The 115,343-nt window shown below is 49.2% G+C and carries 103 protein-coding genes and 1 pseudogene (2 of these 104 running past the window's edge); 68 read left to right on the top strand and 36 right to left on the bottom strand.

The features are described from left to right. From BP71_RS21230 to BP71_RS21210, 5 genes are all read right to left on the bottom strand, one after another. Positions 1-1,177, bottom strand: the 5' portion of a protein-coding gene (locus BP71_RS21230) for a sensor histidine kinase (protein ID WP_496382894.1). The gene continues 710 nt to the left of window position 1, outside the view; only the first 1,177 of its 1,887 coding nucleotides appear in the window; the start codon lies at positions 1,175-1,177; its stop codon lies beyond the left edge, outside the window. A gap of 324 nt (positions 1,178-1,501) precedes the next feature. Continuing rightward, a complete protein-coding gene (locus tag BP71_RS21225; RefSeq protein WP_496382892.1) occupies positions 1,502-2,704 on the bottom strand; it encodes an epoxide hydrolase family protein in 1,203 nt (400 codons plus the stop codon). A gap of 97 nt (positions 2,705-2,801) precedes the next feature. Continuing rightward, positions 2,802-3,692, bottom strand: a complete 891-nt coding sequence (locus BP71_RS21220) for an AraC family transcriptional regulator (protein ID WP_496382890.1) — start codon at positions 3,690-3,692, stop codon at positions 2,802-2,804. A gap of 86 nt (positions 3,693-3,778) precedes the next feature. Next, complete coding sequence (locus tag BP71_RS21215; protein ID WP_496382888.1) at positions 3,779-4,687, bottom strand: TolB family protein; 909 nt, start codon at positions 4,685-4,687, stop codon at positions 3,779-3,781. A gap of 6 nt (positions 4,688-4,693) precedes the next feature. Next, positions 4,694-5,305, bottom strand: a complete 612-nt coding sequence (locus BP71_RS21210; protein WP_496382886.1) for a CGNR zinc finger domain-containing protein — start codon at positions 5,303-5,305, stop codon at positions 4,694-4,696. Positions 5,306-5,595: 290 nt separating this feature from the next. Here BP71_RS21210 and BP71_RS21205 point away from each other — a divergent pair, with 290 nt between their 5' ends. Beyond that, positions 5,596-6,045, top strand: coding sequence for an Hsp20/alpha crystallin family protein (locus tag BP71_RS21205; protein WP_496382884.1), 450 nt, complete (start codon positions 5,596-5,598; stop codon positions 6,043-6,045). Between the two features lie 107 nt (positions 6,046-6,152). Here the strand turns inward: BP71_RS21205 and BP71_RS21200 are convergent, their stop codons facing one another. Together BP71_RS21200 and BP71_RS21195 are read right to left on the bottom strand one after the other, a co-directional pair. Continuing rightward, positions 6,153-6,599, bottom strand: a complete 447-nt coding sequence (locus tag BP71_RS21200) for a carboxymuconolactone decarboxylase family protein (RefSeq protein WP_496382882.1) — start codon at positions 6,597-6,599, stop codon at positions 6,153-6,155. A gap of 63 nt (positions 6,600-6,662) precedes the next feature. Further along, the gene (locus BP71_RS21195; protein WP_496382880.1) at positions 6,663-7,253 is read right to left on the bottom strand and encodes a Crp/Fnr family transcriptional regulator; all 591 of its coding nucleotides are present in this window, start codon (positions 7,251-7,253) and stop codon (positions 6,663-6,665) included. A 231-nt stretch (positions 7,254-7,484) separates the two neighbouring features. Here BP71_RS21195 and BP71_RS21190 point away from each other — a divergent pair, with 231 nt between their 5' ends. Continuing rightward, complete coding sequence (locus tag BP71_RS21190; protein ID WP_496382878.1) at positions 7,485-9,017, top strand: glycoside hydrolase family 30 protein; 1,533 nt, start codon at positions 7,485-7,487, stop codon at positions 9,015-9,017. Between the two features lie 82 nt (positions 9,018-9,099). Then, complete coding sequence (locus BP71_RS21185; RefSeq protein ID WP_496382876.1) at positions 9,100-9,720, top strand: hypothetical protein; 621 nt, start codon at positions 9,100-9,102, stop codon at positions 9,718-9,720. 28 nt (positions 9,721-9,748) lie between these two features. Here BP71_RS21185 and BP71_RS21180 read toward each other — a convergent pair whose 3' ends face one another. The 5 genes from BP71_RS21180 to BP71_RS21160 all read right to left on the bottom strand — a co-directional run bounded on the left by BP71_RS21180 (position 9,749) and on the right by BP71_RS21160 (position 19,353). Further along, a complete protein-coding gene (locus BP71_RS21180) occupies positions 9,749-12,046 on the bottom strand; it encodes a glycosyl hydrolase family 95 catalytic domain-containing protein (protein WP_496382874.1) in 2,298 nt (765 codons plus the stop codon). Positions 12,047-12,090: 44 nt separating this feature from the next. After that, the gene (locus BP71_RS21175; protein WP_496382872.1) at positions 12,091-13,800 is read right to left on the bottom strand and encodes a RagB/SusD family nutrient uptake outer membrane protein; all 1,710 of its coding nucleotides are present in this window, start codon (positions 13,798-13,800) and stop codon (positions 12,091-12,093) included. 33 nt (positions 13,801-13,833) lie between these two features. After that, entirely contained in the window at positions 13,834-17,364 is a 3,531-nt protein-coding gene (locus tag BP71_RS21170) for a TonB-dependent receptor (protein WP_496382870.1), read from the bottom strand. A 143-nt stretch (positions 17,365-17,507) separates the two neighbouring features. Continuing rightward, on the bottom strand, positions 17,508-18,677 hold the full coding sequence (locus BP71_RS21165; RefSeq protein ID WP_496382868.1) for a FecR domain-containing protein: 1,170 nt from the start codon (positions 18,675-18,677) through the stop codon (positions 17,508-17,510). A 109-nt stretch (positions 18,678-18,786) separates the two neighbouring features. Next, positions 18,787-19,353, bottom strand: a complete 567-nt coding sequence (locus tag BP71_RS21160) for an RNA polymerase sigma-70 factor (RefSeq protein ID WP_496382866.1) — start codon at positions 19,351-19,353, stop codon at positions 18,787-18,789. 322 nt (positions 19,354-19,675) lie between these two features. Here BP71_RS21160 and BP71_RS21155 point away from each other — a divergent pair, with 322 nt between their 5' ends. Continuing rightward, positions 19,676-20,083 carry a Dabb family protein gene (locus BP71_RS21155; protein ID WP_496382864.1) on the top strand — a complete coding sequence of 136 codons (408 nt, stop codon included), beginning with the start codon at positions 19,676-19,678 and terminating at the stop codon, positions 20,081-20,083. Positions 20,084-20,209: 126 nt separating this feature from the next. Here BP71_RS21155 and BP71_RS21150 read toward each other — a convergent pair whose 3' ends face one another. Beyond that, entirely contained in the window at positions 20,210-20,548 is a 339-nt protein-coding gene (locus BP71_RS21150) for a hypothetical protein (protein WP_496382862.1), read from the bottom strand. Between the two features lie 213 nt (positions 20,549-20,761). Between BP71_RS21150 and BP71_RS21145 the strand changes: the two genes are divergently transcribed. The 15 genes from BP71_RS21145 (at position 20,762) to BP71_RS21075 (ending at position 34,712) form a co-directional block, all read left to right on the top strand. Beyond that, the gene (locus tag BP71_RS21145; protein WP_496382860.1) at positions 20,762-21,235 is read left to right on the top strand and encodes a hypothetical protein; all 474 of its coding nucleotides are present in this window, start codon (positions 20,762-20,764) and stop codon (positions 21,233-21,235) included. Between the two features lie 11 nt (positions 21,236-21,246). Beyond that, entirely contained in the window at positions 21,247-21,435 is a 189-nt protein-coding gene (locus BP71_RS21140; RefSeq protein WP_496382858.1) for a DUF2188 domain-containing protein, read from the top strand. A gap of 15 nt (positions 21,436-21,450) precedes the next feature. Beyond that, positions 21,451-22,164: a hypothetical protein gene (locus tag BP71_RS21135; RefSeq protein ID WP_496382856.1), complete on the top strand. Its 714-nt coding sequence runs from the start codon at positions 21,451-21,453 to the stop codon at positions 22,162-22,164. A gap of 223 nt (positions 22,165-22,387) precedes the next feature. Then, the gene (locus BP71_RS21130) at positions 22,388-22,690 is read left to right on the top strand and encodes a hypothetical protein (protein ID WP_496382854.1); all 303 of its coding nucleotides are present in this window, start codon (positions 22,388-22,390) and stop codon (positions 22,688-22,690) included. A 68-nt stretch (positions 22,691-22,758) separates the two neighbouring features. Next, positions 22,759-23,502: an RraA family protein gene (locus tag BP71_RS21125; protein ID WP_496382852.1), complete on the top strand. Its 744-nt coding sequence runs from the start codon at positions 22,759-22,761 to the stop codon at positions 23,500-23,502. Positions 23,503-23,764: 262 nt separating this feature from the next. Continuing rightward, positions 23,765-24,331 (top strand): Crp/Fnr family transcriptional regulator, encoded by a 567-nt coding sequence (locus tag BP71_RS21120; protein ID WP_496382850.1) that lies wholly within the window; start codon positions 23,765-23,767, stop codon positions 24,329-24,331. 155 nt (positions 24,332-24,486) lie between these two features. Continuing rightward, positions 24,487-25,251, top strand: coding sequence for a type 1 glutamine amidotransferase domain-containing protein (locus BP71_RS21115; protein ID WP_496382848.1), 765 nt, complete (start codon positions 24,487-24,489; stop codon positions 25,249-25,251). A 1,121-nt stretch (positions 25,252-26,372) separates the two neighbouring features. Then, on the top strand, positions 26,373-28,277 hold the full coding sequence (gene asnB, locus BP71_RS21110) for an asparagine synthase (glutamine-hydrolyzing) (RefSeq protein ID WP_496382846.1): 1,905 nt from the start codon (positions 26,373-26,375) through the stop codon (positions 28,275-28,277). Positions 28,278-28,414: 137 nt separating this feature from the next. After that, positions 28,415-29,227, top strand: a complete 813-nt coding sequence (locus tag BP71_RS21105) for an SDR family oxidoreductase (protein WP_496382844.1) — start codon at positions 28,415-28,417, stop codon at positions 29,225-29,227. 22 nt (positions 29,228-29,249) lie between these two features. Next, positions 29,250-30,155 (top strand): helix-turn-helix domain-containing protein, encoded by a 906-nt coding sequence (locus BP71_RS21100; protein ID WP_496382842.1) that lies wholly within the window; start codon positions 29,250-29,252, stop codon positions 30,153-30,155. A 126-nt stretch (positions 30,156-30,281) separates the two neighbouring features. Further along, the gene (locus BP71_RS21095; protein WP_496382840.1) at positions 30,282-31,637 is read left to right on the top strand and encodes a hypothetical protein; all 1,356 of its coding nucleotides are present in this window, start codon (positions 30,282-30,284) and stop codon (positions 31,635-31,637) included. Positions 31,638-31,655: 18 nt separating this feature from the next. Beyond that, positions 31,656-32,009 carry a DUF488 domain-containing protein gene (locus BP71_RS21090; protein WP_496382838.1) on the top strand — a complete coding sequence of 118 codons (354 nt, stop codon included), beginning with the start codon at positions 31,656-31,658 and terminating at the stop codon, positions 32,007-32,009. A 109-nt stretch (positions 32,010-32,118) separates the two neighbouring features. Then, complete coding sequence (locus BP71_RS21085; protein WP_295934861.1) at positions 32,119-32,319, top strand: hypothetical protein; 201 nt, start codon at positions 32,119-32,121, stop codon at positions 32,317-32,319. Positions 32,320-32,651: 332 nt separating this feature from the next. Beyond that, positions 32,652-33,110: a hypothetical protein gene (locus BP71_RS21080; RefSeq protein ID WP_496382836.1), complete on the top strand. Its 459-nt coding sequence runs from the start codon at positions 32,652-32,654 to the stop codon at positions 33,108-33,110. A gap of 774 nt (positions 33,111-33,884) precedes the next feature. Beyond that, positions 33,885-34,712 carry an SGNH/GDSL hydrolase family protein gene (locus tag BP71_RS21075; protein ID WP_496383143.1) on the top strand — a complete coding sequence of 276 codons (828 nt, stop codon included), beginning with the start codon at positions 33,885-33,887 and terminating at the stop codon, positions 34,710-34,712. Positions 34,713-34,726: 14 nt separating this feature from the next. Here BP71_RS21075 and BP71_RS21070 read toward each other — a convergent pair whose 3' ends face one another. Continuing rightward, positions 34,727-35,284, bottom strand: coding sequence for a DUF4468 domain-containing protein (locus BP71_RS21070; protein WP_496382834.1), 558 nt, complete (start codon positions 35,282-35,284; stop codon positions 34,727-34,729). Positions 35,285-35,416: 132 nt separating this feature from the next. Between BP71_RS21070 and BP71_RS21065 the strand changes: the two genes are divergently transcribed. The 5 genes and pseudogenes from BP71_RS21065 (at position 35,417) to BP71_RS21045 (ending at position 41,767) form a co-directional block, all read left to right on the top strand. Further along, on the top strand, positions 35,417-35,770 hold the full coding sequence (locus BP71_RS21065) for a DUF6152 family protein (RefSeq protein WP_496382832.1): 354 nt from the start codon (positions 35,417-35,419) through the stop codon (positions 35,768-35,770). A 2-nt stretch (positions 35,771-35,772) separates the two neighbouring features. Beyond that, a complete protein-coding gene (locus tag BP71_RS21060) occupies positions 35,773-36,258 on the top strand; it encodes a DUF6644 family protein (protein WP_496382830.1) in 486 nt (161 codons plus the stop codon). A 78-nt stretch (positions 36,259-36,336) separates the two neighbouring features. Beyond that, positions 36,337-36,798 (top strand): IS200/IS605 family transposase, encoded by a 462-nt coding sequence (gene tnpA, locus BP71_RS21055; RefSeq protein WP_496382828.1) that lies wholly within the window; start codon positions 36,337-36,339, stop codon positions 36,796-36,798. A gap of 160 nt (positions 36,799-36,958) precedes the next feature. Beyond that, positions 36,959-40,621: a phosphoribosylformylglycinamidine synthase gene (purL, locus tag BP71_RS21050; RefSeq protein ID WP_496382826.1), complete on the top strand. Its 3,663-nt coding sequence runs from the start codon at positions 36,959-36,961 to the stop codon at positions 40,619-40,621. 143 nt (positions 40,622-40,764) lie between these two features. Continuing rightward, positions 40,765-41,767 (top strand): annotated as a pseudogene (locus tag BP71_RS21045) (virulence RhuM family protein). Positions 41,768-41,779: 12 nt separating this feature from the next. Here BP71_RS21045 and BP71_RS21040 read toward each other — a convergent pair. Continuing rightward, complete coding sequence (locus BP71_RS21040) at positions 41,780-42,400, bottom strand: TetR/AcrR family transcriptional regulator (RefSeq protein WP_496382824.1); 621 nt, start codon at positions 42,398-42,400, stop codon at positions 41,780-41,782. Positions 42,401-42,470: 70 nt separating this feature from the next. Between BP71_RS21040 and BP71_RS21035 the strand changes: the two genes are divergently transcribed. Then, entirely contained in the window at positions 42,471-42,950 is a 480-nt protein-coding gene (locus BP71_RS21035; protein WP_496382822.1) for a hypothetical protein, read from the top strand. Next, positions 42,950-43,522: a cupin domain-containing protein gene (locus BP71_RS21030; protein ID WP_496382820.1), complete on the top strand. Its 573-nt coding sequence runs from the start codon at positions 42,950-42,952 to the stop codon at positions 43,520-43,522. Before BP71_RS21035 ends, BP71_RS21030 begins: the two co-directional genes overlap by 1 nt. A 2-nt stretch (positions 43,523-43,524) precedes the next feature. On the opposite strand, the gene BP71_RS21025 is transcribed toward BP71_RS21030, so the two are convergent. Beyond that, complete coding sequence (locus BP71_RS21025; protein WP_496382818.1) at positions 43,525-44,304, bottom strand: nucleotidyltransferase domain-containing protein; 780 nt, start codon at positions 44,302-44,304, stop codon at positions 43,525-43,527. Positions 44,305-44,509: 205 nt separating this feature from the next. Between BP71_RS21025 and BP71_RS21020 the strand changes: the two genes are divergently transcribed. From BP71_RS21020 to BP71_RS21005, 4 genes are all read left to right on the top strand, one after another. Then, positions 44,510-45,058 (top strand): hypothetical protein, encoded by a 549-nt coding sequence (locus BP71_RS21020; RefSeq protein ID WP_496382816.1) that lies wholly within the window; start codon positions 44,510-44,512, stop codon positions 45,056-45,058. 224 nt (positions 45,059-45,282) lie between these two features. Beyond that, on the top strand, positions 45,283-45,909 hold the full coding sequence (locus tag BP71_RS21015; protein ID WP_496382815.1) for a P-loop NTPase fold protein: 627 nt from the start codon (positions 45,283-45,285) through the stop codon (positions 45,907-45,909). Beyond that, positions 45,843-46,703, top strand: coding sequence for a KAP family P-loop NTPase fold protein (locus BP71_RS21010; protein WP_496383141.1), 861 nt, complete (start codon positions 45,843-45,845; stop codon positions 46,701-46,703). The genes BP71_RS21015 and BP71_RS21010 overlap by 67 nt, the downstream gene beginning before the upstream one ends. A gap of 218 nt (positions 46,704-46,921) precedes the next feature. Further along, positions 46,922-47,167, top strand: coding sequence for a hypothetical protein (locus BP71_RS21005; protein WP_496382814.1), 246 nt, complete (start codon positions 46,922-46,924; stop codon positions 47,165-47,167). A 133-nt stretch (positions 47,168-47,300) separates the two neighbouring features. Here the strand turns inward: BP71_RS21005 and BP71_RS21000 are convergent, their stop codons facing one another. Together BP71_RS21000 and BP71_RS20995 are read right to left on the bottom strand one after the other, a co-directional pair. Next, entirely contained in the window at positions 47,301-48,653 is a 1,353-nt protein-coding gene (locus BP71_RS21000) for an alpha-L-fucosidase (RefSeq protein ID WP_496382812.1), read from the bottom strand. A 109-nt stretch (positions 48,654-48,762) separates the two neighbouring features. Next, positions 48,763-49,311 carry an RNA 2'-phosphotransferase gene (locus BP71_RS20995; protein ID WP_496382809.1) on the bottom strand — a complete coding sequence of 183 codons (549 nt, stop codon included), beginning with the start codon at positions 49,309-49,311 and terminating at the stop codon, positions 48,763-48,765. A gap of 237 nt (positions 49,312-49,548) precedes the next feature. Between BP71_RS20995 and BP71_RS20990 the strand changes: the two genes are divergently transcribed. From BP71_RS20990 to BP71_RS20960, 7 genes are all read left to right on the top strand, one after another. Continuing rightward, the gene (locus BP71_RS20990; RefSeq protein WP_496382807.1) at positions 49,549-50,115 is read left to right on the top strand and encodes a 2'-5' RNA ligase family protein; all 567 of its coding nucleotides are present in this window, start codon (positions 49,549-49,551) and stop codon (positions 50,113-50,115) included. Between the two features lie 18 nt (positions 50,116-50,133). Next, on the top strand, positions 50,134-50,736 hold the full coding sequence (locus BP71_RS20985) for a hypothetical protein (RefSeq protein WP_496382805.1): 603 nt from the start codon (positions 50,134-50,136) through the stop codon (positions 50,734-50,736). Positions 50,737-50,804: 68 nt separating this feature from the next. Then, complete coding sequence (locus tag BP71_RS20980) at positions 50,805-51,413, top strand: RNA polymerase sigma factor (RefSeq protein ID WP_496382803.1); 609 nt, start codon at positions 50,805-50,807, stop codon at positions 51,411-51,413. Positions 51,414-51,493: 80 nt separating this feature from the next. After that, positions 51,494-52,558, top strand: coding sequence for a FecR family protein (locus tag BP71_RS20975; protein ID WP_496382801.1), 1,065 nt, complete (start codon positions 51,494-51,496; stop codon positions 52,556-52,558). 132 nt (positions 52,559-52,690) lie between these two features. Next, positions 52,691-56,146: a TonB-dependent receptor gene (locus tag BP71_RS20970; RefSeq protein WP_496382800.1), complete on the top strand. Its 3,456-nt coding sequence runs from the start codon at positions 52,691-52,693 to the stop codon at positions 56,144-56,146. A gap of 35 nt (positions 56,147-56,181) precedes the next feature. Beyond that, positions 56,182-57,795 (top strand): RagB/SusD family nutrient uptake outer membrane protein, encoded by a 1,614-nt coding sequence (locus tag BP71_RS20965; protein WP_496382798.1) that lies wholly within the window; start codon positions 56,182-56,184, stop codon positions 57,793-57,795. Between the two features lie 180 nt (positions 57,796-57,975). Beyond that, complete coding sequence (locus tag BP71_RS20960) at positions 57,976-58,662, top strand: hypothetical protein (RefSeq protein WP_496382796.1); 687 nt, start codon at positions 57,976-57,978, stop codon at positions 58,660-58,662. A 164-nt stretch (positions 58,663-58,826) separates the two neighbouring features. Here BP71_RS20960 and BP71_RS20955 read toward each other — a convergent pair whose 3' ends face one another. Further along, on the bottom strand, positions 58,827-59,561 hold the full coding sequence (locus tag BP71_RS20955; protein WP_496382794.1) for a DNA-formamidopyrimidine glycosylase family protein: 735 nt from the start codon (positions 59,559-59,561) through the stop codon (positions 58,827-58,829). Positions 59,562-60,130: 569 nt separating this feature from the next. Here BP71_RS20955 and BP71_RS20950 point away from each other — a divergent pair. Both BP71_RS20950 and BP71_RS20945 read left to right on the top strand, forming a co-directional pair. Beyond that, on the top strand, positions 60,131-60,340 hold the full coding sequence (locus BP71_RS20950) for a hypothetical protein (RefSeq protein WP_496382792.1): 210 nt from the start codon (positions 60,131-60,133) through the stop codon (positions 60,338-60,340). A gap of 50 nt (positions 60,341-60,390) precedes the next feature. Continuing rightward, complete coding sequence (locus BP71_RS20945) at positions 60,391-61,554, top strand: AI-2E family transporter (protein WP_496382790.1); 1,164 nt, start codon at positions 60,391-60,393, stop codon at positions 61,552-61,554. A gap of 61 nt (positions 61,555-61,615) precedes the next feature. On the opposite strand, the gene BP71_RS20940 is transcribed toward BP71_RS20945, so the two are convergent. Next, positions 61,616-62,629, bottom strand: a complete 1,014-nt coding sequence (locus tag BP71_RS20940) for a ScyD/ScyE family protein (RefSeq protein WP_496382788.1) — start codon at positions 62,627-62,629, stop codon at positions 61,616-61,618. A 202-nt stretch (positions 62,630-62,831) separates the two neighbouring features. On the opposite strand from BP71_RS20940, the gene BP71_RS20935 reads away from it, so the two are divergent. From BP71_RS20935 to BP71_RS20925, 3 genes are all read left to right on the top strand, one after another. After that, a complete protein-coding gene (locus tag BP71_RS20935) occupies positions 62,832-63,410 on the top strand; it encodes an O-methyltransferase (protein WP_496382786.1) in 579 nt (192 codons plus the stop codon). A 187-nt stretch (positions 63,411-63,597) separates the two neighbouring features. Further along, positions 63,598-64,785, top strand: a complete 1,188-nt coding sequence (fdhA, locus tag BP71_RS20930; RefSeq protein WP_496382784.1) for a formaldehyde dehydrogenase, glutathione-independent — start codon at positions 63,598-63,600, stop codon at positions 64,783-64,785. Between the two features lie 133 nt (positions 64,786-64,918). Next, positions 64,919-65,506, top strand: coding sequence for a rhodanese-like domain-containing protein (locus BP71_RS20925; RefSeq protein WP_496382783.1), 588 nt, complete (start codon positions 64,919-64,921; stop codon positions 65,504-65,506). Positions 65,507-65,572: 66 nt separating this feature from the next. Here BP71_RS20925 and BP71_RS20920 read toward each other — a convergent pair whose 3' ends face one another. From BP71_RS20920 to BP71_RS20900, 5 genes are all read right to left on the bottom strand, one after another. After that, on the bottom strand, positions 65,573-66,472 hold the full coding sequence (locus tag BP71_RS20920; RefSeq protein WP_496382781.1) for a Nif3-like dinuclear metal center hexameric protein: 900 nt from the start codon (positions 66,470-66,472) through the stop codon (positions 65,573-65,575). Positions 66,473-66,628: 156 nt separating this feature from the next. Further along, entirely contained in the window at positions 66,629-69,319 is a 2,691-nt protein-coding gene (locus tag BP71_RS20915; RefSeq protein WP_496382779.1) for an ABC transporter permease, read from the bottom strand. Then, positions 69,312-71,945 carry an ABC transporter permease gene (locus BP71_RS20910; RefSeq protein WP_496382777.1) on the bottom strand — a complete coding sequence of 878 codons (2,634 nt, stop codon included), beginning with the start codon at positions 71,943-71,945 and terminating at the stop codon, positions 69,312-69,314. The genes BP71_RS20915 and BP71_RS20910 overlap by 8 nt, the downstream gene beginning before the upstream one ends. Further along, positions 71,938-74,580, bottom strand: coding sequence for an ABC transporter permease (locus tag BP71_RS20905; protein WP_496382775.1), 2,643 nt, complete (start codon positions 74,578-74,580; stop codon positions 71,938-71,940). The genes BP71_RS20910 and BP71_RS20905 overlap by 8 nt, the downstream gene beginning before the upstream one ends. Before the next feature lie 3 nt (positions 74,581-74,583). Beyond that, complete coding sequence (locus tag BP71_RS20900) at positions 74,584-74,904, bottom strand: PadR family transcriptional regulator (RefSeq protein WP_496382773.1); 321 nt, start codon at positions 74,902-74,904, stop codon at positions 74,584-74,586. A 278-nt stretch (positions 74,905-75,182) separates the two neighbouring features. On the opposite strand from BP71_RS20900, the gene BP71_RS20895 reads away from it, so the two are divergent. From BP71_RS20895 to BP71_RS20860, 8 genes are all read left to right on the top strand, one after another. After that, positions 75,183-76,076 carry a LysR family transcriptional regulator gene (locus tag BP71_RS20895; RefSeq protein WP_496382771.1) on the top strand — a complete coding sequence of 298 codons (894 nt, stop codon included), beginning with the start codon at positions 75,183-75,185 and terminating at the stop codon, positions 76,074-76,076. A 158-nt stretch (positions 76,077-76,234) separates the two neighbouring features. Then, entirely contained in the window at positions 76,235-78,889 is a 2,655-nt protein-coding gene (locus BP71_RS20890; RefSeq protein WP_496382769.1) for a DUF7133 domain-containing protein, read from the top strand. Positions 78,890-79,108: 219 nt separating this feature from the next. Next, on the top strand, positions 79,109-79,987 hold the full coding sequence (locus tag BP71_RS20885) for an SDR family oxidoreductase (protein WP_496382767.1): 879 nt from the start codon (positions 79,109-79,111) through the stop codon (positions 79,985-79,987). A gap of 196 nt (positions 79,988-80,183) precedes the next feature. Continuing rightward, positions 80,184-80,954, top strand: coding sequence for a HEAT repeat domain-containing protein (locus BP71_RS20880; RefSeq protein WP_496382765.1), 771 nt, complete (start codon positions 80,184-80,186; stop codon positions 80,952-80,954). Between the two features lie 80 nt (positions 80,955-81,034). Further along, positions 81,035-81,325: an RNA polymerase alpha subunit C-terminal domain-containing protein gene (locus BP71_RS20875; protein WP_496382763.1), complete on the top strand. Its 291-nt coding sequence runs from the start codon at positions 81,035-81,037 to the stop codon at positions 81,323-81,325. A 27-nt stretch (positions 81,326-81,352) separates the two neighbouring features. After that, entirely contained in the window at positions 81,353-81,811 is a 459-nt protein-coding gene (locus tag BP71_RS20870; RefSeq protein WP_496382761.1) for an SRPBCC domain-containing protein, read from the top strand. Positions 81,812-81,876: 65 nt separating this feature from the next. Next, positions 81,877-82,503 carry a hypothetical protein gene (locus BP71_RS20865; protein WP_496382759.1) on the top strand — a complete coding sequence of 209 codons (627 nt, stop codon included), beginning with the start codon at positions 81,877-81,879 and terminating at the stop codon, positions 82,501-82,503. Positions 82,504-82,616: 113 nt separating this feature from the next. Then, the gene (locus tag BP71_RS20860; protein ID WP_496382757.1) at positions 82,617-82,976 is read left to right on the top strand and encodes a nuclear transport factor 2 family protein; all 360 of its coding nucleotides are present in this window, start codon (positions 82,617-82,619) and stop codon (positions 82,974-82,976) included. Positions 82,977-83,029: 53 nt separating this feature from the next. Here the strand turns inward: BP71_RS20860 and BP71_RS20855 are convergent, their stop codons facing one another. The 5 genes from BP71_RS20855 to BP71_RS20835 all read right to left on the bottom strand — a co-directional run bounded on the left by BP71_RS20855 (position 83,030) and on the right by BP71_RS20835 (position 86,134). Continuing rightward, a complete protein-coding gene (locus BP71_RS20855; RefSeq protein WP_496382755.1) occupies positions 83,030-83,347 on the bottom strand; it encodes a DUF3817 domain-containing protein in 318 nt (105 codons plus the stop codon). A gap of 4 nt (positions 83,348-83,351) precedes the next feature. Further along, positions 83,352-83,816, bottom strand: a complete 465-nt coding sequence (locus BP71_RS20850; protein WP_496382753.1) for a hypothetical protein — start codon at positions 83,814-83,816, stop codon at positions 83,352-83,354. 95 nt (positions 83,817-83,911) lie between these two features. Further along, positions 83,912-84,826, bottom strand: a complete 915-nt coding sequence (locus BP71_RS20845; RefSeq protein WP_496382751.1) for a helix-turn-helix domain-containing protein — start codon at positions 84,824-84,826, stop codon at positions 83,912-83,914. 25 nt (positions 84,827-84,851) lie between these two features. Then, positions 84,852-85,208 carry a hypothetical protein gene (locus BP71_RS20840; RefSeq protein WP_496382750.1) on the bottom strand — a complete coding sequence of 119 codons (357 nt, stop codon included), beginning with the start codon at positions 85,206-85,208 and terminating at the stop codon, positions 84,852-84,854. 59 nt (positions 85,209-85,267) lie between these two features. Further along, positions 85,268-86,134: an AraC family transcriptional regulator gene (locus BP71_RS20835; RefSeq protein WP_496382748.1), complete on the bottom strand. Its 867-nt coding sequence runs from the start codon at positions 86,132-86,134 to the stop codon at positions 85,268-85,270. A 99-nt stretch (positions 86,135-86,233) separates the two neighbouring features. On the opposite strand from BP71_RS20835, the gene BP71_RS20830 reads away from it, so the two are divergent. Beyond that, positions 86,234-87,235, top strand: coding sequence for a zinc-binding dehydrogenase (locus BP71_RS20830; RefSeq protein WP_496382746.1), 1,002 nt, complete (start codon positions 86,234-86,236; stop codon positions 87,233-87,235). A gap of 193 nt (positions 87,236-87,428) precedes the next feature. On the opposite strand, the gene BP71_RS20825 is transcribed toward BP71_RS20830, so the two are convergent. Continuing rightward, positions 87,429-88,454, bottom strand: coding sequence for a right-handed parallel beta-helix repeat-containing protein (locus tag BP71_RS20825; RefSeq protein WP_496382744.1), 1,026 nt, complete (start codon positions 88,452-88,454; stop codon positions 87,429-87,431). Positions 88,455-88,594: 140 nt separating this feature from the next. Between BP71_RS20825 and BP71_RS20820 the strand changes: the two genes are divergently transcribed. Next, positions 88,595-89,878 (top strand): hypothetical protein, encoded by a 1,284-nt coding sequence (locus BP71_RS20820; RefSeq protein ID WP_496382742.1) that lies wholly within the window; start codon positions 88,595-88,597, stop codon positions 89,876-89,878. A gap of 257 nt (positions 89,879-90,135) precedes the next feature. Here the strand turns inward: BP71_RS20820 and BP71_RS20815 are convergent, their stop codons facing one another. Beyond that, entirely contained in the window at positions 90,136-90,402 is a 267-nt protein-coding gene (locus BP71_RS20815; RefSeq protein ID WP_496382740.1) for a hypothetical protein, read from the bottom strand. Positions 90,403-90,606: 204 nt separating this feature from the next. On the opposite strand from BP71_RS20815, the gene BP71_RS20810 reads away from it, so the two are divergent. Further along, on the top strand, positions 90,607-91,392 hold the full coding sequence (locus BP71_RS20810; protein ID WP_496382738.1) for a HipA family kinase: 786 nt from the start codon (positions 90,607-90,609) through the stop codon (positions 91,390-91,392). Continuing rightward, positions 91,382-91,765 (top strand): DUF3037 domain-containing protein, encoded by a 384-nt coding sequence (locus BP71_RS20805; RefSeq protein ID WP_496382736.1) that lies wholly within the window; start codon positions 91,382-91,384, stop codon positions 91,763-91,765. The genes BP71_RS20810 and BP71_RS20805 overlap by 11 nt, the downstream gene beginning before the upstream one ends. A 4-nt stretch (positions 91,766-91,769) precedes the next feature. On the opposite strand, the gene BP71_RS20800 is transcribed toward BP71_RS20805, so the two are convergent. Further along, positions 91,770-92,525 (bottom strand): LytR/AlgR family response regulator transcription factor, encoded by a 756-nt coding sequence (locus tag BP71_RS20800; protein WP_496382734.1) that lies wholly within the window; start codon positions 92,523-92,525, stop codon positions 91,770-91,772. A 27-nt stretch (positions 92,526-92,552) separates the two neighbouring features. After that, a complete protein-coding gene (locus BP71_RS20795; RefSeq protein ID WP_496382733.1) occupies positions 92,553-96,128 on the bottom strand; it encodes a histidine kinase in 3,576 nt (1,191 codons plus the stop codon). A 269-nt stretch (positions 96,129-96,397) separates the two neighbouring features. Here BP71_RS20795 and BP71_RS20790 point away from each other — a divergent pair, with 269 nt between their 5' ends. From BP71_RS20790 to BP71_RS20770, 5 genes are all read left to right on the top strand, one after another. Beyond that, positions 96,398-96,682, top strand: coding sequence for a hypothetical protein (locus BP71_RS20790; protein ID WP_496382731.1), 285 nt, complete (start codon positions 96,398-96,400; stop codon positions 96,680-96,682). Between the two features lie 934 nt (positions 96,683-97,616). Next, positions 97,617-98,006 (top strand): response regulator, encoded by a 390-nt coding sequence (locus BP71_RS20785; protein WP_496382729.1) that lies wholly within the window; start codon positions 97,617-97,619, stop codon positions 98,004-98,006. Positions 98,007-98,066: 60 nt separating this feature from the next. Then, the gene (treY, locus tag BP71_RS20780; RefSeq protein WP_496382727.1) at positions 98,067-102,269 is read left to right on the top strand and encodes a malto-oligosyltrehalose synthase; all 4,203 of its coding nucleotides are present in this window, start codon (positions 98,067-98,069) and stop codon (positions 102,267-102,269) included. 81 nt (positions 102,270-102,350) lie between these two features. Beyond that, positions 102,351-102,824: a hypothetical protein gene (locus BP71_RS20775; RefSeq protein WP_496382725.1), complete on the top strand. Its 474-nt coding sequence runs from the start codon at positions 102,351-102,353 to the stop codon at positions 102,822-102,824. 22 nt (positions 102,825-102,846) lie between these two features. After that, positions 102,847-103,431 (top strand): DUF4202 domain-containing protein, encoded by a 585-nt coding sequence (locus BP71_RS20770; protein WP_496382724.1) that lies wholly within the window; start codon positions 102,847-102,849, stop codon positions 103,429-103,431. A 78-nt stretch (positions 103,432-103,509) separates the two neighbouring features. Here the strand turns inward: BP71_RS20770 and BP71_RS20765 are convergent, their stop codons facing one another. Further along, the gene (locus BP71_RS20765) at positions 103,510-105,354 is read right to left on the bottom strand and encodes a vWA domain-containing protein (protein ID WP_496382722.1); all 1,845 of its coding nucleotides are present in this window, start codon (positions 105,352-105,354) and stop codon (positions 103,510-103,512) included. 141 nt (positions 105,355-105,495) lie between these two features. On the opposite strand from BP71_RS20765, the gene BP71_RS20760 reads away from it, so the two are divergent. The 4 genes from BP71_RS20760 (at position 105,496) to BP71_RS20745 (ending at position 109,342) form a co-directional block, all read left to right on the top strand. Continuing rightward, a complete protein-coding gene (locus BP71_RS20760) occupies positions 105,496-106,086 on the top strand; it encodes an RNA polymerase sigma factor (RefSeq protein ID WP_496382720.1) in 591 nt (196 codons plus the stop codon). Continuing rightward, positions 106,073-107,386 (top strand): carboxypeptidase-like regulatory domain-containing protein, encoded by a 1,314-nt coding sequence (locus BP71_RS20755; RefSeq protein WP_496382718.1) that lies wholly within the window; start codon positions 106,073-106,075, stop codon positions 107,384-107,386. Before BP71_RS20760 ends, BP71_RS20755 begins: the two co-directional genes overlap by 14 nt. A 342-nt stretch (positions 107,387-107,728) precedes the next feature. Then, positions 107,729-108,118 (top strand): response regulator transcription factor, encoded by a 390-nt coding sequence (locus BP71_RS20750; RefSeq protein ID WP_496382716.1) that lies wholly within the window; start codon positions 107,729-107,731, stop codon positions 108,116-108,118. A gap of 12 nt (positions 108,119-108,130) precedes the next feature. Next, the gene (locus tag BP71_RS20745) at positions 108,131-109,342 is read left to right on the top strand and encodes a sugar transferase (RefSeq protein ID WP_496382714.1); all 1,212 of its coding nucleotides are present in this window, start codon (positions 108,131-108,133) and stop codon (positions 109,340-109,342) included. A 45-nt stretch (positions 109,343-109,387) separates the two neighbouring features. Here the strand turns inward: BP71_RS20745 and BP71_RS20740 are convergent, their stop codons facing one another. Then, positions 109,388-110,005: an acyltransferase gene (locus tag BP71_RS20740; protein ID WP_496382712.1), complete on the bottom strand. Its 618-nt coding sequence runs from the start codon at positions 110,003-110,005 to the stop codon at positions 109,388-109,390. Positions 110,006-110,109: 104 nt separating this feature from the next. Between BP71_RS20740 and BP71_RS20735 the strand changes: the two genes are divergently transcribed. The 5 genes in view from BP71_RS20735 to BP71_RS20715 are tightly spaced (at most 53 nt apart) and all read left to right on the top strand, a layout consistent with a single transcriptional unit that may run on beyond the window. Continuing rightward, positions 110,110-110,778, top strand: a complete 669-nt coding sequence (locus BP71_RS20735; RefSeq protein ID WP_496382710.1) for a TolC family protein — start codon at positions 110,110-110,112, stop codon at positions 110,776-110,778. After that, a complete protein-coding gene (locus BP71_RS20730) occupies positions 110,775-112,955 on the top strand; it encodes an exopolysaccharide transport family protein (RefSeq protein WP_496382709.1) in 2,181 nt (726 codons plus the stop codon). The genes BP71_RS20735 and BP71_RS20730 overlap by 4 nt, the downstream gene beginning before the upstream one ends. Beyond that, positions 112,952-114,130: a glycosyltransferase gene (locus tag BP71_RS20725; protein ID WP_496382707.1), complete on the top strand. Its 1,179-nt coding sequence runs from the start codon at positions 112,952-112,954 to the stop codon at positions 114,128-114,130. Before BP71_RS20730 ends, BP71_RS20725 begins: the two co-directional genes overlap by 4 nt. Positions 114,131-114,141: 11 nt before the next feature. After that, complete coding sequence (locus BP71_RS20720) at positions 114,142-114,288, top strand: hypothetical protein (protein WP_496382705.1); 147 nt, start codon at positions 114,142-114,144, stop codon at positions 114,286-114,288. A 53-nt stretch (positions 114,289-114,341) separates the two neighbouring features. After that, positions 114,342-115,343, top strand: partial view of an O-antigen ligase family protein gene (locus BP71_RS20715; RefSeq protein WP_496382703.1) — the 5' portion only. 423 nt of this gene lie beyond the right edge of the window; only the first 1,002 of its 1,425 coding nucleotides appear in the window; the start codon lies at positions 114,342-114,344; the stop codon falls past the right edge of the window.

Here is a 115,343-nt window from a genome sequence, read left to right as displayed (position 1 = left end):
GAACGACCATTTCAATGATCGGGATAAAAAGGAGACTCATGTAGTAAAACCACGTCGCAGGGGTGTCAAAAACGGAGATCAGTACAAACCAGATACAGGATAAAAAGAAGGGCCCTGCTGCCAGGAAGTAAAAGAAGGCCTCCCGCTTTTTTTGAAGCATCCCTGCGACGATCATGGTAAGGATTAAAATCAGAGCGAGGCTTGCCAGTAAGAAGAAAGCGGGAACCCAGGCATTCAAGGAAAAGATAGCAATTGCAACTCCAAGTAGAAGAAGAAGATAAGAGAGGCAATCGTTTAGTAGCACCATGGGCCGTGGGAGTACATGGGTGGCGTCGAGAAAGTACTTGGAAAACTGGAGCAGGAAAAATAGCATGAAGCCGGTGGCAAAGAGCCGGAGCCCAATCTCAATTTCAAATGGATCCACGTGAAAGTACTGAAGTGCTATTCCATCGTTGACGAGACATAAAAAAAAGTAAAAAACACAGTAACCGGCATAGTGGAACAGGACCTTCGCTCTCGTGATAAGAAACAGGATGAAACTGAGCAGAAATGCGGAGAATATGACGCCCAGGCATAAGAACGCAAAGGAGTCATACATAACCAGAAAGGAGTGAAAAGAGTCCTGGGTGTATAACCTGAAAGGCGCTACGACACTATTCTCTGCTCGGTATATCCGCCAATAGACAGTTACTGCCTCGTGTGAAGACAGCTCGACAGGGAATGCAAAAAAACGGGAAGGGATCGGCTTTTTGTTAAAATAAGTACGCTGGTTGAAATGCTCCTGCTGATAAATGATTTGATTTTTGCGATTTACTACATAAAAACACACGTCTGTTAACTCGTTGAAATGCAGGTAAGAGACCAGTTGCCTTCTCGGCGATCCTACATTTTGGATGTCGGTCCTGATCCAGTGGTACCGATTGTCACTTCCAAAGTGCGGGATTTCATGTTCAATCGGCCTGAAACCGGGTTTACTGGCCAGCACGTCCCGGATCCCGAAACTGCTGTCCGCGGTACTGAACGCGTATACATATCCGAACAGATTGGATTCGCTGAAATGATCGTCGGCCATAAAAGTATTGGTCTTGCGGGAAATCCGGCCAGGCGGCTCTTTTTGCGCGAGGCAGACGGCATTCAGACTGAAACAGAGGGCTATTAAGAGGAGAGGTCTGAGCATGGAAATATATTTCACGAAATATACAAGAACCGGTAGCATGTAAAAATACCCCGATGGGGGTATTGCTGCGGGTGGGTATATCGGGTGAAATTTGTTTAGCGAATGAGCTTCGTAAACCCGACTCTGTCATTTACCGTCTGAATGTTATAGCGCAGTAAACTAACATCCACCGACCGTCAGGATGGTGTGGTCATAGGATGGCTTAAGTATCATGAGCAGTGATGGGAAATCCATCACTGCTTCTTCCAATACCATGTCGGACGGTAGCTCAGTAAATGGGGCAACGGTGCACCGGCAATGGGAAAGTGCCTGTTCGCAGCCGCATCATGGGATACTGTAAAAGAAACTCCGGAGTTCTCCTGCGAAAGTGTCCGGGACTTCGAGGGCGGCAAAATGCCCGCCTTCCTCCATTTTTTTGAAACTGACTACGTTTACAAAGCGGTCTGCCCATTCTTTCGGGAATTGCGCTTCTCTCGGAAACAATGCTACGCCTGCCGGCACATTGCTTTTCTGTAACGGCTGTAAGCCGCTCCATTGGGCAATCGCATCTGCTTTGTACATTCTGACAGAGGTCGCAATGGTTTGCGTTACCCAGTAAATCATGATGTTGGTAAGCATCTCATCTTTGCCGCCAAATGCCTGCTCGATTAAGTCGGGCGTAGCACCGGAATTGGCGAAACTGAGTATCCAGCCGGCAAGGCCAACGGGCGAATCGTTCAGTCCGTAAGCCAGCGATTGCGGCTTGGTAGCGTGTACCATGGCATAAGCTCCTTCGGCATACCACCATTGCTGCACAAACTGCGCAAACTGTTTTTCAGCCTCGGTCATGGTGGCTGGATCTTCCTGCCCCATGGGGTAACCTACGTCTGTAAAATGCACGCCCGCTACTACTCCTGGATATTTTGAGGCCAGTGCTTTGGTGACGCTCATGCCCACGTCGCCACCGGCCGCGTAGAATTTTTCATAGCCCAGGTTTTCTGTCATTAACACTTTCCACAGGTCAGCCACCGCTTCACTACTCAAGGCAACCTTATCGGAAAAGCCGAAACCAGGAATGGATGGTATCACCAGGTCAAAGCTTTGATCCCCCTCGGTCAGCAGCGAAATAATTTTGTGAAAGCGGTAGTAACTGTCGGGCCAGCCGTGCGTCAGTATAAGTGGTCTGGCGTTTTTACCTTTTCCCTTGATGTATTGAAAATGAACCTTTACGCCGTTTACATCGGCAATATATTGAGGGTATTTGTTAAGAAATGATTCATGCTTGCGCCAATCGTATCCGGTGAGCCAATAACGGACCAGTTCTTGCAGGTAAGTCTCACTGGTGCCAAAATTCCAGCCCGCCCCTTCGGACTCTCCCGGCCAGCGGGTATTTTGCAAGCGGCTTTTCAAATCATCCAATACTTGTTGAGGGACCGCGACCTTGAATTCTGTTAGATTTTTCATTGCTGGTTTTTTGTTGGTTTGTGAATAGGAACTGGTAATGTTCAACACTTGCAGTGCGAGAATGACAGCGTACAATTTGCGCATAAAGCCTGATGGTTTAGAAGCAAAGCTACTGCATCAGACAGGTACGCCGTTAGGGGAAATGTCGGGAGAAATGGTAAAAATTTCGGTATTCTCTCTTTTAGCCAACCGGTGAAGAATGCTTATCCTTTCGGTAATCGGTAGGCGTGCTTCCGGCCAGCTTTTTAAAGGATTTTGTGAAATGGGAGGTATCTTCAAATCCGAGCCAGTGCGCTATTTCCTGTACAGACATCGTAGTTTGCTTTAAAAGGCTTTTGGCTTCCATCATGACAAACTCATCGATGAAAGCTTTCGCCGACTTACCCAGTTCGATCTGCAGAACCTCACTGAGATACTTGGGGGTGATGTGCAAACTCGCGGCGTAGTAGGCTACTTCCTTGTGGCAAGTGAAATAAGCCCCGACCAATTTTCTGAACTTATGTGTAATCTCTTCCCTTCTGGAAACGCCTGCGGTCTTTGGTTTGTCATTTTGAATGGAATGGAACGAATTTGTCAGCATCAGCAGGGAATGAATGACCCCGGGAACCGCATCTTTTTCGTCTTTTAATACTTTGAGCAGTTCAAACAAGGATTTCACCTTTTCTACCTGATCGCTTGTCAACTGGATCACATGGTTGCCGCCATGGAAAAAGAAGGGCAACGAATGCAGGAACGACTTCGCCTGCATTCCTGCAAACAGTTCTTCCGTAAAATAGACCGTATCGTGTTCTGCCGTGTAATTACCTGTCCATTGACAAACCATCCCGGGACCGACCGTCGTGAGGCTGTGTGCTTTTAATGAATAATCGGTGCTGCCAATCTTAAACATATCGCCTTCGCCCGTGTGGGTAATGCCTAATCCGTAAGCAAATGTGCGGAATGGAAAGCTGACGTGTGCGGTCTGGTAGGTGTGCCGATCGGCCAGAAAGAAGGGTAGGTGAGTACTGTGAGCGTTTTGGTGTTTCAAAAACTCGTAGAGGTTGAAAGACTTCAGGTTGTTCTTTTTCTGCATGGCTAAATGGTCGGAATGATTTTTCAAAACCCATCAAATCATCTGCTCGGTTGAGCAGCAATGCATTCTTTGTTAACGCTTTCAGGTTAATGCCGCATCCAGGGGAGGTGTCTGGTGCTGATCCATTTTACATCGTAATTCGTGCTATAAAAAAGATAATGTTGGTCTGGTGTGAGGTAAGCGCAGTATTCGTAGCTATCGGTATTGAACCTGCTGCCCATATTCTTTGCAGGTGCCCAGGTTCCATCCCGATTTCGCAGAGAATAGTAAAGATCACCGCTGCCGCGGGAGTCGGCGCGGTCAACGGAAGTGAAAATGAGGTACTGTTCATCCGGGGTGATCATCGGATCGTGTTCCATCTGTTTGGAATTGATTGAAGGCCCAAGGTTTTCCGGTGTCGTATAAGCTCCATGAATGTACCGGCTTACATAAATATCGTGTGATCCGAGCGTTCCCGCGCGATTGGAAGCAAAGTATAAGTTGCCATTTTCTGACCGTGACACATAGTATTCGGTGCTATCGGAATTTACGCCCTCAATATTTTCGGGTTCCGTCCACGAACCGTCGCCCAACGGCCGAATGGACCATATATCGTAGTCGGCAGTCGTGTCGCCTTTATAGCGTGGCCTGTTTGAAATGTAATATAATGTTCCGTCGCTCGTGATAAAAGGATCCGCTTGCGAATATTCGGTTTCAGTAAATGGCGCCAGCACCGGGCGGCTCCATGTAGCTTCTCTTTGTTCCGTCACGTAAATCATCCATTTCCCTTTGCCAGAGCGCGAAAAATAGAACTGTTTTCCGTCCGGGGAAAAGGCTGCATTGAAGTCAAGCGAGTCGCTGTTTACAACTCCGGGAAGGAACGGTGTGGCAACAGAATCCGGATGAGGCAGGGGATAATTAACGGAGGTTGGGCGGCTCCGCTCAGGGGTGCAGTGCAACACCGGCATGACGACAGCGATCAGGAGGAGATTTTTGACGGATCTGCTTAAAACCATGCGTGATCAGGCGGTTTTTGTTTTTCTGTAATAGTATTCCAGCGCTTTTTCTCGACTACCACATACCCGCATATCGCACCATTTGCGCTTTCCGTTCCGAGATGTATCCAGAAAGAGCCAGCCACATCGCGGACATTCTTTCAGCCGGCCGAAATCCTCGCGGGTCAGGGTATCGAAAGCGGATTTGATGATGGGATGCAGCGGCTCGTCAAGCGTAATTTCATGTTCGTTAAAATGGATTTCGGCGCGGGTTACATCGAACCGCATATGGATTTTTTGAAACGTCAGTGAAAGCCTTTCATTAAAAGCATCCACCACCGTGGGATCCGGGGACTTACCGTTGGCCATGGCTGAAAAAAGCCGGTACAGGTTTTCGCGAACGTCAATGGCGTTGCGGAGCGTCGTTATGGCGGTAGCCTGCCTTGTGGCAGCATGTTCCCTCAGTAGTTGAAGTCTGTCTCCGGGAAGTGATTCCACCTTTGCGGACCATTCGAGAAAATCCTCAAATGTTTTCAGGTATTCGAATTCAGGAACGGGCTTGCGCGTATTTACGGTGTTGATGAAATCAAATACGAGACACCCTCCGTCGAGTTGCAGGTGATGTAATGTTCGTATCACAACAAAATGAATTTTATTTTACCATCTAATACAATTTTAAAGGTAAAAAATATTTGTCATTAAAGCACTTTGAACGGTAAAATCGTTGGGGAGCGGCCATAGGCGGAGCATATTCCCTGCCATTTTAAGAAATGAAAAATTGGCAGAAACATGGAAAAAATGACATATCCTCTGCGCGCAGGGGCTTGGTTTGGGGAGTTTGGCATTGGATTTGATAAACCGATAGTCCCACGGGTTATCTGTGGCAGTTCATTTATTCATTGTTTAACTTTTTAAAAAGGAGGTTAATTATGTCACTCATCAAAAGGAATGGGCTATTGCCCACAACTTTCCCAGCGCTGTTCGACGATTTCTTTGGCCGCGAACTTTTTAACTGGGGCAACAACAATTATTCGTCCACCAGCACCACTGTTCCCTCGGTCAATATCCGGGAAACGAACGAGAGTTTCGAGGTCGAACTGGCTGCGCCCGGCATGCAGAAAGGCGACTTTCAGGTGCAACTGGATGGAAACACGCTGACGATATCTTCGCAGCGGGAAAATCGGGAAGAAAAGAGCGAAGAGGGCTACAACCGAAGGGAATTTAGTTATCAATCATTCCAGCGCAGCTTCCTGCTGCCCAAGGATGTGGTCAACGATGAAGGCATCGTAGCGCGTTATGAAAATGGGCTGCTTATGCTGACGATTCCGAAAAAAGAGGAAGTGAAACAAAAACCGCCAAGACTAATAGAAATTGGCTAAGGATGTGAAAAGGCCCGCTTCGGCAGGCCTTTTCTTTTTGCTCAGGGAAAGTTGAAGAATGGCATCAGGTTATTTCTCGCATATCAAACTGAGCGCTTTTCCGGACATTAAGAACGCAATGGTGGCTGCATCAGCGTGCTGATCGAGATGCGGTTCCAGGTATTGATGGCTGCAATGGCCATGATGACCTGGGCGAGGTATTCTTCTCCTAATGCGGCGGCAGCCTGCAAGTACAATTCGCTGTTAACCCCTTCTTCATGGATCAGGGTGATCGCCTCGGTAAGTGCCAGGATGATGCGCTCTTCCTGGTTGAATAACGATGTTTCCCGCCAGGCATTCAACAAGACGATCCGTTGAATACTTTCTCCGGCCTGAAGGGCATCATGCGTATGCATATCGATGCAATAGGCGCATCCATTGATCTGTGAAGCCCGTATTTTGATTAATTCCCGATGCGTCTTGGTGAGCTTCGTGCTGCTTAAATAATTTTCCAGACCAAACATGGCCTTGTATGCCTGCGGCTGCGTGGCTGCAATATCTACCCTCTTTTCCATTGTTACTGTTTTGATGAATGCTTCAAAGGTAGAAGGGGGTAAAGCGTATTTGCTTAAACTGGTTTAAGATCGCTTTTTTCGGAGCTCGCTCAGGTATTCCGGCGTGATGTCCAGGTAGGAGGCAAGCAAATACTGCGGGACGCGCTGGACAAATTCGGGAAAAAGGCTGGCAAAGTGCCGGTAAAGCTCCTCCCGCGAAAAATCCTGTTGGTATTTCATCCGAAGCAGGGAGGCGCCGTAACCGCGTTGGTAGATCTTACGGAAGTACCGTTCCATCTGCGGATTGTCTTCCAGCAGCGATTCGTAAGCACGATGCCCGATCGACAGGACCTGAGTGGCTTCCACGGCCTGGATGTAGAATTCGGTGCGCTGCCTTCTTTCAAACGCCATGAAATCGGTCAGCCACCAGTTTTCAATCGCAAACTGGGTTGTCCGTTCGACCCCCTTGCTATCGACGAAAAACATCCGCAGGCAGCCCTTGATGACAAAAAACAGGGTGGTGCATTCACGTGTTGCCTGCTGGATGACCTCCTTTTTGGGGACAGAGTCGCTTTTAAAGGATTTCAATATTTCGTCCCCGCCGACGACCGGAGAGCCGGTAATAATCTTGACATGATCGATTAACTTAATATCAGGAAAGTCAACTGTATCCATAAAAGGCGGTTTAGATAAGGGGTTTTTTGTGGAATTACCCCCCCAAAGAAACGAAAATCTCCCCCTATATTGAAATTGGAAAAATTCTACTTTTGCTTCAATAAATTACAATATAAAGCATAGACAGGTTGATCAACCCCGCCTTGCCCAAGCATTTGACGATTTCAAAAATTCCTTTACTCACTTTTTACTACTTGTTCTATGTATTTAATGTATCCCAAACCTTTTTTATTGGCAATTGCATGTCTTCTTGTGATGTTGAGCGGCTGCCCGGCGGCACTAAAAGCCGGTGTTCTACTGCCGGGCGATACGGCGGTCACTATACAAATCAGGCCGGGAGTGATCCATCAGACGGTCCGGCATTTCGGCGCATCGGACGCATGGTCGTGCCAATTTGTTGGAAACTGGCCCGACAGCCAGAAAAATGCCATCGCCGACCTGCTTTTCAGTTACGACGCGGCACCGGGTGGTCGCATGAAAGGTATCGGTCTTTCACTATGGCGCTTCAATGTCGGTTCCGGAACCATGGAACAGGGTGATGCAAGCGGCATTCGCGATGAATGGCGGCGGACAGAAACGTTCCGGATGGCGAACGGCTCCTATGATTGGAGGAAACAAGCCGGGCAGTTGTGGTTTATGAAGGCTGCCCGGGATCGCGGAGTGAAGGAGTTTTTGATTTTTCCAAACACGCCACCGACACACCTGACCGTAAACCACCGAGGATATGCCCCTGACGCGCAACCGAATTTGAAACCGGAGCATTTTTTAGATTTCACAAATTTCCTGACCGACGTGATCGAAGGGGTTCATCAACAAACGGGTATCATGTTTCAGTACGTCAGCCCGGTAAATGAGCCCCAGTGGGATTGGGACCACGGCGGACAGGAGGGAACGCCGTTTTTGAACGAGCACGTCGCTTCCATGACCAGGTCTCTGAGTGCGTCCCTGTTGAAAAGGAAGTTGCCTACTCAAATTGCCATTGCGGAGGCTTCCCGCATCGAATACATCTATTCGGGGTACGAACGCCCGGCGCGCGGATTAAATTTGAATACCTATTTCGATAAGAAATCCCCGGCATATCTCGCTGATCTTCCTAATGTACTTCCTGTGATCACCGGGCACAGTTACCTAACCACCTCGCCGTTCGAGGTAGCGGTAACCAAAAGAAAGGAGTTAGCTGCTGAAGTCGGCAGAGTTCCTGGACTTGAATACTGGATGACTGAATATTGTATTCTCGGTGATAACGAAGGGGAAATAAAAGGAGAGGGGCTCGATTTGTCCATTACTTCGGCTTTGTACATGGCAAAAGTGATTCACAACGACCTGGTTCATGCCAATGCCTCTGCCTGGCACTGGTGGATTGCCATTTCTCCATATGATTACAAGGACGGACTCGTGTACATTGACAAGAATAAGACCGGCGGGAATTTCAGAACCTCAAAAATGCTTTGGGCTCTGGGTAATTTCAGCGCTTTTGTCCGACCAGGTGCAGTGAGAATCGAAGCAGGCGGTCCGACTGAAAATTCCGGACTTTTGGCTTCATCCTATAAGAATACAAATGGTGAAATTGCTACCATTCTGGTTAATAGCGGGGATGCCCCGATTGCAATATACCTCAGCACGCCTGCCGGCAAATTTGTGCTGTTGAAACAATACGAAACATCGGCCGGCCGGGATTTGGAGCAAGTCAATGCCCATGGAAGTACCGTGACAATTCAGCCTCGAAGCATTAATACCATCATCGGCAAAATTCACGAACAGTAGTACGGAATAGCTCATACGCCAGACCGGGCGTCCTCGCGACTGTCGGGACGCCGGTTTGACTTTCCTTTAAACCCCAAATTGAATGAAATATCTGCTACTAAAGATTCATCGGTTTTCTGCGTTTCTTTTTGTCATTTTTATCGTGTTTCATCTGTTAAATCATTTGGCTGCGCTCGCCGGACCGGCAACCCATATCCATGTCATGACGGTATTTCGAAACGTATACAGGAATCCGTATGTTGAGCCGGTATTGCTGACTTGCGTGTTCATTCAAATCGTAAGCGGGGTTTTACTGGTAGTCGGGCAGCAATGCTGGAAGTCGGCGGTGAAAAGTTTACAGGCTGTCAGCGGCCTCTATCTGGGGTTCTTTTTAGTATATCATGTTCGGGCGATATTGTTAGCACGCTTTTCATGGAAAGTTGAGACAGATTTCTTTTTTGCGGCTAACGTTGCGGTGGATCCGGGTACCAGGGCCTTCTTTTTGCCTTATTACTTCTTTGCGATCATAAGCATATTTGTGCATATCGCTTGCGCACATTATAGCCGGAAGAGGTTTCTTAATATCAACCAGTTTATCGAGGGCCATGATTTTGGGAGACGCGTCGCCCGGGAAGCTTTCCTGATCGGGTTGTCGGGCCTGATTATAGCGATTTTGGTGCTAGCAAGTTTTGGTGGCTTTTTGTATGAGTTTAACGGCGGGTAACCCTTCCTGGATTTTTCTTTGGTTTGCGTTAAGGTGCATCCAATTCAATGACTTCCGCAAAACCGGTATCGAACCATAGCCGGTCGCCGCTTAATAGCTCCGCTGGTTTGCCATCGCGTTTCAATTGGACGATTTTGCCGGGCCATGGATTGACCAGCTGGCATGGCCTACCGTTCTCGCTGAAAATTTTCACCCGGGTAATGGATCCGCCTTTTATTTCGCTGCTGACCAGAAAAGCGCCGTATGCGCGTAGTTTGTCAAAGGCCGCATTGCGACTGTGATTCCAATTCGGAAAAATGCGGATTACGCCTTCATAGCTCTGCATCAGCATTTCATGAATGGTCAGCGGGACGGCAGACAAGGTTTCTATGCCTCCCCCTGCTTGGGTGATCAGCAAATTCGGATAGGAAGAGGCCAGGATTCTTGCTTTCAGATATCGAAGAAGCGAATCCGAATCATAGCCTACCCGCACCGCTCCGGGGAAGACGGTTTCGATGCCATTACCCATTGTGTTGCCCCATTCTTCGGGTTGCTTTGCCTTCGTTTGCCAACGCCGGATATCATTCAAGAGGATCCGGTTAAAAGCAGGATCGGTGACTGGGCCGGTCACTGCTCCCGGCAAGAGCAACCCGTGTATCGAAACGCGTTGCAACCCATTGGGTTGCATTTGTTGCTCCACGGGGCTTCGTTCCGTGTTTTTCAGAGCGACAAGGCCGTCCGCATTCGGTCCGGAGGGGAAGTCGCTCAGATGGTTCACGATTTGCGCCCACTTATTACGCCGCGAACTATCGGTTTGCATATAACCGCTCATGTCGTACAAACCTTTGAAAAGCATTTTCACCAGACCGAGAGAAAGATTGGAGTTGAAATCCCCCAGCTTGTCCCGCCATTGCCCCTTGTTGCGCAGATTGGGCATCACTTCATTAAAATGGTCCATAGCGATCACATAGCGGCCGTTTTCAAGCCGTAGGTATTCTTCCCAAAAATCCGCGCACCCGATGAGGAACGGGTAGACTTTCCGTGCATATTGCTCATCGTAGGTACTGTAAAATCGCATGAACATATTGGCGGCGCTAAAAACGGCGTTGATCTTCTGCCCCAGAAATTTGTATCCTCCGTCGATCGTATTTTCACGTGAGCCGTAACGTTTCTCCATTTCCTCGGGTGTCAGTGGCCAGCGGGTCGTGCAAATGCCCCCGGGACCGATACCGACCGGGTAGTAGAGGCCACCGGTATTCAAAAGCTCTTTGGCGTGCTGTCTGCCCTTGTCCATGTAATCGAGCAACGGCTGGTCGTAGTTATCCGTCAGGTCGACATAATTGGAGGAAAACGCAGCCCAGTAGGGTGCCTGATAGTTGTAGTTCAGATGATAATCGCCTCCCCAGGCGGTTGAATCGCGCGTAATAAATGGTCCCCAAAGTCCGGGTGCCATCTTATCACCCCGGCTGGCGGATGCGAAAACGTATTGAGAGGCATAGTAGTACTTTTCCAGCAGCGAATCGCCGATCGCGATATGCGAACGGCCCCAACGTTCTTTCCACCAGTTGATATGGGCATTTTGCATTTGTCCGACCTTTGTGTCGTCCATGGCATGCGCTTCGGTAATCGCCCGGTTTTTCCAGTCCGGGTCGTCCAGATTGGTATAAAGCATGATCACAATGGTCTGCTTCCGGCCGGGTCGGAGGGTAATGGTCCCGCTTTTCCCCGGATTGCCTCCCAGGGATTTCATCGCGATCGCCACACGCGAAGGCCATTCGAGCAATGGTGTATTTTCAAAAGACCTGGTTACCCATTGAACACCGTCTGTAATGCCCTGATCTGTTGCCGCAGTATTTCCTTTCGCAGCCCACAGCCCGAGGTTTAGTTTGCAGTTTTGATTGGCTGTGAATGCAAGTACCACCGCGTTGTGGGTTGCCGCTACCCAGGCTTCCGAAGTAATTTCCAAATTGCCCTTCTTAAACTGACCGCGGATCACAGCTTGGTCAAAATGTGTTTCAGCGTAATAAGAAGCGCCTTTTAAAGATGTAAAGGAGACATCCAGGCCACCGGGTAATGCAATGCCGCCGCCAGGGTACACCGGATAGGCACGCCAGAAATCATTCTTTCCAAGGTAAAAGGTTAGATGGTCGGGCGAACCGCCCATGGTGAGCCCGATATCGCCGTTACCGGCGAGTGGCCCGTCGGGCATTTTGGGTGTTGGAACGTTGCGAGGGGGAGCGGTAAAAATGGCTCTGTATCGTCCTGCCCCGGTAGTGGCTTCCGGCAAAAATTGTCCGGAAGCTACTACGGGTAAAAGGATCGCCAATAAAACATGGATTGATCTCACGCGGGAAAAAAAATTTAATGACTTGGGGATAGCTCGATACATTATTACCAGCCCGGATTTTGTGGGTAGGGCTCACCCGTTACTACCGCGTCGATCTGGTTCTGGGGAATGGGCCGCAACAGGTGTTTAGGGGATTGAATGTTCGGCGCACTTTCCAGATTGTGTTTTTTTACCCGTTCAACCAGCTTTCCGGTCCGTACCAGGTCCCACCAGCGCATATTCTCCCCGCACAGTTCCCTGGCGCGCTCGTCCAGGATAAAATCCAGTGTCAGATCGGAGGCTTTGGCTTTTAATGCCTCTGCATTACCGGTTGGGTAGGCTGCCCGCTGACGGACGGCATTGAAGTAGGATACCGCCGCCGCCGCCTGACCGTCCATGAGCAATGCTTCTGCGGCGATCAGATAAGTTTCCGCCAGCCGGTAAACGATCACCGGTCTGATCGACGGATAGTTCAGGTCGGCGCGTTTGGTGTCAAAGTACTTGAACATCGCCGGTGCCAGACGAATGGTGTAATTTTTCGGGGGGATCAATAGGTAAGGAGCTGCCGCAATGGCTGCATTGGAAACGTCTCTGCCGGGCATATAGATGGCCGTGTCACCGACGCTGAACTTCAGTCCGCCCGGCTGCGCATTGGCAGGTGCTCCCGGCGGAAGCGTGGCGGGCCAGCGTGAGATGGAAGCCGCGTTATTCGAGTACCAGACGGTCTGAAAGGTTTTGCCGTAACGGGTGTCGTTCGTCCGGTCCGCAAACGCAGTGTCGGTAAGCCAGCGGGTAGGCACACAGCGTATATAGGGCCTGCCATACCGGACATCGCGCTTCATTCCAGGCTGGTTTTCATATTGCGGAACCCACATGTGGTTCAGCACATTGTCGGCCCCTCCGCTGTTGTTGGGACCATTGTATGCCAGATTGGATGTATGCTGGACCGTCCATAGCACCTCCTTGCTTCCTTCATTACCCTCTGCATGTACCTGGCCGAAGTCCTGCAACAAGCCTAGGCCCAAAGCGGCACTATTCGTGATCAGGTCCGTGGCAACGGTGTGGGCATTTTTGTAGTCGTCTGCTTTGGCTGCTGCGGATCCCGCGCGTGTCAGGTACACTTTTGCGAGCAGGTGTTTCGCGGCCGCAGCCGTCGCTTTTCCGGACAGCACACCACCGGCGACCGGGCTGGCAGGCAGCGTTTTAACTGCTTCGGTCAGATCCTCTATGATAAAATCATATACTTCCGACATCGGCGAACGTGAAGCCGACGTGCTGGGCAAAGCCTGAAAAGTTTTGTTGAGTGTGACGTCTCCCCAAAACTGGACGAGAATGAAGTAAAAATTGGCCCTCAGAAATTTGGCTTCGGCCACCATTCTTTTCTTTTCGGCGTCGTCGATCCCGGTTATTTTTTCGGCATTATCCACCAGGCCGTTACATGTATTGATAAACGTGTAGCAGTTCGTCCATGTATTGGTTACCTGGCCGTTGTTGGGAAGGTAATTACTGTTGTATTTATTAATGTTGTTGTTGCCGTCCTGGCCGGTAAAAAACTCGTCGGTACCAATCACGGTAATCGTGAACAGATCCTGATTCCCCCAGAACATACGCGTTCCGGCGTAGGCTGCATCCAGACCCGACCTGAACCCTTGCGCTGTGCTGAAAAAGGCGGGTGTGAGAATGGATTTGGGTTCTTCAATGAGTCTGTCCTCACAGGAAAACAGCAGACTAAATCCCAGAACGCAAACCGTTGCTATCGATAATATTTTTTTCATTGATCTGTATTTTTAAACATAAGATACTGTATTTCAAAAGGATACGTTAACGCCAAAGATCATCGAGTAAGTGGCTGGCGTATCGACATTGATCGATCCGCCTTCCGGGTCGATCCCATTGTATTTGTTGCGGTAGGGCGAAAAGAGGATAAATGCATCGTTGGCCGTGGCATATAGCCTCACCGATTTGCAGCCTATCCGCTTCAGAAGCCCCTGCGGCAAATTGTAGCCCAGGCTGAGGCTCCTGATTTTCAGGAAGCTCGCGTTGAAATAGCCCATCGTGGAATTGAATGGTGTGTTGGTCGAGGCAGAATTGGGCTTTGGGTAGAAGTTCTGGCCATTGGTGGGTGTCCAGTAGTCTACGACGAGGTTATTGTAATTGCCCTGGAAAGTATTGGCAAACCCACTGTTATGCATCCGACTGATGAGCAGTCCGCCGACCCTGGCAAAACCTACGATCGTGAAATCGAAACCTTTGTAGGCCACCCGGTTGGTAAACCCGCCCTGCCATTTGGCTTGTTGCGAGCCCAGAATGACCCGGTCGCTGGCATTGATCACCTCGTCGCCATTGGTGTTTTCGACCTTGATTGTACCGATGACTGAACCGGTACCGGTTACAGAAAGACCCAGTTTTCTGGCCGCGGCGCTGTCGGCCGCTGTGTTCTGCCAGATGCCGATCTTGTTGTAGTCAAATAGGGTCCCGACGGGCTCTCCGACAAACCAGTTGTTGGCAATATCGCGTGTCACATTATTGGCAAGCTGTACGATTTTTCCACGGTTCAGGAAAAAATTCAGGTCTGTTGTCCAGCTGAATTTGTCCCTGCCGTTGCCGGAGATGTTGATCAGGCTCAACTGGATCTCTAATCCCTGGTTCTGGGTCTTGCCGACGTTGGTTAAGATGGAATTAGGGATACCTGTGGTAGGCGGAAGGTTCTGTGGCAACAGCAGATTGTTGGTCTTTTGCTGATAGTATTCGACCGAACCGCTTATCCGGTTGTTGCGCAATCCGAAATCCACGCCGACGTTGAATGAACTGGTATATTCCCATTCAAGCGACGGGTTGGGTGTGTTGGTCGGATAAGCCCCTGTAACATTGGATGAGCCATAATTGTAAACCACCGGCGTCAGCTTGCCCAGTGTCGAGTATGGACTGATCCCCTGATTACCCACCGTACCGTAGCTCGCGCGTAATTTGAGAAACGTTACGTCGGCCATGGTTTTCATAAATGGCTCTTCACTCAGGTTCCAGGCCACCGCTGCCGACGGGAATACGTGAAATTTGTTACCCGGCGCAAGGCGGGACGATCCGTCCGAACGCATGGTCAGCGTGAGGAGATACTTGTCATTGAAACCATAGTTCAGACGGCCCATGTAGGATATGATCGCCCATTTCTCATACGTGCCCGTGCCCGTAAGGTTCGCGCCCAGCTGAGGATTGGTGTTTTCCAGGACATCAGCCAGAATGGTGTTGTTGTTGAACTCATTGGTCTGGTTTTGTGACTCCTGTAAACTATACAAGCCGGTGAAATTGAACTTATGGCGGCCGGCGAGGACCTTATCGTAAATGACCATATTTTCAAGCGTGTAATCGGTGCGGAAACCGGTGCTGTTCCGGGAAGTCGACAAGCCCCCCAGGTTGTTGGAAGTGGCACTTGCGTAAAAATTTCCGTATACATCCGAACGTACTTCGGCACCTGCATTAAAGCGGTATCTGAGCCCTTTGGCAAGATTTACATCCGCGTAGAGTGTTGTGAACGTTCCAAGCCGACGCCTGTTTTCTACCACGGCGCCGTCAATGAAATTGGCGAGCGGGTTCCATACCTGATTGGCACTGCCGGGTACGAAACCCCACAGGTTTCCGTTGGCATCGTACGGAGTTGTCAGTGGGCTCGCACGCAATACCTGCCCCATCGGATTGGCATTCTCACCCTCAATCCGGGTGAAAGTGTTGATCGAACTCAGACCTACCTTGATAAAACGCGCCAGCTGCTGATCGATGCTCAGCTTGGCGGCGTAGCGGTCAAAGCCCTGGCCCGGGTAAATGCCCGTCTCCTTGAAGTACCCACCTGAGAATGCGTACTGGGTCTTGCCGGTGCCTCCTGATACGCTCAGCTGGTGGTTGGTCATGATGCCGGTTTTGTAAATAAGGTCTTGCCAGTCGGTACTTCTGTTCATATTGATCGACTCTACCTCCTGCGGGTCGAAGGTGCCATCCGTCATGAACTTCGGATCGTCCAGACCCGTGTAAGTACCCGGCGCGGAGCCGTTGATCCTCGACCATTTTTTGAGGTCCCGGAATTGCGAGCCATTCATGATGTGGAACTTGCCCAGGTTTTTGGTAAAACCTACATAGCCGCTATACCCCACCTGCAAGCCTCCCTCTTTCCCTCTTTTAGTAGTTACCAATATCACGCCATTGGCGCCTCTCGAACCGTAAATCGCAGTAGAAGAAGCGTCCTTTAATACCTCGACAGATACCACATCGTCCGGGTTCAGGTCATTGATACTGCCATTGAAGGGCAAGCCGTCGACCACAAACAACGGGTCGTTACCTGCTCCAAGCGAGCGGTTACCCCTGATCCGGATCACTGGCGGCGAGCCTGGTTTGCTGTTTCCCCCGTTTTTCTGGATATCGATGCCTGCGGCCCTGCCTTGCAATGCTTCCGACAAGTTTGTAACGGGCACATCGCGGAGCGACTGCTCGTTCACCGATGCAATGGCCCCGGTGATATCGGATTTCCTTTGCGTACCATATCCTACAACGACCACCTCTTCAAGCGCTTTCGTATCTGCTTTCAAAGCAATATCGAGCTTTGACCGGTTGCCCACTTGCACTTCCTGCGGCAGATAGCCTACAAAAGAAAAGACGAGTACTGCTTTGCCGTCGTTTACATCGAATTGGAAATTCCCGTTTTCATCGGTGGTGGTACCCCGCTGGGTATCTTTTAATAACACACTTACACCGGGGAGACCATCGCCCCGTTCATCGGTAACCCTTCCCTGTACACGGATGTCGGGCAAATGGTAGGCGCCAATTTTGGTGCCGGGGCTCAACGCGGAAGTTTTACCCGGCAAGCCAGTCGGGGATGCAGGTGATTGCTCTTTGCGAAGCATCGGCATCAGCTCCTGCTCCGACCGGGGAGTTTCCTTTTTCCTGATCACGATCATTTTGTCGATAATCGAGTATTGCAGCGATTCATTTCGGAGCAAAACATCCAGTACCTGAGGGACCGAAACGTTGCGGACCCTTATGTCCATCTTTTTCGAAGCATCCAGGATATCGCTTTCGTACCAGAAAATATAGCCTGTCTGACTTTTGATTTCTTTAAAAATTTTTTCCAGCGAAACATTCTTCTTCGACAGGGTAATAGTTTGCGCGTTCCCCTCCGCGAAGACGTGTATGCACGCGCAGGCGATCAGGAAGGCTGTAATTTTAATCCGCATGACGATTTGTTTTTGGATGACCGGGGCCAGCCGGATCAGCGTCGGAAGCTTCACGGAAACGAGCCCGGAAAGCCGACCTGTTTTTTGGGCAGCAGAAATGCCATAAGTACAAAAATTCATACTTTTGCTTCGTTTGGGGTTAAGTGGAAAACAATCTGTGGAAAGATTTTTTTGCCGGTTTACGGCTACTCGTTTGGCTCCGAACTGCCATCTTCCAGGATGGTAACCGCCGGAAGTGTTGGTAGCACTTCCGGTTTATTTATTCAGGGCCTTACGACAATGACTTTGTTCCTGATTTCAAAATGGATGTTGTTCAGTTCAAGTACTTTTAACACACCCGAAAGATTCGACTTTCGGGAAATGCCACCGGTAAACAGGCGCCGCGGGATTTCGCCCTGATACTCGACACGCACGTCGTACCACCTTCCGACCTGCCGCATAATGGTTTCGATGTCTGCATTCTCAAAAGAAATAATGCCGTTTTTCCAGGAAATGGATTCCTCCGCATCAATGTCATGACGGATCACAAATCCCTTATCACCGTCGTAGGCACATTGCTCTCCCGGCCTCAGCAAGCTGCTTTTACGCGTTCCTGCCTTGGTTACGCGCACACTTCCTTCGAGCAGGGTCGTTTTGATCGCTTTTTCTTCGGTATAAGCCATGATATTGAAATGCGTCCCGAGCACTTCCACCGTTTCGCGGTCGTTGACGTTGATGCGGAATGGTACCGGGCTGCCTTTCACGCGGGATTTGGCAACTTCGAAATAGCCCTCACCGGAGAGCCTGACGAGCCTGGCGTTTTTATCGAAGGAAGTGGGATATGTCAGCGACGACGATGCATTGAGCCATACTTTGCTGCCGTCGGGCAACACCACCCTGAACTGTCCTCCCTTAGGCGTGGAAATGGTGTTATAGCTCAATTTGCTGCTCTGGGTATCTTTATTCACTTCGTAAATGAGCTCACCGTCCTTCTTGCGTATGCTAAAATGGTCATCCTGCCGGAGCGCGCCGTCCGCAAGTTCGTCGAGTTTGAGCACCGAACCGTCTCCCAGCGTCAGCGTAGCCTTGTCACCGCCCGGTGCGACGTCATGCGTTAGGGCTGCCACGGGTATAGGCGCTGTTTTTCTTTTTGCGATAAAAAAATAGGTTCCCGCTCCCAGCAAAAGGAGCGTAATGGCAGCGGCAACCGATGGTCTGAACAGCCAGGACCGCTTTCTGCTTTCCGTGCGGGAAATCCGGTCCCGTATTTCGGCCAGCAGGCGGTCCCGGTGCTCCTGCTCGCTCGACGCATAGGATTCGGAGACATACACTTCCTCGTCCTGGCCACGGTTGTACCAGTCGGCAAATTCCTTTCGTTCCTCGGGGGTGATCGTACCGGTCAGCCATTTTCCGGCCAGTTGCAGGTATCGTACGTCAGGTGGTTTTAATGACATCGGTTCAAAGGCTTTTTCTATAAGTTCCTTTGAGGAAGCCGATCCCTTAGTCCGGTGATAAAAAAAATGTATTATTTTTCTAAAAAATTATATTTCAGTGGTGAAGGCGCTACAAAAGGAAGGAGAAGAGCAATTGATTCAGGCCTGTACGAAGGGTTTTGAGCGCTTTGCCGAGATGGGCTTCCACCGTTTTTTCAGAAATGCCGAGTTCCCCAGCTATCTGTTTCTGCGAATATCCCGATTCCCTGCTAAGCCGGTATACTAATCTGCATTTTTCGGGCAGTCCGGCCACCAGGTCGCTTAGTCGCTGCTGCAACTCTTCGAATTCGAGCCATTCCTGTGTTGAATCGTCGATCAGGTCATAATGAAAGGAACGGTCGTCACCAAACCGGCGCTTCAAATTTTGTTTGGCCAATGATTTAATCACCCGGTATTTAACCGAAACGGCCAGGTAGTTGCCGAGGGATGAGGTCAGTTCCAGCTCTTTCTTCCGGTTCCACAGTGACACGAAAATATCCTGTACAATTTCCTCGGCCTCATCGAGGTCGCCGGTTTTGTTAGCGGCGATGACCAGCAACTTTTTCCAGTAACGGTTGTATATCTCTGTAAACCCGCTTTCCTGCCCTGATCTCATCAGACCGAGCAACTCATGATCTGTGTATTGAGTTAGAGACATACCATTAGCCAGGTAGGAATATCATTTTAATTATAACAAACATAACAATTATTGCACAAAACGACGCATTCCCGGCGCCCCGTCGGGTATTTTGCCAAACCCGGAGAGGAAGAATCCACCGTATAGGACTAATTCCGGGTATGCCGACCCTGATTCCGGACTGGGGAAAGCCCTCATTTGGGTATTCCTCACAGCCTGCCTGATTTGCCGACGTCCTATTTTTTGCACCCGTATCGATTTATATAGCCATAAACATGTACTACTCATGCCCGTATCTGCTATTTTTGGCCAAAAAAGATACATCGTACATTAAACAAATAGCATGAACAACACTCGTCGTAAATTTATAGCAAGTTCTGTTACCCTTGCAGCAGGGACTGCCGCCGCGATCGCTGCTCCGGCCAACGTGGAGAAAGGGAAGTATCCATTAGTCCATCATGTATTTTTCTGGCTTAAAAACCCGGGTTCCGTAGCGGACCGCGACAGGATCATTGAGGGACTCAAGACGCTGAGAAAGATAGATGCGATCAAAGAACTCCGCATTGGAGTCGTGGCGAGTACGGAAAAACGCGATGTCGTTGACAATAGCTGGGCGGTGTCGGAATTGATGTTTTTTGAAAATCTTGCCGGACAGGCAAGCTACCAAACGCACCCGATCCATCAGCAATTCATCAAGGATTGCAGTCACCTTTGGGATAAAGTTATCGTATATGATGCGATCGATGCCTGATCGTTGTCGCTGCAAAAGTCATAACCAAACTTTTTAAATGTTTGGAAAAAAAGAAAACCAGGTTTCAATGGAAACCTGGTTTCTGCAAACCCCGGCTGATTTTAGCCAGGAGTATTATTTTGAAACTTAGCGTTGGTTGTTATCCGCTTTCTCTTTAAGTTCCTTACCTTCTTTTTTGGTCGCATCGTAAGCCTTTTCAGCTCCTTTTTCTACCTTCTTTGCGCCTTTCTTGACACCTTTTTTGGTGGCGTCATAAGCTTTCTCAGAGCCGTCTGCTACTTTCTCAGCTCCTTCCTCGACTTTGTGGCCTACATGTTTGGCATCTTTTTTGATTTCCTTACCTGCTTTCCGTCCGGCTTCCTTGGTTTCGGTCGCTGCCTTGTCTGCTTTTGACTTTGCATCGTCCTGCGCATAGGCAACCGATGACATGATCACAAATGCGATCAGAACTGCTAATTTCTTCATGATTTTTAAGTTTATTGTTTTTGCGTCCTACTGGCCGGAACACACAACAAAAACCGTTCCCAACGCTTGGCCCTTTCAAGTTGGCCAACGATTGGGAAGCGGAATATGACTTCTGAACTGAATGATCAAGTCGGATGTGGGGCCCATTGTAATGCATTCATTTCCAAACAGTATGGCATAGTTATTGCTGATCCATGTAAAATATCAACGGACATGGAAAACGTAAAAGCGATTGTAAAACAAGTTGTAAAGATCTGGGGGCTGTATAAAACACAGCAACTCGTATTGACAGTTGCGATGCGCGAGGAAATCCCGTTTCAGCTGAGAAAATTGTTGAGCAGGGACTATATGATTTGTTCACTGCTGAAAAAAGAAATAGCAAATTTCTACGATGCACTTCGATGTTGTATGGGAGATGCGTGTATCATGCGTCCTGAACGTAATACGAGTATCGCTGTGGATGCAGCAGGGGGCGTGGGCGTGGCACTCGGGAAAATCGTAGGTGTTCACCAGCAAATCATCGCGGAGTATGGAACACTGCTGGGTATGGTGGAAGGGTCGAATATCAATACGGCGATTATTCATCAGCATCGGAAGCAAATGGACAAGATGAATGAGGAGCTTGCGACGCAATCGGAAGGCCTGCAGCCGGAAGAAAATGAGCAACAATACGCATTAAGCCACTAAACGATCGTCTCATGCCCTGGTATCACGGGGATTACCCGCCATCTTATAAGAACCAGCCGGTTCGCATCCGGGATAAGGCCGTCGAAATAGCCAACGCGCTGCTTGCCGACGGGGCGGAGGAAGGCGTTGCCATTGCAACGGGGTTAAAAAAGGCGCGGGAATACTTCACGAAGGGGCATGCCGTTAAAAAGGGTGTTTGAATGTAAACTGGTTATATGCGAAATTATTTACTGTTTTTTAATTTACTCTTATTGCTCAGCTCCTGCAGGGTACTGCAAGAAAGTCCCAAGTATAAATTTAATGATGGCGTTTATACAACGAAACTGGAAGGAAGTAAACGCCGGGTTTACATCGAGAATACCGATGACTCCATCCTGGTGTACCGGCTCGACCAGGGGCGGGGCAGGGTAGCGCCGACCGGTACCCTGCCGCCAAAACCACAAGCCTACCCATCGAAAGCCTCTCTTCAAACGGTACGGACAAACAAGTATTGGAAGAATACGTTTGACGTTGATATTCTGACAATGCCTTTCAAGTTCCGGCCTGCGATCCGGTCGTTTTCCCGGCAGCTCAGCAACCACCTCAATGGTGCACTTTATCTGGGCTACCGGAACGATACCTATGAACTTTCCTATAAGCAGAATCCCATCGGGAAAATCAACCAGCGAATTGCCCACCTCGGTTTTTCGGCCGGGATCATCACCGGGATAGGTGTTACGCCTTTGAATCCGTGGGTGACCCAAAACAACATCACGGTGGAGTACGATGGTTTTATCTGGTCCAAAGGGCTTTGCTGGATTATGGCGGTAGATAAGTTGAATTTCGGTCTTGCACTGGGAATCGATCATCTGCTGGACGAAAACCGGGAGTACTGGATTTATCACGGAAAGCCATATCTGGGACTGACCGTCGGCCTCAATCTGAACTAGGAGCGCAGTACCACAGGAAAATTCACCATTCCGGACACTTACAATAACCGTTTTCTGCTCGTGTTAGCCGAGTTGAAAGATACCTCCGGCAAGCTGATCTCGCGGTTCCTGCTATTTCCCCAGAGTGCTCTCTAAAATGCAGGATGATGCTTTTTTTAAGGAATATACTACTACACCCATCCCCTGGATTCCGTTAGAGAAAGGCCCCTGGTTAAAACCCGTCATGGCCAAATCGCCCCAAACAAGTCTGACAGTGGCCGCTAACACGCAGGAAAAAATTGGAAATGACCGCAGCCGGATCAGGGTAACCATCAGGAATACGGGGGCGGCACCTGCTTTTATGACCAAAATAGATATTACCGGAGCGAAAAGGGCCATCGTAGCCGAAGACAACTTTTTCTGGCTGGCAGCCGGAGAGTCCAGGCAGATTTGGCTGGATGTGCTCTGGCGTGAACCGAATGTGTCCCGGAGACCGGTTCTTGAAGTCAAGGCGTGGAATTCCCCGGCCGCAACTTCAAATCTCTGACATTGTAATGCAACCGGATTTTAAACACCAATAAAAACATACAATTGAACGCTTAAAATTGAAAAACCATGAGTGTAGATCAGTATAAAAAAGAGGTAGGGATGATGAACCTGGAAAAGCTCATCGAATTCAGGGAAGGCAGATCTACCGCATCTTTCCCCATCCCTGACAAAGAATTGTTGCAGCGTTTTGAAAAGCTTTACACGGGCGCCGTCAACGATGTCATGCGGGAGTTTTGCCTGCTTAACCAGCCGCTTCCCGGCCACATCGTGCCGCTGAGGGAATACCGTACCATTGCCGGGTTTGCCTTTACCGTTAAGAGTGCTCCCAATGCGATGATTAGAGGGGAAATGGAATTCCGCGTGGAAATGCTTGATGAAATGCACGAGGACTCATTTGTGGTCTGGGACACGACGGGCGATCAGAAAGCCACGCTCTGGGGTGGGGTGATGACTGCCACCGCCAAGAACAAAAAAGTGAAGGCTGCCTGCATAGACGGCGGAGTACGCGACACGCATCAGATCCTGGAAGCGGACTTCCCGGTCTTTTACAAATACCGGATTTCCAACGGAAGCCTGGGCCGCTGCCTGATCACTCATTACCAGATTACCCGTCAGATCGGGGATGCGACGATTAAGCCTGGTGATGTGATCCTGGGTGATATAGACGGAGTTTTGGTGGTGCCACGCGAGATTGCTTATGATGTTTTACTGAGAGTCGAGGAAATTATTGAAAATGAGAAGGTGATTTTTGGTTGGGTAAAGGAGGGGCAATCGATCCACGATATCTCCGAGAAGGGCGGGTATTTTTGAGTGAAGCGCTTGTTGGGTTACACATCGCTGTGGAAGGTCCCCGTTTCCGGAGAATCCTGGATTTTCGCCGGACGGAAGCTTTGAGCTGTGAAAATGAAAGGGAGGGGTTGATCCGATTTTATCAGCGATGTGTAACCGGCTTTTCGGTCGGGGGGACGGTAAATGGGGCTTGATTGGTCCCGGGCTAAGATCAGGTATTGTGATTTGATTTGGCCCGGCCTTGAAAAAAGTAGATATCTTTACTTTCAAAGATACTATACCCATGAGCCTAGCATTGCGGCAGCACATTGAGCAGGTTACCCCTCTGACCGACGCGGAGTTTGAATACTTCCTTTCTCATTTTAAGTCAAAAAAATTAAAAAAGCACCAATTTCTTGTCCAGGAAGACGACCTGGTCGTGAAAGATTATTGGGTGGTGAAAGGGTTGCTCAAAGCTTATTACACCGACGGAGAAGGGAAAATGCACATCCTTCAGTTTGCGATGGAGGACTGGTGGATATCCGATTATCAGGCGATGATGAACAGTTCGGCGGCGACTATTGCGATAGACTGTATTGAAGACAGTGAATTGCTGGTGCTATCATTTGAGGATAAAGAAAAGCTCTGCACCGAACTGCATAGCATTGCCAATTTTTTTCGGAAGAAATCCAATGCAGGTTATGTGGCATTGCAGCAGCGCATTTTGCTTTTGCTCAACAAGAACCCCCAGGAGAGGTACAACCGTCTTTTTGAATTGAACCCCCGATTATTGCAGCGAATTCCTAAAACATTACTGGCGTCTTATTTGGGTGTTTCCAGGGAGACATTAAGTCGCATAAGTCATCCATAATGTGATTGTAATCACTCCAATTTTGTGATCAGCCTCCTTTCGGTCCGCCCCGTTTTGCTTCACCTTTGTATTATCAAATGACTGACGTGCTTTTGGTTATCTCCAGACCGAAATGCATCGGAAGTAGTTACACAGTTAAGTAATACAATATGAACATGACCAAAACGGGAATGATGGCCTTTGCTTGTTGCGCCATTTTTTTCTCAACACTTGTTGCAACAGCTCAAACAAAAAAAGCAAATTCGATGAAAGGGAAAATTCTGTTTGTGGTGACCAGCCACGATAAAAAAGGAAGCACAGGTTTACCTACCGGCTATTATCTGAGCGAGGTGAGCCACGCCTGGAGGGTATTAAAAGATGCCGGCTACGAGATTGATTTTGTCAGCCCGCGGGGTGGAGAGCCTCCTGTTGACGGATTCGATTTGAAGGATCAGGACAATAAGGCCTTCTGGGAAGATGAACATTACCATTACAAAATAAGCCATAGCTACAAGCCTTCCGAGGTAAAACCGGAGGACTACGCGGCTATTTATTATGCCGGAGGACATGGTGCTGTTTGGGACCTTCCCGACAATGAAGAGATTGCTGCCATCGCCGCCAGGATATACGAAAACAATGGTATCGTTAGTGCCGTATGCCACGGACCGGCCGGGATTGTCAATATTAAATTGAGCAACGGGAAGTATCTGGTTGAAGGTAAGAAAGTAAATGGTTTTACTAATGAAGAAGAAGCAGCTGTTGAACTCGATAAGGTCGTTCCTTTTTTACTTGAGGATAAACTCAGGCAACGTGGCGGTGTGTATGAAAAATCAGGGCCATGGCAGCAGCATGTAGTCGTCGATGGTCGGTTGGTTACCGGGCAAAACCCGCAATCGGCACATGCGGTCGGTCAGGCGGTTTTGGATTTACTTTCAAAATAGGATTTTGATAAGCCTTTGACAGGGTACTGACTATGGGCGGCACCCTGTCAAATATCATGGTTAAATTGTAGTTTGGTGTCGGACCATCGAAAAAACCATCTTTCCGGTTCCGGGAAAACCCGCTCGCGTGTGGTAATCCGAAATAATTCAGTTTTATGCTCAGAAATCGCCGAATTTGATCTACAATGTTGATCATTAATTCGGTTTTTATGTATTTATTCTACAAATATAGGGGAAGCATTGCTGTGTTTTTTTAAGACTAGCTTTTGTTACTTATATGGCCCTTAACTCCAAATTATCTTATGGATAAATTTTATATTTAATGGAGTCTTTTTGCCACCACTTACGATAATTTTGATGGGTAAATAGCTGTGACATTACCTTATTGCAGTAGTGTTACGTCGCCGGAATTGTAATTAACAAAATGAACTTTTATACTTTATTGAGTTTGTTATTGCAATTCCGTAAGTTGCAGCCGTAAACCCATTGTATGATAATTCCTCCAAAATTAAATCTATCTGAGATATCTCAGATATCTGTGTGCAGCTATACGGCAGTCATGCTGTACTCACTCTTATTCTCTCGCCCCCGAGTCGTAAGTCGTGCTATACATAGCCATTTTGTTGTCTGGATTAATTTGAAACATCCGGGCTTGGGCTTGTTGATCAGCGTGCCTTTATTCCTTTCAGATTGACGATGCCCGCGTTGGTGGCAGTGTACCCCCTTGATAAGCCTCCAAGGGGGTCTAACCGTTACCAGGCTATGTTGAAGGCATTAACGCCCGTTCGTACAGGTGTAAGACATTGAATCTTTCCCTGACCGATCACCGGCGGGAAAGGTGTGGTGAAGCGCTTTATTCCAACAAACATTTAGTCTCTCGCATGTCAGCAGGGGATTTGTGGTTAGAGAAACGCAAAAAGTGCCTGGCAAAATCCCCGAGTGACGGGAAAAGTTGTCCAGGATTGCCTCCCGTAATTCAGGTTGTAAAAATTCCTCGCCCGATTTGTTATGTGTGCTTGCATCCCTTCAGACTTGTTTTGGGTCTTCTTCTTGATGTTGGTACAGAATCGCTGTTAAGTGAGGTGGAAATTTTTGTCATCGTATTTATTTAGACATTTTTTATGTGTGGGATAGTAGGATTTATAGACTATAGTGGGAGGTCTGAGCTCGGGGATCTAGAGGCAATGAATGAAAAATTGAATCACCGGGGGCCGGATTCTTCGGGAGTGGAAGTATTCTGTACCGAACATGCGAATATAGGGCTAGGGCACAAAAGGCTTTCTATTATTGAAATATCTCCGTTGGGACATCAACCCATGTTTTTTGATGACTTATGGATAACTTTTAATGGCGAAATTTTTAACTATTTGTCAATCAAGAACGAATTGGTTGCATCCGGCCATCAATTCAATAGCGATTCTGACACCGAAGTGATTCTTCATGCATTTAGAGAATGGGGTATTGCTTGTTTAGACAAATTTGTAGGAATGTTTTCCTTTGTCTTTTATGATAGCAGGACCCAGGAAATATTTTGTGTAAGGGATCGTGCCGGCATAAAGCCTTTTTTCTATTATAGGAAGAATGGTTTGTTTCTATTTTCTTCCGAGCTTAAGTCCTTATGCAGCCATCCCGGATTTGAAAAAGAGATTAACCTTGAGGCCATCGGGGCTTTTATGCAATATGGAAATGTCCCAACTCCTCATTGTATTTTCAATCACACCCATAAGTTGAAGCCTGGTCATTTTCTGAGAATTTCCATTGCGCGTGATCTGGTCGAAATTGTAAAATACTGGGATGTTTACGATGCTTACAATAAACCCAAACTGGACATTTCCTTTGCAGAGGCCAAGGAGGAAACCAAAAAGATCCTTAAGGCGGCGTTTGTTCACCGAATGGTCGCCGATGTTCCGGTAGGATTGTTCCTCAGCGGCGGATATGACAGTACCGCCCTCACCGCGATTCTGCAACAGGATAGCGGACGGAAATTGCGGACCTTCACAATGGGAGTGCCGGATATAGGTTTAGATGAATCAAAATTCGCCAAAAACATATCTGAATACCTGGGTACCGACCATATTCAGTTTGAATGTACCCAGACCGAGGCGTTGGAAATCATTTCACAGCTCCCTCATTATTATGATGAACCATTCGGCGACCCGAGTGCGATACCGACCATGCTCCTGTGTAAGTTGACCCGCCAACATGTAACGGTAGCATTAAGCGCAGATGGAGGAGATGAGGTTTTTGCAGGCTACAACCGCTATGAATATGTTATGAAGTATGGAGGGACCATCAAGCAAATACCAGCCATTTTCCGGGTTGGGTTGGCTACCCTCATGGATTACCTGCCTGCAAAAAACTTGGCTGCATTGAGCGCTCGCAGTAATTATTATCATAGGTATGAAAAGGTTAAGTCCTTTTTGAGAGACCCTTCGCCGGCGAGTGTGATGCAGAGTCTTAGCAGGCAGTATGATCAAAAGCAGGTAAATCAACTGTTAGTTGACAGGGTAGACGTTCTGGAAACCGCCCATTTATCCGGAGCGCTTCTGAAACCTTATTTTTCTCCTCTGGCATATATGATGGCCATTGATTACCAAAGCTACTTAATGGATGATGTCCTCCAAAAAGTGGACCGGGCCTCCATGGCGTTTGGATTGGAGGCCCGGGAGCCTTTTCTGGACCATCATATCATTGAATGGGTTGCGCAATTGCCGGATTCCTTTAAGTATAATGCAGGAGTTAAGAAACATATATTAAAGGAAATAGTGCATGAATATATTCCTAAATCGATCATGGACCGGCCTAAGATGGGTTTTGCGATACCCATAGAGTTATGGCTATCGACGTCGTTGAAAAGTTGTGTATTGTATTACTTGGGAGATGATCATATCTCTCAACAGGGGATTTTCAGGGTGGAGTTTGTTCGTGAGCTGAAAAGCGAATTTTATTCTGGAAAAAAGGAGTATGCTTTCAAAGTATGGTATATGTTGATGTTTCAGATGTGGTATGAGAAGTGGATGGAGTGACGATACTAATTGCTGTTGGCCTGGGAAAGCTTAGGGAGTACACATTCCGTTGAAAAGTATAAGCATCCCATAGAAATGTATAAGTCCGTGTCCCTGTTTCACGGGAGCTTTGTATCATCAATTTAAACAAAAAAATGATGACAAAGACAGTTTTGATAACGGGCGCTTCTTCGGGTTTTGGAAAGGATGCCGTGAAATTATTTCAACAGCATGGCTGGAATGTGATCGCTTCGATGCGGTCGCCCGAAAAGGAAACGGAATTGGCGGAGCTGGATAACGTGGTACTCGCACAATTGGATGTGACTGACAAGGCAAGCATTCAAAAGACGGTGAAAGAAGGGATCGCGCGATTCGGTAATATCGATGTGCTGGTCAATAATGCGGGCTTTGGGTCGTTGGGCGTTTTGGAAGCGGCCCCGGCCGATGTGATCCGCCAGCAGTTCGATGTCAACCTGTTTGGGCTGATCGAAGTTACGCAGGCAGTACTCCCATATATGCGTAAAAACCGCAACGGGGTCATTATCAATGTGTCGTCGATGGGCGGTAAGGTAGCATTTCCGTTCTCTACACTTTACCATGCTACCAAATTTGCGGTCGAAGGGCTTACCGAGTCGCTGCAATTCGAGCTGGAGCCATTCGGTGTCCGTGTGAAAATTGTGGAGCCGGGCGGCTATAAAACGGATTTTGCGGGCCGGTCGCTGGCAACTTTTGGTGCTGGTGATTTGTTGGATTATCAACCTGCCTACAATGATTTTGTCGGCAAGATCGATAGCTGGCCAATGTCCGAGCGTGTTTCAGAAGTAGCGGAAGCTATTTATGAAGCAGCATCCGATGAGTCCCAGCAGCTTCGTTACCCGGTTGGTGCCGACGCCGTGCAATTTCTTCAGGCAAGAAAGGAAATGGATGATCTCACGATCAAAAACCTGATTTCCGGCCACCTGGCAGGTTGATTTTATTCATTTTACCCGTGTTATGACCAGCCAGTATCTTGATATCGCCTCCATTAGCGAGCTACACGATTATGTCGGAGCCCAGAAGCCCAAGCATCCGTTGATCAGCCTGATCGACAATAGCCATTTCTATGCCCAGTGCCCGCGTGATCTCACGGCTTTCCGTTTCGGGTTTTATACCATTTCCTGTAAGCGAATCCATGGTGTTCTTAAGTATGGAAAGGGGCATTACGATTTCAGCGAGGGGTCTCTGATGTTCACGGCACCCTGGCAGGTCATAACAGGCAGCATTGATGAAAAAGGAGTGGAGGAGGGGTGGGCATTGTTCATTCACCCCGACTTGCTTCATGCATCGGATCTAGGAAAAAAGATACACCAATATTCGTTTTTCGGCTATGATGTCAACGAGGCATTGCATATTTCCGAGGATGAGAAGCAAACGATCCGGGATTGTGTCGATAAGATCGAAAAGGAGTATTCCCAGAACATCGACAAGCATACACAGCAGCTCATCATCGGAAATATCGAGTTACTGCTCAATTACTGCGACCGGTTTTACGACCGTCAGTTTTTTACCCGTTCCAAGGTTAGTTCTGATGTTGTACAGCAGTTTGACAGGTTGTTGAATGCCTATTTTGCAAAAGACACGCTGATCGAAACCGGTTTGCCCGGTGTCAAATATTTCGCCTCCGAGCTGAACCTTTCACCGAACTACCTTTCGGACCTCCTCAATCGATACACCGGCAAGACCACCCAGGAACACATTCACCTGCGGCTCATCGACAAGGCTAAGTCATTGCTCTGGGGGACAGAACATTCGATCAGTGAAATTGCCTACGAACTTGGTTTTGAGCACCCTTCTCATTTTACCAAGATATTCAAAACCAAAACCGGTCAGTCGCCTTCAGCTTTCAGAGGGCCCAGTTAACGGTAGGTCAACGCCCGGAACCGTTTACTCAATGGCGTGAAAAGAGATATTCCTGGCGTGAATTATCAGGCCGGTTGTGCAGGATTGCAGGTTATTTTGTGTCGAACAAAGTAATCCTGTCAAGCCATGAAAACAATTCAAAAATTCCTCTTCTTTCTTATTTTGATATCCGTCGGGCTTTCCGGTTGTAAAAGTGGGGACCCGGAACTAGTCCCCCTAAGTGGCGGCGGCACCGAGGTCGGCATGCCCGACGGCCAGGTTGCCTCCAAAACCATTGGCCCGGATGGCGGCACAATCAACTCTTCCGACAATCAGGTGCAATTGGTGATCCCTGCGGGTGCGCTCTCGAAGCCGACGGAAATCAGCATTCAGCCGATTACGAACCACGCGCCCAATGGACTGGGCCTGGCCTACCGATTTTTACCCGACGGCACTATTTTCGCGAAACCGGCTTCCCTTACTTTTCAATATGATCCGGAAAGGGTGTCGGCAAACGATGCGGAGGCATTCAGGGTGGCCACACAGGGTGCAGACCGTAAATGGTACCGCACGCCTGAGGTCGTAGTGGATACAATTTTACATACCATCAAGACGGCTATGCCTCATTTCAGCGACTGGACTGCCTATGAGCTGGCCATTATTGAAAACCTTGAATTGACCGGAGGGCCTAAGGGGGCAGAATATGTAGAACTGGGCGGATCGGTAGAACTGGAACTTCATTTTTGTAATGCGCTTTCAGTAATGCACGCTGAGAATGAGACTGCGGGAGACTTGCAGGTGCAGGAGCTGAGCTGGCAGGTCCTGGGCGGTGCTGTCAATGGGAGTATTAAATCCAATGGGGGGAAAGAAGTCTTGTTTTATGAAGAAGTGTATAAGGCCACATTCACGGCGCCCACCAAAAACCCACCGAGTAATCCGGTCACCGTTGTCGCGGAGATCACCCTCAAGGGAAGGAAAACGAAGTTGCAGGTCGTCAGGCAAATCCTGGTGGGTAAAGATTATTTCCGGGGTATATTCGGAGGTACACCATTTGATTGGCAGAACATGACCTTTATGCGGGAAGGGAACGGCATTCACATGGGCGGCTGGAACGATAATCCCTCGCAGTCGCTGAATATTTTCGTCAATCCGATCAATCCCGACCAGCCCAATCAGCTCTACGCGTATGGTGAGCTGTCGGACCGGGGCGCCTGGGCGCAGTTTGCCCGGTCGTACGGCGGCGAGCCGGGGTGGATCTCTGCTAACTTTGATTGTGGTAAAAATGGGATGCGCGTATCGGAGGGAGGTGTCACTATCACACAGATCAGCATTGTAAATGGCGCCGAATATATACAAGGTCACTTCAGCGGCACATTTTACATGTTGCCGGGCCCTTGCCCTGCCGGTCTTAAGGCGTTAGCTGCCGAAGGCGAATTCAGGATAAAAAATAAGTTTGGAATCGGACGTAAACCCGCACCCTTGGCTAACTTTAAGGGACATTGATTCCTTACTATCGAGCTTATGAAAATTCAGACCAAGCGGATTTACGAACCCGCGACTGCAACCGACGGCTACCGCATATTGGTTGACCGGCTCTGGCCACGCGGATTGACGAAAGAAGCCGCGGCTGTCGACAGGTGGATGAAGGACGTCGCGCCATCCCATGAGTTGCGCAAATGGTTTCACCACGATATGGAGAATTGGGATGGATTTGTAGAGCAGTACCACGAGGAATTGAAAGACTCAGCCGCGTTCCGGGAATTGCAGTCGCTGGTCTCGGAACAGCAAGTCGTTACTTTATTATATGCCGCGAAAACCGCAGATTACAACCAGGCTCAGGTACTCCGGGAGATGCTCGGAGCACCAGGTTCCTGAATGTGCTACTTGGCAAATGAAGTGACATTTTATAGGAATTTAGTAGTTAAAAATATGGATAATCGGAGTTGTTTATTTATATTTAGGTAAATCAAACTACTTATGACCCATGATGCGATTTATTAAAGTAACCGGCGAATTCGACGAAAGTTTGAATGTAAGTGTTGAAAAAATCCTGTACTACATGGGGTACAGCCACGGATGTACCATCTGGCTCGCCACGAGTATTTCACTGCGGGTAAAGGAATGTGAAGAAGATATCAAAAGACTGATCGAAGAAGCATATATGCAGGACGCCTATCACGGGTGATCTTGTGGAAAAATAGCCTACATAAAAGCCATCCGGAGATAAAGCCGGATGGCTTTTTAGGTTATGTAACAGCCGTTTTTCTCATTGATGCTTATAGGTGTTATAGTATAATTCTAATACATAGATAGAGTGATTAAAGAAGTTTCATCCATTGTTGAAACAAATCGTAAATTTGTAAACTATTGATATACAATAATAGTTTTTACTATTAGCGCCCTGATTGTTGCCATGTTCGAATAGGTTGAAAATGAAAATATTTTGCATTTTGCCGTGTTGCTGAATAAGCTGAATGTGAAGCGGATGATCCGGTGTAAATTTTAAAGTCAAAAGTGATGAAACAAGTACAAAACCATGAAAGCCAGAATGCCGCGTCAGGTTTCCGAGCATTCATTCAACAGATTTTTCCGGTACGTGCCAACAGGCGTTCGGCCGCTCATAAAGCCATTAATAGTGCGAGAGGATGGCGGGATAAAGAGTATTCCGAGAACCGCTACTCGGTATTGTACCTCCTGAACGATCAGTATCAGCATGTAGGATGCCCTACGCAGGAGGATGCACAATCGGTACAGGGCCTAATGCTCACTGACGGCAACCGCGTGCCTGTGGGTATTTATGATTCAAAAACCGACTCGTTCGAATGGGAAATAGTAGGTGAATATCTGGCGTCTCAGAGCTCCGAGGCTCATCAGAATGATCGTCACGAGCGCATTCTCACCATCGCCCGCGCATTGCGCCGCCGCGACGCCAGTTGGCATCCCGGTTACCTGCAAAGACCGGGCTTCTTCGCCTGAACCGGCCCGGTCGGTCAACCGGAAGTCTGTGTAATTTCAGCTGGTCCCGTAGAACGGCAACCGGGCTTTTTTAAGGTAATAAAGAAGAATAAGGGCAATTCGCGAGAATTGCCCTTATTTATTTGTGCGTTCCGAGCTGTTACCAGTTCAGGGTAATAGCCACGTCAGGAAGAATAGATTCAAGCCACAGAAGGAGCTGCGTAACGGAAAGTCCAATTGATACCATGAGATTGATGAGGTTATTTTTGTTGCCTACTCGTTTCAAGTGGTTTTCGGCTGTTCCACATCTTGCAAGATTGTGTAATATTAGTGCTACATATATTAAAAACAAATTCGCTAGTTTATTAAAATTGTTTGAGCCGAGCGTATGCTTGCAATGATTGGAGAAATAGTGAGAAGGGGAAGTGGAATAACTTTCTACGTCTTGTTTGTTTTTAAATTAGCTGTATATGAGATTATTAACTTTCTGATTGGTTTCTTCTATGGGTTGCTGTTTTCGGCTGTCTATATCAAATTGGTGTAGTTTGTTTGTAGTATTAATTAATTTGAAGTGAATTAATACTACTATGAATGAGGGATTGTTCGACCTGTCAGCCAGGCTGGCGGGGCGTTTAATGCGGTTGAATCGTTTTGCTTTTTAGCCGGGCTCTATCTTTTATCGTGGATTCCCCGGAAGAGGAAGATTGACAGGTGAATTTTTTAACGCTCCTGTATTTGCAGCGTCGGATGGTTCCTTTAAATTTCAGGGAAAATCCCAAAATCCCTGACCATATGTTGAAAAAACTTCTGCTGTTTCTTGTGCTGATAATAGTAGTGGTGGCTTCCAGGCCCCGAAAGATCACCTGGGTGGCCATAGGTGACTCGATCACCTACTTGAATGACCATCAAAATGAAACCGGCAATCGGGTTGCCAAAGGGTATCTGACATTGATTCAAGAAAAGTATCCAAGGGTAGAATATATTAATCAGGGGCACAATGGATGGACATCTGTTAACATCGCAGACAAAATCGAGTCGCTAGGTTTGGTGAAGGCGGATGTGTATACTGTGTTTCTGGGAACCAACGACTGGTGGCAGGGCAAAGCGCTGGGGACGATCGCAGATTATGAACAAGGCAATGGTACCGGGACGGTTTATGGGGCATTCCGGGTTATTACCAATAAATTGAAACAGCTCAATAAAAAAGCCAGAATCATTCTCATTACACCTATGCAGCGGGGTGACTTTGTTTATATCAACAGTTACAAGAACAATGCATTCGGCTCCTACAAGCCTAAAAAGGACCAAACGCTCGAGCAATTCGCAAATGCGGTAGTTGAGATCGGGGGTAAAGAAAAGATACCTGTGGTAGATCTATACCACGATAGTGGCATTGATTTACATAATATGGTCAATTTCAAACGATTGAAAGACCCCAAGGCCGGAACGTACAAAGAATACAAATATCCCGACTACGTTGATGTGCCTTTCAATCCCGAAACTGATGAATATCCTTATCCGGTGGAGGCGGGTAATATGACGTACGACGGCCTGCATCCGTCCGACAAGGGCTATGAGGTCATTGCCGGGATGCTGGCGAAAAAATGGAGGGGGTTGAAATAGTTAAACCCCGCCGATTATTCTGTTGCCGCAGCGTTAATATGAGCCTTCAAGTCGGCCAGCAGATTGTACAGGGAGGTGTTAATGCCATCATTGTCGGCCTTAACTATTTGCAATGCGAGTTCTGCTTCCTTCTTCTTTTTGCGGTTGGATTCCGTTTTAACGGCTTGTTCTTTCGCAATGATTGCATCGTTTTCGCCCGAATTCAGTCGGATCGGGCTGCGAACGGCCGAGATGCCATCCAGCGTTGCGATCCGGGCTTCATATTGATTGTCCTGGTATTTGATCCCCAGATCAAACCGCACATACTGGTAGCTGGAATGGATCACCGGAATGTAGCTGGTTATGAGTATAATACCGGCGTTCTGGTCGTCACTGGTGATGGCGTTTTCGACATTGCCGAATTTTTTTTCTGCCCAGCCTACTATTTTTTGATGAAGTGCAGCCTGACTCAATTTGGGCTGGCCGGAGTCGGTATAGCTGATATTGTTTTTGGAATCAAGCGGAAGACGGCCGTCTTGTGCGAATGTGGTGGTTGCTGCGGAGAGCAGCAGGAGCAAAAGGAGATGTTTCAAGGCGAATCAGGAATTGATGAACGGGCAAAGATAACGGAAACATCTTGCCGGACTGGCACGCACTTTGTATTTGGTTTAGTTTTTAAAAACCAATGATTTGGTTATTTTTAACTTTACTAAAATCAGCAGGTTATGACTAAGCTCAAAAACATTTCGTTAGCAATGGCGCTGCTCTTCTGCGCGTCCTTTACGATTCTTCACCACGGCTGGGCCGATTACGACCAGACCAAGCCGACGGATTTTAAAGCAAAAATTGAAGAAGTGACTTACGAAAACCCGCATGTACTTGCGAAGGTGAAGTACAAAAAGGAAATGACGGTCGTGTACCTTGCGCCGATAACACGCATGGAGTCCCGCGGTTTGAATCAGGATATGATCAAAAAAGGCACCACAATCCGTTTTGTTGCCTATCCTCACAAAACCGAGAAAAATGAAATGCGGGCTGAACGCATCTTCGTCGGTGATGATAAATTCGAACTCCGCTAGGCGTGCAGTCATATCACCAATGGCTGGAATGGCTGGAAAAATCGTCCTGGGCAGCCGGGATCAGGCAGTCGCTATGGCTGTACCCCGCTTTGGAGATTGTACATATATTAGGTATTATCATGCTTGTGGGCGCAGCGCTCCTGTTCGATCTGCGCCTGCTGGGTTTCTCCCGTGCGCTGCCTCTCAGGGGGCTTTCAAGGTACTTGCTGCCCTGGTCGCAGCGCGGGCTAGTCTTCATTATTCCTTCCGGCCTCCTGCTATTCATCACCAATGCGCAGGCGCTTGGCACCGATCCCGTTTTTTGGACTAAAATGGCGTTGATACTGCTCGCAGCGCTCAATGTTTTCTGGTTTCACCGGTTTATTTACGGGCCATTCACGCGATGGGGCGCCACCGGCGAGCTGCCGGGTGCCGCCCGTTTATGCGCGTTGATTTCCATCGTGGTATGGATAGCGGTGGTGGCTTGCGGGAGGTTGCTGGCTTATTGAGCGGAAGCCGTTCGCTCATTGGTTTGCGATGCAACGATTTATGTTTTTAGCTTTTCGCTGAACGTAAATCCGTGACTTATGGGCAATTCTTATTCTCAAATCTTCATTCAATGTGTTTTTGCGGTAAAATATCGTGCTGCCCGGCTGCATAAGCCTTGGCGGGTTGAATTATTTGCAGTAATCGGCAACCTAATTAATGAGACCGGGTCGAAGACGCTCATTGTGAATGGTGTTGAGGATCATGTGCATTGTCTTTTTGTGCTGAAACCGGCACAATCGGTTGCAGAGGTCATGAAGGTGGCGAAGGCGAAGTCTTCGAAATGGCTCAATGACTCAGGTTTTCTTCGAAGTCGATTTGAATGGCAGGTTGGTTATGGTGCATTCTCTTACAATAAGGCCGAAATCAAGCGGGTTTACAGATATATTGAAAATCAGGAAGAACATCATTACGGAATCACTTTCCCGCAAGAATATCTAGAAATGCTGGTAATGAACGGCGTTGAATTTCAGGAACAATATCTTTTCCATGCGCCCGTCTGATTCCTTTTTCAGGGATTTAAATCCCTGGCTGGAGTATCGTTCGTGCCTCCGGCACTGGGCCTCGGAAGTGCCCGAGGTACGAATGATTTTTTAAACCAGGCAATTCATTGCCTGGTTTAAAAAACAAAAAAGCCGTACCTTTGCGCCTTAATTGGACATCATGATTTACTTCTTCACTGGCGGGGACGAAACCGTCTTTGCACTACAAACCGAGCGAACGCTCGATGCCTCCGATTCCTCTAAATTAAGCTGGCTTTTCGGCGGCGCTGAACTCCGGAAGGAGACCGTTCTCACAGATTATTTCGTCGGGCCACGCGCTGCCATGATCACGCCGTGGAGTACCAATGCCGTCGAGATTACCCAGAATATGGGCCTGGAAGGCATCGTTCGCATTGAGGAATTCAAGAAGGTAATCGCTGATTTCACGGATTTCGATCCCATGCTTTCGCAGAAATACAGCGAGCTGAACCAGGAAATTTACACCATTGATATCAAACCTGAGGCTGTTCAGGAAGTCGACGATATTGCTGCCTATAACAAGCAGGAAGGCCTTGCATTAAATGACGAGGAAGTCGATTACCTGACAGGTCTTGCCGAAAAGCTCGGCCGCAAACTGACCGACTCCGAGGTGTTCGGTTTTTCACAAGTGAACTCCGAGCATTGCCGTCACAAGATATTCAACGGCGTATTTGTGATTGATGGCGAGGAGCAACCGGTTTCACTTTTCAAGCTGATCCGCAAAACATCCGAAACGAACCCGAACTCGATCGTTTCGGCATATAAAGACAACGTAGCATTCCTCAAAGGGCCGGTCGTGCAGCAATTCGCTCCCAAGCGCCCGGATGTGCCGGAGTACTACGAAATCAAAGATTTTGAATCCGTACTTTCATTGAAAGCGGAAACCCACAACTTCCCGACTACCGTGGAGCCGTTCAACGGCGCCGCAACGGGTTCAGGTGGCGAGATCCGCGACCGTCTTGCGGGCGGGCAGGGCTCGATTCCATTGGCAGGGACGGCCGTATATATGACCGCTCTCTCGCGTTTAGAGGAGAATCGTCCCTGGGAAAAAGGAGTAGACGAGCGCAAATGGCTCTATCAAACTCCAATGGATATTTTGATCAAAGCTTCCAATGGCGCTACTGATTTTGGAAACAAATTCGGCCAGCCGCTGATCGTCGGCTCGGTGCTTACATTCGAGCATGAGGAAGACGGTCGCAAGCTGGGTTACGACAAAGTGATTATGCAGGCTGGCGGTATTGGATACGGTAAAGCTGAGCAGGCCAAAAAGCATACGCCAGCTACCGGCGACAAAGTGGTGGTAATGGGGGGTGAAAACTACCGGATCGGGATGGGAGGCGCGGCCGTTTCTTCTGCCGATACCGGTGCATTCGGTTCAGGTATTGAATTGAATGCCATCCAGCGCTCCAACCCCGAAATGCAGAAGCGCGTAGCCAATGCAGTACGCGGAATGGTGGAAAGCGGCAACAATACCATTGTTTCGATCCACGACCACGGCGCAGGCGGGCATTTGAACTGCCTCTCCGAACTCGTAGAAGAAACAGGCGGTAAAATCGATCTCGATAAATTGCCGGTTGGTGACCCAACACTTTCCGCGAAAGAAATCATCGGGAACGAATCCCAGGAAAGAATGGGCCTCGTGATCAGCCAGGATGATATCGACTTCCTTCAACGCATCGCCGACCGCGAACGCGCGCCGATGTATACGGTAGGAGAGGTGACAGGTGACCACCGCTTCACATTCGAATCGTCGACCACCGGCGCCAAGCCGATGGATTTGGCAATGGACGAAATGTTTGGCAGTTCACCCAAAACTTACATGCGCGACAAAACCGTGGAGCGCAGCTATGAGTCGGTGCAATATGAAACTTCAAAACTGCACGAGTATCTCGAACAAATGCTGCAACTGGAGGCGGTAGCGTCCAAAGACTGGCTGACCAATAAGGTCGACCGTTGCGTAGGTGGCCATGTCGCGAAGCAGCAAACTGCGGGCCCGCTGCAATTGCCATTGAACAATGTGGGTGTAATGGCCCTCGACTTCCAGGGCAAGTACGGTATCGCAACGTCCATTGGTCACGCGCCGCTATCGGCATTGATCGATCCGGCGGCAGGTAGCCGCAATGCGGTAGCCGAAGCACTTTCCAACATCGTTTGGGCTCCATTGAAAGACGGACTGGCAACAGTTTCACTTTCAGCCAACTGGATGTGGGCTTGTAAAAATGAAGGCGAGGACGCGCGTTTGTACAAAGCCGTACAAGCCTGTTCCGATTTCGCGATCAGCCTCGGTATCAACATCCCGACAGGAAAAGACTCCCTGTCGATGAAGCAGAAATACAAAGACGGCGATGTCATCGCGCCGGGTACCGTCATTATTTCGGCGGGCGGTCATTGTGACGACATCACAGCTGTTGTAGAGCCGGTATTGAAAAAATCGGGCGGTTCTATTTATTATATCAACCTGTCGGGCGACCGTTTCAAACTCGGTGGCTCGTCATTCGCACAAATCCTGAATAAGATTGGTTCTGAAACGCCTGATATTCAGGATGCGGCACAGTTCAAGGCGACATTCAATGCGATCCAGCAGTTGATCAAAGCCGGTAAAATCCAGGCGGGTCACGACATCGGTAGCGGTGGTTTGATCACCACGTTGCTGGAAATGTGTTTCGCCGACCGCGATTTGGGTGCATCCATCGATCTGTCTGCACTCGGCGATCAGGATATTATAGAGAAATTGTTCGCTGAAAACATCGGTATCGTGTTCCAGGCCGACGAATCGGCCGAAGCCGTGCTTGCGGAAAGCGGAGTCGCATTCCACAAAATCGGTACCGTGAACCTTGCTTCTACACTGACTGTGAAAGACGCAACAGGCAAATGGGATTTCGATATCGACCATCTACGTGATGTTTGGTTTAAAACATCTTATTTGTTAGACCAAAAACAGACTGGCAACGGTCTCGCGAAAGAGCGTTTCGACAATTACAAGCACCATGTGCTGCGCTATAAATTTCCTGCGCAGTTTGACGGTAAAAAGCCTGTGATCGACGCCTCCAAGCCACGTCCGAAAGCCGCGGTACTCCGCGAAAAGGGCAGTAACTCCGAGCGCGAACTCGCCAATGCCATGTACCTCGCTGGTTTCGATGTGAAGGACGTACACATGACCGACCTCATTTCCGGCCGCGAGACCCTGGAAGATATTCAGTTCATCGGTGCAGTAGGTGGTTTCTCGAACTCCGACGTATTGGGCTCTGCCAAAGGATGGGCCGGGGCATTTTTATACAACGAAAAGGCCAAAATCGCGCTCGAAAACTTCTTCAAACGCGAAGACACGCTTTCTGTTGGTATTTGTAACGGTTGCCAGCTCTTCGTCGAGCTCGGCCTCATTAACCCGGATCACGAAGAGAAACCGAAAATGCTCCATAACGCGAGCCATAAGCACGAGAGCATTTTTACGTCGATGACCGTTCAGCCTAACAATTCCGTGATGCTTTCTTCGCTCGCAGGTAGTACGCTGGGCGTATGGGTATCGCACGGAGAAGGCCGCTTCCAGTTGCCATTGCCTGAAAATCAATACAACATCGTTTCCAAATATGGTTACGAAACTTATCCGGCCAACCCGAATGGCTCGGATTACAACACCGCCATCCTTTGCGATAGCACCGGCCGTCACTTGGTAACAATGCCGCACATCGAAAGATCACTTTTCCAATGGCACTGGGCAAATTATCCTGAGGGCCGGAAGGACGAAGTTTCACCTTGGATGGAAGCGTTTGTGAATGCGAGGAAGTGGATTGAAGGGAGGCGATAGTTTTAAGGAGGAAAGGGAGGATGGAGGAAGTGTTTGCCTTCTGATAAATGGGCCCGTTGCGATGGTAATCGTGACGGGCTTTTTTGATTGAAAGTTTTAGTTTTGAGAACGATTGAGATAATCACACCATAAACGTTAGAGGCATGAATCAACCGGAAATGATCATTTACGAAGCTGAAAACGGCAAGGTTTCGGTGGTCCTTTATGCCAAAGACGGAAATATCTGGTTGAGCCAGAATCAAATTGCAGAACTTTTTGGGACCTCAAAGCAAAATGTCAGTCTACACATTATTAATATACTGAAAGATAAAGAGTTGGATGAGAATTCAGTTGTCAAGGATTACTTGACAACTGCCGCAGACGGCAAGAATTACAACGTCACATTCTACTCGCTGGAAATGATTCTCGCGATTGGGTTTCGTGTGAGAGGTAATCGCGGTACCCAGTTCCGGCAATGGGCTAACCATAATTTGCGGGAGTACATTGTTAAGGGTTTTGTCATGGACGACGAGCGCCTCAAAAATCCTGATGGCCGTCCTGACTACTATGATGAACTTCTTAATCGGATACGGGATATTCGGGCTTCCGAAAAGCGTTTTTATCAGAAGATTCGGGACCTTTTTGCGCTCAGCATTGACTATGACAAGACTGACAAAGCAACGCAAATGTTTTTCGCCGAAACACAGAACAAATTGCTGTATGCGATAACGGGAAGTACTGCGGCGGAGATTGTTACAACCAGGGCTGACTACACGAAACTTAATATGGGACTGACGACTTGGGCCGGTGCAATTGTCCGTAAACAGGACATCGTGATTGCGAAATTATCTTACCGCTGACGAACTGGACAGTTTGAATCGCTTCGTATCCGTGTTTCTGGAAACTGCGGAACTTAGAGCAAAGAACAGACAGCAAATCAAAATGGATTTTTGGCGGGAAAATGTCGATCGGATTATTGAATTCAATGATAAAGAGGTACTTACGGATAAAGGCAGCATTAGTAATGCGGAGATGGAGGAAAAAGTAGCGATCGTCTATCGGCAGTTTGACGCCAATCGGAAAAAGAAGGATGCGGAGCGAGCGGACGCCGCCGACCTGGCAGAACTGATCGGTTGGGAAATGCTTGTAAAAAGGAGTAAGCCCTGAAATCAGAAGTCATCACAATTCCCCCACAAACCGATCAATATCCCCAATCCCCTTCTTCGTAGCATAAGGCCGCAACAAATGCGCCTTCATCCGTAAATAATGCGTCAATAGCGATGCCAGGTTCTGCCGGGATTCGGTGAGGACTGCTTCCGAGAGCCAGAAACGGCTTTGCAGACTGTTGCTGGAAACGATCAGTAATTTATCATCCTCACAACTGAATTTCAGGTATTTATTTTCTTCCAAAAGTCCGATGTCGTGTATCAGCCCGGACATTCTGTTCTGTATTACATTGCCCTGGTAGTTCGCGGCAATGCGGGTGTTTTGTTCCATCAGATGCACCATGCTCAACATCAGGCATTGGTATTTCACGCCATTTTCAAAGAGCAGTTTGTTTTTGAATAGGAAATCATACAAACTCGTTACAGGTAAGTCGCTGTGAATCTTTGAATTGGACTCGGTGTAGGCCTGGCTGATGCTGAAAACCAGATCGTCCTTCGTCGGGAAATAGTAGGTCAGGTTGCCGATGCGCATGCCAAGGTCGGCCGCCAATTCGCGCATGCCTACGTACTCGATGCCTTTGAGGTTGAAGAGCTCCAATGCCCGTTTAATAATTTTTTCCTGGGTCGCGTTCATGAAAATTTGGTCAATGTCCTAAATCGTATTAATTTTAGGTCGTTGTCCAAAAATAGAACTTTTAAATCTCATGACGAAATCATTTCCAAACATCTTGCACATTCTGGCGTCGATTGCCTTTATCACGATCATCGGCGCCGCCATTTACGAACAAGCCGCAGTAGTACCCATATGGGCCGCCGCGCCGCCGTATTCACTTTCCATGTTTCAGGGCGAGTATGGCCTGCAAGCTGGTAACTTTTGGAAGCCGGTACATCCCGTAGCCATTTTGTTGCTCGCAGCTGCATTGATTACCAACTGGCGCCAGCCACGACGCAAACAATTGCTGATCACACTCGGTGGATACGTGCTGATACTGGTCATTACCGGGATATATTTTGTCCCCGAACTTTTGTCGATTACTACTTCGACCTACTCAACTGCCGTGAGCGATGATCTGACCGGCCGCGCCAAAATCTGGGAAACGCTGAGCCTCGTGCGGCTGGGTACATTATTGGTTTTGGGCGTAGTACTTTTAAATGGTTTAGGCGTAAAAACGAGAGAGAACTAATGGAAACTGCGACGATGACAATGGCATATCCCGTTACGATCGACAATGGTCATGGTGAGTGGATCACCTTCCTCGGTCGCGAGCTACGCGACGGTACGGAGTACATCCAAGTTGAAAACCAGGTAAGCCCTGGCGCAGGCCCGCCCATGCATGTGCACCATCAGCAGCACGAAAGCCTGCACATTCTTGAAGGCAAAATGGGTGTCGAAATCCTTGGCGAGCAGCCTTACTACTTGCACAAAGGCGAATCGGCCACCTTCGAAGCCGGCATTGCCCACCGTTTCTGGAACGCAGGCGACGGCACGTTGTATTGCAAAGGCGAAATCTGGCCGCCGCATAATATTGAGTATTTCCTGGGGGAAATCTACCGCTCCTCGCGGGAGAACGGCAACGGTCGCCCAAGCGCATTCGATGCGGCTTATCTACTCCGGAAATACCACACAGAGTTTGATATGCTGGGCATTCCCGCATTTGTGAAGAAAGTGATTTTTCCTGTTGTATTGTTTTTGGGAAAATTACGGGGAAAAGACAGGCGGTTCAAAGATGCGCCGGAAGCACAGCCGGCGCGTTAATTTCAGATTTTCACATTCCAAACTTCCGCCAGTGTTTCCCTGAAAAGTGAGTTCAATGCAGCGGTATCGGGCATAGTCGTTGGCGGGAGTTGTTTTGCGTATTCTTTGTAAAATGCGAGTTTCTCCGTCAGGAAATCGTGCAGCAGTGGAATGCGCGGCTCCTCGCTGAGCTCTTCACCAGCAGATTTGCGGATGAGCAAGGCATTGATTTCTTTTCGCACGGCATCGTCTTTCACCTGGCTGTCGAGCAGTTTGATGAACTCCGTAGGTGCCATCGTGTCAGTCGTGCGTATCCAGTCGCAGGCCAGCACAGGCCGCAGCACATAGAAGTACTTTTTGACCCGCACCATATCTTTAAGTAGGTAATCCTTATAATTACCATCCGCCATGCTGAGGTAATGGTGCAGGCAAGAGCGTGGGTTGAAATATTGCCTTTTCAGTTCCCGCAGGCGCTCTGCCGTTGTGAACTGTTCCCGGTAAACGATCGGACTATCGAGCCATTCGAGCATCGGCGGGTTCGATTTCCTGAAAAGCCGCAGCGCCTTCCGCAGCTCCCAGCCGGCGAGGTCGATGTCGTTGGGCAATATCTCCTCCTGATTATCTTTTTTGTCGTCGATCTGCAAATACCACTCGGGCCGGTGCACATAAATATACCGCACATCCCAATCGCTATTCACCGAAGCAAACCCCCAAGCCCGGCTTCCGCTTTCGACGGCGTAGAGGATCTGGATGTTGTACTGGGTTTCGAGGCGGTCGAGTTCTTGCTGGATTTCGATGGTCATGGTTGAAATACTTAATTGTAATGTCAAGCAATATACCCGCTTTCCGTAATTCCACCTTACTCCGTCATTTACTCCATCGGTTAGTCCCTCATTTTGTCCATCACATGCTCGGCGAGAAAGATTTCATTATCGAAGTAAAAACTTATTAAACGGTTTTCAGATTAATACGAATTACTTCTAATTGAGTGCTTAATCCCCTCCACTCATGACGGCAGAATCCCTCAATGCGCAACTCGCGCAAATCTATCAAACCTACATCCAATCCATATATTCGAAAGAGTGGGAAGACAATGTTTCCGCGCCCTTGCTCATGCACGTGTATGATGAGTACGTGACGATGGACCGCAAAATCCTTTTCGTCGGGCAGGAAACGCATAGTTGGGACTGCAACAGCACCACGCCGTCAGGCGATCTGCAAAACCGCAATGCAGAAGGTTTTGAGTTGCTGAAAGCTGAAATCGGTATTTTGAAGCCCGATGTTGTCGTGTTTCTTACCGGGTCCAAATACGATGAACGCATTAATACGGTGTTCAAGCCAGAGCGGGAGACCATTTTGCCCGATGGATATTTGTACCGGCTTTCGACAAGCGATGGTTCGCTGGCGGCTCATACTTTTCAGACTAAACATCCTCGGACGTTGCTAGGTAATCATCGGGCTAAGATGGCGAATCGGTATCGTGAGGTTTTGGGGAAGGTAGTTGAATATTCCTTAGATATCAAACTTGCGTCCTTTGAGCTCAGCCTCTCGCAATAGCGAAATTACAATGGCTTTTACTTGCTCTTCGGACACTTGCTGGTTTTCCAGCGCCATATTGCCAATTACTGACTCGGTGATCATTGACGTGACGTAGGCTTTTTGGCGGAGTTTGGAGTGTTTATCGAATAGTTTCATGGATTCAATAATAGGTATTTCAGAGCTTTACCCTACTGCGTCAGGCGAGGCGGTAAAAATCATAATTTAAATATATAGCAAACCAAATGTATATCAGACATAACGATTTACAAATACCGGAGGATAATCCATTCTCCGCTTGCAAATTAGATAGGAAGAAATATGCAGATGTTCTGACGGATCTGGTTGGCGGATTCGGGACGGGATTCGTTTTGGCAATTAACAGCGAGTGGGGAACGGGAAAGACTACGTTCGTGAAGATGTGGCGACAAGATCTTCAAAATGCTGGTTTTGAGACTCTGTACTTCAATGCTTGGGAAAATGATTTTGAAGGTAACCCGCTTGTTGCGATCATGTCTGAGCTCAAATCCTTAACTAGGAGCAAAACAATAGTTGAATTTAAGTCGCTAGTGAAAAAGGGAGCGGTGCTGACGAAAAATCTTGCTCCGGCAGTATTTAAAGCCTTGGCGAATAGGTATATCGATCAGCAAACGCTGCTAGATGGTTTAGAAAATGCCTCGAAAGCTGCGGTGGAAATTCTTGAAAAGGAAATCGAAGCTTATGCAAATCGCAAGAAGGAGTTAAGCGATTTTCGAAGAGACCTGGAAAGTTTTGTGAGCAAAGGGGGGGGGGGGACAAGCCGCTTATTTTCTTTATCGATGAGCTTGACCGTTGCCGACCGAGTTATGCGGTTGAAGTTTTGGAACATATGAAGCATTTCTTTACGGTTCCCGGGATTGTTTTCGTTCTCGCTATTGACAAAGAGCAGCTTGGTCATGCGGTGCGAGGCATTTATGGAAGCGAACAGCTCAACGCTGACGAGTATTTGCGGCGATTCATTGACTTGGAATATTCAATCCCTGTGCCAAGTACCAAACACTTTGTGGATTACTTGTATGATTATTTTGCTTTTGATCAGTTTTTTAGGGCGCAGGAAAGATTACAGTACGACCGAAGAGGAGAAGAGCGAGAAGCTTTTTTGTCTCTTGCGGAGGTTCTTTTCGACAAGACCAAGCTGACTCTCAGACAACAGGAAAAGATTTTTGCACATGCGAGAATGTCTCTCAAAAGTTTTTCATATAGAAACTACCTACTTCCAAGTGCTTTTTTATTTTTGGTATACCTGAAATCGCTTAAAGGTTCTTTATATAAATCAATTAAAGGAAAGGAAATATCGCTGCAAGACTTATCGGATGAGTATTCGGAGATTTTTCAGGGAATAGTAGTTGATGAATACAAAATAAATAGTTTTTTGTACTTGCAAGCTCAACTAGTGAATTTGTATAATAACTACATTCATAAGCCCAACGGGAAGCAACTTGTAACGCGCGGTAGCAACGGCGAAAAAGAGTCTACGGAGGTCAAATCAGCGCTAGATCATTCAAAAGGAAATCGTTCATTTGCGGAGGCGATTATTTCACTCAATAGAGATCCTGATGAGCAAAGTATTTCAATCGAACATCTTCTTAATAAAATAGACTTGACTAGTCCGCTTGTTACCAAATAGCCAGGTGACATTATGCCGTTAGAAAAATCTCGTTTCATTAATTTGTATGCTATCACTTTTCTCCCGAATATGCGCCTTCCCAAAAAATGCGCGTAAAATGAGAAAGTTCAGAAGTATTGCCCTGTTATGGTGTGGATCAGGTGAAAGCCCCAAGGCGCTTACGCGAGCGCGGGACACCTAAGACAGGGCATTTTTATTCATCCCCAAAAACGCGTTTTATGTACAACAAACTAACTGAAATCGAATCCCCGGATTCGGCCACACTCGCCTACGGCGAACACGTCAAAGCCTTGTTAACGATGAACGCCCCCGCAGAATGGGTCGAAGACCTTTGGACGATCTACACCGGCTACATGATTGCGCAAACCGAGCTAGGCCACAACCCACGTGCGAGCGACCTGTTTTGCACATTCCGCGAGCTTGTCTTTTTCTTCCAAAAGATCGAAGAACGAAAGGCGGCATAGGACCAATGGACAATTAGTAGAGCCTTCCGGCACATTTTCAATCACTCACGTTCCTCTATTTACATTTCAACACAAACAAAAAATGGAGACCACCCAGGCAGCCTCCATTCCAATGCATTAGCAGTGTCAGGCGTCATTGCGCCCCATCAATCCCCGATTTCGAAGTCTTTTTCTCCTCGGGAGCCTTAAACTTCGCATTCGAAATCTTCAAAACCACCGCATTAGGCCACGTCCTATTCGTATAAAACCGCTGTCCGTTCACAGCGCTTACCGCCAGCCCGAGAGGCGTTGCGGCCGACCGTATCGACGCGTCGAAATTGTTTACATATTCTACCAGTTCGCTCCCGTAACCCAGCACTTCCACCTTGGTAGCAGCCGTGCCTTCAATCATCGGGAAGAGGAATTCGCGGCGTTGGCCGTATTTCCATTCGTCGTCGCGCTTTTTGGTGATGAAGGCGTAAATAGACCTTTCGTCGTTCGATTGCGTGAACCAGATATCCTTATCGCGGATGACGGGCAATGGTTTGACGGCGTATATGGATTCTCCGTTCGCGAAGTTCCAGAGGGCGATTTCGCGCAGGAGGGCTTCCTGCTCGATCTGGATTTCACCATTAGGTTTAGGGCCGACGTTCAACAGGAAGTTGCCGCCCTTGGCGCGGATCTCGATGAGCATGTTGATGATCTCGGTGCCCGATTTGTGCGGGTCGTTGGTCGGTTTGTATTGCCAGTCGGTGCCCATCGTGTAACACGCTTCCCACGGGCGCGGCGCGGCTTTGTCGGGGATGTTTTGCTCGGGCGTGTTCATGGCGTCGCGCGTGATGACGAGCTCGGGTTGCAGGCTCCACGCGTACTCGCGCAGCCCGTCGCCGGGGCCGTCGAAGAACATGATGTCGATCTTTCCGTAGTTGGTGAGCAGTTCCTTGATTTGCGCCTTGTCGTAGGCCATCAGTTTCGGATTGTTCATCGGGAACTGGCGCTTGTCCTGCAAACGGCCGAGCGGGATGTTGTTCTGGTGGAAAAACAGGAAATCTTCCGGTGAAAAATACAGTCCGATAGCAATGCCCTGCTTGCGGAATGCCTCGATGATCTCCTTGGTCACATCTCGCTTGAAGGGCGTGTTCATGACATTGAATGTCGTCGTTTTGGTATCGAACATGCAGAAACCGGCGTGGTGCTTGGTCGTGAAAACGACATATTTCATCCCTGCGAGCCGCGCGGCAGTCGCCCATTCGTCCGGATCAAACTTTTTAGGGTTGAAGAACGTCGGTAGTTCCTTGATGTACCGGTTCACATAATCGTCCGAAGCCCCGGCCAGCGAATGGCTGATCACCGTCCCAAGAGACACGTCCACATTCCAGTGAATAAACATCCCGAAGCCAAGGTCCTGGAACCATCTGACGCGGTCGGGTTTGTTGGTTGTTTGCTGGGCGAGGGTGGGGGCGGCGAGGCTGAGGAATAAGAGTAGTGTAAAAAAATTTGAGCGCATTGGAGTGAAATGGTCTTTTTAGAAAGATAAAAATCCGGAATGATGATACTCTTTTTGCATCGGATTTTTTCACTCGGCGGGTTGCGTCGGCGTTTCAGCTTAACAGTGTCTATTCGTGGATCTTCAAAAACTGTGGTGGCACTGAGTCAATCAACCACACGCCGTTGGTCGACATGTAGAATTCAAAGTCAGTTTCTAACATTGAGGCTGTATCGACTTCAAATATTACCGGCTCGCCATAACGTATCCCTACCGCGCGAGCTGTTTTCGTATCAGAAGAGAGGTGTACATGATGTCGCTGCATTTTTTTCAAACCCTCGGTAAAAATAGCATCGATGTTCTTACGGGCCGTGCCGTGATAAAGAACTGCGGGTGGTTGCCTTTTCTCGAATTCGATCTGGACGTCGGCCGAATGCCCTTGATTGGCACGGATTCGATGTTCACCTTCATCAAACGAAAAACGTTTTTTGTCGCTCGTTTCCACAATTTCTTTGAGCTCATCCAAAGTAAAAAAGTGTCCATGTTTGTCACATGCTGTCACCAGGTCAGAAACTTTGACCCAGCCATCCTCTTCCAGTTTCAAACCAACCGCCCCTGGTTCATGCCTTAGAATATAACTTAATAGTTTACTGACCTTTTCGTTTCTCTGTTTTTCCATTTGTGATGAGCTTGCTTATTCAACTACCGCTTCACTGTCGTCTTATTTACTGACGCTAAACCCAGGTTTGGCATAAATGTAGCGGTTGACTCACATAATTACCAATGCTTTTTGAAGTTCTCCTGGCGTCATGTAGCTTTGATATGGCGAGTCGCGCCGACGCAGTTTACATAACGTGATTTACGTACGACAAACACTATTGTTAATTTGAACCTTACTCCGTATTCCCTTGCAATAATGCCCCCGCCGCCGATTCATGAAGATATTCGCGGCTTCAAGCAACTCTTCCGCGACGCCACAGGCAAAAGCTACGGCAGCGCCAACGCCGACGGCCACATTTCCCTCGACGGCTTCGATGCCGCGGAGGCGGACTATCCATTGATCCTGGCTGAATACATCAAACTAGTTTCCCCATTAACGCCCTTCCAGCTCAATTTTTCCGGCTTCTCCGACTTCGACCGGGCCAACTTCTCTGCATTCTACATCAAGCCAACCGAAGAATCATCCAACGCCATCCGCGAGCGGACACAGGTGATTATGAAGGCGTTCGATAAGAAGTTCAAAAAGCAATACATGCAGAAATGGGCCGACGAGTCGAAGAACCCGCATATGTCCATCGGCCGCAGGCTTACGCGGGAGTGGATTGCATTGGCTTATTCACTTTTTACGGATTATGAGGCGGGATTTCTCTGTGAATCTTTTGCAATTAGAAAGTATAATGAGAAGCGTCGGCAGTATGAGGTGGTCGACACGATTCCTTTGCTGGGCAAAAGCGCCGATGGAGGGCAGATTAGTTTATTTTAAACGAAACTTTTCTAAGCCATGCTCCAACGCTACGCCCCCAACGAATTCCACGCAGACTACCTCTCGCACCGCCTTACAAAAGCCAAGCGCCGGTGGGACAAAATTGCATTCTATGTGATGGCAAGCGTGTTTGTCGTCACCTGGGTGGCGCTATTTTGGAAGAGAGAAGAGACGAATAGCTACATCAATCAGTTTGAGAATGCGTTTGTGGAGTGGATATTTGGGGAGCCAAATGGGAGAGCGTTGTTCATTGGCCTCGCCGGGCTTTTTTTTCTGCTGAACCTTGGCCCCACTTTGCTGCACTACATCCGGAAATACTTGCTTTATCCGAAGTCTTCGATGCATTTACAAGCCTATTTAAAGGTGCAATCCAAGGAGGCGATCAGGCTGCCGCGGGCGCAGAATGAGACAAAAACGCCGAGGGCATTTTATGCGTACGTACCGCATCCAGTGAGTGGAAAGATCTTGCCGGTAGAGGTTTCCGAGGATTGGTATATGCATTTGGAAGCGGGAAATCAGGTCCATGCCTACTATCATCCCAGCAGCGATAATGTCCTCTATCTGGTTAAAGATCAATCCATCACACGATCGACTGATCCTTTTCTGACCACGTCTGACTAAATTTTGATAAATAACTGTCCTGCCTTGTCAGGTCGTCATCCGCTTTCTTCGTCTATCGCAGTTAATCAATGACTGCGTATTACACTTTGGGAAATTTGGAGAGGACGACGGACGACGGCACGCTTTGGCTGGCCTATCGCAATGGCGACCATGAGGCACTGGGGCTTCTGGCCGAGCGGTATTATGGGACGTTGAAGCGATATGGGCTGAAGTTTATGGTCGACGGAAGCATTGTCGAGGACTGCATCCAGGACCTGTTCCTGGATCTGTGGCAGAACCGGGCTAAAATCAGCCAGACGCCTTCGGTCAAATTTTACCTGCTCAAATCGGTCCGGCACAGTATCGTCGGGCATTTACGTTATCACCAGCGTTTTGCCAGCGAGGAGTCGCTGGACTGGGACAATGCATTACCTGAGGGGTTCAATGCGGAGTCGTTGCTGATCGAGCAGGAAACACTTGACGGGCTCGTGAGCCAAATGCGCGCGCAGATGGACGCTCTGCCGAAGCGCGAGCGCGAGGCGCTATTCCTACGCTACTATGAGAACCTGAGTGTAACCCAGATTTCGGATATGATGGGGGTCAACAAACAGTCGGTTTCCAATTTCCTTCAAAAGGGTATTTCGAGGATCCGGGCCAAATGGCTGGTGTCGATGGTACTAAACTTATTCTTTTTTTAATTTTTTTTCTTCCGCCGAGGGTATATCGTTCTATGCTATTCATAATATCATAGAAATCATTCGAATAATGAAGAATGGATATGTCCGATTACGAATTCAACTCACCTGAGGATTTTCTGGAAAGCGACCGCTTCCGTGGCTGGGTAATGGGCCTGTACCCGGAAGACAAGGCATTCTGGGAGGTTTTCCTCGCGCAGCATCCCGACAAGCGGCCGATGTATGAAAAGGCTGTGGCGACGCTTTTGGTGATGAACGCCAGTGACTGTACGTCAGCTGCTGATGCGGACAAGGCCGCGGCACTCCGGGACTTGATCGAGGCACAGTCGGCCCGGGACACTGCATTCCCGCTTTGGCGCTGGATGCGCTGGGCGGTCGCTGCGATGCTGGTTATTTCGGCTGGTTTCTGGTGGGTGCATTCACAAAAAGCTGCCATGAAGGATGGGTTAGCAACCCGTCGGACAGCGGGCGCCGGATGGGTGGTGCGGGAGAACAAATCGCAGGAGCTTTTGCTCGTTAACCTCCCCGACGGTTCATCGGTACTGCTTAGCAAGGAAAGCAGCATCCGGTTTACCGCGGATATGACGGGGCCGGAACGGAAAGTGTATCTGGATGGGGAAGGTTTTTTTGAAGTCGTGAAAAACCCGACGAAACCTTTTTTCGTCATGACCGATAAACTAACGACCCGTGTACTGGGTACGAGCTTTCGCGTAAGGTCCTATCCCGGAGCCGAAGAGGCTTTGGTGGCCGTTAAGACAGGCAAGGTTTCGGTGATGACCGACGGCCATCGCGAGGGGGAGGCGTCTTTGCTTACGCTGTACCCGAACCAGCAGGTGAATCTGACCCGCAAAAAGGACAAAATCATGCGGGCAGTCACCGCTGCTGTGCAGGTGAATCAGGCGATGCCGATCGAGAAGGAGCCATTCAATTTCGACTTCACCCCGGTTTCCGAGGCATTCAAAACGCTCGAAACGCAGTATGCCGTGAAAATCCATTATGACCTGGAAAAGATGAGCCGCTGCACCATCACCGCCTCGCTCAAAGATGAGCCTTTCCTTGAAAAGCTGCGGCTGATATGCCTTGCCACCGAATCATCCTATGCAGTGAATGGAGACGAAATTATGATCTCCGGCCTGGGATGCCCCTGACTTTCTGAAACAACTATCTAACTTTTTTCTATGACAAAACCCTTTGTAAAGCAACTTCTTTGAATTAAAGCCATTTGTCTCCGATGGCGACAATGAGGCTACTATCTAACGTTTCTGAACATTTAACCAATTATGAAGAAAAATTTATCGGCAAAAACGGGCGGGCGCATTGCAGCCGGGACCGTACGCGGCTTACTATGGCAGCAAACGCTCCTTCTGCTGCTGTTCATGCAATTCAGCTGGGCGAAAGACGGCAGTGCACAGGAAATGCTCAACCAGCGCATTTCTATTTCAGTGGAGAACGAGCGGATCGAATCGGTGATTTCTAGGCTCGAAAAGTCAGCGAATGTCAGTTTCCTGTACAGTCGGGAAATCATTCAATCGAGACGAAAAATCAGTTTTGAAGCCGCAAACAAGCCATTGTCTGTTGTACTGGACGGTATTTTGCTCCCGCTGGGTTTGAAATACGAAGTTTCAGGCGACAAGATCATTCTGAAACGGCAACTGAATACCTCAGACGCCGAGACAAACGTGGTACCTGTTTCGCAAATCACACCGGCCGTAGCTGAAATCAATATTTCAGGAACCGTAACGGATCAGGGCGGGATTGGCCTGCCGGGCGTGAGCATACTTGTGAAGGGAACGCAAACCGGCACGACCACGGATGCGGACGGGAAGTATAAGCTCTCGGTAGCGGACGGTAACGCAGTACTGATTTTCAGCTTTGTCGGTTATATCTCCCAGGAAATCCCTGTGGGCAGCAAGACGGCCGTCGATGTGCAGCTCCTTACAGACGACCGCGCGTTGGAGGAGATTGTCGTAGTCGGCTACGGAACCCAGAAAAAGGCAAACCTGACCGGCGCCGTTTCCACAATCGATTCCAAGGTCATTGAAAACCGCCCTTCCAGTAACCTTGCAACGGGTATGCAGGGCGTTACGCCCGGGCTTGTCGTGACGCGCCAGACCGGGCAGCCTGGTCGCGAGAACATTAATATCCAGATCCGCGGGGCAACTTCCGCCAATGGTAATGTAAATCCGCTGGTGCTGCTCGACGGTGTGAGTGTGCCCATCAGCACGATGCAAACCATGAACCCGAACGACGTCGAAAATATCAGCGTGTTGAAGGACGCGGCTGCGGCGGCGATTTATGGCGCGCAGGCAGCGGGAGGGGTTATTCTGATTACGACCAAAAAAGGAAAATCAGGAAAGGTTACCTTCGATTACCTCGGACAGCAAGGGATCGACTGGTCGCTGAATGTGCCCGAAAGAATGTCGTTGCTGGATGAAGCATTGTTTTCCAATCAGGCGCGGATCAATTCCGGCAGCAGTCCGGAGTATACCGACGAGGAGATCCAGCGTATCCGCGACCGTGTACCTTACGTGGTGAATCCGGCCGATACGTCTTCCTATCTGTATTATAACCAGGATCCGATCGCCAACCGGATCCTGCGTAAATACACGTCCATGAGTACGCATAACATTACCGCACGCGGCGGCACCGACAAGCTGAACTTTTTGATTTCGGGAGGTTACTACAACAAACAGGGTGTTTTTAAAGTGGGCCCCGACAACTATAACCGGTACAATGTGCGGATGAACCTGGGCTCGCAGCTCACGAAGCATCTTACCTTGGATAGTCGGTTGGCATACACCAACGATAAAGCCAGGACTTCGTCGGCGGAAGTGAATGGCGGCGGCTTGATCTACCAGATATACCGTTTTCGGACCAGAAACCCATTTTTTACACCGGAAGGCCGCTATAATTCTGCCAATAATACCTATGCGATCCTTGAATCGGGTGGCTACAATGAGAACCGCAGAAATTACTTCGACGGGGTGTTTACATTGACGGCCGCCAACTTTGTAAAAGGATTGCAGATCCGCGCCATCGCCGGCACGCAGTACCGCCGGGGTGACCGCCAGCAGTTCAACAGGACCGTACCACTTTGGAGCAAATCCAAGGTTGCAGGTTATGTAAACCAAGTCAATTCCTACAATCTTACCAACGACGTGACCAAGAACACCAACTTGCAGGCGTTGGTGAACTACGATTTCACGGCTGGTAAAGACCACAATTTCGGACTTTTTGCGGGTTATCAATGGGAGAACTTCCGGACGGATACCTTGTTTACAGGCGCTACCAATCTCGTAAGCAACGACCTGCCCACATTAAACCTGGGTGACGATAAAACCAAAAGCAACCGGCAAATCATCGCGACCTATGCATTCCAGTCTGTTTTTGGAAGACTTAATTACAATTACAAGAATAAATACCTGATTGAAGCGACGATCCGTCTCGATGAAAGCTCGAAACTGGCGCCGGGTTTGAGAAGAAAAGTATTTCCTGCGGCGTCGGCCGGATGGAACCTGCACCAGGAGAACTGGTTTGCGACACCCCTACCATTCTTCTCGGAATTCAAACTGCGCGGATCGTGGGGACGTCTCGGAGGGGCATTGGGCACCAACATCGGCTACTATGATTATCTCAGTCAGCTATCCCGGGGCAATAACCTGGTGCTTGGCGACTCCCGGACGTCGTATATCAATCAGGGCTCCATTCCATCGGCGGCCCTTTCCTGGGAAACGATCGAGACGACCAACTGGGGTATCGATTTAGGGCTGCTTCAAAACCGTTTGCAGTTCAGTGGTGATTATTATGTCAAATACAACCGCAATATGCTCACGCCTCAGCAGTTGCCGGGTGTTATTGGTGTAGGAACACCGAGAAAGAACAATGGTGAGCTCAAATCGTGGGGATGGGAAGCTGAGCTGCGTTTCCGGGATAAGATCGGTAAAGATTTCAACTATTCATTTGCGGTCAATTTCTCGGATAATAATAATAAGCTCATCAATTTCTCAGGCACGACAGTCGTATCGGCCGGCACCAACCGCCTGATCGAAGGCTATGCACTTAATAGCATCTGGGGCTATCAGACCGATGGCTATTTTGCCACAGCCGACGAGGTGAAGGGATGGGCTTTCCAGGATAACCGGGCAGGTGCCGGGGATGTGAAATATATGGACCTGAACGGCGACAAGCGGTTGTCGGTCGGAAAAGGCACAGTTGCAGATCACGGTGACCTGGTTTTGCTGGGTACGACGGCTCCGAGGTACCTGTTTGGGGTTACGCTGGGAGCGAGCTGGAAAGGGTTTGATTTCAGCGCATTCTTCCAGGGTGTAGGCAAACGCAGCTATCGCGCCAATCCTGAATCCGTTGCCCCGCTGCTCGTGACCTGGAAACAGGCGATGGGTATCCACAGCGACTACTGGACACCGGAACATACCGATGCATTGTTTCCGAGACCTTACACCGGCGCTACCCACAACTATGTGGCTTCGGATAAATGGACGCTGGATGCCAGTTATGTCCGCCTGAAAAACATTCAGTTCGGCTACACCATTCCGTCCCGCATCACCGAGCGTGTCAAGATCTCCCGCGCGAGACTTTTCTTCTCGGGTCAGGATATCCTCACGATCTCCGGACTGGGCAAATTCCAGGGCTATTTCGACCCGGAAACGCGTGACGGGGTAGAAAACGATTACCCGTTCTTTGCCACTGCTTCGGTGGGTATCAATGTGTCGTTCTAAAAATGTGACTGATCATGGCTTTCAAGAAAATACCAATGAAAATAACCTTCAAAAAGACCTTAATAGGTTTGTCGCTGCTCGCCGGACTGGCTTCCTGTGATGTGAACCGGCTGCCGGAGACCAATATCAGCGACGACAGTTTCTGGACGTCGGAGTCGGATATCAAGACGGCGAACAACTATCTGTATACGTTCCTGCCCGGATTTAATAATGACGACGTCTGGTCGGACGATGCATTCGGATTGGCTTCCAGCACCATCAGCGACGGATCCAGACTGGCGCCGGCCACCGCGACAGGGGACTATAACAACCCCTATACACTGATCCGCGCGGCTAACAATATCATCGAAAAAGCGCCCCGCGCAGCGGTAACCCCGGCGGTGCTCGACCGCTATCTCGCGGAAGCGCGGTTCTTCCGCGCCTGGGCCTATTTCTCGCTGGTGCAGAAGTATGGCAGTGTCCCGCTGATCCTGAAAACACTCGATGAAAACAGCCCCGAGCTACGCCAGCCTGCTGCTCCACGCGAAACCATCGTGGACCAGATTTATTCCGACCTGGACTTTGCTGCCGCGAACCTGCCGACCATTACCGCGCTCGGTACGGCCGATTTTGGCCGGATTTCTAAAACCGCCGTGCAGGCATTCAAAGCCCGCGTAGCATTGTTTGAAGGCACTTTTGCCAAGTACCACGCGAAAGGCGATGCTGCCAGGCACCTCACCATGGCCGTTGCATCCAGCAAGGCGGTGATCGACAGCAAGGAGCATGCATTGTTCGGGAATTACTTCGATCTTTTCCAGATGGCCGGGGAAGGCCGCCAGAACAAGGAGAATATTATCGTCAAACAATACGGCGTGTCGAATACAGAACGCGTACTTGTACATTCCTACTATCGCGGATCGCTGGAAAACGGGAATGTGAACCCTACCAAATCGCTGGCGGACTCGTACCTGATGAAAGACGGTCTGCCGATTGCCAAATCGCCGTTGTGGACGTTGCCGGATTCTTCTCATAAGGTTTTCAGAAACCGTGACGCCCGTATGAGTGCGACGTTCATGAAGCGCGGAGACGCGATGATGACGACGAAACCGATCTTCGACATCGCCAATCTGGTATTCAATAAAACGGGCTATATGTTCCGCAAGTTTGCCAACGTCGACGACTGGAACACGCAGGCTTCCACCATTGACCGACCATTGCTGCGGTACGCGGAAGTGCTGCTGACCTTTGCGGAAGCCACCTACGAGCTGAACGGGAGCATTACCGATGCCGAACTGGACATGTCCGTCAACCTCCTGCGTGAGCGCGGGCAGGTCGCTAAACTGACTAATGCGTTTGCAAAGGCCAATGCCCTTGACGTGCGTGACGAGATACGCCGTGAGCGAAGGGTGGAGCTGGCACAAGAAGGCTTCCGTTATTGGGACATTATCCGCTGGAAGACTGCCGAAACCGAACTTGTCAAGCCGGTGCTGGGTAATTTTTATTTCAAAGGCGAGTTTGCCGCCGCCACCGTCAATCTGACACCGGACAATGTAATCCTGGTCCAGGCAGCTACTTTCCGTAAGTTCGACCCCGCGAAGGATTACCTCTGGCCGTTACCCATCAACGAAATCGCATTGAACCCCGAGCTGGATCAAAATCCGGGTTGGTAGGTGGAAAGAGAAGGAAGGGGATGAAATGGAGGAAGGGAGGAGGGAGGAAGGGAACTAAGTATTTTCATTCTCCCTTTCTTCCCCTTCCTCCATTTTTCCTATCCCCTTTCATAAAATATTCAACCGGTTACAACCGAATAGGTAAATGAGGAGTCTAACCATTTATAAACCTCTAAACCTATGCAGACAAAATTTATCGCATTACTACTTTCGGCGGTCCTCTTTTCTGGCTGCCTTTCCAACTCAACTGTGGATCCTGTCACTACCGGACCGGAGCCAACTCCTTATAGCGTTGTCCGGGACAGCATTGAAACCGGCAGCTATCTGAACATTGCTATCGGTGAGGAAGCTGCCAGTGTTTATCCCAAAATCCAGGCGCTTCAGTCCGTTAAGGATATTTCGGGGCTGAGTGTCGTGAGCAACATTTTTTCTGATCTCGCGGCGCTACGGGACCGGATTCCTTTGTATCAGTACATTTTGCTGGATCAGCAGCAGGGCACAGACTCTGGTGTGCAAATTACCATCGAAGATCAAACCGTGAACGCGATTTTCTTAAACAGCGGGAAAAAATTAAACCAGTGGCCGGAAAAAGAAAAAGCTGCTTCGTCGGTGCGGATGGGAGATCGTGTCTCGGATTTGTATGAGAAATTGGCGAATATCCGGGGTATCGGAAGTTATAAGAACAAATTTGAGCGTATTTTCCTGTTTGTCAAAAACCTCGGGACTTCCTACGATCCTGGCATGAGTCAATCGCCGCAATGGTATTTTGGCTATACCACAGGTACGGATACGATGGATCAGGTCCAGGTGCATTTTCGCGCAGGTAAGGTCGTGAAGATCAATATCGATCATTATACCAAGCATTGAGTCGCATTGAAACGAGGGAGCGGGGGCCTGTGTGCATGACGACGGAGGCTTCCGCTCCTTTTTATATGCTTTTGCGCATAAATTCAGGGCAATTTCGCTGTATAAATGTACCTGAATACCGTCTCATCCGGTGGTTCGTACTCGACAGCACGTCGTCATATAGCTCAATACCGTTGCTGGCAATTTTCACAAAAGTAACTCCTCCGTTTCCCTTTGCCCAGGTATTCCTTATGAAACGGAATGTCGCACCGCGGGCAAATCGTTTTGGTATGCGCCAGCCAATGCTTCTTTAGAGTACCTTCCTGCTTCCATTTGAGAAAATCAAAGGCATAGTTCCTGGTTTCTTTCACGATTTCTTTCAGCCTGGTATCAGGGATTTCGCCAAGCACACTCAGCGGGTGCACGCGCACGCGGAACAGCACTTCATTTTTGATGATGTTACCGCTTCCCGCAAAAATATCCTGATCGAGTAATGCATCGCAGACCAGCATTTTGGGTTTGTCCTTTAATTTTTTCAATGCGGCTGCGGACTTCCAGGATTGGGACATGATATCGCCGGACCAGTCATAGATCTCGTCGGCGGGTTGATTGATGAGGCTAATGGACGAGGCGTAGAAGTTCAGTTCGTGATGGTCGAATTGCAGGCTTAATTTTGACTCGGTATTCTTTTGGTTGTCAATTAAGTAGGAGCCAAAAAGCAGGAAGTGAATGCGGACGGTAAAGTCCTCGAAGCAGATCAGGAAATGCTTGCCCCAGGATCTGAACTCAGCCACTTTCTGGTTGATCAACCTGTCTTTGTCGATCGCGGCATTACCTTCTGCGTGCCGGATCGTTTTCCCTTTAAGCCCGAGCTCTTCAACGGCTTTCCTCAAAATAACAATGGATGGTCCTTCGGGCATAGCGCGGCGTTTTTTGAGAGTAGCCTGCTAAAAATGTGCCAGAATGGGGAGAATGGAGATGGAGGAGATGGAGGAATGGAGGGATGGAGGAATGGGGGAACGGAGGAATGGAGGAATGGGGGGATGACGGGAAAAAAGGGGCAAAATAAATCGGGCGTCCTGATGTTGGTCGGGCGCCCGATTAGTATATTTTGTTGTAAACCGAAGGGCGATGATACTGTTGGACCTGCTCCAATTCGGTTTTTGGCTCGTTTATTTTTTTACCACCTTGTATTTTACCAGGTTACCATCCTGTTTGATCAGGTCAACAATATACTGGCAGGAATTTAGGCGTTTAATATCGATGCTTTCCTGGCTCATGGTGTGAGATTTTGCAGCCCGTTAAAGTTTGATAGATGCATAAACCTGATGTTCAGCACACCGACGGAAGTAAGTTTTTCCAGTCCTTGAAAACTGGTTGCATTCGGATTACCATCTACTTTCAGCGTGCTACCTAATTTGTCACACTGAACAACATTGTCCGGCACGGATATTATAGGTTTTAAAAAAACAAACCAAACCATAATGCCATGCGGAATTTCATGATTACCATTGCTTCTAATTCTGACGAAATTACCCTGACTTTTGAACGACACCTCATCGAATCGGATACGTACCCGAGCCGGTCGTATATTGCCAACGTTGTCAACCGCGGAGGGCCCGAGCAGCCGCGGGGCGAAGTGATTTCGATCGTCGAGCTTTCCGATCAGGATGTAAAAGAATATGAAGGCGTCGCGTAACGATCGGCGCGGTAGCGTACACCTCACTTTCCAACACTGACACCTTTATTATGGGGCTATTTTTCAAAAGTCGCAAACAAGAACCCGCTACTGAGCTACCCGAATGGCTGTCTGCACGAGACGGTTTTCCTTTCTACATCAAAGCCCCCATGGTTCTTATCGGGCTCTGTCTTTTCTTTTATATTCTCAACCTGTTACAGGAGATCGTGGTCCCTTTTGCATTCGCCGGACTGATTGCGATACTACTTAACCCGGTGTATAACCGTTTCCAGAAGTGGAATTTCAACAAGATCGTGGCTATCGTGCTCACGATTTTTCTGGCAATACTGGTGGTGGCGGGGATTATGTTTTTCCTGTCGTCGCAGATCGTGCAGTTCGGGGATATGATACCCCAGTTGGAGAAGAAGTCAGTCAAATTGCTTGGTAATTTGCAGGTCTGGCTATCGTCGACCTTCGGAATTTCTACAGAGAAACAGATGAGCATGCTCGACGAGGCGATTAATAACAGCAGGGCCTATGTGGGCAAGACGGTGAACACCTTGTTCGGTATTATCAGCTTTTTCGTGCTGATTCCCCTTTATATCTTCCTGTTGCTGTTTTACAAACCGTTGATCCTCAATTTTGTTTTCGAGGTTTTTGATGAAAACAATTCCGAGCAGGTCGCTGAAATATTGCAGGAAACCAAAGGCGCGGTGCAAAGCTATATCGTTGGCCTGATGATCGAGACTACAATTATCGCGACATTGAACTCCATCGCTTTGCTCATACTGGGCGTGCCTTATGCATTGTTGCTGGGCGTCATCGGCGCAATTCTCAACCTCATTCCCTACATCGGCGGTATCATCGCTATTGCATTGCCGGTACTGATTTCGTTCATCACCAAAGACGGCTATACCACGCCGCTGCTGATCATTGGCGCCTATATGCTCATTCAGTTTCTAGACAACAACATTATCGTTCCGCGCGTGGTATCGTCCAAAGTGTCGGTCAATGCGTTGATTTCTATTCTGGTGGTGTTGCTGGGCGGTACGCTCTGGGGCGTGAGCGGGATGTTTCTGTCCATACCTTTTGTGGCGGTTCTCAAAATCATCTTCGACCGCATCGATGAGCTGAAACCCTGGGGCAAGTTGCTCGGCGACAAGATGCCGGAAGATCCTCCCGCAAAGGTCGTGAACCCCCGGGAAGCGGAGGATAAGGAGCAGACATTGTTATAAACCAAACAGGCAGGTATTCATCAGCAAATACCTGCCTGTTTGGGATTCCATGTATTTTAAATCAATAATCGAGCTTCCTAATGGCGCCGTCGCCAAGGCTGAGCACGTAGAAAGTACGGTCGCCATGGCGCTTGATGTCGGTAGGCATGTTCAGCCCGCCAATCAGCACCATGCCATCCTCGTTGACGACCGATCCGGTGTTAGGCTTGAAGCCCGGAGGGTTACCAGGGCCCCCGGGAGGCGCTGTGAAGTCGGCATAATGTAGGAAAAGCGGTTTGTTGTTGGCGGTCAATGTCAGATGAGTGAGGGTTGTAAAGCCGGATTTACGGGGAACCATCACGCCACTGGTACTTACCTGGTAGAGATTTGCCGTACCCGGCAGGAATGGGAAGCCGGTCAGACTGCTCAGCAGGAAGTTGGTGCCATCGAAAACAATGCCGGTAGGAACCGCATCCCTTTTCCCTACCACGGGCGGGAAAGTGGTAAAGACCTCGAGGGCATGACTATCCTTATCGCGCCGGATAACTGCATTCGCTCCGGCGTCAACGATGTAGAGGTGCCCGTCGGGCCCTTTTGTAAGGGCAAATGCATTCGAATTATTGTCGAATGTGAGGTTTTTGGTGGCTACAAATGCCTTGATGTTCTCGTAGGCGAGGTGGTCCTTGTGCAGCGGTATGGTACCCGCAAGTACGGCCGCAGGGTTGATAATATAGAGCAGGCCTTCCACACCATGCAACAGGTATAATGTACCGTTATCATAATACAAATGGCTGATGCCTTCCACATTACCCTGGTTTATGATCGATTTGAAGTCGGTAATGACTGTCGTTTTCACGCCCTGAGGGGAGATCATTACCAGCGCGCCGTCGTCATGTCCGGTACCGCCCTCTGTAACCCAGAACCGGCCCTGTTCGTCGATGACCATGCCGATTGGAGCGCGCAGGCCGCTCGCAAAGTCGCTAACTGAAAATTGTGTCGGTTCCGGAATCGGTTCGGCGTGGTCGGTACAGGCCACCATGATCGCCGTTGCGGCCATGACGGCGAATGCTAGAAATGAGAGGAAATACTTTTTCATTGCGGTTGAGTTTGAGTGGAATAGATGAGAAAGGAAATAGGCGGGGACTGTGGGCAAAAGTAAGGTTTTAGTACTCCCTACTCATTGTGTAAGTGCGTCATTTTCAATAGGATTTATTAAGCGGTAAATGTTTTGCCGAATGTTTTTAATTGTCAGCAAATATTGATTTTTTGCAGTTTTCAAATCCACCACCAAACTGCATATGAACCAGGACATCCGCCAGCCTGTACCCGACGCTTATTTCGCCATTGATGAGGCCACAAAGGCCTCCGGCTTTACGATGGCTTCCGACATTTACACCTGTTCGTTACTCAAAACACTCGCCGCTTCGAAGCCCGGAGGCAGGTTTCTCGAACTGGGCACGGGTACCGGCCTCTCCACTTCGTGGATCCTCGCGGGGATGGACGCCCACGCTACGCTCGTTTCCATCGACAACGATGCCCGCTTCCTTGACATCGCCGGCGAGCACCTGGACGCCGACCCGCGCCTGACGCTCGTGCATGCGGACGGTGAAGACTGGGTGCAGGGACATTTAAGTGAAAGATACGACTACATTTTCGCAGACACCTGGCATGGCAAATACCTTTTGCTGGATGAAGTGCTCGATATGCTCAATCCCGGAGCATTTTACATCATCGACGACATGCTCCCGCAACCCAACTGGCCCGAAGGTCACGACCAGAAGGCCCTCCGCCTGATCGATTACCTCGACAGCCGCACTGACCTCGCTGTGACCAAGCAGATCTGGGCGACGGGCATTATCCTCGCGGTCAGGGTCTGACACCGCGCACTTCCTTTTCATCATACAAAAGCGCCCTGTGGCTCATTCGTGAGGGGATTTGTAACTTTTTGTGGCTCGTATAGGAGTAAAAACGGAAGTGTGGCGTGTTTGGATTTAATAATTATTAGAATCTATTATAATTATTAAAGATCGAGAGAGTTTAGTACTAACCCTTAAATCTTACCTTATGTGCCAAAATCATGGAGTAGCTTACATTAAGCCGGGTGAAGTGGAAGTTCAGGAGATCGAGTATCCCAAGCTGTCGATCGGTGACCGAAAGTGCGAGCATGGTGTGATCCTCAAGATCGTTTCGACCAACATCTGCGGTAGCGACCAGCACATGGTCCGCGGACGTACCACCGCACCGGCCGGGCTTGTGCTCGGGCATGAGATTACGGGTATCGTGATCGAAGCGGGGCGGGACGTCGAATTCATCAAAGTAGGCGACCTGGTGTCTGTACCCTTCAATATTGCCTGCGGACGCTGCCGTAACTGCAAGGAAGGTAAAACCGGCATTTGCCTCAATGTGAACCCTGCGCGTCCCGGCGCTGCGTATGGGTACGTGGACATGGGCGGCTGGGTTGGCGGGCAAGCGGAGTACGTCATGGTGCCGTACGCCGATTTCAACCTGCTCAAATTCCCGGATAAAGACCAGGGAATGGCCTACATCAAGGACCTCACCCTGCTATCGGATATTTTCCCGACCGGTTACCACGGCGCAGTCACTGCCGGTGTGGGCCCGGGCTCGATTGTGTACGTCGCGGGCGCAGGACCAGTAGGTCTCGCTTGTGCGGCTTCCTGCCATTTGCTTGGCGCGGCCGTTGTCATCGTGGGTGACATGATCCCGGAACGCCTCGCTCAGGCCGCCAGCTTCGGCTGTGAAGTGATAGACCTGACCAAAGACACGCCTTTGGAACAAGCCATTGCCGCCATTATCGGCGTACCCGAAGTGGATTGTTTCGTCGACTGCGTTGGTTTTGAAGCGCGCGGGCATGGCTCACATGCCGTCGAGGAGCGTCCTGCTACTGTGTTGAATACCGCCATGGCCGTTACCCGCGCCGGCGGAGCTATCGGTATCCCAGGCCTGTATGTGACCGGCGATCCCGGGGCCAAAGACAAAGCTGCCCAGGAAGGCAGTCTGAGCATTCGTATTGGTCTGGGCTGGGCCAAGTCGCACTCATTCTACACAGGGCAATGCCCGGTAATGAAGTACCACCGGAATCTGATGAATGCGATTCTGTATGATAAGATCAAGATCGCGAAGGCTGTGAATGTGGAGGTGATTACTTTACAGGACGCGCCGAGAGGATATGCGGATTTTGATAAGGGAGCCGCTAAGAAGTTCGTGATTGATCCGCACGGGATGATAGTTTGATAATATATTAGAATAGAAAAGGGCCGTTTCCGTTGTAACTGGGACGGCCTTTTGTATTGAAAACAATTTCAAAAGCGCAGTTTTCATTATTGATGCATTTTACCCACTTATTTCGGATCCATTTTTTAAAGCCATGAAGCAGTACCTGATTTTCTCGATAATTTCTTTTTGTAATATAACCCAATTTGCCTTCGCTCAGAACACTCATGGGAACAAGGTAGCACCGAAGTACAAGAAAGCGCTGGTGAGTTATTCGGATTTCAAGAGTTTGCTTTTGGAAGCAGAAAAACATAGAGCCAATCACCTGATCAGCTTCGATGAATTTCTTACTGCGGCAAAAAGCAAAGACGTCATTGTGCTTGACACGCGTTCCGCTTTCCGGTTCAAGCGTAAGCACTTGAAAGGAGCAATTAACCTGAACTTTTCGGATTTTACCCAGGAGAACCTTAGCAAAATTATTCCCGATCCAAATAGTAAAATACTGATCTATTGTAACAACAATTTTGAGGGAGATCAGATAGACTTTGCTTCAAAGGTCGTTGTTCCGAAAAACAGGCCTGAAACGCAGATACTAGCCAACAGGAAGCCGCGCATGCTTGCGTTGAACGTTCCAACCTACATTACGCTGTTCGGGTATGGTTATGTCAATGTGTTCGAACTGGATGAACTGGTCAATATCAAAGACAAGAGAGTTGTATTTGAAGGTACGGAGGTCAAGTGACTCGGCGATCGCGCCACATCGCATTGAAAGATCGGTTAATTACCCATTCAATCATTCGAAATTGATCTAAATCCACTGAAACGGGTCTTTCGATGCGATATGCGTCACTTTCAATCCGCCAACCTTCGGCTGTAACCACTCCACAAAATACTCCATGCCCGGCTCTTCACTTACAGCATGCCCGAGGATTATCAAAGCCATTTTTGAGCCTGATAATCTTCCATCCCGCGCATATTCCGCAGTTTCCCACTCGGGTGTTTCGCCCACGATGAGCACGTCGGGTTTTTCGGCTTCAGCTATCGCAACCTGCCTTTGACCACCCGCAGCGCCGGGCATGATGGCAAGTTTGGAGCACGGTTGGGCGAGGTCGCCGATCACACGGAGTTTCTGGATGCCGAGCCTGGTCTTGAGGTGCTTTACGAGTTCGCCCAAAGTCGTGGCGGGAATGGTGAGGGCAGGGGATTCATTTTTGTAATAGGCTGTCCAGCCGGCTTTCTTAACGACGCCGTAACGGATCGCGTCGGGTTTCAGTGAATGGCAGTAGTCATGGAAACGCCAAACGGCGATCTGATGCTTTTCGAGCAAGGCCTGCTTCTTTTTAACAACTTCGTTGCCTTTCACCCATTCCGGATCGTCGCGGTGGTTGTAAAACGTCGGTTCGTGTGCGATGATGAAATTGGCTTTCAGTTTCACGGCCTGCTCGATGACGCTGACGGTCGCGAACATGGTGGTGATAACGCCGGTGACCGTTTGATCCGCGCTGCCGGATTTGATGGTATCGACCGTATCAGGGATCGGTTTCAGATTTCCCTCTTGGAGGATCAGGTCGATGATTTGCTGGACAGTATACGCCTCGGGCCTGGCTGTTGCAGCAAAGAGCGTTTCCGGCAGCAGGAATGTAAATGCCGCGGATAATGTGGCCTCGGTCAGGAAGCGGCGGCGGGTTGTGTGGTCAGGTGTTGTCATATATGGTCAGGAATTGTCAGGAAGTTTGTTTGCGTAGTATTTCAAGATTTCTCCCAATATAAAACAATAAATGACTCCCCTTGACAATTCCTGACACCTCCCTACTCAGGGTCAATGCCTGACTACCTCACATCTTCAAATGCAAACGATCACTCCTTATTCGCTTTTGAGTGATTTGGCAGGATTTACCAGTGCTGCGCGGATTGCCTGTGAGCTGATCGTTAACAGCGCGATGACGATCGCCAGCAAACCCGCAAGTGCAAACATCCACCATTCGATGTTGATTTTGTAGGTGAAATCATTGAGCCACATACGCACGCCGTACCAGGCGATGGGGCAGCCAATGACGATCGCCACCAGTACGAGTTTCAGGAAATCCCGCGACAGCAGCGCGACAATACCACTCACCGATGCGCCGAGTATCTTGCGTACGCTGATCTCTTTGGTTCGTTGGGCAATGGAGTAGGAGGATAGCCCGAATATACCCAGCGAAGCGATGAGCACGGCCAGCAATGAAAAGAAGCTGATCACCTTGCCGAAAACCTGATCATCCTTGTATTGTTTGTTAAACTGCTCATCCATAAAGAAATAGGAGAAGTCGTTTCCGGGAAAGAAGTTGTCGTATTGCTGTTTGATAAGGCCAATGGTTTTTTCCAGATCGTTCGTGGTGATTTTAAGTGAATAATACCCGCCCAGGGTGTAGAACGGGCGAAATATGATCGGCTCGATGGCTTGCTTCAATGATTGTTGATGGAAATCACTGACCACCCCGACGATTTCCCACTCGCGGTTGTACAATATAAATTTCTGCCCTATGGCGGATTCTGCGTCGGGCATGCCCATGAGTTTGGCGGCCGAAAGGTTAATGACTGCATTCTTGACTTTACTCGGGTCGGGATTGGAGTCGGTGGGAATAAAATCGCGCCCGGCCAGCATTTTGATCTGGTAAGCATGAAAGAAATCTAGATCCACGTCCATCCGGCTGAACGTAGCCCCTTTTTCCTGGTCGGGACCGACGCGCTTGACATTGAAGGCCCGTGCAAGCCGGTTGCCGAACAGGTTGGCCGATGCGCTGGCTGCCCGTACAGCCGGGTATTGCCTGAGCTCGGATTTGAATGCATTGATGCGCGTAATGGCGGAGGAATCCCAACGGGTGAGATCGGGACCACGGACGACCAGCATCTGGTCCATATTAAAGCCCAGATTTTCTTTGCGCATGAAATCAAGTTGCCGGAACACAATGATGGTACCTACGATCAGCACCACCGAGGCCGTGTATTGAAACACCACCAGCGACTGCCTGACCCACACGCCTTTTGCTGATCTTTTGAAACTCCCTTTCAACACGCTGATCGCCTTGAACGCAGACAGCGCAAATGCAGGATAGAAGCCTGACAGCAGCATGCCGCAAAGAAAAACGACAGTCAGCACGACGAGCATCACTGGCCCTCCAAACCCTCCACCAGCCAGCAGAGAGAGGGACAGGGGCTTTTCAATCAGTTTATTCAATGCAGGTTGTAATGCCACAGACAGTGCCAGAGACAATACCAGGGCAATCACATTCAGGAATACCGATTCGGCCAGAAACTGTCCGATCAGCTGGCCCGATGTGGCGCCAGCTACCTTTCTGATCCCCACTTCCCTGGCCCTTTCCAGCGAGCGGGCCGTGGACAGGTTAATATAGTTAATCCATGCGATGATCAGAATAAATGCGGCGATGACCAGCATGGTCAGCACGGCCTTCCCATTGTTGACATTTCCGATTTCGTATTCAAAGTCTGAGAAAAGGTGTGCTTTGGCGAGTGGCTGCAAGCCGAATTTTTCCACACTACCCGACACCTTGTCACCCTGAAAATAGCGGTCGCTGAAGGCAGGTAGCTTTTGTACCAGCGCCACAACGTCGATATGGGGTTTCAGTTTGATGTAATGCCACATATCGGACCCTTCCCAACTGGTTTTGACCCACTCGCCCCATGTCCTTTCCAGGGTAACATACGACATCAGTACGCCGTATTGCAAGTGCGAGGTGGAAGGAATATCCTTCATGATCCCGGTAATCTGATAGGGTTGTTCTTCCAGATCGACAAGGATGTTGCGGCCGATGAGCGAAGGATAATCTTTGGGCCGGGCACCGAATATGCGTCTGGCATTGGTCTCAGACAATACAATTGAATTGGGGGCTTTCAAAGCAGTGGACGCATTGCCGGCAATCATCGGAAAGGTGAAAAATGTCAGGAAATGATCGTCCGCAAAGGCTCCCTCTTCTTCGAATACCTTTTTGTCCTTTTGCAGTTTAAAGGTGCCCGGATAGGAGAGCGTGGTATAGGATTCTACCTCCTGAAAATCCCGGGCCATCGTAGTGCCGATGAGCGGATAGGTGATCGTGCCGTGCTGGATAAGCTTCCCCTGCTGAAAGCGGTCGTTGGTAACCCGGTAAATGCGGTCGAAATCGCGGTGGAAACGATCAAAAGTCAGCTCAAAGCTCACATATTGCAGGATCATCAGGCAGGCGGTGATCCCGGTGACGAGCCCGATGATGTTGACGGCGGAAAAACCCTTGTTTTTCCACATGTTGCGGATGGCGATCTTAAAATAATTTCTGATCATGGCAGGTCGGGCAAAAAAAGGTTGCGGATATTTTGAAACTTCTCTTTTGAATGCAAACGGCCGGGCGAGGCTCAGGGCGTCGGTTACATAACGTACACGTGCTTCGCGTATACCCAGGCTGCGTACGCGCTGCGCGAACAGTTCTTCCAGGTCGCCTTCCAGTTCTTCCACCAGGTGCGGCGCACAGAACAGCCGCAGGAAGCGGCCAGGCCAGCGTGGGGGCGCGGGGGCTTTATTCACTGCGCAGGCTCTTTACGGGGTTCATCAATGCGGCGCGGATGCTCTGGAAGCTGATCGTGACCAATGCAACAAGCGCTGAAAGCAATGCGGCCGCGGCAAAAATCCAGAGGTGAATATCGGTTTGATAGGCGAAGCTTTCGAGCCAGCGGTTCATGGCAAACCAGGCTGTGGGTGCAGCGATCACAAATGCAAGCGCCACCAATTGGAGGAAGTCTCTGGACAACAAGCTGACAATGCTTGCAGTAGAGGCGCCCATCACCTTGCGCACACCGATTTCCTTCGTGCGTTGAGCGGTAGAGTAGGAGGCCAGGCCGAGCAGGCCAAGGCATGAAATGAAAATGGCCAACGTCGCAAAATTCACAAAAAGCGCTTCAAAACGCTCGTCCGCACGGTACTGGCGGTCATAGAATTCGTCCAGGAAATAGTAAGTAAAAGGTCGGTCGGGATACTGGATTTCCCATTGCGCTTCAATGGCCCCCAAAGTGCGTTTGACATCACCCCCGTCGAGTTTGACCGACAATAATTCACCATTCCAGGGATCGACCAGCCGGAAGGTCAGCGGTTTGACGTTCTCCCGCAAGGATTGAAAATGAAAGTCATTTACCACGCCGATGATGGTTCCTTCCCGGTCCCATTGGCTGAATTTTTTGCCAATGGCCTCCTGTGGCGACCGGTAACCAAGCAGTTTCACGGCTGCCTCATTGATCACCAGGGCTTTTGTGCTGTCAGAGCTGAATGCCTTCGAAAACGATCGCCCAGCCATCAGTTTCAGTTCAAATTGGGGAATGAAATCAAAGTCGACGCGATAGACATCCAGCGTGGCGACCTGCATGTCTCCCTGGCTGTTTTCAAGCTTGGAATGGGCCTGGGAGTTAGGACCGCCTGGAACCGCCGAAGATGCTGCCACTGATTTTACGTCTTTAAGACGAAGAAGCGAGGCTTTGAGCGCATTGTGCCTGTTGCCGACACCCAGGGAGAGAACCACGGTCTGGTCCCTGGAAAATCCCAGTGCATGGCTGCGCATGAAATCGAGCTGGGTGTAGACGATGATCGTTCCGATGATCAGCGCAATGGAAACTGTGAACTGGACCGTCACCAATCCTTTTTGCAGAAGATTGCCGCTCCTGCCTGGACTGCCCAGGCGGCCTTTCAGCGCCTTCACAGGCTCGAACGAGGACAAGACCAATGCGGGATAAATGCCCGAAGCAAGACCGATTAGAACCGAGGCGGCAAGCTGGATACCCATCGCAGGCAGTTCCCGGCTGATACCAAGGCTGATCGTTTTACCGGAAAGTTCATTGAAAAGCGGCAGCAATGCATTTGTGAGCACGAGCGAACAGGCGAAGGCCAGCAATGACATCAATACGGCTTCGGTCATGAATTGCCGCGCGAGCATACCCCTTGCTGCACCGACGGCCTTTCGTACGCCTACTTCCCGCGCACGCTCCAGTGAACGTGCTGTGGTAAGATTGACAAAGTTAATGCAGGCAATCAGCAGGATGAATACCGCGATGATCGTGAATGTGTAGATGTTTGTGATGCTGCCGGATTGTTCGGCCTCACGATTGGAATGCAGGTAAATGTCCCGAAGCGGTTCCAGGAGCAGCAGCATCGATATTTTTTCGCTCTGCATCAGTTTTCCCATGTGACTTTCCAGGAATGCGGGAAACTTTTTGGATAATTCGGCCTGATCGGCGCCGGCTTTCAGGAGGAGATAGGTCGTTGTCCCGAAATTTCCCCATTCCTCGTTCACCTTTTGGTTGTAATGCCGGGTGTGGGTGGTCATGGATATGAAAATGTCGCCCCTGATCTGCGAATTCGCAGGCGGTTCCTGCATGATGCCGGTCACCTGAGCGGCTTCTCCCTCGTCGCCCACCAGCATGGTTTGTCCCATGGGATCCTGCTTTCCGAAATACTTCCGGGCACTGCTCTCCGTAAGCACAATACTGAACGGAGCCTTCAACGCAGTTTTGGGATTTCCTTTCAGTAATTTGAAATCGAACACCTCGAATAACGAAGAATCTGCCAGGAGCGTTTGCTCCTCACTGAATTTGATATCCCCTTTCCTGAACAGATAGTTTACCTTGCTGACCCGGGTAAATGTCTCGATTTCGGGGAAATCATTTTGCAGGGCGGGCCCGAAAGGCCATGAGGTGATGCCGTAATGCAGGGTCCCGGCGCTCGAAAGAATGTCGGCGGACAGCCGGTAAATGCGATCGGCCTTTTTGTTGAATGCATCGTAGGTCAGTTCGAAATGCACGTACAATCCAATGAGAAAGCAGGCTGTCATACCTGCCGAAAGCCCCATTACATTAATCAGGGAGAACATCTTGTGTTTCGCAAGGTTCCGGAACGCGATTTTGAGATAATTGCGGATCATGGCTGCTTGGATGAATGCGGGTTGCGGATATTTTTCTGGCTTTTCTTTCATAGCAAACGGGCGCATCAGGCTAATGACGTCGCGTACGTAACGTGTGCGTGCCTCGCGAACCCCGTGCGTGCGCAGGCGCTGCGTGTAGAGTTCGAGGAGATCACCTTCGAGCTCGTCAACCAGGTGCGAAGCGCAGAACAGCCGGAGAAGACGGCCTGGCCATCGGGGCGGCTGCGTGTTTGACCGGTTATTCACTGCGCAGGCTCTTTACGGGGTTCATCAATGCAGCGCGGATGCTCTGGAGGCTGATCGTGGCAAATGCGATGGCCGTTGAAAGGATCGCAGCTGCTACGAATATCCACCAGGGTATTTCGGTTTGGTAAGCAAAGCTTTGCAGCCACTGGCGCATCCCAAACCAGGCCAGCGGAGAGGCAATAAGGAATGCCAGTACTACCAGTTTCAGGAAATCCCTGGATAGCAGCCCGACAATACTGCCCGCGGAGGCCCCCATAACCTTTCGCACCCCGATTTCCTTCGTGCGCTGCATGGTGGAGTAGGAAGCCAGACCAAGCAGGCCGAGGCAGGAAATGAAAATGGCCAGCGCTGCAAAATGGAAGAACAGCTTTTCAAAACGTTCATCGGCGCGATACTGACGGTCGAAGTACTCGTCGAGGAAGTAGTAGGAAAATGGTTTGTCGGGATTTTGTGCCGTCCATTCCTTTTCGATCTCCGCCAGGGTTGATTTTACATTATTTCCCTCCATTTTAACAGAAACCAGCTCTCCGTTCCACCAGTCAAGAAACCGGAATGTAAGTGGCCTGATGTGTTCCTGCAGTGATTGGAAATGAAAGTCCTTCACCACGCCAATAATATGCCCCTCCCGTCCCCACTGTTTGTATTTCTTACCAATGGCCTCACGGGGTGTCGCATAGCCCAGCATTCTTGCGGCAGCTTCGTTGATCACCAGTGCTTTGGAGCTGTCGGAACCGAATTCTTTGGACAACAGCCTGCCGGCCGCCAGTTTGATATCGTATTGTTTTAAAAAATCGAAATCTACGCTGTATACCTCCAGATTCCCTGCCTGCATATCGCCCCGGGCATTCTCGATTTCGGAAAAGGCTTCGTTGTTTTTGGTGCCGGGCACGCGCGAGGATGCCGTCGTAGACTTCACGCCGCCAATGCGCAACAGCGATTCCTGGAATGCATTCCGCTTTTCCCCGGTAGTGCCCTGGACCACCAGCATCTGGTCTTTGGAAAAACCCAGGTCCCGGCTGCGCATGTACCTCACCTGCGTGTACACGACCATCGTAGCGATGATCAGCGCAATGGAAATGCAGAATTGCACGGTTACGAGCCCTTTTCGAAGTAAAACGCCTTTGACACTGGTTGAGAAACGCCCTTTCAGGACGGTGATAGGGTCAAAGGCGGAGAGAACAAAGGCGGGGTAAACACCGGCAATGCAGCCGATCAGCAATGCCGCTCCAAACAATGCGATAATCCATCGCCATTCGGCCAGGATATCTGTGCTGATGATTTTTCCGGAAAGGTCGTTAAACAGCGGAATTACGGCTGCCGACAGCATCACGGCAATGGCGAAAGCGATGAGTGATACCACCACCGACTCGCTCAGGAACTGGCGCGTCAGAAGCGACCGTGCCGCACCTACCGCCTTACGCACTCCTACCTCCCGGGCTCTTTCGGCGGAACGTGCGGTAGTAAGGTTTACAAAGTTGATACAGGCGATAAGCAGTATGAAAGCCGCAATAATAGCGAAGGTATATACATTGTTCATACTGCCCGATTCTTCCGCATCGCGATCCGAATGCAGGTAGATATCCAGCAATGGCTCCAAAAGCAGCGTGATCTCTATCTGATTTTCCCGCATCATGTTCCCGGCGTGTTTTGCTATGAACGGAGGCAGTTTGGCAACCAGCTTATCCGGGTCTGTGCCTGGTTTGAGCAGGAGGTACGAGGTGTTGCCAAAAGCTCCCCAATCTTCGTCGATCCCTTTGTTGAAGCGTTGGGTATAGGAACTCATCGAAACAAAAAGATCGCCTTTGATTTGCGAATTGGCAGGTGGTTCCTTCATCAGTCCGGTTACCGTGGCCGGAATGCCGTCGTCGCCCAGCAGCAATGTCTGGCCGATCGGGTCGGCGTTGCCAAAGTATTTCCGGGCTGTTTTTTCCGTGAAAACGATGCTCATAGGCTCTTTAAGCGCCGTCGCCGGATTCCCTCTGATCATTTCAAAATCAAATACCCTGAACAGCGAACTGTCGGCGAATACGGTTTTTTCTTCCTTGAATTTCAGGGCGCCTTTACGCACCAGATAATTGCGTGTGGCCACCCTGGTAAAAGCCTCTACCTCTTCAAACTCGTTCTGCATATTAGGCGCGAAAGCCCAGGAACTGATGCTATAATGCAGTGTTTCCGAGCTGGTTCTGAGGTCCGGTGAAAGGCGGTAAATACGGTCGGCCTTTTTGTTGAACGCATCATAATTCAGTTCGAAATGCACATATAACGCGATCACAAAGCAGGCCGACATGCCCACCGCGAGTCCCATGATATTGATGAAGGAGAATGCCTTATGCTTCCAAAGATTCCGGAATGCGATTTTCAGGTTGTTTCTGATCATGGCTGAATGTTGGATTGAGGATTCGTGGGAGGAATACTTGGTTTTTTTGAATGTGAAAGGCCGCATTAGGCTGGGCCTCACTAGGCTAAATACATCCTTTACAAACCGCAGGCGCGCCTGGCGCTGCCCATACTTGTGAACGCGTTGCGTGAAGAGCTCATCCAGGTCGCCTTCCAGCTCGTCGAGCAGGTGGGGTGCGCAGAACCAGCGAAGGACGGTGCTGGCCCATTTGGGCGGTTGAGGTGCGGTAGGTTTCATGGCTCAGGCAGGTTTCGGGATGCTGCTCCACATACGGTTGCGTATTTCACGGATATTGTCCAATGCCCGGGTCCCCGCCATGGTTACAGTAAAAAAGCGCTTGCTCCGTCCGCCTCGTTCCTGCGTAGCCCCTCCCATTCGTGAGGATAACAGCCCCTTCTCTTCCAGCCGGTGCAATGCGGCGTGCACGGCACCGAGGTTTACCGACCGGCCCATTTGCTGTTCGATCTCGTTCGTAATCGCTGCACCATACGCATCGCCGGCAAGTATCGCTACCGCCAGCAGCACGACCTCTTCAAACTCTCCCAGATAAGTTCCCTTCATATGGGTTTTTATTATTTCTGTAAATGTATAACAAATGGCATGCCGCGCTTGAAAAGAGTCATTTGTGGTCAATCAGGGCATGTTTTGTTATTTTGAGTGTCCGAATACGAACAAGGATGATTCGTTCGCGGACAGCGGATTGAGGCCGACGCAGCATACCTATTCCGCAAGAATCAGCTTCGAATTTGTGCAATGCGCATTCACTTGTGTTGGGATCATTTAAACTTAATACCGTTTATTTGCTGACGGATTTCAAACATAGGAAATTCATTTCAACAATGGTTTTCGACTTCCGCTTACAAGTTTTCCAAACCGTCGCGCGCCGTCTGAGCTTCACCAAAGCTGCCGCAGAGCTCTTTATCACCCAGCCGGCGGTGACCAAGCACATTCATGAGCTGGAAAATCAGTTGAAAACGAAGCTCTTTGAGCGGAGCGGCCCGAAGATCAGTCTCACGCCCGCAGGGGAAATCTTGCTCCATCATGCGGAGCAGATCTTCGACATTTACCGTAACCTCGAATTTGAGATCAACAGCCTTTCTCAACGTAACAGCGGGAAACTGCGGTTGGGAGCCAGTACAACGGCGGCACAGTACATTCTGCCTCCCATTCTGGCGGCATTTCACCGCAAGTTCCGTCATATCGAGGTGACGCTCACGACAAAAAATACCGAGGAGATTGAACACGCATTGCAGCACAAAGAGATCGACCTGGGTGTGATCGAGGGGTTTTCAAAGAATTCGGGGATCAAATACACCGAATTTCTGAACGATGAGATCGTGCTGGTGGCTAACAGCAGGAATCCGCTGGCAGTGACGGGTGTGGTGAATGCGGATCAGCTCCGGGAAATACCGCTTTTGCTGCGCGAGCCGGGCTCGGGTACGCTGGAAGTTATTGCCCATGCATTGAAATCGATCGGGCTGAACATTTCGGATTTGCAGGTGGAGATGCAGCTGAGCAGCAGCGAGAGTATGAAACTGTACATTCTCCATTCAGATAGCATGGCCTTCATTTCGGTGCATGCGGTTCTGAAGGAACTGCAAAGCAAAGAATGCCGGATCGTAGATGTGGAGGGGCTTTCGATCGACCGCCACTTCCATTTTACAACACTCCACGGCCAGCAGGAGGCGCTGCCGGAATTGTTTATGCGCTTCGCTCTTTATCAGAAAAAATAGGTCCCATCGGATATGAACTTTTTTTTTCGGCAAACGCGGCTTTTCTTTCAATGAGGCGGATATTTTTGAGTAGTTATACCTCGCGGCCTATTTTAATAATGCGTACTGTATCAATTAACTCGTTCTGAACGGGTTGAATTATTTTTGTTAAATTTTATATGTTAAAAATTACATTAAGCCTCTGCTCAGGACTCCTCATCCTTTTCTGGACAACCACCGGTATCCTTCAAAAAGACAAAAGCAGGTCGGACAACCGAACTCTCACCCGCATCGACACACTTCCTAACGCTGCCGCATGGCCCGCAGAACTCAGCGTAACGCATTTCGCGGGCCACGATCTTACACCCAGCCCGTCCTGCCTGGCGGTGGCGCCGACCGGCGAGGTGTACGTTGGCGTGGATATGATCGGCTCCCTTGGCAAAACGCCGGGAAAAGGCAGTATTGTGAAACTGGTCGATTCGGACAATGATGGTGAGGTGGACAAGCATACCACTTATGCGCAGGTGGACAACCCACGCGGTATCATCTCGCAGGGAGACCAGGTATTTGTGTTGCATACCACCTTCTCCAAGGAAACCGGCAAGGCGTCCGGGATGGACCTGGTGGTTTTCGAAGATAAGGATCATGACGGCGTTGCTGATGGCCCTTCCAAGCCATTGATCCAGAATATCAGCTCGCCGAAATTTCTGCAAAGCCGCGGTACCGACCACTCTACCAATGGTATCCGTATGGGCATCGACGGATGGATCTATATTGCGGTGGGCGATTTTGGTTTTCACGGCGCAGTGGACCGGTCGGGCAAGAAACTGACCCAATTGGGAGGTGGTATAGTTCGCGTCCGCCCCGATGGAACGGAGATGGAGGTGTATACCCACGGTATGCGCAATATTTATGATGTAGCCATTGACCCTTACATGAACATGTTTACGCGCGACAATACCAACGACGGCGGCGGCTGGAATATCCGTTTCAGCAACCAGATCCAGTCAGGAGAGTACGGCTATCCGGTTTTGTTCAAAAATTTTACAGAAGAAATCATCCCGGCTCTGATCGACCTGGGCGGAGGTTCGGGAACGGGGTCGCTCTTCATGGACGATCCTAACTGGCCTGCGAAATACAACCGCGTGCCGATGATGGCCGATTGGGGCCGCAGCCAGGTGTATGTGCACCGCGTTACGCCCGATGGGCCTACATTCCAGCAAAAAGAAGAGGAATTTATCAAACTGGCACAGGTGACCGACCTGGATATTGATGCTTCGGGCCGGGTATATCTGGCAGCCTGGGATGGCGCAGGTTACTCGGGTAATCCCGGCAAAGGTTTTGTGGTACGTGCCGTGCCGAAAGACTGGCAGTACAAAGCTTTTAAGGATTTGAAAAAGTCGTCGGTGAAAGAGCTGGGGGCATTACTGCGGTCTGAAAGCGCAGTGCAGCGGCTGGCGGCTCAACAGGAACTGCTGGGGCGTTCGGGTAAAGAAGCTGCGAAGATTTCGTGGGTCATTGCGGCCGACAAGAACCTGCCGCTTTACGTGCGCGCCGCGGGGATATTTACTTATGGACAGGCGGCCAGTGCGGACGGAATCGGGAATCTGGTTAAACTGACCTCGGACAACGATGTGCGTGAATTTGCATTACGTGCGTTGGCCGATCGTAAGCCCAATATAGCGAAAGTGCCCATCGAGCCATTCCTGAAAGCGATGGAAGATGGTTCACCACGGGTGAAAATTGCCGCGGCGGTAGGTTTGGGGCGTTTAGACCGTCCGGAAGCGGCGCAGGCGCTTTTGAAAGTAAAAGTCCCGGGCTCGTTCGTGGCACCGGCAAAAGGTACCGAAGGGCCTCATGCTACGCCGAACTCGGCCATCGTCACTCCGCACATTGCCGTGCGTGCGCTCGTGGCGCTGCATGCTGTGGATGCGTGTGTGAAGGCGGTGGGCACCGAAAATTCGACCATCGCATTGTGGGCTTTGCGCTACATGCACGATCCCAGGGCGGTCGACGGACTGATTGCAGCTTATGGTAAATCCAACGATAAGGCATTAAAAGAGCAGATACTGACGACTTTGGGGCGAATCTATAAAAAAGAGGCCGACTACGATGGCTCCTGGTGGTGGAGCACGCGCCCCGACACGCACGGACCTTACTACAAGGCCATTGAATGGGAATCGTCGGGCAAGGTAAAGGACTTTCTGATGCAGGAATGGAACAAAACCGACGAGGCGGGAAAGCAGTTCTTCGCTGACCTGAATGGACGGAATCGCATGGGTATCACTGAATTTGGCGGAGAGGAAGCGGTTGCGGCCAAAGAAGAAGTGAAGGTGGATCTGGAAAAGATCCGTAATAAAAAGGGACAGGTTGGGCAGGCATCGATTGAGGATGTGATGCTGGCGATGGCGAAAATTAAAGGCGACCCGGCTGCCGGGAAGCTGCTTTTTACCAAACAGGGTTGCGTAGCGTGCCATAGCCTGAGCAGAAGCGAGGTGATGAAAGGACCGTTTATGGGGCAGATCGGCTCGATCATGAACCGTGAGCAGATCGCCGAATCGATTCTGAAACCGAATGCATCCATTTCGCAGGGTTTTGCATCCGTGCTCATTACGACGAAGGGAGACAAGACTTACATGGGCTTTGTTTCAGAGGAATCGGCCGAAAAGCTGGTGATCCGTGACATTGCCGGGCAGGTAAATACGATTAAAGTGGCAGATATCACTTCACGCAAGGAAATGGAAACCTCGATGATGCCTCCGGGCTTAGCCAATGAGCTGTCGTATGAGGAGTTTGCGTCGCTGATCACGTTCTTGTCGCAACAGAAAAAATAGCGGCAGATGTCGTTGCTGGTGTTTTCACCGGCAGCCGTGTGCTGGATAGCCGGTGAGGACACCGGCCGTGACGGAAAGGCTTGCAGGGCCGGTTGGGTAAATCATACCAACCGGCCTTTTGCATTGCCGACCGCTCTCCCAGCTTTCGTTTTCTTACAATTTTAACCTAAACCGGCGAGCTAATTTTGACACATCAATCAACCAAAAGCATTGAAAATCATGTCAAATTCAGCATCTCCCCGCATTTTGATCACCGGTGCGACCGGTACTATCGGTCGTGATCTCACAGCCATTCTTTCATCCCGTAATATCCCGTTCCGGGCGATGGTTCGTTCCTTAGATCATGCCGGAAAGCTATCTGCATTGCCCGGAGCCGAACTTGTGACCGGGGATTTTAATGATCCGTCGTCCTTAGAAAGTGCATTGGCCGGCATGGAACGCGCGTTCTTGCTCACCCATTCGTCGGAACTGGCCGAAAAACAGCAAAGTACTTTTGTGGAAGTTGCTGCAAAAACCGGTTTGAAACACATTGTGAAGTTATCGCAATGGGCAGCAGACGTGGATTCACCGGTGCGCTTTCTTCGCTATCACGCGGTGGTAGAAAACCTGATCAGGGATTCCGGTATGACCTTTACCTTCCTGCGCCCGAACCTGTTTATGCAAGGGCTGCTCGGTTTTCGGGATAGCATTGTTCATCAGGGTAAATTCTTTGGTGCAATCGGCGAGGCCAGGGTAAGTATGGTCGACACCCGGGATATTGCCCGCGTAGCCGTAGCCGCATTAACCGAGCCGGGTCACGAAGAAAAAACGTATGACCTCACCGGACCGGAAGCGCTTTCGCACCGGGACCTGGCCGAAAAGCTATCTGTGGCGTTGGGCCGGACCATCGAGTTTGTCGATGTACCCTCTGAAATTTTGCGGGAAATGCTGATGGGCTCAGGCTTCCCCGAATGGCAGGCCGACGGGCTGGTAGAGGACTACGCACATTACAAAAGAGGGGAAGCTGCGGTTGTTTCTGGCGGCATTTTTGATGCAATAATGCAGAAACCGACCAAATTAGACGCTTTTTTAAGCGATTATCGCCAATTTTTTGCATGATTTGGGAATTATGCGGTATTTTAGTAGCCCGATAGAATTAATTTGAAGTAGTTGAGTTAGCGTTTTCTTTTGCACCCATTGTAATTACTCAACGTTTATTTATATAGCATTCCCCGTTGGATTGATTTCCAACGGGGATTTTGTTTATAGGATACCAAATTTCAATCTTTGGACTGGTAATCAATCTGCACATGCCGTGGCATTTTACGACTTATCCAAAACTGAAAGATCCCGGCTGGTCGCCATCATCCGGCTGGATATAAAACATGCGCTTAATGGCGGACTGTCCGAAAAAACCCGTGGATATTATGGAGATCCGGATACTTACATACGCAAATCCGCATACCTGGTAACCGGGCGTCTATATGAGGAGGACAAAAACTTGCGGGAACCTATTTTGAACATGCTCGCACTGTTCTTTCCGGATTCCGACTTCAAGGTGCGGCAAACGGTCATCAATGCAGCCGGCGAAATCGGCAAAAAGCATTTTGCGCAAGTACGCGGTTTTTTCGATCTGGGGTTATTTGATCCGCACCATGCTCCGCGCAACGCCGTGATCGGCTCCGTGAAGAAGATGGGAGAGGTTAATCCCATGCCCGTGCTTGCCTGGGCCAGGGAGTATTTGCATCACGACGACAAGGAAATCCGGCGCGAGATTTGCCATGGCATCGAACTGCGTGGCCGGAAATATCCTGAGGATATCCTGCCGCTTTTGCAGGAACTGCAATATGACAAAACTGCCCGCGTACGCAATACGCTCATACATGTGATCGGGCAGATTGCTTACAAAAAAGGTTGCCTCCTGAAAGTACTGGAGCATCTGAAAGGCTGGGATAACAAGGCTCTTGTGAACGAGGCATTGGAAGAGATCATTGATGTCCACGACCGTTACCGGAATTTCGCGGCGCTGACCCAAACCGAGGCCATTGCCTGCATCAACGCGCAATATCCGGAACGCAAAGCTTGAAAACAGTCCCGATTGCCCCTGTCGGAAGTCGCGTTTGCCCCGTGGGCGGAAACTGAAATTCCAATAACTTTACTTTCATCATGACCATGACTGCGAAAGAACTAAGAATCTGTCCCAACGGCCATCGCTACTATAAAAGCAGTGATTGCCCGACTTGCCCGGTTTGCGAGGCGGAACGTAAGCCGCAGGAAGGATTTATGGCACTTATCAGTGCATCCGCGCGTCGGGCATTGGAGAATAATGGAATCCACACGCTTGCCGGGCTGGCCTCGAAGACTGAAAAGGAAGTGTCGGCATATCACAGCATGGGACCAAACGCAATAGGGAAATTAAAAAAGGCATTGGCAGAAAACGGATTGTCTTTTGCATGAAAATCGGTAGTTCTTAAACTTTTAAACATGGAAAATCAGCAACTGGAAATCAAAGCGGCTATTCAAATTTCGAAGACGGCTACCGAAATATTCGAAGGGATTGTGAATCCATCTCAAATGTCGCATTACTTTATTTCGGAAAGTACAGGAAGGATGGAACAGGGGAAGGAACTTGTCTGGCGCTTTCCTGAATTTGATATGAACGTGCCTGTGCGCATAGGCGAAGTGGAACAGGATCGGTCCGTCTCTTTTTACTGGGGCGAACCGGGTAAAGAAATGCGCGTGGCGATTACACTGGAGCCCTTCGGGAAAGGTGGGGGGGCGACCGTCGTGCGGGTTACCGAAGGTACCATGCCACTCGGTGAAGCCGGAATCAACTGGCTGATCGGCAATACGGAGGGGTGGGCGAATTTTCTGGCATGCATGAAGGCCTATCTGGAATATGGTATCAATCTGCGAAAAGGTGCTTTTGATTTCCGAGCCTGATTTCTCACAGTTAGGCGTTGATAAGGAAGCACATTTCGGTTTACATAAAATCTGTTGCAAGAGATATGTCAGTAGTTTCCAGGCTAGCGTCGGCATTGAACCGTCGCGACGAAGTACCCAATCAGGAGTTGGCCGCAGAAATCGTCGAAAAGAACGATCAAGCCGCGGTTAGTGAGCTGGTGGAAAACCTCACTCATCAAAGCAAAGACATTCAGCACGATTGCATTAAAGTGCTCTACGAGATCGGCGAACGTAAGCCGGCACTCATTGCCACCAACGCGAATGAGTTTGCCGCATTGCTTGATCATAAAAATAACCGCATGCAATGGGGCGCTATGACGGCGCTGAATACCATTGCATTGGAAAAACCGGCTGTCGTATATGCCGCTGTTCCCAAACTCGCTTCCGTCGCTGACAGAGGGTCCGTTATCACCCGCGATAATTTTGTGGCTATTCTGATCAAACTGAGCAGTTTGGATGCCTACCGCGCGGAGGCCTTGCCTTTGCTGAATGAGCAAATGCTGAGTTGCCCTTCCAACCAGCTCCCGATGTATGCCGAAAATGCATTAGCGGTGGTAACGAGTGATTTCAAACAAACTTTCATGGATACATTAACCGTCCGTCTAGATGATTTCGACAAGGAGTCGAAGCGGAAGCGGATCGAGAAGGTCTTGAAGAAGCTGCGAGGCTAACCGATCGGCGGGTCGAAGTTCACGCTTAATTGAAGATGGCCACCGAATTCCAGACCGATCAACTCCTGGCATCATTTTGGAAGACATTTTTGCGGATAAAACAAAATGTAACCATGGAATCAGTAACGAACTCCCTAAATACCGCTTTAAGCGCGATGACGGTTTCTTCTTTTCTCAAAGCGCTCAACGATCACGATTATGAGGCTGCCCGCGAGTTCATGGCCGATGACCTGAAATTTGAAGGTGTGCTGGGTAGTGTTGAAGGTAAAACGGAATACCTGAAACAAATGACCCGGATGAAACTCCGCTACGACGTGAAAAAACTCGTATACGACGACGAAAATGTGGCTGTACTATATGAGATCGAGATGTCGGGAAAGAAGATCCCCACTGCCGGGTGGTACGAAGTCCGCGACGGACAGATCACACACATTCGCGTAGTGTTCGATCCCCGGCCCGTATTGCAGGCCTGACGTGTCCCAAATAGGCATTTTGCCTAATTTAAAACTGCTTTTTTTGCTCGTTACTATTTGGAGGCCTGCTGTTGAATGGGGCGGAGAATAGTATAATCAATGTAAAACGTGCCGAATGGAACCACGCAGGCTAGTAGGACCTTCCATGTAGTTTCCCGGAAAGTCCACTTGTATTCAATACCCACCGCAATAGTATTAATTACAAAAAAGAGGAAGAGCAGGCCGTGGGTCGGGCCCATCGTTTTGACCATAGACGGATCGCCATACTTATATTTGAGCGGGACAGCCACAAAAATAAGAACAAGGAGCGACAGTCCTTCCAGAAAACCAACAAGTCGCAGTCTCCCGATTTGCGTGTTCAGGTATTTCATTGTATTAAAAAGTTGGGAAATAGTTACGTGCTGAAAATGGCGAGAACGGCCATGGGATGGCTATAAAAATGATCAGGAATGCGACTGCATAAAAGATGGTCATCATCCTGAATTTGGCGACATCGGTTTCCTGTCGCTTGGCGGCAGATGAACCGATGGTGATCACAATGATCGCGATGGTCATCAGGGTAATATGGATCATGCCGAAAAACAGCAGGTCGCGCTGATGGACAGCCTCTTTGAAATGTGCCCGGAAATAAGTGACGAACGGACTATTGAAGTACAACACCCAGCCGATCATCAATTGTATATGTGCGATGGTCGCCGTAAGGTGCCGGACCAGATTATCGGTTTTGGAAAAGGCCGAGCGGGTCGACCAGCCCCTGAGTCCCCGGATGATCGCATAAAGCAGACTAAACACGACGAGCCAACGTACCAGGGAATGCGTAAAAATGAGCAGGAGATACATGAAAAAGCAACGAACGATTGAAAAACGGACCGCGTTTGCGATTTGCAAATCTCTTCATAAAACACGGAAGCTTACTAGGATGGAATGAGCCTGTTTCAGGATTTTTCAATCATTTTTCGGAAAGTTGTGGGTGTCACCTTCTCGTACTTCCGGAAAAGCCTGGTAAAATAGGACGGATCTTCAAAACCTATGGAAAGCGCGATTTCCTGCACCGAAAACCGGCTTTGCAGGAGCAGTATCTTGGCTTCTGAAACCAATACTTCGTCAATCCATCGGGTTGGAGATTTTCCTGTAATGCCTTTGACGCTTTTGTTGAGATGATTCGGGGTGACATTCAGAAGCGATGCATAGTCGGTAACCTGACGTTTATCGCGGATATGTAAGTGTAGCAACTCAACAAAACGATTGGTGATGTCGGCCGCAGCGATAGAGTGGTGAAAGGGGACGGATTCGTAATTGAGATTTACCTCATACAATAACGCGGCCAGGTAAGCGCGGATAATACCGGTATTTTTCAATCCGTTTTCTGTGTAGTCGTCAAATAGCCGTTGCAGCAAGGGCAGAATTCGGGCGGCCTGCACCGCATCGAGCCGGATATGGGGGTTGCTCCATACTTTCAGGAATCCGAAGTCATGGATCGGAATGGTATGGGATAGTTTGCTGATGAACAGGTCCTGGTGGAAAACAAACAGAAAACCCTTATTTTGTTCACCGGGTGCAAATGAGAAGACCTGACCGGCCGGAACAAACAGCATTTCGTCCTTTCCCACCGTGTAGGATTCACTACCGATTTTCATGCGTGCGATTCCCTCCGTGGTGTATAGGCAAGTGTGCGTAGTGGTACGAGAGGCAGGCACCACCTGCCTGACATGCCGGTACATTTCTTCCGTCCGCACGATAAAATATTGGCTGATGTCATCATGAAAGAGGGACTGCAACTCCTCTGAAGGCATGTGGGTGGCCGTGAAAGATTTGGTATCGTGCAGCGGAATAAGCTCTTTTTCTTGCATGAGTGGGTTAATGCGCGTTCTTGTCTCAGGGTTTGTTCCGGGGTGATTTCTCAATGGAAGGAGCCGGAGCAATGACCTTCTTCTTTCTTTTTACAGAATAACTGGTGACAGTATCCGTTTCCGGGCGGCCTGTGCTGCTGCGGCTGCCATCGACTGTGCCAGAGGAGTTGACGTTGCCATTGTCATTCAGAATAGGGCCTGTTTCGGCGTTGGCCGAATCTTTCAGGATGGCATTCAAGTCCGATGAATCGGCTTTGCGGATCTGGTGGCGCGTCGTTTTGCGCTGGTAAGTACGTTCCTGATGCGAGCGTTGCGTTTGGGCAACGGACAACAGGGGCGCCATAATAGCCATTGCCAGGATGCAGTGTCGGATGGTGTTCATATCGATATGGTTTTTAGTTTGATGCTATGGTAGCAGATCCTATCAAAATCCATTCCAGCTTATCTGGCGGCGGCTGGCCGATACTTGCGGCGAAACTCCCCCAGGCTCATGCCCTTGCTCTTTTTGAAAAACCGGTTCATATGGCTTTCATCGGTAAAGGACAATTCCGCGGCGATTTCATTGATACGCATGTCGCTGTGGAGGAGTCGTGTTTCGACCAGTTTTAGCCGTGAATGGACGATATATTGCTGCATCGTTTCGTTCGTCTGCTTTTTGAAATACCTGCCCAGGTAAGACTCCGAGATCCCAAAATGCGTACTAATGCAGGCGGCCTTGATTTTATCCGGACTATAAATGTTTTCCTGGATGTACTGCAAAATGTCCAGCGCCTTTTCTTCGGTTGATTCACTGATCTGTTCGGGCAGGTACTTTGCAATGTTACGTGCTACGAGGATGATCATCGTGTTCACATACTGGCGGATCAGCTCCTGGTTATAGATGTCGCGGTTCACGAATTCGCGGATAATGGCTTCCACAAGCGGCTTTATGATGCTTTTGTCCGTCTGGTTGCGGAGAATACAGCCGGGTTGGTGGCTGGCATTTTGCAGGATGAATTCCAGGCGCTGCAACAGGTCCTCACGCTGGGGCCCACTGGCCAGCGAGGCGTTTTTTTTGAGGTAAATGTCGTTGAAACGGATGAAAAAGAATTTGGTGGTGGTTTCAATGTCAAACGAATGGGTGTCCTCGGGTGTGAGCAGGAACATATGCCCGGCAGTGTAGCGGAAGGTGTTCTGGTTGATCACCTGCAAGCCGGTGCCCGCGATGATATACACCAGTTCAAAGAAATTATGCTGGTGCGTTGGTTTGGGGCATTCGTCCAGTTCTTTATATATTATTTCAAATGGTTGGTGGAGGTTTTCCTTCATCTTGATAATTATGTACCGGATTATAGAAAAAATGTACCGTGAAAATACTTATAATTCGGTACAAATTTGCACCATCATTTACTTAATCAAGTATAAATCATGAAAGCGGCATTTTTAACAGATAGCAATCAACCACTCATTATCAAAGAAGTACCAACACCTGCGCCGTCCGCGAAGCAGGTGTTGATCAAACTGATCTACTCTTCATTGAACCACCGGGATGTATGGATCCAAAAAGGACAATATGCCGGCCCGAAATCAGGGCTGATCCTGGGATCGGATGGATTTGGTACAGTAACCGCGGTGGGGGAAGGAGCGGACGCATCCTGGATTGGCAAGGAAGTGATCATCAATCCCAGCCACGATTGGGGAGATAATCCGTCCGCGTTTGGAGACGATTTTAAAATTCTGGGGAACCCCGAGCCCGGCACATTTGCGGAGTATATTACGGTGCATGAAAAATATGTGCATGAGAAACCTACGCACCTGACCGATGCGGAAGCTGCCGCATTGCCTCTGGCCGGTGTGACCACCTACCGGGCGTTGTTTACACGGGCTCAGGTGAAAGCGGGCGAGCAGGTGCTCATTACCGGTATCGGCGCAGGAACCGCGTTGCTCGCATTGCAATATGCAATCGCAGCCGGTGCCAGGGTGTATGTGACATCGGGCTCGCAGGACAAGATCGACAAGGCAAAGGCGCTGGGTGCAATCGATGGCTTCAATTATAAGGAAGCGGATTGGTTCAAAAAGGCAAAACAGTTGACCGGCGGTTTTGAAGTAGTGATCGACAGCGCATCCGGCAAAGGGTTCGGGGATTTGATCGAAGTGGCCAGGCCCGGCGGCCGTATCGTATTCTTCGGCGGTACCGACGGCCCGATAGGTAATATAATTCCCAATAAAGTGTACTGGCGGAACCTTTCTATACTCGGAACAACGATGGGAACTCCCGAGGATTTTAAGAATATGCTGGCATTCACGATTAAGCATGGCATCAAGCCCATCGTGGACAAGGTTTATCCTTCGCTTACCGACGCCCAGGCTGCATTTGACTACATGCACGAAGGCAGGCAGTTTGGGAAAATAGTATTAAAAAACGACTGAAACAGAGCCATGGCGGCCGATAGGACGCCATGGCTCTGTTTCAGTGATTCCATCGATATCTTCCATCCGGCGGCCAGGCTCCTTTCTGCGGCTTTGGATTTCTTCCGGCCAGATGCCACCAGTTTCATATAGCGGGGGTAATCACAATTGCTTTTTCATGGCTAATAGTTGGAATTGGTTGTAAGAGTCCGTTTTATTTGGGCGCTTTTTTGAAAATGCCGGCATTCAGGTTTCTTCCTTCGGAGGCGGGCAGCGGATTGAGGTAGTCCTGTGGCAGACCGTTGGTCGCGACTTCACTGAGTAGGAGCTGGCCCGAGTGTGCCACCTGCTCCTCGGTATGCGCATTGCGGTCGGCGGGCACCGCGCCGTCTTTTGTGTAATATCCCATTTCATGCTGCAAGCCAGTAAAAAGGCAGTTTTTGAAATGGTATTTTGGATAGGTTTTTTCCGGCCGCAGCCACAGATAAGCCGAATTCGATACGATGTTGTTTTCAAATACAAAATCCTCTTTGAATGCTCCGAACCATACTGCTGACTCATAGGCACCGGCGATGATCGAGTTTTTCAGGGAGAAATCTCTGATGGCCATAAAAAGCAGGAGCGCATTCTTGGTACCATAGAAAATGCAATGGTCGACGTGAATACCCGTACCATGCGCCCAGATACTCCCTTGTATCGGTGCAGAATTGCGCTCTCCGACAAAATAGCATTGCGAAACATCGAGGCCTGTCAATGTAGAATCCTTCCGGTTGACGGGATAATAATACTGAACATCCGGATTGCTATTGCCGATAAATTTCATCCCGCGAATACGTACATGATCCGCATCCACCAGAAAGCCGACGGCGTGGCGGAACTGGGTGGTTGAATTGACGGAAGACACCGACTGGATCACCGGCATTTGCGCGGGTTTCCAGTCCGGGTCGTCCGGCATCACGGTCGCTTCGATGGTGAGCCAGGCTTCCCCCGTATTCTTTTTATCGATGGTGACTTTGTCGCGAAGCGTATACAGTCCCGGCGCCACTTTAATCGTCACATTTTCGTCGGTTTTGTAAGTTTTGGCAAGGTTCACAGCGCGCTGCAGGGTGGCTACCGGTGTTTCGGCTTTCCCGTTGGCCGCGTCGTTTCCGCTGGCGCCATTGACGAAGATCGTCTGCGCGGCTAGCTGCCGGATGACCAGCGAAAAGATAATGGACAATAAATAGCTTAATTTGCTCATCTTTTAAATATTTGTTGCTCGTTTGAAATGAACGGCCGGCCGGCTGTTGATGTGTCTGTCACAAACATAGCGGGACAGGACGTTTACAAGGTTTTCAATTTGGGATCAAGTTTTGTCAAGTTTTATCATCCTCATTCACAATGGTTTCTGAAATAAATGAGTTGCAGCGCTGCAAAGCAGTCATCGAAGGAAAACTGGACTGGGGGCCGGCTGAAAGCTGGCAGACTGCTGATTTTGAAAACCTGAGCGAGGCGATCCTGCAACAAACCGGCGTGTCGCTCAGCACGAGCACATTACGGCGGATATGGGGCCGAGTGGAGTACAATCATTTGCCGAGCGGTACCACTTTGAATACCCTGGCGCGATTTGCCGGGTCTGACGATTGGCGCACCTTTGTGAAAGAGGGCCGTCAGACGGAAAGCGGGGTGGCGACACAGGACGCCGTGGATGATCATTCCGTGAAGGTTGTGAAATCAGGGAAGGCAAAACTTTGGAAAACACTAGCCGGCATAGCGACGGTGGCACTGGCGCTCATCGTTGTGAGCATGCTTGCATTCGATAAAGGTGAACCACAACTGAAAAAGAAAGCTTATGTTTTTGGCAGTCAGCCGGTGACACGCGGCATTCCCAACTCCGTTATTTTTACGTACGATGCTACCGCGTCACCGACGGATTCGGTCTTTATCCAGCAATCCTGGGACGCCCGCAAAAAGGTGCTAGTGGACAAAAATCTGCATAAGCACACCTCCGTTTACTACGAGCCGGGTGTTTACCGCGCCAAATTACAGATCGGGGACCAGGTAGTGCAAGAGCACAGACTGGTGATCGGGACGCAAGGCTGGTCGGCTCTGATTGACAAGGCTCCGGTCCCGGTTTATCTAAAGGAGGGCGAGTTTACCGGCAAGGCGGGGATGGGCACACGGGTAAAGACAATTGAGGATAAGAACATACGCATGCAGCCGGAACCTCCGCTTATCAAATATTTCAATGTCGGTAATTTCGAACCGGTAGCGCTGGGCGATTTTACTTTTAGCTCCGAAGTTAAAAATGAATATAACGAAGGAGCTGCGGCTTGCCAGCTCACCTATATTTCATTGGTCACCGACGACACACCCATTGTGATTCCATTGTCGGTAAAAGGCTGCGTGTCCGATTTGAACCTGATGAGTGTAGATGATTACCTGTCAGGGAAAAAAGCTGATCTGTCGGCACTGGGCGTTGACTTTTCGGACTGGGTACGGGTATCATGCACAAGCTCCAATGGAAAGATCCGGTATGCGATCAACGGTGTGCAGGCGTTTGAATTTCCGGTGCCAAAGCGGGCCATTAAAATCCTGGGCGTGGCATTCGGCTTTCGTGGGACGGGTTCTGTCCGTAAAGTCGCTTTGTCCACGGGTGGCAGGGAAGTTTTTCAGGCATTCTGAAGAATTGGATAGTTGCCCGGTCACATCCTTCACCTGGTAGCTGAATGTTGCCTGTCCTTCAAATTACGATCCGGTGTATACGTTAACTTTCCGTTTGCGGTCGTTGCACTCCCGGCGCCAACTGTTCCCACATTGGTACAGGCAGATGGATTAGTGGCCGTCGGCACGTCGGGTGCTCTTCTCACGTGGTGTATGTTAATGCCGTTACTACCGAGCCCGAGTAAACCGATGTTCAGATCCAGCTCCACCCGGTCGAATCACACGGTATTGACTCCGTCCTTCGGAGTGAAGTAGAATGTGATCTGCGCATTGTTGGACCCCTGCAAGCCCAGTACGTCCGCATCCAGCAATGAACTGACAAGGGTGGCGCTGCCGACTGCGGTAGAACCGTTGTAGGCCTGCAATCCCGAGAGCGCTACTGTGTTACCATCCTTATCCCGTGCGGTGAGGCTTACGCCGCCTCCCAACAAGGCTGTTGCATTATTATTGATCCTCACATAAATCGTTACCGGCGCTCCCCGCACTGGTGGTAACTTTTACGGGGAATTCAAGCTGAATCCACGCGGTGGAGATGCCGGCAGTGCTCGAGGCAGTGAGTAGCACATCATTATTGTGGGTTTAATGTTCGATGCGGTGTTCCTGGCATGGATGATGTTTAATCGTTAAACTTCGCCAAATTTTTTTTTAATTGCTATCTTGAGCGTCTTCAAATGATCCGGATTGCTGCAATGGATAGGAATGCTATAGGCCTTCGAATGGTAAATGTACTGCGTTACCTCACGCCTTTGCGAGAAGGTGGTTCGCTTCCCGCGATTGCGGAGGCTGACGATGATTTCTTGTATGTTCTCAAATTCAGAGGTGCGGGGCAGGGGACAAAAGCGTTGATTGCCGAACTGATCGGTGGGGAGTTGGCGCGTTTTTTGGGCCTTAAAGTGCCTGAAATCGTCTTTGCAAATCTGGATGAGGCTTTTGGCAGGACTGAGCCGGATGAGGAGATCCAGGATCTGCTGAAAGCCAGCACCGGCATTAATCTGGCCATGCACTATTTGTCAGGTGCGATCACTTTCGATCCGGTTGTGACAAAAGTCGACGCGCGACTGGCTTCTGAGATTGTGTGGCTGGATAGTTTTCTGACGAATGTTGACAGGACTGCCCGGAACACCAATATGCTGATGTGGCACAAGGAGCTATGGCTGATCGATCATGGGGCTGCAATGTACTTCCATCATTCCTGGCAAAACTGGGAGGAGCAAGCGCGGCGTCCATTTACCCAGGTGAAGGATCATGTGCTGTTGCGTCAGGCTTCCAGGTTGGCTGAGGTTGACGACGAATTCAATGCCCGACTGCAGGGAGGGATTATTCCCGCAGTGGTCGGGTTGATCCCGGATGACTGGTTACTCAGGGATTCTCCATTTGAATCTGCAGAGGAACACCGGGCTGCCTATGTGAGCTATCTCGAGGCCCGTCTGTCCGCGTCTGAAATCTTTGTAAAAGGAGCGAGCGATGCCAGATAAGCTTTTATACGAATACGCGGTTATGCGCCTGGTTCCACGTGTTGAGCGCGAGGAATTTGTAAATGTGGGAGTAGTGATCTACTGCCCGGGGTCCCGGTTTCTCAGCTGTCAATACAGGATCGACACCGACCGTCTGGCCGTCTTTGCCCCAACACTTGATCTGACAGAAATCGGCCGCTATCTGCATTCATTTGAAATGATATGTAACGGAGACAAGCAAGGCGGCCCGATAGCCGAGTTACCGCCCGCATCGCGTTTTCGGTGGCTCACTGCTACCCGCAGCACCGTTTTGCAAGTCTCCAAGGTCCATCCCGGATTCTGTATGGATCCTTGGGAGAGTTTGCAAAGGCTTTTTGAGCAGCAGGTATTGTAGGATACTATTTCAATTTCAGGTATTGCTGTACCAGCTCCTTCTTTCTCCGTGATATTTCAATACGGGAGCCATCGGACAATAGTAAAAACTGGTTGTTGTGCGTGACCTGCTTGATGTACTTCGGGTTGACGAGATGCGATTTATGCGTTCTGATAAAATTAAACTCACACAACATTTCGTCAAAATGTTTCAGGGTCTTGCTGGCGAGGAACGGCCTTTTGCCGATCAGGTGGATGGAAGTGTAATTCTTGTCCGCTTCCAGCCTCAGAATTTCATCCAGCGTAAAAAAGAATACACCCTCGCTGGACGGCACAGCCAGTCGGAAATCCCGGACATTTTTCTTTTCCATATTGTGGACCAGGTTATCGTACAGTTGCTGCGTCTGTTGCTTTGGCTTTGTGAGGGCCTTTTCCAGGTGACGGTTGACCGCGGCCTGGAGCTCTTCGGGATCCACGGGTTTCAGAAGATAGTCGAGCGCGCTGAACCGGATCGCCTGAATGGCATACTGATTAAATGCGGTTGTAAAGACGATGTCATAAGGCGGGTTCTTTCGGGCCAGTAAAAACTCGAAACCGTTCTGATGAGGCATTTCAACATCCAGGAACACGATATCCGGTTCGAAATTTTCCAATACGACGAGGGCATCCTTGACCGATTCAGCATGCCGGATCTCTACGTCCTGGGATACCGAATTGTTCAGATAGTGATTCAGAACATTGCGTGCTTTTTGTTCGTCATCGATGATTAGAGTTTTTATCATAACGTTTATGGGTGATTATAGTGTAAGTCAGGTATTCTCAAGAGAAGTCGAAAGCTCGATCACGATCAGCGTGCCGGTTGCATTTTCCAGATCATCATATTTGTCGATAATGGCGACCGATGCATGCTGTCCCTGCTTGTCGATTAGATCAAGCCGGTCTTTTGCAATTTGCAGGCCCTTGGATTTGTGTCTTTTGGTATGGGAGTTACGCTCTTTGATCACAAATGATTGTTTTCGCCCGATCCCGTTATCATCGATTGTGCATTTGAAAACTTCCTCGTCCAATTTTTCGAATGAAATCCGGAGCTCTCGGTAACCGTCCTTATGCATCAGCCCATGCCAGATCGCGTTCTCAACGTATGGTTGCAGCAACATGGATGGGAGCAGGATTTCGTCAGCTTCGAGGTCGTCGTCAATGTGAATATGATAGACAAAGCTTTGTTCAAAGCGCATTTGTTCCAGTTCCAGGTAAAGATGCAAAACGTCTTTCTCCTCTTCGATAGTCACTAGGTTTCTGTCTGAATTGTTCAGCACCATCCTGAACAGTTTGGAGAATTTGTTGAGATACATGCTGGCTTCTCCATATTTCTGAGTGACGATACATTCCTGGATGCTGTTAAGGCAATTGAATACAAAATGTGGGTTCATTTGCGCGCGAAGGGCCATGAGTTGGCTTTCCGCAAGCATCCGGTTGATTTCGAGCAGCATCAGCTCTTTTTTAGCAGCTTCATCTTCCGCCTGCGCTTCCGCGATCTTGTTGGCATTGATGGATGCGATTGTGACCAATGCGCGGGCATGTTCTTCTGTAAAAAAATTTCTCCTGGTATGTTCCGAATCCAGCACGCCGATCAGCTTGCCCTCGTGCATGATGGGGACGGCGATTTCAGATAGTTTTCTTTTATCAGCCGGGATGTACCGCGTGTCGCGAGAGGTATCGGGAATGATAACCGTTTTCTTGATTTCTCCGGCCAAGCCGACAATCCCTTTCCCAAGGTCTATCTCAAGGGGATCGATTAATTCAATTTCATCACCATCCTTTGCGCCATGCGAGGCTTTTTGGACGAGTTTTTGCTTGTCATTATCCCATAAGAATACACTGCAGTCTTCGAAGCGAAGCTGTGAGGTGCAGTTTCGGGCAATGTCCCAGCAGATTTCGTTGACCGAATTTTCACCGTAAACCGAATTCGCAAAGTATTCAATTGTCTTGGAAAGCTCACGCTTACGTTTCCGATTCAGATATCCGTCATAAGTCAGGTACAAGAACACACAGGATACGCAACCGACGAGCATGAAGAACCACCAGCTCTGCCACCAGTTAGGAAGAATATGGATACGCACTGCCGTAACTTGTTTCATCCATCGCCCATGTTCGTCCGTACTCCTGACCTTGAACAGGTAACTTCCAGGTCGGAGGCTGTTGTAACTGACGGTCATCGTCCTGCCTGCATGCACCCAGCTGTCGTCGATGCTTTCCAGTTGGTAACTGTATTGCAAAGAGGGGATGTCCCGATGATAAAGAGATGCATACTGAAATGTCACGAAGTCCTGATCTGATTTCAGTTCGATGGATGATCTGAGCAGATCTGATATTTCCTTGCCAAACACCCGCATTGAAGTAATATTAGGAGGTTTGACGACCGGAGTTGTCGAGAATTTGAATGGATCGATTTCTACGATGTGATCCAGCATCACAGCATACACTCTGTCTCGGGATGCGCAAACGGAAGTCCAGTAATCCTGCAAAGTCTTACCGAGATTGATTTTCACGCGCGTTGCTTTTTGATCTCCGGGATACATGAACAGCAAGCCCTCAAAGGTGCTACCCCAAATGGCTCCACGGGAATCAATGGCAAGAATCTTAACAAGGTCGAATGGGAAATCGCGATCGATTTGCAAGCTATCCAGAATATGGCCTTCCGGATCCATTTTGTAAACTCCTTTTTTGAAGATTGTAAACCATACATTGCCGTTTTTGTCCTCGACTGCATGGTTAACTCTAAAATTAGCGGGGTTTTCCATGGCAATGGAAAAAAACAGTTCCCTCTTAGTATCGAATCCTGCAAACCCGGCACCATCCTGTGAAAACAGGATATTTCCATTGTGAAGTTTTACAAAGCAGGTTGCATTGGTGTATTTGAATATGCCATATCTCGGGTTGTTACCATCAAAGCGGTCCAGTTGGCGGGTTTTTGGATCGAACCTATAAAGGGCGTCATTCCATACCTGGAACCAGACTCTTCCTTTTTGGTCTGAGAAGATGAAATTGGTAAATTCTGAACTGGTCTTTTTTTTGACGTTTTTGAATTTTTCAAGTTTATCACTATTCCCACGGATAATGTAAACTCCCCCGGCACCGCAACACCACCAGTCCTGCCCGACTTTTGCTGCCATGAAAAACTGATTTTTGTAGAGGGTGTCATCGCTAACCCGATATCTCTTGAAATCTGACCCTCCTTTGTTAAATTTTATAATACCGTCCTCCTTCGCTGCAACGATAATGGAGTCGCTAACGGCTATGGAGTTGATCGGCGCGAAACCGGTTTCGAGAAAATATGCAGAGCTTGGTAGTCTGTATATATTTTTGAAGGGTGAATTATACGCAAGCTTACTGACGCCATTTATTGTAGCGAACCAAAGATTGTTTTCCGAATCCTCTATAATGTCATAAAAGTGCCCGTAAGCAATGGAGTAGGGGGCATCCTGGCTATATGGAATTTTGAGTATTGGCTTGCCTGGTTCCTTGAAATATGCTGCGAAATTCATGGAGGATATCCAGAGCCGGTCGTGTTTATCGACAAACAACAAGTTGCTTCCCGCAATAGCGCGTTTACCGTTAAGTTCATGGTGGACGGCAACCTTTTTCTGGCGAAAATCAACGTAGCTGATTGTATGGTCGGATAGTGAAGCATACCAGAGGTTTTGTTGTGAATCCAGTGCAATGGAGGTGACTGAGCGTTTGCTGAGCATAGGTGCATAGAACGGGCAGTTAGTGCTATCATATAGCATGTTGCGCTGACAATCGATGAAAAAGCATTGCCTGCCCCCCACCCAGAAGCCGTGCCGGGATGGGTCCCAGCGAAAGATTCCACCACTCTGAAAATAGAAGTTAAAGTCGACGAGGTGCCCCACGTTGGGAATGACCTTTTCCGCTGAAAAGACTTTTGTCCCGTCGAATATAAAAATTTCCTTATCGCAGAGAATCCATAAACGGTTGAAGCCATCGCGGGTTATACCGAGAATGTTTTTGTTTTTAACCGCGCCGAATCGCTCGTCTGCGTAGTAAGAACCAACTGTTTTTTTGAAGATTCTGATACCGTTCGGCGTTCCCAGGAGCAGATTATCGCCGCGGCCTATGGGCTGGATGGCGGTTATCGTGATGTTTTTCTCATCCTTCGGATCATCATAGCGTTTTACAAAATTTCCGTCATATCTGTACAGGCCATTGAATGCGCCTACCCAAAGCATCCCATCCGGGTCCTTATACATGCATTGCGTATATTTTGAACTAAGGCCATCGTCCTCTTTCAGGTTTTGGAAGATAAATTGGGCCGTAAGTCGATTGGTGTGCAATAACAAAAAGAGGAAAGCTAAGTGCCGGTACATACTGGGAATAATTTCTCCTGAATACGTAATGTAGCTATATCCTAGCTCATTGTAAATACTAATGATTAAAAGGCGATTACGGGTTTCTTAACGGGGTTTTACGGGTAAAATTACAGCTGGTTGGCGTGGCTGGAGTCCCCAATTAGTTTGACCATTCAATCATTGATATCTCGCCGTTTATACATCCCATTTTTATTAGCTCGCCGGGTCAATAACTTTGCTGGAGGCGCTTCAAGTAACCTCTAATTCATCAATAACCGACTAATGAAATGACATTGTATTTAACCGGATTCATCATTGATTCCACAGCTGTTCTGGCCTTGACAGGTTACTATCTTTACTATGTAATCAGGAAAAAGGAACCGGAAGAACCGCGGCACTACTTTTGGCTCACCTCTGGCTTGATCACCTCGATCATCGTTGCATCAATTTTCTTTATATGGTTCGGAGACCTCACACTGGCGTCGGTTCTGGTCTGGCTCATGGCCGTACCAGTGGTTATTACTTCACTATTCATTTTGCTGATTATTATTTTTCGGCCAGACTGGAATTAGTTATCCCCTCATGAATCCGAGCGACGATTCGGTACTGGCTTTCCATTGACTATTTCAAAAGAACCGTTTGAGAACCGGATGCTCTAATATGACAGGAATACCCTGATATTTAGCTCATGTCTGTACGCGGGCTTTCAAAGCAAACATGTGAATCTTCTTTGGAGTAAACAGATAACGGAATGAAAAAGAGAATATGGTGGATCGGACTAGTGACCACGACAGTAGCTTCGTTCATCGCAGTTAATTTTTATTTATCACGAAAAAAGTAAATGTTCTGAACATGAAAAAATTATTGCATCGTTGGTTTGGGTTGTTTTATCTGGTCGTTCTGAGGAACAAAATCAAATACTACTGAGCGTAGGATAAGAACAGTCGTTGTAGTGTGTGTAGCAAATTCCGGCCCGCCCGATATGAGGTAGCCGGAATTTTTTTGTTTGTCAGAGGACCTCTGCGCTCACAGAGAAAGTAGATTGTTTGAAAGTCAGGTAATTGTGTCGTGTTTCGCGCCAGGTAAGCGCACAAAAAAACATTGAGTTTAATCAAGAACACTGATCTATTGTGTAACTTCATAGCGTAGATTGCCCAAACAGCCTTCTCACCAGATGGTACGTCAGTTTTTTACGTAGCCCACTTCAATCAGATCTGATCGCTCAACGATGCCCCCTTAACCGAGCTGGATTGTGAAAAAATGCCTTGCTGCCGTCATAAGTGAGAGCGGGGTCAGCCCAAAGTAACTTCCCAATTCCTGCGTCTTTTTTGTCTGGAATAAACTATTGGTTAACTATTGCCATTTTATCATTTAGATTTAAAATCTTTGTAGCGTATTTGCGACAACTATTTCTACATAGTTAGAGGCATGTGGGACTGGTGTGTTTGATTTTGTTGGTTTGTGTACGGTATCATTGTATTATCCTAGCCCCTTCTCAAAGCCATAATGGAATTTATTATAATCGACGATAGTGTCTTTGACCTCTTTACACAGGAAAAGCTGCTCCTGAAAAGCGGACTGACCCAATCGGTGAGGGCTTTCAGCTCCCCGCTGGAGGCTATTGCGTATCTTCGCGAACAAACAGCGGAGATGCCCGAAACCGTGATCCTGCTTGATTTGCAAATGCCTGGTATCAACGGATTTGAGTTTACGGAACAGTTCGGAAACCTGCCCGACCCCGTTAGGAGAAATATACGGCTCTATATGATTTCCTCTACGGTTGACACGTCTGATATTGAAGAGGCCGAATCGAATCCTTATATTATTCAACTGCTCTCTAAACCATTGGAGATCCCGGTTCTGCGGGAGCTGTTAAGGAGAGGAAGGCCTCACTGACTGTGTCCTGATAACTGGCACAGAATTTAATGTGCCGCTGATGTACTATTCATCAGCAACATGCATAACCCCCTTTCTACCTACCGCCTGCAGTTTCACAGGAATTTTACTTTTCAGGATTTGCAGACCCTCACCAGCTATTTCCGGAGACTGGGGATTGGTTCCATATACGCGTCCCCGATTCTCGAATCAGTTGCGGGGAGTACGCACGGCTACGATGGCGTCAATCCGGAACGCATCGATCCCGAGTTGGGCGGGATCGACGGATTGCGCAAAGTCAGCCTCAGTATGAGTGAGGCCGATATAGGCTGGCTGCAAGACATCGTTCCCAACCATATGGCCTTTCATTCCAGCAATCTGTGGTTAATGGATGTCCTCGAAAAGGGAACACAGTCGATGTACGCACATTACTTCGATATCGCGTGGAATAACCGCCTGTTCAAAGGGAAGATCATGGTGCCTTTTCTGGGAAAGAACCTGGAAGAAGCGATCGCAGATCGCGAAATTAAAGTAACACACACGGATGGCCGTCTGGCTTTGGATTATGACGGAGCACTATTCCCATTAAGTCCTGGATCTTACACAACGGTTTTAGGGGCGTTAAACGGAGATGTGCCGGAGTCTGTTCAACAGCTTATAGATCAACTGGATGATTTGTTAAAAATAGAAGATCCCGGAATGTTTTCGGCGGGCTGGAACGAGTGGTTGATGCAGTTCAGATCTATTTTTGAAAATCAATCCATCGGGCTGCCTGCGGTATTGGACGAAATGAACCGGGACGGTGCGAAACTCAAACAACTGGCCGATGAACAAAATTATGTGTTGTGTCTCTGGCAACAGACGGAGGAACAGATCAACTTCCGTCGCTTTTTTACGGTCAACGGCCTGATTTGCCTGAATGTTCAAAATGAAGAGGTATTTGACGACTATCACAGCCTGATTAACCAGTTGCTGGAAGAAGGGGTTTTCCAGGGACTACGTGTAGATCACGTCGATGGGCTGTTCGATCCATCCGATTATGTACGCAAGTTGCGGAGAATGGCGGGAGAGGATGCGTATATCGTGGTGGAAAAGATTCTTGAAAAGGACGAGAATTTACCGGCCACCTGGCCGATTCAGGGAACTACGGGATACGATTTTCTAGCCTTGGTGAACAATCTGCTTACTTATGCGCCCTCCATAAAGGTGTTTGACGATTTCTATGCGGAGCTGACCGACAATAGGGACAATATACTGGACCAGTTGGTGGCTAAGAAAGCCGGGATATTATATGGCCATATGGCAGGTGAACTGGATAACCTCACACATCTTTTTACCGAGCTGGAACTTGTTGATCAGGAGGGGCTGGCACGTATTGGATTGGAGCGCATCAGGGATGTGATCGCCGCGTTCTTAATTCATTGTCCGGTATATCGCTATTATGCTAACACCATGCCTTTGCCGGAAGATGAAATTCAAGGTGTAAAAGACATTCTGATCTCGATCACCAGGAAGCAGCTGGACCTGTCTCCCGCTGTGGAACTTTTGGAACAATGTTTCATTCATATTCCCGCTTTGGGTGACGAAGGCTACAATCAGCGGGCACTGGAGTTTTATCAGCGCTGCATGCAGTATACTGGCCCATTAATGGCAAAGGGCGGCGAAGATACATTGATGTACACTTATAATCGTTTCATCGGTCGCAATGAGGTGGGTGATTCTCCGGACTGGTTCGGCACGTCGGCAAATGATTTTCATCAATGGATAAAGCAGAGGAGCAAGGCCTGGCCTCTTGCTATGAATGCCACTGCCACGCACGATACAAAAAGGGGAGAGGATGCCCGTGCAAGGCTCAACGCCCTCACGGATAGCGCTGAACAATGGGTTGAAAAGGTCAGGGAGTGGCAACGTCTGAATGTGCAAGCCGAGAGCTCCCGGCTTGATAACAACGATGAATACCTCATCTATCAGGCCATGTTCGGAGTACACCCGATGCCGGGTGAGGAAATGGATCAATTTCAGGAGCGGATGGCTGATTTTCTGCAAAAGGCATTGCGGGAAGCGAAAACCAACACTTCATGGTCGGTCCCAAATGAGGCGTATGAAGAGAAAGCGAAGAACTTTTTAAATAAGATCCTGCAACCGGATTCGCCGTTTTTGCATTCGTTCAACGAATTTTTGGAATCGATCGCTGATTTTGGCATCATTAATTCCCTGGTGCAACTGGTATTGAAATTTACCTGCCCGGGCATCCCCGATGTGTATCAAGGTTGTGAATTATGGGATTTCAGCCTCGTAGACCCGGACAACAGACGGCCTGTGGATTTCAGAAAACGGACATCTTGGCTGGACGAACTGGAAGGATACGATGCGGATGGTTTGCCTAGAAAACTCTGGAAAGATCGGCGGAATGGAAAGATCAAGCTTTGGCTGACGCAACGATTATTCCAGCTGCGGAGGCAATACCCGGAACTTTTTACCAAAGGCGAATACATCCCGCTCAAAATCCGTGGTGCCTATAAGGAGCACTTGCTTGCTTTTGGCCGCCGGCAGAAGAAGGACGTCTTTGTGGTCGTCGTGCCCCTGCATGCGGCACTACTATGCAGGCAACCGGAAAAAGAATTCTCCGAAATCGACTGGAAGGATACCCATGTGATGCTGCCGGAGAACATGTTACCGTCATGGAGTAACGTTTTGTTGAGCCAGGAATATGATTTTGAGACAGCGCTGATTCCGACCGACCTGTTTCACGACCTGCCTTTCGCTATTCTTAAAGGGACAAAATCGGAGAATAAGCGCAAGGCGGGTGTGCTTTTGCACATTACGTCGCTGGCATCACCTTTTGGGGTAGGGGATATTGGTCCCGAGGCGTTTGCATTTGCTGATTTTATGGAAAGATCCGGTCAGGGCATATGGCAGATCCTGCCGTTGAATCCAACCGAAGGCTCCCAGGGTTATTCTCCATACAGCGCCCTTTCAAGCAGGGCTGGTAACCCTTTGTTGATCAGTCCGGATATGCTGGCAGAAGCGGGGTGGCTCGCGGTAAATGAATTGGCGGAATATCACCGGACGGCCACTTCGCGAGCCGATTATGCTGAGGTGGAACGGAACAAAAGCAGCTTGCTCGAAAAGGCATATCGAAACTACGAGCGTCAGGGCAACAGCACTGAACTCGATGATTTCGTTGCGGATAACGCTTCCTGGCTGGACGACTTCGTGGCTTATACATTGCTTAAAAAGCATTTCGATGGCAAGCCCTGGTACGAATGGCCGGAAGAATTCCGAATGAAGGATTCGAATGCAATCGTACAAATATCTGATACCCAGAGGGAATGGTGTCATTTTGTGCAATGGCAGCAGTTTATGTTTGATAAACAGTGGAAAAAACTGAGAGCCTATTGCAATGAGCGTAATATCCGGCTGGTGGGAGACGTGCCGTTTTACGTGAGTTACGATTCGGCTGACGTCTGGGCAAACCGTGAGCTGTTTTGTATCGACCGGAGTGGGAAAATTACGGGGATGGCCGGTGTGCCGCCGGATGCATTTTCGGAAGACGGGCAACTTTGGGGAATGCCCGTTTTCAACTGGCGTACACTCAGGGCGCAGGGATATCAATGGTGGATCGATCGGATGGCCCGAAACATGGAAATGTTCGATATGGTCAGATTAGACCATTTCAGGGCGTTTTACGACTTTTGGGAGGTACCCGGGGGTGAAAAAAATGCGGTGAATGGTACATGGAAAGCCGGACCGGGGGAGGATTTTTTTGAGAAAGTCCAGGAAGCATTGGGCCAGCTTCCCTTTATTGCCGAAGACCTGGGAGAGATGAGTCCGGGCGTGCATGCGCTGCGGGATAAGTTCAATCTGCCGGGAATGAAGGTATTGCAATTCGCATTTGATGAAAATATGACTGAATCGGATCATGTACCGCATAATTATCAGTCGAATTTTTTCGCCTATACGGGTACGCACGATAACAACACAACCAAAGGTTGGTTTCGGCAAATGCAAAAGTTAGGAATCCGCGAACGTCTGGAGGCTTATCTCGGCAAGCCTGTAACAGAGGATAATGTATGTCTTGAAATGGCGAGAATGGTCTATGGCTCAGTAGCTAAGGTTGCTATTTTGCCAATTCAGGATATTCTCAACCTGGATGAGCATGCTAAAATGAATCAGCCCGGCTCGATGGAAGGAAACTGGACATGGCGGTTGATGCCCGGGCAGATCACGGAAGAAGCGATGCGGTTCATAAGTCGGCTTACCGTCATGTATAACCGCGATTGAGAATACAAAATCCCTGTATTGAGCACATTGTTCCATCAGGTTGTGGCTATATTTGCGCAGCGCCATCAACCGGAAAGCCGTATGCATTCTAAAATAACGCTCAGTTCTGTCTGCCTTTTGTTGATCTCTTTATTCGCATTGTCCTGTGAAAAATCAGCCGAGACGCCTCAGCAGGCAGCGGAGATACTGACGTCCGTAGCAAGCTGGAAAATAGCCGAAATCGCGGTCAATGATGCGGTGACATTCAAAGACGGTAAAATGACCCAACAATTTGGGGGGATCGACTTCGAAAGATATATGGAGACCGTGCAAATCAAAAAAGATGGCACGTTTTCCGGCGTTTTCAAGGGGGACACCAAGCCTTTTTTGCTGCAATGGAAAATAGATGGGAAAGGTATCACCATCGGAGCAGCAGACAGCAGCGGGCAGGCTGGCGGCTGGACGGTGCTTCCACAGGATGTCAGTGAGGATTCTTTCATCATGAAGACCCAGAGCACGGCGTACGACTTCCCGCGACTGACAAAAATATCCCTGAAATTCAAGACTGCTCAATAAGCGATAACCTATTCTAATCAACATGCATAAACTCGACGAGGCATTTGAACTTTTTGACAATTATAACAAGCGTTCCCCTGAGCACATCACCTGGGAAAATGCGGACTATCCGATCGAATATTTTTACGCCATTAAGCTGTATGAATGGGTGAAAAAACTGGATCCGGATGCAAGTGAGGAGCTTTTACTCGCTTCGCGCTGCCAGCATATCGGAAGGTGGGAGATTGCACGGAAGAGCTATCCGGATGGCCGGGTAGGTTACCTGAAATGGCGGAGTGATTTATCGAAATACCATGCTGGCATTGCTGCAGAGATACTCACATCGGTAGGTTATGACGAGGAGCTGATCGGCCGTGTAAAGCAGATCGTATTAAAACAACGGCTGAAAAGCGATGAGGAGGTGCAAACGATGGAAAATGCGCTTTGCCTTGTATTTCTGCAATATCAGTACGACGACCTGATCGCCAAGGTGAGTGAGGAAAAGATGATTGATATCCTGAAAAAGACCTGGAATAAAATGAGCGATCCCGGCAGGGAAATGGCACTTTCCCTACATTATAGCGACACAGGGAAGGATATGATTTTAAAGGCGTTGAAAGAGGAATAAATAATGCATCCGCTTTTCAACAGGCAGTGGAGAGGTAATACCAGGCCAGGGCCTCGCCAGGCCTGGTATTTTAATCGGTCAGTCTTTTTTTGCTGTTTCGTTATTTCCGCCAAGAGATTGTGCCAGTTTGACTAACCTCACGAACTCCGACCTGTATCCTTCCTCATCCTTCCCGAAAGCGCCCCTGGCTGTGCGGATTACCTCATCGTAGCTGGCGCGGCCTTTGTATTCAGATCCCCTCAACAGCAGCCCAAACTCCGCAACCGCACTGGCAAACCGGAGATTTTCGGAACATTTGTCAAAAGGTTTATTGCCATTGTTGACCGGAATATCGAACAGCCGGCTCGTTTCGCTGTCCGGTTTTTTGTAACGAACTTTAACCGTCAGCATTTCATCCGAATTCCCAACGGTTGAGCTGGTTGTTTGCTGGTATTTCAATGCGTCGACGCGGGGCAGGTAATGCGTTTTGGCGCCGGTCGGTACGATTTCGTAAATAGCAGTTACGGAATGGCCGGAACCCATGTCGCCGGCGTCTTTCTGATCGTCATGGAATTCTTCATTTTTCAATGCACGGTTTTCGTAACCGATCAGCCGATATGCCTGAACGTGCCTGGGGTTGAATTCGATCTGTATTTTCACGTCTTTGGCAATGGTGAATAAAGTCCCTCCGAACTCGTTTACAAACTCTTTTTGGGCTTCCTGGAGATTGTCGATGTAGGCATAGTTTCCATTACCCTTGTCAGCAAGCGTCTCAATGTGGCTGTCTTTGTAATTACCCATTCCAAAGCCCATAATGCTTAAGGAAATGCCATCCTTTCTCTTTTCCTCGATCAGACGTTGCAGTTCGCCCTCACTCGACACGCCTACGTTGAAGTCTCCATCCGTGGCAAGAATGACCCGGTTGTTGCCCTTAGGAAGAAAATGCTCCTTTGCGAGTTTGTAAGCTAATTGAATACCCTCGCCCCCCGCCGTTGAACCTCCTGCCTGAAGTTGTTCGAGGGCCTCCCTTATGGCTGCTTTATTGCTCCCGGACGTAGGCGGCAGCACAACTCCCGCAGCACCTGCATAGGCGACAATCGAAAGCTTATCTTCGGAGCGGAGCTGATCGACCAGCAATTTGAACGCCTGCTTAAGGAGCGGCAGTTTATTCTGGTCCATCATAGAACCTGATACGTCGATCAGGAACACCAGGTTGGATGGCGGAAGATTATGCTGGGGAATGGTTTGGGCCTGTAAGCCGATGTGCAGCAGTTTCAATCCCGGGTTCCAGGGAGAGTCGGTCATTTCAGAGCTGATTGCAATGGGGTGTTCTCCGGTGGGCTGGGAGTAGTCATAATCAAAGTAATTGATCATTTCTTCGATTCGCACGGCATCAATGGGAGGCATTTGGCCCATATTCAGGAAGCGCCGCGCGTTGCTGTAAGAGGCCCTGTCGACATCTACCGAGAATGTGGTTACAGGTTGTTGTCCCGCGATCTGAAAGCCGTTCTCGTTGATTGGACGGTAACTTTCTGTTTCGGTTCGCATCACCGCCATCCCCGACAGAAATGGGGTGGGTTTCGGGGCCTGGTTGGAACTGACTCTTTTGTGCATCGTCTCCGAGCCCGTGATAACCACTTCATCCAGCGTTTGTATTTCATGGAGCATCTCGACATGCAGTATCGATGCATTGTGAACTTTTACCTCTTTTGTTTTGTACCCCGCAACGCTGAAAAGCAGCGACCGGGCGAATGACGGTATTTTAAGCGAGAATTTTCCATTCTTGGAGGTGACCGTGCTGATTTGTGTTCCCCGGGCCGTTACCTTCACGCCGGACAATGGGTTTTGGTACATGTCGGTGACAGTGCCGGTGATAAGCATGTCGGGAAGGGATGCAAATGCGCTGATCACGAGGAGAATGCAAAGGGCAATCTGTATTTTCATGGTTTTGAGATTTATAGTTCTGCACCGTGGATGCATGCCGCGTGGTAATTCCATAAAAGTTTTTAATTTTTTTTATGGAATTTTGATTAATCCGCATCCAGTGTTCAAATGGCGGGAATTGTTTTCTCAAACCAGACACATGTGAAGTTTTTAAAATTGTTTCAGGGCCAAACGAAAGAACTGGTTTCGGAGAGCGAACAGCTCAGGGAATACCGGCTGACGGGTAATCTGCGCCTTTTGGGGGAGATTTACGCGCCGTACATGGAGATGGTTTTTGGGGTGTGTTACCGATATCTGCGTAATGAAGAGGAGAGTAAAGACGCAGTGATGCAAATATTTGAGAAACTGGTAGCAGATTTGAAAGTACAGGAGGTGGCCAATTTCAAAAGCTGGCTGCACAGCGTAGCGCGAAACTACTGTCTGATGAAGCTGCGTGCCGCACGGGTTTTTGTGGGTACTGATGAAATGGAGGAAACGGAAGGATGGGCAGGCGTTGTCGAGGAAACGGAGCAGGATGAACTTTTCACGGAAGGGCGTCTCCACCTTCTTTCCATATGCATGAAAAAACTGCCAGAGGCTCAACGCGTAGCCGTGGAGTTGTTTTATGTCCAGGCCAAATGCTACCGGGAAATTTCGGGAACCACCGGGTTTGATTTGAATAAAGTAAAAAGCTATATCCAAAATGGAAAGCGAAACCTGAAAATTTGTGTGGATAGCCATGGCAAAAACTAACCCCGACTTTCCGGATTTTGACGATTTTTTGCGGTATTACCAAGGGGTAATGCCACCGGAAGAGCAGCATCGGCTCGAAATGCAGATGCTGGAAGAACCCCTGATTGCCGAAGCTTATGAAGGCTTTCTGGCGTGGTATAGCCAGGAAACCCATATTCCTGATCTCCGAACCGGACTTAGGGGACGATTGGCAGATCGGACCTCAGGCAGCCACCGCAGCATTATTCCATTGTGGGCTTATGGTGCCGCAGCCACGGTACTTTTGGCGGTGGGATTGTACAGTCTCTACTTCTTGAACGCCCCGGATGGAATGCGCGAGCAGACCGCGACCCGCACAGAAACGATGGTAATTGCCCCATCCGGTGCTCCCGAGAAAAAAGATAACGCCGCAATACTCGGGGCGGAGTTAAATAAAACACCTGCCCCTGTCTCAAAAACAGCAGTTCCCAAGCCTTCCCCGACTTCTATTGCCTCGGAACAGAAGCCAGGGTTGGGTGATCCCGTATTCGACAGCCAACTCACTGAGGATATTGCTCGGGCGCAGCCCGCAGCTGCTCCAATACAATCGACAGCCGCACCGGCGACAACCGGTGTTACGTCACCCGGTGTTGCGTCACCCGGTGCGGCGTCACCCGCTTTGCCTGCAACCGGCGCGGCCCTGCCTGCGAAAGCTTTTGCCAAGTCGCTCTCTGCCAGAGCCAAAACAGAGGTGCTTTCTTCCAAACATTTTGTTTCCGGGCGGGTTGTCGACGCCGCAGGTGCTGCGCTCCCGGGCGTACAGGTACGTAGCAAGTCGGAATATGAGGGTGTCACGGATTCGGCCGGACACTTCCGGATTCCCGTGAATGCGCATGATTCCTTACGGCTGTCATTTATCGGATTTAATGAAAAGAGAATTCCGGTTTCGGAGCAGGAAATTGGAACGATCCGGCTGGAAGAATTTACCCCGACACTCGATGAGGTGGTTGTGACACACACGCAGACACAAAGCAAAAAAAGTCTGGGCGTATCCGCTGCCGTTAAGAACATTCCGCAACCTGTTCCGGCGGAGGGCTGGAAAGCGTACCAGGAATATCTGGACCATCAGGCCAAATCGGTGGAAAGGGAAGGAAAGGTCATCGTGTCATTTGCTGTCAATGAAAACGGGGCACTGTCCGGCTTTTTTGCACAGGGAGCACGTGAACTACACCAGGATGCGATCCGTATCATCCAGGGAGGACCCCAATGGAAGCCGGCGATACGGGACGGATTGCCCGTTTCGGCGATAATCGAAGTCCAGGTATCGTTCCGCAAACCCTAATAAGCACATCCAAATCAGGTGGTTACGTAGAAATGTGTAGAAGTAATTTTAAAAAATATCCGATTTTAGTCGGTTATCCTTTGCGGTGTACTTCCTAGCATGTAATTTTACTACGCGCGCTTAACCACTCATCCCTTGATTTTTAGCAACCCATAGTTTGCGATTTTCCGGGTTTCAGTCACTCTGCAGTAGATTTCAAAGCACTGAGAGTCGACCGATCGGCGAAATCTGCAATTTCCGTGCTTAAATTTTGTTATGACAAGTATTATTACTAAATCTATAAAATAGTTACTGCGGGTTCCCTTTATCACGACACCGAAAATTTGCCTATATAACTAACCTATGGACAATAGAAAGAATCTGTTGATTATAGACGACGAGCCTAGTATCACCAAAATATTGGAACATTTTCTAAAAAAGGATTTTAATGTGGTGATCAAGAGCGACGGCTCCGAAGGGATGCTGTGGCTGGAAGAAGGTAATCAGGCCGACCTGATCATTGCCGACCTGCATATGCCCAATCTGAACGGTAAGGAGTTCCTGAAAGTAACCAAGGCCAGCAACCTGTATGCCGATATCCCGATTATTATCCTCTCGGGTTCCGATGAAAGCAGCGAACGCATCCAGTGCCTGAACTTGGGGGCCGATGATTTTATGGTTAAACCTTTCAATCCCATGGAGGTTCATGCCAAAATCAACGCGATTCTTCGCCGTAGCAAACGTTATTCATAAACTACCAACAAAATGGAACTGGCTGGTACGACAACAGAAATGGCAACCGGTGTCAAAACCTACATTGCGCAGTTCAGGGTTATTTATCTGCACGCCGATTTTCAGGAGTACCTCAGATTCGCCGAGCGGTTCGCCGATTCACTGCAGGTGGAGTATTTCGACAGCCGGGAGGGAGTATTGCAGGCATTGAAAGAAAACTATCCTGCCGATGTCGTGGTGGCGCATGTGAATAGCGGCGGGGTCGAGCTGCTGGATACCATCCGGCATAGTGCCGGCTTTGGGAATATCCCCTTTGTACTTGTCACCGACCTGCTCAGCCGGGAAGCCATTGAACTTGCCAAAGCCAAACATGCCGATGACGTTTTTTCAGCGAATTTTGAGGACGGCGACCTGATCACCCGGATTAAGTACTTCAAGAAAAGACAGTGGTATGTGGCAGACAAGGCTTCGCAAAAGATCGGTTCCCAAAGCCACAAAACGCCACTCTGGAAACGGACCATCGATGTGGTGACGACGGGAACTGCGGTCATTCTGTTGCTGCCGATCTTCATTATCGTAGCTATTATGATCCGCATTGATTCGAAGGGACCTGTTTTCTACAAATCCAAAAGGGTAGGAAGCGGCTACAAGATTTTTGATCTGTACAAGTTCAGGACCATGCGTACGGACGCTGACCAGCTAATCCGCAAAATGGCCGCATTGAATATGTATTCCAGGGCAGAGCCGGTAAACCAGATCGAGACCCAGGGGCTTTGCGACGATTGCATAGCCGGGAATCAGTGCAAAAGTCTGCTCTTTCACGATGGAAAGGAGATCTGCGAAAAGCTTTATCAGTTTCAGAAAGAGCAGAAAGCCGCATTCATGAAATTCCAGAACGACCCCCGCATTACCCGCTTCGGACAGTTCCTGAGAAATTCGAGTATCGATGAACTTCCCCAACTGATCAACATCCTGAAGGGCGATATGTCGCTGGTAGGGAATCGGCCGCTTCCACTATATGAAGCTGAAAAGATGACGACGGATGACAAGATCTTACGATTCGCTGGTCCGGCAGGTCTGACGGGGCTCTGGCAGGTTACGAAACGGGGCAAAGGAAAGGCGGATATGACCGAGGACGAGCGGACACAGCTGGACATTATTTATGCAAAGGAGTTTTCATTCAAAATGGATATGGAGATTATCCTGAAAACTTTCCCGGCATTGTTGCAGTCTGAGAACGTCTGACGACGCCGGGACATGGCGATGCTCATCTTTTTCAATGTCGCTATGTCAGGAAGCTTTTACCCAATCCTGGTATGCCGGGTCATATTTTTTGATGACACGTGCCGGATTGCCGACAGCGACCGAATAGGGAGGGATGCTTTTGGTAACGACCGCACCTGCCGCTACGACAGAATGCCTGCCGATTGTGACACCCGCTGTGATCACGGCATTAGCGCCGATCCAGCATTCGTCTTCAATCCTAATGGGAGATACGCTGACGCCCTGTTTGTGAATAGGTTTTTGAATATCCTGATAATCATGATTCAGACCGCTTGCGACGATATGCTGCGCCAGGATAACGTCGTTCCCGATCGTGACAGGACCAATGATAACATTACCCAGGCCAACCAGCGAGTTGGCGCCAATATGAACTGCCCCCACACCATTATTGATCGTGCTGAAATCTTCAATCATGGAATCGTCTCCGATTGAGAAAGGGTTGAAAGGCAGCACGTCCATCCGCACCCACCGACGGATGATGACATTCTTACCTCTTTGATGGAAGAATCGGTTCAGAAATATCCGGACCCAGAGCCTGGGACGAGCCTGGTTGGTAGGAATAAGCATCCAGTGGACGGCTTTTTTTAACGCCGGGCTATTCCGGATTTGGTCGGATAAGGACATTTTACCTAGATTCGTGAACTGTGTAGTAATATTTTATCCAAAAGTATTTTGTATTGCTACAAAATCAAGTGAAAACGATTTTAAATATAATTTCTAAAATGCCGATGCGGTACACAGCTTTCTGGCTTCTGTTTTTTCTCACTATACATACCGCCCGTGCACAGGAGTCTTTGAGTAAGGACATCGATTACGCCTATCTCGACAAACTGATCGCGGTCTGTAAAGCCAACTACCCCAAAATCAAAATGTACCAGGCGCATATCGATGCGGCTGAAACCGGGGTGAAAAAAGCGAAGCTGTCGTATTTCGACATTTTCAACTTCTCTTACCTGTATAGCCCCAAAAGCAATGCGGGGCCTATTTCGCCTTCTTTTCCTTTTACCTATCAATTTGGTTTTTTTGTCAACATCGGTTCGATCCTGCAAAAGCCCGCGCTGGTGAAACAGGCCAGAAGTGAGCTGGCATCGGCCCAATACGACAAGGAATCCTACGACCTGAATATGGTGGCGGAGGTGAAAAAAAGATATTTCACCTATATTCAGAAAAAGGCGGTTTACCGCTTGCGCTCGAATGCGTCGCTGGATGTAGAGAGTATGCTCTCCAATATCCGGCGCCGGTTTGAAATGGGACAGGAAACATTGGAAAAATATAACCAGGTATTGCTCATGCAGACCGACCATGCACAGAATATGCTGAATTCGGAGAGCGAAGTGCTGGTAGCAAAAAGCAGCCTGGAAGAATTGTTGGGACAAAAATTAGAAGATATCAAATGACCGAAGTTGTACAGTTCCTGAGATTGTTGCAGAGGAATAAAATTACCCTGATCCTGGTACCTCTGATCACGGTGATCGTTTGCTACTTCCTGGTCAGACGATTGCCGGATACCTACGAATCGCACGCGCGGATAGCCACGGGATTGGTGGACAAGACCGACCAGGTGGTGACGAAGGCCAAAGACGAGCAGGATCAGCAGATCGCACGTAAATTTGAGAGCCTTATACAGGTAATGCGGCTGAAAAGGACATTAGATCAGGTATCTTACCGATTGATGCTCAATGATTTGAAAGGCTTGAAGGACTCTACCTGGCGGGAGCCCGTCCGGGGACTGGAAGAAATGAGCAAGGCAGACAAGGCCAAAGCGATTGCGCTCATCACCCAAAAGTACCAAAAAAGGGAAGAGCTGTTACTGTGGAAGCCGGAGGAGAGGAAGCTGAACAAGATCATCGTGGATATGGGCTATGATGCCAATACACTTCGCGACAAACTGACCATTTACCGCACCGGTGTGGGCGATTACATCGATATAGAATACGAAGCGGAGCATGCAGATCTGGCGGCGTATGTGATCAATACACTGGCTCAGGAATTTATCGCAGACAATTCGTTGCGGGTGGTAGGCAATAATAAAAAGACCATCGACTTCCTGCAAAGTTTTATGCTGCAAAAGCTTAATGCGCTCAACGAGCGGATGAACACGCTGAAAAATTTCAAAATTCAGAACCGGGTTCTCAACCTTAACGAGCAGGCCAAGAGTATTTACGGACAAATGGCCGATTTTGAAACACGCCGGCAGATAGCCCAGAAGGACATCATCGCCTATACAGCCGCAATCGGAAATATAGATAACCGCTTTAACCCGACCGAGCGCAAATATTTTGAAAGTGCGTTAACGGACGTGAACCAGAAGATCATTGCCACCAAAAGCAACCTGAAAGCGCTGAATGAACGTTACATTCTGAGCAATTTCGATAATCACATCAAACTCAGCCTCGATTCGCTCCGCGGCCGGTTGTCGGAAGAAATCAATGAGGCGACCGACAAGTATGCCTACAACCCGATGGTGGTGAAGCAAGATCTGGTAACACAGAAACTGGGCATGGAAATATCGCTTGAACTGGCCCGGAACAGCGTAACGTCCATCCAGGGCGAGCTGGACCGGCTTAACCGCAAATTTGATGGGCTGGTACCCAACGAAGCGAAGATCCAGGAGTATGAAACCTCCATCGACATTGCCAGCAAAGAATACATTGAAGCTTTGCAGCGGTACAACGAAGCAAGTCTGGAATTCAGTTTTCCGGTGTACCTGCGCCTGATCGAGCGCGCGATGCCGGGAGAGGTGCAGGCATCGAAAAAGATGGTCCTGGTAATCCTTTCGGGGGTGATCAGTTTTACATTCTGTGTGTTTGTGTTTTTTATCCTTTATTATCTGGACAAATCGATCCGCTATCCTTTGCAACTCGCGAACGCGACGAACAAACCGGTCCTGGGGTATCTGAATGCCCTGGATAAGGATTCGAACCTGAGCTTGTCGGGTATGAATGCATCGGATGACAAGTCGATACGGTTGTACAAGAACCTGGTGCGTTCGATCCGGTACGAGTTGGATAGTGAAATGAATGACCCGAAAATAATAGCGGTAACCAGTTTGTCCCACAGCGTTGGCAAAACTCCATTCGTAATCTCACTGGCCTGGGCATTCTCCAAGATCAATAAAACGGTGCTGATCGTCGACGGGAATTTCGGGCAACCGGACATTTCGAAACTGAACCCGGACAGCATTTTGTTTGAGAGCTTTGTTAAATCAGGTAATGTTCCGGAGGCAGGGGCGGGTCAGATCAGCATTTTGGGATCGAAAGGCGGCGATATTTCCCTGCTTGAACTGGCAGACGAAAAGGTGATCGGCCAACGTTTGCAAGCATTAAAATCGCAGTTCGATGTGATTCTGATCGAAACGGATTCGCTGCGGGCGATGAACAAAGCAAAGGAATGGGTGGCATTCTCGGATCTGGTGGTCGCTGTTTTTGCAGCGGGCCGTTCGATTTCCACCGATGACCAGTCTAAAATTCAATACCTGGATGCCCTGAATGGCAAGTTTGCCGGATGGGTACTGACCAACACCGAAGACATCCCCGAACAAGCGGGAAAGTTGGATAAACCGGTCGAAGCATGATAATTCTGGAATGGATATGGTTGGCGATACAGGTTTTAATCGGCTATAATCTGGTTTTTCCTGCGTTTTTGCTACTGCTTTTTAGCATCCGGAATGCAGGGAAAACATCGCGTGCCAGCGCGGGGACAGAATTGGATCCGGACTACGGGATCATTGTAACGGCCTACGAATACACTCAGCAACTGCCTGCCGTGGTGGGTTCGCTGCTGAAACTAAACTACGACCGTTACCATATTTATGTAGTGGCCGACAAATGTGATATCAGCAATCTGCATTTCCCCGGAGACAAAGTACTCTTGCTGAGACCCGAGCAGGTGCTGGGTAGTAACACACGATCACACTTTTACGCGATCCGGCGCTTCATCCGGCCGCATACACACCTCACCATCATCGATAGCGATAACCTGACAGACCCGGAGTACCTGAATGAGCTGAATGTGTATTTCAAACAGGGATATCAGGCGGTCCAGGGTATCAGGGAAGCGAAGAATCTCGATACGACCTACGCTTGCCTGGATGCAGCGCGCGACATTTACTATCATTTTTATGATGGAAAAGTGCTGTTTGGGGCAGGCTCTTCGGCCACACTGGCGGGGTCGGGGATGGCATTCAGCACCGCATTGTATGAAACCGTACTGGGGCACCTGGACGTCGCGGGCGCCGGCTTTGATAAGGTCTTACAAGAAGGGATCGTAAGCCGCAAATACCGGATCGCATTTGCGGAAAAGGCGGTGGTGTATGACGAAAAAACAACTGGGACCGACCAGCTCGTAAAGCAGCGAGCCCGCTGGATCAATACCTGGTTCAAGTACTTTGCTTACGGATTCAACCTGCTTTTCAAAGGGATCACGGGCTTCAACCTGAATCAGACGCTATTTGGTCTGGTGCTACTCAGGCCGCCTTTGTTCATTTTCCTGTTGCTTTCGGTATTTTTTATGCTGATCAACCTGATTTTCGCACCGGTCGTGTCATTAATCTGGCTGATTGCCCTGGGAGTTTTCGTGGGCGGTTTTTACATTTCGCTGCGGCGCTCGGATACCGATCCCAGGATTTATCAGTCGCTGGTGAACATCCCCAAATTTATTTTTTACCAGGTCATGGCGCTTATGAACGTGCGCAAAGCCAACAAAATATCGGTTGCTACCCGTCAGGAAAATACGGATCCCAAAACCTAGCGCATTGGACCATGAAGATCTATCCGGTAAAAGCAGTCAAAAAGCAAAAGAGGGGATTCGATGACCTCACCGTCTTGCAGCGAAAAACGCGGCAGGCTGCGCTGTTGCTGGCGTTGGTCAGTGTGTTCATCTGGTTCTTTAAAATCCTGTTTTTTTAGTGAAAGACATTCAGATACATATCCCGGGAAAGAGCCGCACTGAACAAAGCCGCATGGAAAAATTGCGTTCGCTCTTTGATCGGAAATGGACTGGGTTGGTGATCCTGCTGTGCATTTCGTTGTCCTTCGGGGCATTGATCGTCTACAATGGGATCATCGCCGGAGCGGGGATCATCGCATTGATCATCGGGCCCCCGGTAGTATACGCGATAGTAGCATTTCCTGCATTTGGGATCACGATACTCCTTGCGCTTGCCTATCTGCTGTTTTTCATCGGCCGCCTGGGCATCGACTTCCCGCTGGGGACTGTCATGGACGGTATTCAGGGCCTGCTGATCCTCGGATTCTTCATTCATCAGAAACGCAAACCCAACTGGAAGATCTTTGAGGGACCCATCAGCGTGATGATCTTGATCTGGATCGTTTACAACCTGATCCAGGTCGCCAACCCGGCGGCGGAATCGCGCCTCGCATGGCTTTACACCATTCGTGCGGTAGCAATCGTGATGCTGACCTATTTTGTGTTCATGTACCAGATCAACACGATCAAAGTCCTGCGATTCATACTCAAACTTTGGCTGGGCCTGGCCGTATTTGGAGCGTTGTACGGATTCAAACAGGAGTTCATGGGTTTCTCCGCAGCAGAGGACGCATGGCTGCATTCGGACCCGGGTATTGCCAACCTGCTTTTCATCGCCGGCCACTGGCGGAAGTTTTCGATCTTCTCTGATCCGGTTGCGTTTTCGTATAATATGGTGGTCGCGTGTATCCTGTGCATCGCCTTGCTCACCTATGTGCGGAAGACATGGGAAAAAGTACTCCTGGTCGTTTTAATTGCCTTGTTTTTCTCGGCCATGCTGTTTTCAGGTACGCGCGGCGCATACGTGCTGGTACCTGCCGCAATGGTGCTGTTTGTGATCCTGCGTTTCAATCGCCAGGTCCTTATGTTTTCCGGTATCGCCGGGCTTTTCATCTTGTTCCTGATCTTCGTCCCGACCACTAATTCAAACATCGTTCGCTTCCAGACGGCATTCAAACCGAACGAGGACATTTCG

This window comes from Dyadobacter ginsengisoli DSM 21015 (assembly GCF_059568735.1).
This window is presented reverse-complemented; position numbering and strand designations above follow the sequence as displayed.

Excerpts from the sequence above, each read along its gene's own strand:
- BP71_RS21225 (WP_496382892.1), bottom strand. The coding sequence starts at position 2,704 with ATGCGCAAATTGTACGCTGTCATTCTCGCACTGCAAGTGTTGAACATT.
- BP71_RS21220 (WP_496382890.1), bottom strand. The coding sequence starts at position 3,692 with ATGCAGAAAAAGAACAACCTGAAGTCTTTCAACCTCTACGAGTTTTTG.
- BP71_RS21215 (WP_496382888.1), bottom strand. The coding sequence starts at position 4,687 with ATGGTTTTAAGCAGATCCGTCAAAAATCTCCTCCTGATCGCTGTCGTC.
- BP71_RS21205 (WP_496382884.1), top strand. The coding sequence starts at position 5,596 with ATGTCACTCATCAAAAGGAATGGGCTATTGCCCACAACTTTCCCAGCG.
- BP71_RS21200 (WP_496382882.1), bottom strand. The coding sequence starts at position 6,599 with ATGGAAAAGAGGGTAGATATTGCAGCCACGCAGCCGCAGGCATACAAG.
- BP71_RS21195 (WP_496382880.1), bottom strand. The coding sequence starts at position 7,253 with ATGGATACAGTTGACTTTCCTGATATTAAGTTAATCGATCATGTCAAG.
- BP71_RS21185 (WP_496382876.1), top strand. The coding sequence starts at position 9,100 with ATGAAATATCTGCTACTAAAGATTCATCGGTTTTCTGCGTTTCTTTTT.
- BP71_RS21175 (WP_496382872.1), bottom strand. The coding sequence starts at position 13,800 with ATGAAAAAAATATTATCGATAGCAACGGTTTGCGTTCTGGGATTTAGT.
- BP71_RS21170 (WP_496382870.1), bottom strand. The coding sequence starts at position 17,364 with ATGAATTTTTGTACTTATGGCATTTCTGCTGCCCAAAAAACAGGTCGG.
- BP71_RS21165 (WP_496382868.1), bottom strand. The coding sequence starts at position 18,677 with ATGTCATTAAAACCACCTGACGTACGATACCTGCAACTGGCCGGAAAA.
- BP71_RS21160 (WP_496382866.1), bottom strand. The coding sequence starts at position 19,353 with ATGTCTCTAACTCAATACACAGATCATGAGTTGCTCGGTCTGATGAGA.
- BP71_RS21155 (WP_496382864.1), top strand. The coding sequence starts at position 19,676 with ATGAACAACACTCGTCGTAAATTTATAGCAAGTTCTGTTACCCTTGCA.
- BP71_RS21150 (WP_496382862.1), bottom strand. The coding sequence starts at position 20,548 with ATGAAGAAATTAGCAGTTCTGATCGCATTTGTGATCATGTCATCGGTT.
- BP71_RS21145 (WP_496382860.1), top strand. The coding sequence starts at position 20,762 with ATGGAAAACGTAAAAGCGATTGTAAAACAAGTTGTAAAGATCTGGGGG.
- BP71_RS21140 (WP_496382858.1), top strand. The coding sequence starts at position 21,247 with ATGCCCTGGTATCACGGGGATTACCCGCCATCTTATAAGAACCAGCCG.
- BP71_RS21135 (WP_496382856.1), top strand. The coding sequence starts at position 21,451 with ATGCGAAATTATTTACTGTTTTTTAATTTACTCTTATTGCTCAGCTCC.
- BP71_RS21130 (WP_496382854.1), top strand. The coding sequence starts at position 22,388 with ATGGCCAAATCGCCCCAAACAAGTCTGACAGTGGCCGCTAACACGCAG.
- BP71_RS21125 (WP_496382852.1), top strand. The coding sequence starts at position 22,759 with ATGAGTGTAGATCAGTATAAAAAAGAGGTAGGGATGATGAACCTGGAA.
- BP71_RS21120 (WP_496382850.1), top strand. The coding sequence starts at position 23,765 with ATGAGCCTAGCATTGCGGCAGCACATTGAGCAGGTTACCCCTCTGACC.
- BP71_RS21115 (WP_496382848.1), top strand. The coding sequence starts at position 24,487 with ATGACCAAAACGGGAATGATGGCCTTTGCTTGTTGCGCCATTTTTTTC.
- asnB (WP_496382846.1), top strand. The coding sequence starts at position 26,373 with ATGTGTGGGATAGTAGGATTTATAGACTATAGTGGGAGGTCTGAGCTC.
- BP71_RS21105 (WP_496382844.1), top strand. The coding sequence starts at position 28,415 with ATGACAAAGACAGTTTTGATAACGGGCGCTTCTTCGGGTTTTGGAAAG.
- BP71_RS21100 (WP_496382842.1), top strand. The coding sequence starts at position 29,250 with ATGACCAGCCAGTATCTTGATATCGCCTCCATTAGCGAGCTACACGAT.
- BP71_RS21095 (WP_496382840.1), top strand. The coding sequence starts at position 30,282 with ATGAAAACAATTCAAAAATTCCTCTTCTTTCTTATTTTGATATCCGTC.
- BP71_RS21090 (WP_496382838.1), top strand. The coding sequence starts at position 31,656 with ATGAAAATTCAGACCAAGCGGATTTACGAACCCGCGACTGCAACCGAC.
- BP71_RS21085 (WP_295934861.1), top strand. The coding sequence starts at position 32,119 with ATGATGCGATTTATTAAAGTAACCGGCGAATTCGACGAAAGTTTGAAT.
- BP71_RS21080 (WP_496382836.1), top strand. The coding sequence starts at position 32,652 with ATGAAACAAGTACAAAACCATGAAAGCCAGAATGCCGCGTCAGGTTTC.
- BP71_RS21065 (WP_496382832.1), top strand. The coding sequence starts at position 35,417 with ATGACTAAGCTCAAAAACATTTCGTTAGCAATGGCGCTGCTCTTCTGC.
- tnpA (WP_496382828.1), top strand. The coding sequence starts at position 36,337 with ATGGGCAATTCTTATTCTCAAATCTTCATTCAATGTGTTTTTGCGGTA.
- purL (WP_496382826.1), top strand. The coding sequence starts at position 36,959 with ATGATTTACTTCTTCACTGGCGGGGACGAAACCGTCTTTGCACTACAA.
- BP71_RS21040 (WP_496382824.1), bottom strand. The coding sequence starts at position 42,400 with ATGAACGCGACCCAGGAAAAAATTATTAAACGGGCATTGGAGCTCTTC.
- BP71_RS21035 (WP_496382822.1), top strand. The coding sequence starts at position 42,471 with ATGACGAAATCATTTCCAAACATCTTGCACATTCTGGCGTCGATTGCC.
- BP71_RS21030 (WP_496382820.1), top strand. The coding sequence starts at position 42,950 with ATGGAAACTGCGACGATGACAATGGCATATCCCGTTACGATCGACAAT.
- BP71_RS21025 (WP_496382818.1), bottom strand. The coding sequence starts at position 44,304 with ATGACCATCGAAATCCAGCAAGAACTCGACCGCCTCGAAACCCAGTAC.
- BP71_RS21020 (WP_496382816.1), top strand. The coding sequence starts at position 44,510 with ATGACGGCAGAATCCCTCAATGCGCAACTCGCGCAAATCTATCAAACC.
- BP71_RS21015 (WP_496382815.1), top strand. The coding sequence starts at position 45,283 with ATGTATATCAGACATAACGATTTACAAATACCGGAGGATAATCCATTC.
- BP71_RS21005 (WP_496382814.1), top strand. The coding sequence starts at position 46,922 with ATGTACAACAAACTAACTGAAATCGAATCCCCGGATTCGGCCACACTC.
- BP71_RS21000 (WP_496382812.1), bottom strand. The coding sequence starts at position 48,653 with ATGCGCTCAAATTTTTTTACACTACTCTTATTCCTCAGCCTCGCCGCC.
- BP71_RS20995 (WP_496382809.1), bottom strand. The coding sequence starts at position 49,311 with ATGGAAAAACAGAGAAACGAAAAGGTCAGTAAACTATTAAGTTATATT.
- BP71_RS20990 (WP_496382807.1), top strand. The coding sequence starts at position 49,549 with ATGCCCCCGCCGCCGATTCATGAAGATATTCGCGGCTTCAAGCAACTC.
- BP71_RS20985 (WP_496382805.1), top strand. The coding sequence starts at position 50,134 with ATGCTCCAACGCTACGCCCCCAACGAATTCCACGCAGACTACCTCTCG.
- BP71_RS20980 (WP_496382803.1), top strand. The coding sequence starts at position 50,805 with ATGACTGCGTATTACACTTTGGGAAATTTGGAGAGGACGACGGACGAC.
- BP71_RS20975 (WP_496382801.1), top strand. The coding sequence starts at position 51,494 with ATGTCCGATTACGAATTCAACTCACCTGAGGATTTTCTGGAAAGCGAC.
- BP71_RS20970 (WP_496382800.1), top strand. The coding sequence starts at position 52,691 with ATGAAGAAAAATTTATCGGCAAAAACGGGCGGGCGCATTGCAGCCGGG.
- BP71_RS20965 (WP_496382798.1), top strand. The coding sequence starts at position 56,182 with ATGAAAATAACCTTCAAAAAGACCTTAATAGGTTTGTCGCTGCTCGCC.
- BP71_RS20960 (WP_496382796.1), top strand. The coding sequence starts at position 57,976 with ATGCAGACAAAATTTATCGCATTACTACTTTCGGCGGTCCTCTTTTCT.
- BP71_RS20955 (WP_496382794.1), bottom strand. The coding sequence starts at position 59,561 with ATGCCCGAAGGACCATCCATTGTTATTTTGAGGAAAGCCGTTGAAGAG.
- BP71_RS20950 (WP_496382792.1), top strand. The coding sequence starts at position 60,131 with ATGCGGAATTTCATGATTACCATTGCTTCTAATTCTGACGAAATTACC.
- BP71_RS20945 (WP_496382790.1), top strand. The coding sequence starts at position 60,391 with ATGGGGCTATTTTTCAAAAGTCGCAAACAAGAACCCGCTACTGAGCTA.
- BP71_RS20940 (WP_496382788.1), bottom strand. The coding sequence starts at position 62,629 with ATGAAAAAGTATTTCCTCTCATTTCTAGCATTCGCCGTCATGGCCGCA.
- BP71_RS20935 (WP_496382786.1), top strand. The coding sequence starts at position 62,832 with ATGAACCAGGACATCCGCCAGCCTGTACCCGACGCTTATTTCGCCATT.
- fdhA (WP_496382784.1), top strand. The coding sequence starts at position 63,598 with ATGTGCCAAAATCATGGAGTAGCTTACATTAAGCCGGGTGAAGTGGAA.
- BP71_RS20925 (WP_496382783.1), top strand. The coding sequence starts at position 64,919 with ATGAAGCAGTACCTGATTTTCTCGATAATTTCTTTTTGTAATATAACC.
- BP71_RS20920 (WP_496382781.1), bottom strand. The coding sequence starts at position 66,472 with ATGACAACACCTGACCACACAACCCGCCGCCGCTTCCTGACCGAGGCC.
- BP71_RS20905 (WP_496382775.1), bottom strand. The coding sequence starts at position 74,580 with ATGAAACCTACCGCACCTCAACCGCCCAAATGGGCCAGCACCGTCCTT.
- BP71_RS20900 (WP_496382773.1), bottom strand. The coding sequence starts at position 74,904 with ATGAAGGGAACTTATCTGGGAGAGTTTGAAGAGGTCGTGCTGCTGGCG.
- BP71_RS20895 (WP_496382771.1), top strand. The coding sequence starts at position 75,183 with ATGGTTTTCGACTTCCGCTTACAAGTTTTCCAAACCGTCGCGCGCCGT.
- BP71_RS20890 (WP_496382769.1), top strand. The coding sequence starts at position 76,235 with ATGTTAAAAATTACATTAAGCCTCTGCTCAGGACTCCTCATCCTTTTC.
- BP71_RS20885 (WP_496382767.1), top strand. The coding sequence starts at position 79,109 with ATGTCAAATTCAGCATCTCCCCGCATTTTGATCACCGGTGCGACCGGT.
- BP71_RS20875 (WP_496382763.1), top strand. The coding sequence starts at position 81,035 with ATGACCATGACTGCGAAAGAACTAAGAATCTGTCCCAACGGCCATCGC.
- BP71_RS20870 (WP_496382761.1), top strand. The coding sequence starts at position 81,353 with ATGGAAAATCAGCAACTGGAAATCAAAGCGGCTATTCAAATTTCGAAG.
- BP71_RS20865 (WP_496382759.1), top strand. The coding sequence starts at position 81,877 with ATGTCAGTAGTTTCCAGGCTAGCGTCGGCATTGAACCGTCGCGACGAA.
- BP71_RS20860 (WP_496382757.1), top strand. The coding sequence starts at position 82,617 with ATGGAATCAGTAACGAACTCCCTAAATACCGCTTTAAGCGCGATGACG.
- BP71_RS20855 (WP_496382755.1), bottom strand. The coding sequence starts at position 83,347 with ATGAAATACCTGAACACGCAAATCGGGAGACTGCGACTTGTTGGTTTT.
- BP71_RS20850 (WP_496382753.1), bottom strand. The coding sequence starts at position 83,816 with ATGTATCTCCTGCTCATTTTTACGCATTCCCTGGTACGTTGGCTCGTC.
- BP71_RS20845 (WP_496382751.1), bottom strand. The coding sequence starts at position 84,826 with ATGCAAGAAAAAGAGCTTATTCCGCTGCACGATACCAAATCTTTCACG.
- BP71_RS20840 (WP_496382750.1), bottom strand. The coding sequence starts at position 85,208 with ATGAACACCATCCGACACTGCATCCTGGCAATGGCTATTATGGCGCCC.
- BP71_RS20835 (WP_496382748.1), bottom strand. The coding sequence starts at position 86,134 with ATGAAGGAAAACCTCCACCAACCATTTGAAATAATATATAAAGAACTG.
- BP71_RS20830 (WP_496382746.1), top strand. The coding sequence starts at position 86,234 with ATGAAAGCGGCATTTTTAACAGATAGCAATCAACCACTCATTATCAAA.
- BP71_RS20825 (WP_496382744.1), bottom strand. The coding sequence starts at position 88,454 with ATGAGCAAATTAAGCTATTTATTGTCCATTATCTTTTCGCTGGTCATC.
- BP71_RS20820 (WP_496382742.1), top strand. The coding sequence starts at position 88,595 with ATGGTTTCTGAAATAAATGAGTTGCAGCGCTGCAAAGCAGTCATCGAA.
- BP71_RS20810 (WP_496382738.1), top strand. The coding sequence starts at position 90,607 with ATGGATAGGAATGCTATAGGCCTTCGAATGGTAAATGTACTGCGTTAC.
- BP71_RS20805 (WP_496382736.1), top strand. The coding sequence starts at position 91,382 with ATGCCAGATAAGCTTTTATACGAATACGCGGTTATGCGCCTGGTTCCA.
- BP71_RS20800 (WP_496382734.1), bottom strand. The coding sequence starts at position 92,525 with ATGATAAAAACTCTAATCATCGATGACGAACAAAAAGCACGCAATGTT.
- BP71_RS20795 (WP_496382733.1), bottom strand. The coding sequence starts at position 96,128 with ATGTACCGGCACTTAGCTTTCCTCTTTTTGTTATTGCACACCAATCGA.
- BP71_RS20790 (WP_496382731.1), top strand. The coding sequence starts at position 96,398 with ATGACATTGTATTTAACCGGATTCATCATTGATTCCACAGCTGTTCTG.
- BP71_RS20785 (WP_496382729.1), top strand. The coding sequence starts at position 97,617 with ATGGAATTTATTATAATCGACGATAGTGTCTTTGACCTCTTTACACAG.
- treY (WP_496382727.1), top strand. The coding sequence starts at position 98,067 with ATGCATAACCCCCTTTCTACCTACCGCCTGCAGTTTCACAGGAATTTT.
- BP71_RS20775 (WP_496382725.1), top strand. The coding sequence starts at position 102,351 with ATGCATTCTAAAATAACGCTCAGTTCTGTCTGCCTTTTGTTGATCTCT.
- BP71_RS20770 (WP_496382724.1), top strand. The coding sequence starts at position 102,847 with ATGCATAAACTCGACGAGGCATTTGAACTTTTTGACAATTATAACAAG.
- BP71_RS20765 (WP_496382722.1), bottom strand. The coding sequence starts at position 105,354 with ATGAAAATACAGATTGCCCTTTGCATTCTCCTCGTGATCAGCGCATTT.
- BP71_RS20755 (WP_496382718.1), top strand. The coding sequence starts at position 106,073 with ATGGCAAAAACTAACCCCGACTTTCCGGATTTTGACGATTTTTTGCGG.
- BP71_RS20750 (WP_496382716.1), top strand. The coding sequence starts at position 107,729 with ATGGACAATAGAAAGAATCTGTTGATTATAGACGACGAGCCTAGTATC.
- BP71_RS20745 (WP_496382714.1), top strand. The coding sequence starts at position 108,131 with ATGGAACTGGCTGGTACGACAACAGAAATGGCAACCGGTGTCAAAACC.
- BP71_RS20740 (WP_496382712.1), bottom strand. The coding sequence starts at position 110,005 with ATGTCCTTATCCGACCAAATCCGGAATAGCCCGGCGTTAAAAAAAGCC.
- BP71_RS20735 (WP_496382710.1), top strand. The coding sequence starts at position 110,110 with ATGCGGTACACAGCTTTCTGGCTTCTGTTTTTTCTCACTATACATACC.
- BP71_RS20730 (WP_496382709.1), top strand. The coding sequence starts at position 110,775 with ATGACCGAAGTTGTACAGTTCCTGAGATTGTTGCAGAGGAATAAAATT.
- BP71_RS20725 (WP_496382707.1), top strand. The coding sequence starts at position 112,952 with ATGATAATTCTGGAATGGATATGGTTGGCGATACAGGTTTTAATCGGC.
- BP71_RS20720 (WP_496382705.1), top strand. The coding sequence starts at position 114,142 with ATGAAGATCTATCCGGTAAAAGCAGTCAAAAAGCAAAAGAGGGGATTC.